Genomic DNA, 113,158 nt, shown 5'->3' with positions numbered 1-113,158 from the left:
ACGTCGACTTGCCGCAACTTGGCGACAATCTCCTCGGCCGTGTGTCTCTTCTTGCTCATTCTCTTTCGTCCTCCATTCGGCTCGAAAGCCATACATCAGGGAGGACCACTTTTGTGGAGGCAGGCCAGCGGGAAGCGGCCAAACGAGCGGCAACCGCAGGAACTCCACACATGTTAGAAAGCGAGACAAATGAACAAGGTTGAGACCATGGATTGCACATGGCAGGGGTTCATCACGTGCGCGGAAAGTTTTGGTCAGTCGGCTTTCCATGTTGCCGCCGGACCGCGGCTGGCCCATCCGGCGCCAGCCGGGGCGCTGGCCTGTCACTGCATTGAACTCAGCCTCAAGGCTGTTCTTCTCTCAAGGAGTGCGACGCCGGATGATCTCCGACGGTATGGCCGGAACCTGACCCGGCTCTTCAATGAGACTGGATTGGATTGGGGGCACATCGACACCGAGGCGGTTGATTTCTACCACGATACCTTGATCGAGCATGGACTTCGATCCAAGGCATCAAATCGTTCCTCTTTGCTCGATCCTGATGATCTGCTCCCGATCATGGAAAGTGTCTTTCAGCGCTGCCTTGAGGAGGTCGCACCCGGCGCAAAGCGTACGCTCCGCCCGTCAGGATAACGGTGGCCGAATCCTGGAAGGTCCGGGCTTCAACACGCAGGTTATCCGCTTCTGTGAGAAGTGCTGTCGGTGCCCCCACTGCTATCGCGAAGGTGAACTGACCTCGAAAAGGCAAAAGTTGACTCTCCGCGTGAACGGGACGTGCTGGTACAGGGCAGACCTGTGGCAAAGGTCCGTTGGGGCGGATCGACCACGGAACACCCGTTCAAGGAACGGACGCATCCAGTATTGCATTGGCTGTCCGGTGAGCGGATATTGCCATGAGCCACAGCCAACCCGACCTTTTTCGAGCGCCCCCTTCCCTCCCTGAGGAGTTCAGATACCAGCCTGACTTCCTCTCGACGGACGAGGAGCTCGGCCTTGTGGACCAGTTCGCGGCCCTGCCGTTCAAAGCGTTCGAGTTCCGGGGCTACCGCGGCAACCGACGCGTCCTCTCCTTCGGCTGGCAATACGACTTCAACCGGATGGAACTGCAGAGAACCGAGGACATGCCAGCGTTCCTGCTCCCGTTGCGCGAACGTGCGGCTCGCTTCGCCAGCCTTGAAGCCGCTGAATTCCAGCATGTCCTTCTAACGGAATATTCAGCTGGCGCTGGGATCGGCTGGCACAAGGACAAGCCCATGTTCGCCGAGGTGGTCGGCATCTCGCTCGGATCACCGTGCGTGTTTCGCTTCAGGCGCAAGGTGGGTTCCAAGTGGGAGCGCGCGTCCGTTGTCACGGAGCCTCGCTCTGTGTATCTGCTGCAGGGCCCCTCCCGAACGGAGTGGGAGCACAGCATCCCGGCCGTGGATAGCCAACGCTACTCGGTCACCTTCAGAAACTTCAAACCTTCACACCAGCCTGAACGGTAAGAACGGGACTGCTGAGCCAGCAGCCTGACTGGTCATGATCTCGCAAGTGTGCATCTGGCATGTGGACCAGATACTGTTCACCTCGCCATCTTCTGCAGACCCGACCAGTGACGATGTGATAGATCCCGGCCCCGCGCAGCACGTCATTCGTCGGCTCGCCGATCAGCCCCCGCTTGCCCGTCACCAGAGCCGCGCCGACACCGCCCGCGGGACCGCCGATGGCGGAGGCGATGCGATGGGTCAGGGCGTTGCGCGCGCCGTCCACCTGGGCCGCGACCCGGACGGACCAGGGCGGATCCGATGGCGGATCGGCTTGCTTCACCGCACCCGTGAAGGACCCGACGGCACCGATGCCCTTGTAATAGGCGTCCCGCGCGAAGTCGTACCCTCCCGGCCAGGCGGGCTGCGGCGGCGGGAGGAGGCGCACCGTTCCGGTGACGAAGAGCCCTGCCGCCAGCCCCTCCCCGTTCCGCACCGACACGCGCACCAGATGCGGTCTTTCCGCATCGGGAACGCCCTTCAGTTCGGCAACGAGGATCAGCAGCCGCTTGCCCTGCTCCCGGTCCTCCACGGCCTCGATGAAGCCTGCGACCGGCGCAATCGTCATGCGGGCGAGAACCGGAGCCGCGACGCTCCGGGCGCGGATCGCTCCGGCCGAGAACCCGGCGAAAAGCGCGGCGAACCCGATCATGACGGCAAGCGGCACCGGGCGCCGGCGCAAGCCCGCTGCGACAGCCGTGCAAAGGACGAAAGCCCCCACCGGCGCCCAGAGTGCGGGTGCATCGGCCTGAAAGAACAGGATGATGCCGAGCCCGAAACAGACGGCGATCCACGGGAAAAGCCGGCGCTGCTCGACCTCTCTGGCCAGATTTCCCGCAAGCCATTCGCGGCCGTCGAGGAAGCCGAAATCGATGGAAGTCCACCCGATCCGGGGCAGCACGAGGGCCCGCGCGAGGGTGCGCGGCGTCCGGCTTCGGTCTCCCCTGTTGTCTTCGGCCATCGCTTCGGCTTAACGCTGGGTGGGTTTGCATGTTAGACGAGCGCGCGCCGCGGCCAAATCCGGCCTGTGGATGAGTCGCGGGCGCCGTGACCGTGAGCCCGCACGAACTCCTTGAACGCTAAGGTTTTGCCACCGATGACCGTTGTCACCCGTTTCGCCCCCTCGCCCACCGGCTTCCTGCATATCGGCGGAGGACGCACGGCCCTGTTCAACTGGCTCTACGCCAAGCGGCACGGCGGCAAGATGCTGCTGCGCATCGAGGACACGGATCGGGAACGCTCCACGGACGCCGCCATCGCGGCGATCCTGGACGGGTTGAAATGGCTCGGCCTCGATTGGGACGGGGACGTGGTCTACCAGTTCTCCCGCGCCGCACGGCACAAGGAGGTGGCGGAGTCCCTGCTGGCCTCCGGCCGCGCCTATTACTGCTATGCCAGCCAGCAGGAGCTGGAGGAGATGCGCGAGACGGCCCGCCGCGAGGGCCGCCCCATGCGCTATGACGGCCGCTGGCGCGACCGCGACCCCTCCGAGGCGCCCGAGGGCGTGAAGCCCGTGATCCGCCTCAAGGCCCCCACCGAGGGCGAGACCGTGGTGGAGGACGAGGTGCAGGGCCGCGTGGTCTGGCAGAACAAGGATCTGGACGATCTCGTGCTGCTGCGTTCGGACGGGACGCCGACCTACATGCTCGCCGTGGTGGTGGACGATCACGACATGAACGTGACCCACATCATCCGCGGCGACGACCACCTGACCAACGGCGCCCGCCAGACGCAGATCTATCAGGCGCTGGGCTGGGACGTGCCGAAGATGGCCCATATCCCGCTCATCCACGGACCGGACGGCGCGAAGCTCTCCAAGCGTCATGGCGCGCTCGGCGTCGAGGCCTATCGCAGCATGGGCTACCTGCCGGAAGCCCTGCGCAACTATCTCGTGCGCCTCGGCTGGAGCCATGGCGACCAGGAGATCTTCTCCACACAGGAGATGATCGACGCCTTCGCTCTCTCCAGCATCGGCCGCTCTCCGGCGCGCTTCGACTTCGCCAAGCTCGAAAACCTCAACGGCCACTACATGCGCCAGTCGGACGACGAGCGGCTGGTGAATGCTCTCGAAGATCTGCTGCCGGAACTCGACAAGGACGAGCACCATCTCGGCCGCACCCTCACGCCAGCCCTGCGGCAGAAGCTTCTCGCCGCCATGCCGGGCCTGAAGGAGCGCGCCAAGACCCTCGTGGAGCTCCTCGACAGCGCCTATTACCTCTATGCGAAGCGCCCGCTGCACCTCGACGAGAAGGCCGCGAGCCTGCTGGCGGACGGCCGCGCCCGCCTGGACGGCATCGTCGAGAAGCTGGACGCGGTCTCCGACTGGTCGGCTGCCGGCGTGGAGGCGGTCGTGCGCGAGCACGCCGAGGCCATCGGCGCCAAGCTCGGACAGGTGGCGCAGCCCCTGCGCGCGGCCCTGACGGGACGGGCGACCTCCCCCGGCCTCTTCGACGTGATGGCGGTGCTCGGCAAGGACGAAACGCTGTTGCGCCTGCGCGACCAACTGAAGGATGCGCCCGCTGCATAGCGGGCGCACCTCGCCTTTAGACGTGCTTGCCCCCTCCATACGGATAAGCTACCGAGACCCCATCCTACCTACCGACCGGCATAATTCGGATCGGCAGTCCGGCCGGAGACCTTCTCCGAAACCCATGGCTGCTCTAGGTTATGCCCGGCCTCCTTTTGAAAGGGCGAAGACGCATGAGTTCTACCTCCAGCACGCTCAACGTTGACGATAAGTCGGTGGAACTGGCTGTCAAAGAAGGCACCATCGGTCCGAGCGTCGTCGACATTTCCAAGCTCTACGGTCAGACCGGGATGTTCACATACGACCCCGGCTTCACCTCGACGGCGGCCTGCGAGTCCAAGATCACCTATATCGACGGCGACAAGGGCATCCTGCTCTACCGCGGCTACCCCATCGAACAGCTCGCCGAGCACGGCGACTTCCTCGAGACCTGCTATCTGCTTCTCTACGGAGAGCTGCCGACCGCCGCCCAGAAGGCGGATTTCGACTACCGCGTCACGCGCCACACGATGGTGCACGACCAGATGAACCGGTTCTTCACCGGCTTCCGCCGCGACGCCCACCCGATGGCGATCATGGTCGGCTGCGTCGGCGCCCTTTCGGCCTTCTATCACGACTCGACCGACATCTCGGATCCGCACCAGCGCATGGTCGCCTCCATGCGCATGATCGCCAAGATGCCGACGCTCGCCGCGATGGCCTACAAGTACCATGTCGGCCAGCCCTTCGTGTATCCCGCGAACGAGCTGGACTACACGTCCAACTTCCTGCGCATGTGCTTCGCGGTCCCGGCCGAGGAGTACAAGGTCAACCCGGTGCTCTCGCGGGCGCTGGACCGGATCTTCATCCTCCACGCCGATCACGAGCAGAACGCCTCGACCTCGACCGTGCGCCTCGCCGGCTCGTCGGGCGCGAACCCGTTCGCCTGCATCGCGGCCGGCATCGCCTGCCTCTGGGGTCCCGCCCATGGCGGCGCCAACGAGGCGGCCCTGAAGATGCTGGAGGAGATCGGAACGCCCGACCGGATTCCGGAATACATCGCCAAGGCCAAGGACAAGAACGATCCGTTCCGCCTCATGGGCTTCGGCCACCGGGTCTACAAGAACTACGATCCGCGCGCCCGCATCATGCAGAAGACCACGCACGAGGTGCTCAACGAGCTCGGCGTCAAGGACGATCCGCTCCTCGAAGTCGCCATCGAGCTCGAGCAGATCGCCCTGCGGGACGAGTACTTCGTCGAAAAGAAGCTCTACCCGAACATCGACTTCTATTCGGGCATCACCCTCAAGGCGATGGGCTTCCCGACCTCCATGTTCACGGTGCTCTTCGCGCTGGCCCGCACGGTCGGCTGGATCGCCCAGTGGAGCGAGATGATCGAGGACCCGTCCCAGCGCATCGGCCGCCCGCGCCAGCTCTATACGGGCTCGCCCAAGCGCGACTACGTGACGGTCGCCCAGCGCGGGTAAGCGTTCGATACTCGAGAAAGAAAAGGGGCCAAAAGGCCCCTTTTTATTGTCTGTTGTCTTGCGGATAGCCGAAACCGATACCGTAGACCTTCGGCGCTACGGCCATCATTTCAGGGTATCCGATCCGAATTCGCTATCGCCGGAGACCTTCAACCGTGCATCTTCGCCTGAGCTCTGTTCAGGGCTGAAGATGGCGAACGGATTGCAGTCGCCGGGGAGCCTGGCGAGTGCGCCGCCCTTCCAATCCGATATAGTGCCTCCGTAATCCCAACCGAAGCCGTAGAGAAGGAAAGGTCTGCCATTGGCTGCCTCCACCTCGTTCAACGGCATGCCCACGCGCACACCCTTCGGCAGTGACCAACCTGTTCCGAGCGTGCGAACGATGGACGGCTGCCTACTGGCCTCCTCGTCCCACCAGATCACTTCCAGACGTTTCTCCGGATCATCAGGGAAGACGACGCTCGCCTTGATCTCCATGCCCTCTTCGTGAACGATTTCTTTCGCGACATTCGCTTCTCCGAAAGCCGAAACGAGCTGCTCGTGGCCCGCGTTCCGGGCAAATGGCCCCTCACACTTCAGCTCGTTCGCATAGGCGCCAGCAGCCGTAAGGCCTGCTGCGAATATCGTGACCGAATATCTGGCGATGCAAGCCATACGCTGCAGGCCCATGCCGAGATCCTCCTGATCTTCACGCTTGAACTGAGCACAGGGCAGCAGGTGGCTCAAGCCTCAACGGCTCAACACCTCTTCCACGATCCGCGCCGCACGCTCGCTCGGAGCCTCGTCGCCGATGCGCATGAGATCGTCCATGCGCCGGAACGCTTCGACCTGACGGCGGCGCTCCGGCGTGTCGGAGAGCAGGGGCAGCAGCGCCTCGGTCAGCTTCTCGGGCGTGCAGTCCCACTGGATCAGCTCCGGGATCACGTTCTCGCCCAGCACCAGGTTCGTGAGCACGATGGAGGGCGCCTTGATGAGGTATTTCAGCACCTCCTCGATCTTCGACACGCGATAGGCCACGACCATCGGCACGCCGGAGAGCCCCAGTTCCAGGGTCACGGTGCCGGATGCCGCGAGCGCGGCGTCAGCTTCGCGGAAGGCGGCCCATTTCGCGGCCTCGCCCTCGACAATCTTCGGCTTCACGCTCCAGGCACCTGCCCTCTGCCCGATTTCGGCGGCGAGGTGCGGCACGGCCGGAATCGTCACCTCGAAGGGGCGCGGCGAGCGCTCCTTCAATAGCGCCAGGGTCTCGCCGAAAGGCTCCATGAGGCGGCTCACCTCCGAGCGGCGGCTGCCGGGAAGGACGAGGAGCTTCAGGGGAGCATCCGCCGCCTGTCGCCTCTCGCCCGCCTTTGGCCGGATCTCGTCGAGACGCTCGATGAGCGGATGGCCCACATAGGTCGTCGGCGGACCGCCGAGGCGCTCATGGGCGGCGGGCTCGAAGGGAAGCAGGGCCAGGAGGTGGTCCACATAAACCCGCATCTTCGGGGCACGGCCCGGACGCCAAGCCCAGACGGAGGGGCTGACGTAATCGACGATCGGGATCTGCGGGGCGCGCTGCCGCACGGCCTTGGCCACGCGGTGGGTGAAGTCCGGGCTATCGATGATGACGAGCAGGTCGGGCTTGGCCGCCACGACCGCATCCACGGTGAGCCTGATGCGTTTGAGGATGGTGGGCAGGCGCGCGATGACGGCGGAGATGCCCATGACGGCGATGTCTTCCAGGGGAAAGAGGCTTTCCAGCCCCTCAGCCCTCATGGCATGACCGCCGACGCCGCCGAATTGCAGGCGCTCGGCTCCGAGCCGCTTCTTGAGGCCCCGCATGAGCTTCGCGCCGAGCTGGTCACCCGATTCCTCTCCCGAGACGATCCAGATCGACAACGGCCTGTTCTCACTCATGGGGCGGCTCCATCCAGGGCAGGTCCACGGCGACGAGGAAGAGGCCGAGCCGGTCCGCCGTCGCCAAAGTCTCCTCCTGTTCGAGGACGAGGGTGGAGCCTGCACCCACTGCGATGCCGGACAACCCGGCCCGCGCGGCCTCCTGCACGGTCTTCGGCCCTATGGTCGGCATGTCGACGCGCAGATCCTGCCCGCGCTTGGCAGCCTTGATCAGAACGCCGCCCTCCTTGCTCCGGCGCAGGCCGAACCAGCTCTGACGCATGCCCCGGACCCGGCGCAGCATCCGGTCCGTCCCCTCGGGGCCTTCGATGGCGAGCACGTGCTCGCGGGCCACGATCGCGGCTTGACCGATGTCGAAGGCCGAGAGGGAGTTGAGGAGGTCGAGCCCGACCGCAATGGCCTGCCGGTCGTCGGCGCCGGCTTCCCGCGCGCCGCGCAGGCTGGACGGCGCCACGAGGCCGGGCGCCAGCTCATGGGCGCCCACGACCCGGTGGCCGCGCTCCTCCAGCAGCATCACGGCGCCTCGCAGCACCTGATCGTCGCCGCGGGCGATGACCTCCATCACCTCCTGCCGGTTGCGCAGGAGCGAATAGGCCCCGAGCAGAGCCGAGAAGCCGGGGCGACGCACCGCTCCCACGAGGGAAACGGCCTGCGGCCGCCACCCGTCGAGCACGGACATGATGGTCTTCAGGTCGAGGAGATCCGCGCTCGCATGGGCCTGCCGGCGCAGCTCCGGCGCGGCGAAGCCCCGGAAGGCGAGGATGCGGTAATCCCGCCCCACCCGCTCGAGATGCTTCACGAGCTGGATGGGGAGCTGCCCGGACCCGGCGAGAATCGCAATCGGGCCGTCCGGATTCATCAGGCGGTTCCGACAGGATCCCGGGGCGTGCAGATCGAGCGGTCCTTGCCCTCGCGGATGAAGTCGAGGATCTCGTGAACGAAGGGATGGGTGGAGAACTCCTCCGCCACGTCCTCGACGCGCTCCGACAGGGTGCCCTCGTCCGCGAAGAGCAGGCGATAGGCACGGCGGATATCGTGGATCTGCTCGCGCGTGAAGCCGCGGCGGCGCAGGCCGATGATGTTGAGACCGGCCAGATGCGCCCGGTTGCCCATGGCCATGCCGTAGGGGATGAGATCGTTCTCGAGGCCGGACATGCCGCCGACGAAAGCGTGCGATCCGACGCGGGCGAACTGGATCACCGCCGAGCCGCCGCCGAAGATCACGAAGTTGCCGACCGTGACATGGCCCGCCAGCATCACGTTGTTGGACAGGATGCAGTCGTTGCCGACCTTCGTATCGTGACCCACATGGGAGCCCGCCAGGAAGGCGCAGCGGTCGCCGATGACGGTGCGCAAGCCCCCGCCTTCGGTGCCCGGATTCATGGTCACGCCTTCGCGGATCATGCAATCGGCGCCGATCTCCAGAGTCGAAGCCTCACCCTTGTATTTCAGGTCCTGCGGGATGTGGCCGATGGACGCGAAGGGGAAGATGCGCGTGCGCGGGCCGATGGTGGTCCGCCCGGCGAGGGCCACATGGCTGATGAGCTGGCAGCCGTCGCCCAGCTCCACCTCGGGCCCGACCGTGCAGAAGGGGCCGATCCTGACGCCCTCGCCGATCTTCGCGCCGTCTTCGACGACGGCCAGCGGATGGATGAACGTTTCCATCAGTCGGTCACCAGCATGGCGCTGACTTCGGCCTCGCAGACGAGGTTCCCGTCGACCTTGGCCTCGCCCTTGTACCACCACATGTTGCGGCGGTTGTTCAACTTGCGCATATGGAATTCAACCCTGTCGCCCGGTTCCACGGGCTTGCGGAACTTCACCTTGTCGATGGTCATGAAGAAGACCTGCTTCGGCTTGGTCTGCTGGGCGATCTTCGATGCCACGCAGATCGCACCGGCGGTCTGAGCCATGCCCTCGATCAGGAACACGCCCGGAAAGATCGGGCGCGACGGGAAATGACCTGTGAATTGCGGCTCATTGAAGGTGACGTTCTTGATGCCGATGCAGGAATTGTCGCCGTCGATCTCGATGATCTTGTCGACGAGCAGAAACGGATAGCGATGGGGCAGCAGATCCAGAATCTGCATGATATCGGCCGTTTGAAGCGTAGTCGGCGCTTCGGACATGTGTTCACTCCGGATGCTACTCGGCGTCTATTCTACGAAGACGCGCCATCATCTTTGGCGGAATCGCTGGAATCGCCCTGGGATGCAAGTTTTTTCAGAGCGTGGATTTCCCTGAACCACTCGCGCATCGGGCGAGCGGGAATTCCGCCCCACCGGGCGCCGGCCGGCACATCGCCGTTCACGCCGCTGGTGGCGGCGATCTGCGCGCCCATGCCGATCCGCACATGCCCCTTCACGGCGACCTGGCCGCCGATGGCGACGAAATCCTCCACCGTGGTCGAGCCGGCGATGCCGACCTGGGCCACGATCACGCAATGGCGGCCGATGACCACGTTGTGGGCGATCTGAACGAGGTTGTCGATCTTGGTGCCCTCGCCGATCACCGTATCGCGGCTCGCACCGCGGTCCACAGTGGTATTGGCGCCGATCTCCACGTCGTCCTGGATGATGACGCGGCCGACCTGCGGCACCTTGAGATGACCCTGCGGCCCCATGGCGAAGCCGAATCCGTCCTGACCGATGCGGACGCCCGGGTGCAGGATGACCCGGTTGCCGATGAAGGCGTGGGACACGCTGACATGGGGCGCGATCGTGCAGTCCCGCCCGATCTTGACGCGCTGGCCGATGACCGCGTGCGCCCCGACCAGGGTTCCCGCCCCGATCTCCGCCTCCGGACCGATCACGGCCCCCGGATCGACCCGCACCCCATGCTCCAGGCGGGCCGTCGGATGGACGAAGGAGCCCGGAGAGATGCCGGTGGAGGCGAAGGCCGATTCCGGCCGCATGGCGGAGGGAAACAGCAGGGCCAGGACCTGAGCGAACACCCGGTAGGCGAGCGGCGTCACGATGGCGACGGTATGCGCCGGCACCTTCGCGGCGAAACGCGGCGTGACCAGACAGGCCGCGGCCTTCGTTGCACCCAGGGCGCCGACATAGGCCGCGTTGTCCATATAGGCGAGATCGTGCGGGCCGGCGCTCTCCAGCGGAGCCACGCCTCGAAGCAAAAGCTCCCCGTCGGTACCGTCGGGGAGCTTCGCGTTGGCCATCTCCGCCACCTGACGCAGCGTAAGCGCCTGGCTTTGCGGGAAGAAAGTCGTTTCTGTCATGAAACAAGAGCGAGGGCGCCGCTGAGGCGCCCTCTCCTATTAGAAGCGTGTACCGCCCGAGAAGCGGAAGGCCTGGGTCCGGTCGCCACCGATCCGAGCGCCGTTCGCAGCAAGGATACCTTCCTCCTTCGAGAGCGCAAAGGCATAGTCGAAGCGGATCGGGCCGAGCGGCGAAGACCAGAGGATCGAAGCACCGACGGACGAGCGCAGCTTCTTGCTGTCCAGCACGCTGATGCAGTTCTGCGGAACGTTCGGGTTCTGGGTGCAGCCGTTGATCGGGTCCAGGATGCTGCCGCCGCCGATATCGAACGAGGTCGGGCCCTTGTAGCCGAACAGCGTACCCGCATCGGCGAACACGGCGCCCTTCAGGCCCAGATCGCGCGGCAGGCCGAAGATCGGGAACTGAACCTCGAGGGTACCGCCGAAATAGGTGGTGCCGCCGATGGCGTTCGCGTTGGTGTCCAGGCTCGAAATGTCACGCGGTCCAATACCGTTGGTGGCGAAGCCGCGGACCAGCGACGGGCCCATGAAGAAGTGGTCGACGATACGCAGGTCGCCGCCGTTTCCGATGCCGCTGTTGTTGTTTCCGAGGCCGATGATGTGACCGCCCTGGACGCGGGCGATACCGACGATGTCTTCCATCAGCTCGTAGTAGTAACGGGCGTCGCCGGTGGCGCGGAAGTAGCGCGAGTCGCCGCCAAGACCGGCGAAGTCGGTCTTCACCTCGGCATAGAAGCCGTTGCGCGGGTCCTTCACGTTGTCGAGCGTGTTGTAGTTGAAGGTCAGACCCGCGAGCGAGGTCAGGGTCTTGCCCTGAGATTCCTTGATCGCGAGCGACGCCTCGCCGTTGCCTTCACAGAAGAAGCGGTTGGGCGTCCCATCGGCATTGAGCTGGGTATAACCCGGCAGCGGCGCCGAGCAGTCGTTATAGGGCTGCTTGTAGGTGTTCGGGATCTTCAGGTCCTGCTGGAACAGCGAGTAACGCAGGGTCAGCGTGAACTCTTCCGTGAAGGGAAGGCCGAGGCGGAGCTGACCGCCGGTGACGCGGTTCTCGTAGCGGGAGTACTTGGTCTGATCGCTGAACTTCGAGAACAGGTCGATACCCGCCGACATCCGGTAGCCGAGGAAGTACGGCTCAGTGAACGAGAAGTCGACGCCGTTGGTGCGTTCGCCGAGCTGGCCGGCCAGGCGGACGAACTGGCCGCGGCCGAGGAAGTTCGACTCGCTGACGGCCACCTCGCCGATGAACCCGTCGGCGGTGGAGTAGCCGCCCGAGACCGAGAAGGCGCCGGTGGACTGATCCTCCACATCCACGTTCACGACGACGCGGTCGGGAGCGGAACCCGGCTCGTTCGAGATCCGGACGCGCTTGAAGTAGCCGAGGTTGTTGAGGCGGCGCTCGGCCCGGTCGATGAGCACCTTGTTGTAGGCGTCACCCTCGCCGAGGTCGAACTCGCGACGGATCACGTAGTCGCGGGTACGGCTGTTGCCGCGGACGTTGAGGCGCTCGATGTAGACGCGCGGCCCCTCTTCGATGATGTAGGCGAGGCTGACCGTCTGGGTCGCCGGGTCGCGCGTGCCGACCGGGCGAACCTGCGCGAAGGCATAGCCGCGACGGGCCACGTTCGTGGTGATGTCCTGGAGCGTCCGCTCGACGAGATTGGCGTTGTAGACCGCCCCGGCAGAGGTCGAGATGGCGCCGCTGACGGACTCGGCGGTCACTTCGGGGATACGCGAATCGACGTTCACGCTGCCGATGCGGTATTGCGGCCCCTCCTCCACGGCGATGGTCACGATGTAGCCGCCGCCATTGGGGTCGAACGTCACATCGCTGGAAACGATGCGGAAATCGGCATAGCCGTTCTTGAGGTAGTAACGACGGATCAGCTCGAGATCGTTAGCGATGCGATCCGGATCGTAGACGTCCGAGGTCTTGAGGAAGCTCAGGAAGTTCGTCTCGGTGGTCGTCATGATGCCGCGCAGGCGGCTGGACGAAATCTGGCTGTTGCCGACGAAGCGGATCTCCCGCACGCCGGTCTTGTCGCCCTCGACGATGGTGTAGACCACGTCGACCCGGCCGTTCGGCAGGTCCACGACGCGAGGCGTCACCTGGGCCAGGCCACGGCCCGAACGGCGATAGACCTCGAGAATGCGCTGGACGTCGGCATCCACGGCCGCCTGATTGTACGGCGCCCGCGCCCGCAGCTGGAGATCGCCCTCGATCAGGGCCCGCTCCACCCGCTTGTTACCTTCGATGACCACCCGGTTAATGATGGGACCCTGCGCCGCCGAGGCCCGGCGGCTCGCCTGCTGAGCGAAAGCGGTATCGGCTGCAGTGATTCCCGCCATCAGCGCGCTCAGGGCGATAACAGCGGTGGCGGCCGGTTTCTTCCGGCGTGGCGTGGTCGTCGACATCATCAACTGGCCCGTCTCTTTATCATTTGTCCCATAGCGGGTTGCCCCGCCGGCTGAGACACGCGTCCCAACCTTATCGGTGTGGGTCGCTTGTACAAACTTTCGCCGTCATTGCAAACGGCGCTTTCCCCTACACAGTAGCATTTTTAACGGGCGTGGCGTCTGTGTCACGATCCTCGGTCCATAAAACTTGTGCCAAGGTGAACAAGATCGTTCCAGGTGGCGAAAAGCATAAGCATCGCAACGATCGCGAAGCCGATGCGGAAGCCGATTTCCTGGGCCCTTTCGCTCAACGGACGGCCGCGGATGGCCTCGATGGCATAGAAAAGCAGGTGCCCGCCATCGAGAAGCGGAATGGGAAAAAGGTTAATGAGGCCGATGGAGACCGACATGAATCCGATCAGGCTCACCAGGCTGTAGACGCCGCCGACGTCGAATGCCGTACCGGAAGCACGGGCGATGCCGATGGGGCCGGAGAGCTGGTCGGCCGATTCCCACCCCATGACGAGGCGGCGCAGGAAGTTGAGGGTCCGGTCGATCAGGTTCCAGGTCTCGGCGACGCCCGCCTTGAGGGCCCCGAGCGGAGAATAGGAGACCCGCTTGATCGCCGCCGGGTCCTTCGAGGCCTCGACTCCGAGAAGGCCGATGCGCTGCTTGCCGAAGGGAGTCGTCCGCTCAACAAAGTTGGGGACGGCGCTGAGGGTAACGGTCTGCCCGCCCCTTTCGACCGTGAAGGTGAGGCTTTCGCCCGCGCTCGAGCTCACGAGGAGCTGCATGTCCGCGAAGGTCTCGATTCTCCTGCCGTCGATGGAGAGGATGAGGTCCTGCGGCTGGAACCCGGCCCGCTCGGCGGCGCTGCCGGCCTGCACGGCCTCGATCCGCGGCTCCAGGACCTGCCGGCCGCTGAAGTAGTTGAAGCCGGCGAAGATCGCGATGGCGAGGATGAAGTTCGCGATCGGCCCGGCCGCCACGATCGCCGCGCGCTTCGCCACGTTTTGATGGGGAAAACTCACCGCCCGCTCGGCGGCAGACATCTGCTGGATCTGGTTCTGGTTCGGAACGCTGGCCGCGTTGAGATCCCCGACGAACTTCACGTAGCCGCCCAGCGGAATCGCCGCGATCTTCCAACGGGTTCCGTGCTTGTCGGTCCAGCCGAACAGCTCGCGCCCGAAACCGATGGAGAAGGCGGTCACGCCCACGCCGCAGAGCCGACCGACCCAGAAGTGGCCGAGTTCGTGGATGAAGACGACCACCGTCAGGACCACGAGAAATGAAATCAGGGTGAGGGCGAGAGATCCCGTCGCGCCGCTGATCGTTGCAAGCAATTCCATCATCGTCCCTTTCGCGCCCCCTGGGGCAGCGTCTGTTCGTAAACCGCCGGGATCGCCTGCCGTGCCGTCACCCGGGCCTCCTCGTCGATGGCGAGGGCCTCGGAGACGGTCGAGGGAGCGGCGATGTTTCTTCGCGAAAAGATCGAGCAAACACTCTCAACATATTCGGATATCGCGTAAAATCCAATGCGTCCTGCCATGAACGCTTCGACGGCGATCTCATTGGTCGCATTCAACACGACCGGCATCGCTCCGCCGGCCTGGAGAGCGGCTTTGGCAAGGGAAAGACACGGGAAGCGGGTCTCGTCCGGCCGTTCGAAACTTAATCCCCCAATCGCGGCAAGATCGAGACGGGGCAGATCCATGCGCAGGCGCTCACGATGCCGCAGCGCATTGGCGATGGGCACCTTCATGTCGGGCAGGGCGAGCCCCGCCGTCAGGGCGCCGTCGCTCCATTGGACCAGCCCATGGACGATGGCTTCCGGGTGGACCAGGACGTCGAGGCGCTCCGCCTCGAGACCGAAGAGATGATGGGCCTCGATCAGCTCCAGGCCTTTGTTCATCAGGGTGGCCGAGTCGATGTTGATCTTCGAGCCCATGGACCAGACCGGATGAGCCGAGGCCTCCTTGGCGCTGGCCTTAGCGATGCGCTCCCGCGGCCATGTGCGGAAGGGACCGCCCGTGGCGGTGATGATCGCCTTCTCAACGTCGGCGTTTCGCCCGGCGGCGAGCGCCTGGTCGAGGGCGTTGTGCTCGGAATCGACCGGCATGATCTCGACCCCGAGGCGCTTGGCATCGGCCATGAAGGCCGCGCCCGCGCAGACGAGGCTTTCCTTGTTGGCCAGAGCGAGCCGGCGCCCGGGCTTCATGGCGGCATGGGTGGGCCGAAGGCCGGCGGCGCCGCTGATGGCGGCCAGCACCACGTCGGCATCGCGCTCGGCCGCCTCGATAACGGCCGCGTCTCCGGCCCCGGAGGCAATGCCGGAACCGGCGAGGGCCTCCCTCAGCTCGGCCCCGCCCCGCTCGTCGGCCAGAGCCGCGAACCGGGCTCCGAGCCTGCGGGCGACCTCCGCCAGGGCCTTGGCATCGCGCCCTCCGACCACCGCCTCGATGCGGAACTCGTCCCGGTGGGAGAGAACCACATCGGACGTCGAGCGGCCGATGGAACCGGTCGCCCCGAGAATGGTGAGAGAACGCGTCATGAAATTATGCTGCCAACCAGGTGATCAAAAGGACGAGCCCGAGAAGAAGCGAAACGGCCCAGAATCCGTCGAGGCGGTCCATCACGCCGCCATGGCCGGGGATGAGATGGCTCGAATCCTTCACGTCGCAATGCCGCTTGAGGGCGGATTCGCCCAGATCCCCGAGCTGGCTGGCCACCGAGGCGATCATGGACAGGATGATGGTGTTGCGCAGGCTGAAGGGCGGCATCAGGCCGAGGCGCTGCGAGCCCCACGCCACGAGAAGGCCAGCGAGTGTGCCGGCGACGAGACCGCCGCCGAAGCCTGACCAGGTCTTCTTGGGGCTGACCGCCGGCCAGAGCTTGGGTCCGCCCAGGGCCCGCCCGGTGAAGTAGGCGGCGATGTCGGTCGCCCAGACGACGGCGAACATCCAGAGCAGGCCGATCAGCCCGAGATTGGGATGCTCGCGAACGATGGGTGGAACGAGGACGATGACGGCCGCATAGGCGAAGGCGGAGGCTGCCCAGAGCTTGCCCGTCGCTCCTTTCGCGAGAAGCGTTCCGGCGACGAGAAAGCCCAGCCCGGCCAGGGCGGAGGGGACGAAGCCGGCATCGGCGAGCAGGAGAGCGGTCAGCACCACGAGGCCGGTGCCGAAGACCGCCTGAACCAGCCGCAAGGGCTCGGTCCGGGTCATGTTGGTCCACTCGATCATCATGGCGATTCCGGCGGCGAGCCAGAACAGGGCGAACGCCCATCCGCCCATATAGGCGGCGACCAGGGCCAGCGGGATCAGGACGACGGCGGATGCGATCCTGGTCGTCAGCTCCTTCGAGGGGCCTCGCTTCGCGACATGGGGCAAGGGAGGGCCTTCTTGGGCGGCCATGCTTACCCTGCCCGCACGCTCAGGCCGCCGAACCGGCGCTCCCGTCGGCCATATTCCGCCAGCGCGGCGCGGAAGGTCGCCTCATCGAAGTCGGGCCAGAAATCCGGCAGGAAGACGAACTCGGAATAGGCCGTCTGCCAGGTGAGGAAGTTGGAAACCCGCTGCTCGCCCGAGGTGCGGATGACCAGATCCGGGTCGGGGATGCCCTGGGTGTCGAGGGCCGTCTCGACCATGTCCATGTCGATGGCGTCCGGGTCCAGTGCCCCGTCCCTCACCCGCCGGGCCAGGGAGCGCATCGCCTCGACGATCTCCTGGCGGCCGCCGTAGTTGAAGGCGATCACCAGGGTCAGGCCCGTATTGGAGCGGGTCAGCTGCTCGGCCTCGTCCAGGAGCATCCGGATGTCCGGCGAAAGCCCCTGCCGCTGCCCGATGATCCGGACCCGGATGTTGTTGGCGTGCAGTTCAGCCAGATCGTGACGTACGAAGCGCTTGAGCAGGCCCATAAGATCGGAGACCTCCTGGGCCGGCCGGCGCCAGTTCTCGGCCGAGAAACTGTAGACCGTGAGATAGCGGATGCCGAGATCCCCGGCCGCGCGCACGGCACGGCGGATCGCCTCCACGCCGCGACGGTGGCCTTCGAGGCGGGGCAGCCCTCTCTGGGCCGCCCAGCGGCCGTTCCCATCCATGATGATGGCGACATGGGCCGGCATGCCTTCGCCTTCCGGTTCACGGGCAAAGGGAGTGATCGACCGCTTGGCTTCGCCGCTCATGATCTCGTTCCAGATGCAGGTCCGACCACGTCAGACCTGCATGATTTCCTTTTCCTTGGCCGCCAGAATCTGCTCGACCTCGGCCACGAAGTGGTCGGTCTGCTTCTGGACCTGCTCGCCATGGCGCCTGCTGTCGTCCTCGCTGACCGTGCCGTCCTTTTCCAGCTTCTTGAGCAGATCGAGGCCGTCGCGGCGCACGTGGCGGATCGCGATGCGCGCCTCTTCCGCATATTTGTGGGAGACCTTGACCATCTCCTTGCGGCGCTGCTCGTTCATTTCGGGGATGCGCAGGCGAATGACCTGGCCCTCGGTCTGCGGGTTGAGGCCGAGATCGGATTCCCGGATTGCCTTTTCCACTGCGGAGACCATGCCCCGGTCCCAAACCTGGACGCTGAGGAGGCGAGGCTCCGGCACGCTCACGGTCGCGACCTGGGAGATCGGCAGCATCGAACCGTAGGCATCGACCTGGATCGGGTCGAGCAGATTCGGCGAGGCGCGCCCCGTGCGGAGGCTGCCGAGGTCGTTCTTGAAAGCGTTGATCGCGCCCTGCATGCGGCGCTTGATGTCATCGAGGTCGAAAGTCGTGGCCATCGGGTCCCTATCCTTACGCGAACGATTACAACCGGCTTACGCTGAGCGGGCCGCTGCATCAAGGGGAGACAACGGTCGAAGGAACTTTGCCTTGGAGAATTGCGGTCACGGAACTCGGGGCATGGACCGAGCCGACGATGATGGGAAGCCTGCTCTCGCGGGCGAGGGCGAAGGCCGCCGTGTCCATCACCTTCAAGTCCCGAGCGATGGCCTCGTCGTGGGTGATGCGGTCGTAGCGGACCGCGTTCGGGTCCTTCTTGGGGTCGGCCGAGTAGACGCCGTCCACCTGGGTGGCCTTGAGCACCGCGTCGCAGCGCAGCTCGGCCGCCCGCAGCACGGCCGCGGTATCGGTCGTGAAGAACGGGTTGCCCGTGCCGCCTGCGAGGACCACGACCTGCCCCTTGTCCAGATGGTGCAGAGCCGGCTGGCGCGCATAGGTCTCGCAGATCGTCGGCATGGAGACGGCCGCCATGGTGCGGGCGGAGACACCGGCCGCGTTGAGCGCGGTCTCGATGGCGAGCGAGTTCATGACGGTGCCGAGCATTCCCATGGAGTCGGCGGTGGGGCGGTCGATCCAGCCGGCCGCGCTCATGCGGGCGCCGCGGATGATGTTGCCGCCGCCGATGACCAGGGCGATCTCGAATCCGGCGCGGGTCGCCTGGGCCAGGTCTTCCGCCAGCCCCGACAGGGTCTGAGGATCGAGCCAGTATCCGTCGGGGGCCATCAGGGCCTCTCCCGAGAGCTTCACCAGGATGCGCCGAAACTGTGTCACTGTCTGACCTCTCTTTTCAAACCTTCTCATGAAAACGGCGGCTGAAGCGCCGCCGTTTTGCTTGGTTCGATTTAGGCCTTGCCGCCTGCCGCCGCGGCCACCTCGGCCGCGAAGTCCGGGGCTTCCTCCTTCTCGATGCCCTCGCCGAGGGCATAGCGGACGAAGCTCTTCAGGCTGACCGGCTTGCCGGCCTTGGACTCGGCCTCCTTGAGGACCTGGGTGATGGTCTTCGAGGGGTCGTGGACGAAAGGCTGCTCCAGGAGAGTGACCTCCTTGTAGTAGCTCTTCAGGCCGCTCTCGACGATCTTCTGCAGCACGTTGTCCGGCTTGCCGGCATTCTTCTCGCGCAGGATGTTGCTCTCGCGCTCGATGGTCGCGGCATCGATGCCGGAAGCATCGACGGCCACCGGGTTCGTCGCCGCGATGTGCATGGCGATCTGGCGACCCAGGGTGCCGAGCACGGTCACGTCACCTTCCGACTCCAGCGCCACGAGAACGCCGATCTTGCCGAGGCCATCGCCGACCGCGTTGTGCACGTAGGAGGCGATCAGGCCCTTCGAGACCTCGAGCTTCGCCACGCGGCGCAGCGTCATGTTCTCGCCGATGGTGGCGATCAGCTCCTGCAGGCGGTCCTTGATGGTCGTCTGCGATCCCGGGAAGTGGGCGTTCTCGAGCGACTCGATGGTGCCGTTGCCCATGAGGGCGATCTTGGCGGCTTCGCGGACGAAGGCCTGGAACTGGTCGTTGCGGGCCACGAAGTCCGTCTCGGAGTTGACCTCGAGGATCGTCGCGGTGTGACCGGAGGACTCGACGGCGACGAGGCCCTCGGCGGCCACGCGGCCGGCCTTCTTGGCGGCCTTGGACAGACCCTTCTTGCGCAGCCAATCGACGGCGGCCTCGATATCACCGTTGGTCTCGTTGAGGGCCGTCTTGCAGTCCATCATGCCGGCGCTGGTCTTGTCGCGCAGCTCCTTCACCATCGCAGCGGTAATGTTCGCCATGGCTCATCCTTTCACAGGTTTACGCATATAGGGAGCCCGGCGCTCATGGAACGCCGGGCTCGATCAATTTGCTCAAGCAGCGCCGCGAATTCGCGGTGCCGGACAGCCTCTTTAGGCTGCCTCGATCATCGACCGGGCTTGGCCGAGCCAGCCGTCGCGCTCGACGCGGCCGTTGAGCTTCAGGTCCTTGTCGAGCTGCTCGACATCGGCCGGCTGCATGGCAGCGAGCTGCCAGTAGTGGAAGATGCCGGCTTCGTTGAGCTTCTTCTCGAGCTGCGGGCCGACGCCGTTCAGCTTGGTCAGGTCGTCCGGGGCGCCGCGGGGAGCCGCAAGGCGCTCGAACTGCTCGCCCTCGTAGGCGGGAGCGGCGTCGTTGGCCGGGAGCTCTTCGGCCATCGGATTCTCGGACTCGCCGATATCGATGCCCATGGCGCCGGCGCCGCGGGAGATGCCATCAAGAGCGGCGCGGGCGATCAGGTCGCAGTAGAGCGCGATGGCGCGGCCGGCGTCGTCGTTGGCCGGAACCGGGAAGGTGATGCCGTCCGGATCGCAGTTCGTGTCGACGATGGCGGCAACCGGGATACCGAGGCGACGGGCCTCTTGGATCGCGAGCTGCTCCTTGTTGGTGTCGATCACGAAGATCAGGTCGGGCGTGCCGCCCATGTCCTTGATGCCGCCGAGAGCGCGCTCGAGCTTGTCCTTCTCACGGGCGAGCATGAGGCGCTCTTTCTTCGTGAGGCCCTGGCCGCCGCCGGCGAGGATCTCGTCGACCTTGCGCAGGCGCGCAATCGAGCCGGAGATCGTCTTCCAGTTGGTCAGCATGCCGCCGAGCCAGCGGGAGTTCACGTAGTACTGAGCCGAACGCTTGGCCGCATCGGCGACCGCATCGGCAGCCTGACGCTTCGTGCCGACGAAGAGCACGCGGCCGCCCTTGGCAACCGTGTCGCTGACGGCCTGGAGAGCGCGGTGCATCATCGGGACCGACTGGGCGAGGTCGATGATGTGGATATTGTTGCGGGTGCCGAAAATGTACGGACCCATCTTCGGGTTCCAGCGGTGAGCCTGGTGGCCGAAGTGAGCGCCAGCCTCGAGGAGGCTGCGCATCGAGAATTCAGGAAGCGCCATAGTTTTTCTCCGGTTAAGCCTCCGCGTAGCAGTGGACCGGTCCTGCCGGCCACCGGGACGCCTCATTGATTCATGAGGCAAGCTCCGCGTGTGGGATGGGGCGCGTATAGGGGAAAAGGTGGGGGAATGCAAGGGGGATACACCCCCTATTTCCCTTGACGATCCAAGGCCAAAAGGTCGGCAGAGTCCTCTTCCGCCTGAACATAATCCTCGCTCAGAACGTGACGCTCGAGCCATGAGGCTTGGCTATCAAGACATCAGCGTCGCCCATCAAACGCAAGTCTGATGGCTAGGCCGGCGAATACCGTACCGAGAAGAAGCTGGGGCATACGGCGCAGCCTCTTCTGGCCCGTGAAGGTTCTGCCTATGTGGCTAGCCATCATGATAATGGTGCCGTTGACCAGAAGCCCGACGAGATTGAGCACGGTTGCCAAGAGCATGATCTGCACTGCAACAGAGCCTACATTGGGGCGCACGAATTGCGGAAATAGGGCCAGCACGAACAGGGCCATTTTTGGATTGAGCAAGTTAGTGAAAAGTCCCTGCCGAAATACCTGTCCAAGCGGGTACTCGTGCAGCCCGTCCGTAGAAAAGAGCGCCGCATCGTGGGATCGAAACGTCCTCCACGCCAGATAAAGCAGGTAGGCCGCCCCAACATAGCGCACCACGTCGTAGGCAAGCGGTACAGCCAAGAACAGGTGCGAAAGACCGAAGGCCGCTGCGAGAGCATGGCAATAGGTGCCGGTCTGGATACCGGCGAGGGTCGCGAACCCGGATGCCGGGCCTTGGCTAGCGCTGCGAGATGCGATGAGCAGCATATCGGGGCCTGGTGTGGCCGTGAGCGCCAAACAAGCCGCTGCGAAAAGGGCGAGAGTCGATAAATCCGGCATAAGAGGCGTTCCTACATTCAGCCGGACGGAAACGTTAGCCGATACCGCAGATCCTGTCACGCTGTTGCACGAACGCCTCCACTCCAGAAAAGAACGAAGCAAAGCCTCAATTCATATGCACGTCGACCACCCCCGGCACGGCCCTCAAGGCTCCGGCGATCTGGGGTGTCGCCATATACTTGCCCGGAAGCTTGACCTCCACCTCCCGGTCCCCGTCGTCGAGGATCAGCACTAGGGAGACCTCGCCCTCGCCCCGCGCCTTCAGCCGCTCGAACACGCTGCCGATGGGGCGCTCGTCGCGCAGGAAGATCCGCATGCCCTTCTGGTGCTTGGCGACCGCCTCCTCCAGGGGCTCGGCCATGCCGATACGCGCCCTCACCTCCTCGCCTTCCAGGCCGGCCTGGAGCATCAGGATCACGGCGTTGCCGGGCTCCAGCACGTCGCGCAGGCGCTGCAGGCCCTCGGAGAAGATGATGGCCTCGTATTGGCCGGTCTGATCCGACAGGGTGAGAATGCCCATCTTGTTGCCGGTCTTCGTGCGGCGCTCCTGCCGGTCCAGGACCGTGGCGGCGACCCGGCCGACCGAGTTGCCGGCCCTGACGGAACGGCTGAACTCCATCCAGGTCTGGACCCTCAGCTTCTTCAGCAGGTCGCCGTATTCGTCGAGCGGGTGGCCCGAGAGGAAGAAGCCGACAGCGTCGTATTCCTTCTGAAGCCTCTCGGCGGCGGGCCAAGGCTCGTAGGGGCCGATTCGCAGCTGCACGTCCGCCGCCGCGACGCCCCCGAACATGTCGATCATGCCGCCATTGGCGGCCTCGTGGGATTGCTGGGCCAGGCTCATCATGGCGTCGATGGAGGCGCAGGCTTTGGCCCGGTCCGGCTCCAGCTCGTCGAAGGCGCCGGCCGCGATGAGGTTTTCCAGGGTCCGCTTGTTGAGCATGCGCGGATTGATGCGGCGGGCGAAATCGGCGAGGTCCTTGAAGGGCTTGTCGCCGCGGGCCTCGACGACCGATTCGATGGCCTGGCGCCCGACGCCCTTCACGGCCGCGAGCGCATAGAGGATCTGGCCCTTGCCCTCCTGGTCGTAGACGACGTCGAAGACCACGCCCGACCGGTTGATGGACGGCGGCACCACCTTGAAGCCGAGGCGCTGAGCCTCGCGGCGGAATTCGGACAGCTTGTCCGTGTTATCCAGGTCGAGCGTCATGGACGCGGCGAGGAACTCGACCGGGTAATTGGCCTTGAGATAGGCGGTCTGGAACGCCACGAGGGCATAGGCCGCCGCGTGGCTCTTGTTGAAGCCGTAATCGGCGAACTTGGCGAGAAGGTCGAAGATCTCGTTGGACTTGGCCTTGTCCAGCCCGCCCTTTCCGGCGCCCGAGACGAAGCGCTCGCGCTGGGCGTCCATCTCGGCCTTGATCTTCTTACCCATGGCGCGGCGCAGAAGGTCGGCGTCGCCGAGCGAGTAGCCGGAGAGGACCTTCGCCACCTCCATCACCTGCTCCTGGTAGACGATGATGCCGAAGGTCTCGCGCAGGATCGGCTCCAGCTTGTCGTGCGGGTACCAATCCTTCTTGTTGTGCTCGTCCTTGCCGAGCTTGCGGGCGCAGTAGACCGGAATGTTCGCCATCGGGCCCGGGCGGTAGAGGGCGACCAGCGCGATGATGTCCTCGAAGCGGTCGGTCTCCATCTCGACGAGAGCTTTTCTCATGCCCGCCGATTCCACCTGGAACACGCCGACCGTTTCGCCGCGCCGGAGCATCTCGTAGGTCTTGCGGTCGTCGAGAGGCAGGGCCGACAGATCGACCTCCACGCCCGTGCGCCGGATGAGGTCGACCGCCGTGCGCAGCACCGTCAGCGTCTTCAGGCCCAGGAAGTCGAACTTCACGAGACCCGCCTGCTCGACCCATTTCATGTTGAACTGGGTCACGCGCATGCCGGTTTTCGGGTCTCGGTAGAGCGGCACCAGCTCCTGCAGGGGGCGGTCGCCGATCACCACGCCCGCCGCGTGGGTCGAGGCGTGACGGTGAAGGCCCTCCAGCTTCTGGGCGATGTCGAGCATGCGCTTGACGACCGGCTCCTCGTCGATCGCCGCCTGCAGGCGCGGCTCACCCTCGATGGCCTGGGCGAGCGTCACCGGATTGGCCGGATTCTGCGGCACGAGCTTGGTGAGCTTGTCCACCTGCCCATAGGGCATTTCCAGCACGCGCCCCACGTCGCGTATCACCCCGCGGGCGAGCAGCGTACCGAAGGTGATGATCTGCGCGACCTGCTCTTCGCCATAGCGCTGCTGCACGTATTCGATCACGCGCTCGCGCCCCTCGACGCAGAAGTCGATGTCGAAGTCCGGCATCGACACGCGCTCGGGGTTCAGGAAGCGCTCGAAGAGCAGGGCGAAACGCAGTGGGTCGAGATCGGTGATGGTGAGCGCATAGGCCACGAGCGAGCCCGCGCCCGAACCACGGCCCGGCCCGACCGGGATGTTGTGATCCTTCGCCCATTTGATGAAGTCCGACACGATCAGGAAGTAGCCCGGGAACTTCATGTTCCGGATGATCCCGATCTCGTAGGCGAGCCGGTCGTGATAATCCTGCTCGGTCAGGCCCGGGGCGGGGCCATGCGCGGCAAGGCGCTTCAGGAGCCCCTCCTCCGCCTGCCGCTTGAGCTCCTCGCCCTCGTCCAGGGTGGCGGCATCCGGGCCCGTTCCGAAGCTCGGGAGAATGGGCTTGCGCGTTCTCACGCGGGTCGAGCAGCGCATGGCGATCTCGACGCTCGCCTGCAGCGCGTCCGGCAGGTCCGCGAACAGCTCCATCATCTGCTGGCGCGTCTTGAAATTGTGCTGGGGCGAGACCCGGCGGCGGTTGTCGTCGGAGACGATGCGCCCCTCGGCGATGGCGAGCAGCGCATCGTGCGCCTCGTAGTCGCCGGGCGACGAGAAGAACGGCTCGTTGGCGGCCACGATGGGAAGCCCGTTGCGGTCGGCGAGCGCGATCAGCTCGCCCTCGATCATCCGCTCCGTGTCGAGCCCGTGACGCTGGATCTCCACATAGAGCTGATGCCCGAAAGCGTGCTTGAGCATGTCGAGGCGCGCCTGGGCCAGTTCCTGGCGACCGTCCCGCAGGGCGCAGTCGAGGGGGCCCGTGAAGCCGCCCGTGAGAGCGATCAGCCCCTCGCAGTGCTGGGCGAGCGAGGGGGCCGCGACCCTCGGCGACTCGCCGAGCGGCACGCCGAAATATGCGTGGCTCACGAGGCGCATGAGGTTGCGGTAGCCCTCCTCGGTCTGGGCCAGCAGCACCACGTTCGAGGGCTGGGGCACGACCCGGGCGACAGGATCGGGCTCCTCGAAACAGACCGAGAGCTGAACGCCCGCGATGGGCTGGATGCCGGAGCCGGCCAGCTTTTCTGAGAATTCGAGGGCGCCGAAAAGATTGTTGGTGTCGGTGAGCGCCAGCGCCGGCTGCTTGTCCGCCGCCGCCAGCTTCGCGAGTTGCGCGATCTTCAGTGCCCCCTCGAGCAGCGAGTAGGAGGAGTGCACATGCAGATGGACGAAACCGATATCTTGAAGAACGCGCGTCATGAACCGAAACTCGAAACAGGCGCGCAGTGTGACACGATTCTCCCTAACCGCGCCCTACCTCACGGTAGGGAGAATTCCTTCCTGTGAATCCAGGGGATTACGCGATCGGAGACAGTACCAGCGCCCAGATCGCTATGGCAGAACCGAACACTGCAAGGGAAGCAATTTCAGCAGCCGTCTCGATGATCATACGCAGCATGTCCGTCACTCCATGTTCTTTGTATGTTCATTGTTGTTCAGCGTATGTTCTGTGTAAAGGGTGTGCAGAACCGGCACTCCGGACGGAGTCAACAGACTCTTAACGCACGGGAAGGTGTGGATAAGAGCCGCACCGGGCCGCTCAAGGGGGCATAAGGCGCGGGAGTGACGCGGCAGGCTCTGCGGTCGCAGGAGCCATGGGCCCCTTCCCCGTCGGGCGACATGCGAACCCAGCAACAAGCCAGCCTTACGGCATCTGCACCACGAGACCGTCGCGGATCGTCACCCGCCTGTCCATTCGGGCAGCGAGATCCATGTTGTGGGTGGCGATCAGGGCCGCAAGCTTCGAGGCGCGCACGATCGAAACGAGGGTTTGGAAGACGCGATCCGCGGTGTGGGGATCGAGGTTGCCAGTCGGCTCGTCCGCCAACAGGAGGCGCGGCGCATTGGCGACCGCACGGGCGATGGCGACGCGCTGCTGCTCGCCGCCCGAGAGTTCGCCCGGCCGGTTGTCCAGGCGCTTGCCGAGACCGAGAAAGGTCAGGATCTGCTTGGCGCGCTCCTGCGCCTCGTTCTTGGGCAGCCCGCGGATGAGCTGCGGAATCACCACGTTCTCCAGGGCCGAGAATTCCGGCAGGAGATGGTGGAACTGGTAGACGAAGCCGAGCTCCTCGCGGCGGATGCGCGTGCGCTCCGGGTCGCCCATCCCGGCGGTCGGCTGCGAGCCCACATAGACCTCGCCCCCATCGGGCTTCTCGAGGAGCCCCGCCACATGCAGCAGGGTGGACTTGCCCGTTCCGGACGGCGCCACGAGCGCCACGATCTCGCCCGGCCAGATCGCCAGGTCGGCTCCGCGCAGCACCTCGAGGAAGCTCTCCCCTTGCGGATAGCGGCGTTCGACCTTCGAAAGGAAAAGGGCGGGTTTGGTCTGACCTGCTGACATGGACTACCCGTAGCGCAGCGCTTCGACCGGATCGAGCTTCGCCGCCCGCCAGGAGGGGTAGAGGGTCGCCAGAAGCGACAGGACCATGGCCATGACGAGGATGGTGATCACTTCGGCCGTATCGACCTCCGCCGGGAGGCGGCTGAGGAAGTAGAGCTCCGCCGGGAAGAGGTTGGTGCTCGTGAGGTTCGAGATGAAGTTGCGGATGGTCTCGACATTGAGCGCGAGAAGCAGCCCGAGCCCGAAGCCCGCAATCGTGCCGACGATGCCGATTGATGCGCCCGTGATCAGGAAGACGCGCATCACCGCCCCGCGGGTCGCCCCCATGGTCCGCAGGATCGCAATGTCCGACGACTTGTCCTTCACGAGCATGATGAGCCCGGAAATGATGTTGAGCGCCGCCACGAGGACGATGAGCGTCAGGATCAGGAACATCACGTTCCGCTCCACTTCCAAGGCGGAGAAGAACGTGCGGTTGCGCTGGCGCCAATCGGTCATGAGGATTGGCCGGCCCGCCGCCGCCTCGATGGCCGCGCGGGCCTCGTCCACCCGGTCGGCGTTCTCGAGGAAGACCTCGATGAGCTGCACGTCGCCCTGGCGGTTGAAGTAGTTCTGCGCCTCGGTCAGCGGCATGTAGACGAAGGTGGAGTCGAACTCCGACATGCCGATCTCGAAAACGGCCTTGACCGGATACCCCTTCACGCGCGGCGCCGTTCCGAACGGGGTCGAGGCTCCTCGCGGGGTGATCAGGGTGAAGGTGTCGCCTGCCTGGAGCGACAGGGCCTCGGCCAGCCGCCGCCCGATGGCGACGCCCTCCCCGTTCTCGAAATCCTCCAGGCTGCCCTGCCGGAGGTTGTTTGCAATGTAGTCGATGCGCCGGATGTCCTCCCCGCGGATGCCGCGCACCAGAACGCCGCTGCCGTTGTACTGCGAGGAGCCGAAGGCCTGCCCCTCCACGAGCGGGATCGCGCGCTTGACCCCCGGAACGGCGGCGATGCGCTGGGCCACTTCCGGATAGTCGGTCAGCGGGGATTCAATGGGGGCCACGAAGATATGGCCGTTGATGCCGACGATCTTGTCGAGCAGTTCCTTACGGAAGCCGTTCATCACCGACAGCACCACGATCAGCGTCGCGACGCCCAGCATGATGCCGAGGAAGGAGAAGCCGGCGATGACCGAAACGAACCCTTCCCGCCGCCGCGTGCGCAGGTAGCGCCCGGCGAGCATCCACTCGAAGAGCGAAAAGGGTTTGGTTCCGGTCGGCGCGGTCTTGGCCATCTCGCCCTTATTTCGATGCTGTCAGGCGGGACACGACATCACCCAGCGGCAGGATCTCCCGCTCGCCCGTGGCGCGATGCTTCAGTTCCACCTTGCCGTCCGCCAGGCCCTTGGGTCCGATCAGGATCTGCCACGGAATACCGATCAGGTCGGCGGTGGCGAACTTGCCGCCCGGGCGCTCGTCCCGGTCGTCGTAGAGCACGTCGCGGCCGGCGGCCGTCAATTCGCCATAGAGGCGGTTCGAGGCCTCGTCGGTGGCGGAATCGCTGGCCTTGAGATTGAGAATCGCCACGTCGAACGGAGCGATGGCTTCCGGCCAGATGATGCCGTTCTCGTCGTGGCTCGCCTCGATAATGGCCGCGATCAGGCGGCTCGGCCCGATGCCGTAGGAGCCCATGTGGACTTCCCGTTCCTGGCCGTCCGGTCCCATGACCTTGGCGCCCATGGGGGCGGAATACTTGGTGCCGAAATAGAAGATATGCCCGACCTCGATGCCGCGGGCCGACATCTTCTTGTCGCCCGGAATGGCCTCGAAGTCCGCCTCGTCGTGCATCTCGGAGGTGGCGGCATAAAGAGAGGTCCACTTGTCGACAATGCCCTGGAGACCGGCGACGCTGTCGAAATCCGTATCCACGGAGGGAATCTCGTAGTCGAGGTAATCGGCGTGGCAGAAGACCTCGCTCTCGCCCGTGGAGGCGAGGATGATGAACTCATGGCTCAGGTTGCCGCCGATGGGTCCGGTATCGGCGCGCATGGGAATGGCCTTGAGGCCCATGCGGGCGAAGGTGCGCAGATAGGCCACGAACATCTTGTTGTAGGAATGGACGGCGCCGGCCTGATCGAGATCGAAGGAATAGGCGTCCTTCATCAGGAACTCGCGCGAACGCATGACGCCGAAGCGCGGGCGCACCTCGTCCCGGAACTTCCACTGGATATGATACAGGTTCAGCGGCAGATCCTTGTAGGACCGCACATAGCCCCGGAAGATCTCGGTGATCATCTCCTCGTTGGTCGGACCGAAGAGCATTTCGCGCTCGTGCCGGTCCTGGATCCGCAGCATCTCCTTGCCGTAGGCGTCGTAGCGGCCCGACTCGCGCCACAGATCCGCCGACTGGATGGTCGGCATGAGCAGTTCGATGGCGCCGGAGCGGTTCTGCTCCTCACGCACGATGGCATTGACCTTGTTCAGCACCCGCAGGCCCAACGGCAGCCAGGCATAAATTCCGGCCGCTTCCTGGCGGATCATCCCGGCCCGCAGCATGAGGCGGTGGGACACGATCTCCGCCTCTTTCGGCGTCTCGCGGAGAATAGGCAGGAAATAACGGCTCAAACGCATAGAACGCCTTCGGATCGATGAAGAGTGGAATGACGGGTCGCGACTCGTTTCAAGCACACAACACAGACCCTTGGCAAAAGACAAGCTGTCATCTGTTCGCAAGGTCCGGGCCGGCGCCTTAGACGAAAGGTCAATACAATATGTGCCGAAAAATGCATCAGACCCTGCCCAAAAAAGATGACACGGCTTTTTGAGGCGGTTATAAACGGAACGCTAACGTTCTAGACCTTGAAAGGTCAGACGCTGCGGTCCGAGTTTCGGGAGGAACAAGACCCTCGCTCGCTATAACAAGCGACGGCGTAAGAAAGCCAAGGGTCAAAATTGCCAAAAGGCAGTTCGAGCAAGGCGAAAGCCTTGCTTTTTTCTTTCCTGCTTCAGAGCCCCGAGAGAGGCAATATTCCGGCGACGACCACGAGAACCGTGGCGGCGACGAGGGTCGTCCAGATCGCCTTTTCCCGCAGTGCCGGTGCGGCAGGCGCGCCCGGCTCGCTTCCCTTCACGACCTCCCCGGTCTCCGCCTGGCTGCGGACCCCGAAGGGCAGAACCGCGAAGAGAAGCGTCCACCAGATCACGAAATAAAGGGCGAGCGCGCCGCTGACGGTCAGCTCGAAGAAGCTGACCGTAACGGCGACGGCAGCGCCCGACACGGCAGCGACGATGCCGAGGGTCGCCCAGAGCGAGTCGGAAACGGTTTTGATGAGCTTTACCAAGAGCTTGTCCTCACGCCTGCTCGAGCTCGATGAGGGTGCCGTTGAAGTCCTTCGGATGCAGGAAAAGAACAGGCTTCCCATGGGCCCCGATCTTCGGCTCGCCCGAGCCGAGCACCCGCGCCCCGGTTTTTAGGAGCTGATCCCGCGCAGCTCCGATGTCCTCGACCTCGTAGCACACGTGATGGATGCCCCCATCCGGGTTCTTGTCGAGGAAGCGGGCAATGGGCGAATCCTCGCCCAAGGGCTCCAGGAGTTCCACCTTGGTGTTGGGCAGCGCGACGAACACGACCGTGACCCCGTGCTCCGCCAGCGGCTCCGGACTCGAAACCTCGGCGCCGAGGGTGTCCCGGTAGAGCCTCGATGCCGCGGCGATATCGCGAACCGCGATGGCGATGTGATTGAGACGACCGATCATCCCTGCTCCCCCTGAAGACCTCCGGGCCGAGGCTATACCTCGATCACGAGAACATGGCAGGCGGGCTTCTTGCCCCACGCCTCGTTCACCGCAGCCCGAACGGCGCGGGTCACCGCATTCTCGACCGTTTCCGGATCACGGCGCTTGGCCTTGGACAAGCCATCGAGGAGCTGGGAGACCGCATCGGCAATCAGATCGAGAATGTTCTCGCCCTGCCGGTTCTTTTCCGGCAGGCCCATAGCGTCGATGACCGGATCGCCTGCGATCTCACCGTCCTCGTCGATGGCGATGGCGACGGTGACGATGCCCGCGAAGGACAGTTTCCGACGCTCCGGAACGGCTCTCTCGCTCGCCGATGTGATAATGTTGCCGTCCTTGTAGAGGCGGCCGGCGGGCACGTTGTCGATGATCTCGGCAGGTCCCGGCGCCAGCCGCACGAGGGTGCCGTTCTTGGCGCGCACGACTTCCGGCACGCCTTGGGCGCGGGCGAATTTCGCGTGTTCGGCGAGATGCAGCGCCTCGCCATGCGCTGGAATCGCGATGCGGGGACGGGTCCACTCGTACATCTGGGCCAGTTCGCCCCGGCGCGGGTGGCCCGACACGTGGACGAGTTCCGTCCGGTCCGTGATGACCTCGATTCCCTGCTCGATCAGGCTGTTGATGATCGACCCCACGGCCTTTTCGTTGCCCGGAATGGCGCGGGACGAAAAGATCACCCGGTCGCCCTTCGACAGGGCGATGTCTGGGTGTTCGTCCTGTGCGATGCGGGCCAGGGCCGCCCGCGGCTCACCCTGGGAGCCGGTGAGGATCGCGACGACCTTGTCGCGCGGGAGGTAGCCGAAGGTCTCGGTGGAGCGGAACTCCGGCAGGCCTTCCAGGTAGCCGCACTCGTTCGCCACATCGACCACCCGGTCCATGGCGCGTCCGACGACGACCACCTCGCGCCCGCACTCCCTCGCCGCCTCCGCGACCGAGCGGATGCGCGCGACGTTGGACGCGAAGGTGGTGATGGCGACCCGGTGCGGCGCATCCTTGATGAGGGCGGCGAGATTGCGGGACACGTCGGCCTCGCTCGGGCTCACGCCGTCGCGCACCACGTTGGTGGAATCGCAGACGAGGGCTAGGACGCCTTCATCGCCCAGGGCGCGGAAGGATTCCTCGGACGTGAGGCTTCCGAGATAGGGAGTGTTGTCGAGCTTCCAGTCGCCGGTATGGACCACGAGGCCATGCGCCGTTCGGATCGCGAGGGCGTTGGATTCGGGAATCGAGTGCGCAACCGGCACGTACTCGACATCGAACGGCCCCAGATTCACCCGCTGGCCGGGCACGATCTCGTTCAGGTCGATCTTCGGAGCGTTCGCCTCGGAGAGGCGCCGCGTTTCCAGAAGGCCGATGGCGAATTTCGTGGCATAGACCGGCGCGCGCAGGCGCGGCCACATCTCGACGAGGGCGCCGATATGGTCCTCGTGGGCGTGGGTGATGAAGATGCCGAGGAGGTTCTGGCGCTCCTCCTCGATGAAGCGCAGATCCGGATAGACCAGATCGACGCCGGGAAGGTGCTCCTCGCCGCCGAAGCCCATTCCACAATCCACGAGGATCCACTGGCGGTTCAGCTCGGGCCCGAAGCCGTACAGGGCAGCGTTCATGCCGATCTCGCCGAGGCCGCCGAGAGGCAGAAACACCAGTTCGTCTTTGGAGGATGGCATCTATCAAAACCTTGTCGCGCCAGCGCCGAGCTTGGCTATATCGTGCAGCAAATTGGGAAAATAAAGGTCGCCTGCATCGATCAGTTCCACGCCGGAGGAGCTTTTCAACTGAAGGCGACCGGAACGGTCCAGACCCTCGAAGATACCGCGCTTCTCGCCGGAGGGAAGGCGCAGGGTCACCTCCTGCCCTATTCCGGCGGCGCGCTCGAGCCAAAGACGGCGAATGGGACCGAACGGATCGGCGTTGTTGTTGCGGATCGAGGCCCGCCATGCGGCATAGGTCGATGCGAAAGCGGACGAAAGGGCGGAGAAGACGTCCTCCCGCGCGAGACCCGGCCTGATCGACTCCAGCGTGGCCGCCGGATAGGGCGTATTGGTCGGCGCGAAGGCGACGTTCACGCCGAAGCCGATGACGACGGCAAGGCTGCCGCCGGCCCCGACGCGATGCCCTTCGAGCAGAAGGCCCGAGAGCTTCGCGCCGTCGAGGAGAAGATCGTTCGGCCACTTGAGAGCCAGGCGTGGGGCACCCAAAGCCGTCAGCCTCTCCGCCGCCTCGTGGAGGGCGAGGCCCGCGACGAAGCCCAGCTGCGGGGCGACCGCCGCCTCGCAGGGATCGATGAGGAGGAGGCTGGCGTAGAGATTGCCGGGCGGCGACGACCATTGTCGGCCGTGGCGCCCCCTCCCCGCATGCTGCTCGGTCGCGGTGATCCAGAGAAGGCCGGGATCTCCGGCTTTCGCTGCCTGCAGGGCGTCGTCGTTCGTGGACTCCGTCGCCTTGAGCGAGAGAAGCCGGTAGCCGGCGGCCTCAGATTCCGGCGACAGCTTCACGTCACAAGAACAGCGAGCGCGCGGCAGCGCCTGCGGCATTCACCACGGGCGCCGGAACGATCCAGAACAGGAGCACCACGGCGCTCGACACCACGAGGACGAAGCTGACGCCGGGCGCCATCGGCTCGAACCGCTCCACCGGCTCGTCGAAGTACATGACCTTGACGATGCGCAGGTAGTAATAGGCGCCGATCACGCTCGTCACCACGCCGATCACGGCCAGCGCCACCAGGTTGGCCTGGATGGCGGCGGCGAAGACGTAGAACTTGGCGAAGAAGCCGGCGAGCGGCGGAATGCCGGCGAGCGAGAACATCATCATCGCCAGGCAGAACGCCATTACCGGATGGGTGCGGGCGAGGCCGGACAGGTCGTCGATGGTCTCGAACATCACGTTGCCGCGGCGCATGCCCAGGATGACCGCGAAGGTGCCGAGCGTCATGGCCAGATAGATCGCCATGTAGATCGCCACGCCCTGGACACCCTCAGCCGTGCCGGTCGCCAGGCCGATGAGCGCGTAGCCGACGTTGCCGATGGAGGAATAGGCCATCAGGCGCTTGATGTTGCGCTGGCCGATGGCCGCGAAGGAACCGAGCGCCATGGAGGCGATCGAGATGAAGACGATGATCTGCTGCCACTGGACCAGGATGCCCGGGAAGGCATCGATGAACACGCGCGTCGCCATCGCCATGCCGGCCATCTTCGGCGCAGCGGCGAAGAACGCGGTCACCGGCGTCGGGGAGCCCTCGTACACGTCCGGGGTCCACATGTGGAACGGCACGGCCGAGATCTTGAAGGCAATGCCCGCGGCGACGAAGACGAGGCCGAAGATCGCGCCGTTGCCCACATTGCCCTGAAGCACGGAAGCGATGACCGGGAACGACACGCTGCCGGTGAAGCCATAGACCAAGGACGCGCCGTAGAGCAGCATGCCCGAGGACAGGGCGCCGAGGACGAAGTATTTCAGGCCGGCCTCGGTGGAGCGCACGTTGTCCCGATCGAAGGCTGCGATGACGTAGGACGACAGGCTGAGCAGTTCGAGGCCGAGGTAAAGGGCGATGAGATCATTCGCCGAGATCACCATCAGCATGCCGATGGTGGAGAGCACGATCAGGATCGGATACTCGAACCGGGCGATCCGCTCGCGGCGCATGTAGTCCATGGAGAGGATGACGCCGCAGGCCGAGGCGATCAGCGTCAGGCTCTTCATGAACTTGGCGAAGCCGTCGACCACGAAGGAGCCGGCCATCGTCTCGACCCGCTCCGACGGAAGCATCAGCACCGCCAGGAAGGCGACGGCGAGAAGCGCCAGGGCGATGACGTTCATGCCCTCCACCGAGCGCTCGCCACGGAACGCGCCGAACAGGATGAGGACGAGCACGCCGACGGCGAGGATGATTTCCGGCAGCAGAGGACCGAAGGCAGGGATGGTGAAGGCGGGGTTCATCATGGCCTCAGTGTGCGGCAACAGCCGCCGTTTTCACGGTTTGGAGCGCGACCTCGTAGCCCCGCAGGAGGGCATCCGTCGGCGCGGCAAAGGCATCGAGGATCGGGCCGGGATGCACGCCGTAATAGATGACGAGCAGCACGAGCGGTGCGAAAGTGATGATCTCACGGCGGTTGAGGTCGGTGATACCCTGCAGGCTCGGCTTGTCGAGCACCCCATAGACCACGCGCCGGTAGAGCCAGAGCGCATAGGCCGCCGAGAGGATGACGCCGGTGGTGGCGAGGAACGACACCCAGGTATTGGCCCGGAAGGCACCCATCAGGGACAGGAACTCGCCCACGAAGCTCGACGTGCCCGGCAGGCCCACATTGGCCATGGTGAAGATCAGGAACACGACCGCGTAGAGCGGCATCCGGTTCACCAGGCCGCCATAAGCCCGGATCTCGCGGGTGTGCATCCGATCGTAGATGACGCCGACGCAGAGGAAGAGCGCGCCGGACACGAGACCGTGCGAGATCATCGTGAACATGGCGCCCTGGATGCCCTGGGGGTTCATGCTGAACAGGCCCATGGTCACGAAGCCCATGTGGGACACGGACGAATAGGCGATGAGCTTCTTCATGTCCTCCTGCATCAGGGCGACCAGCGAGGTGTAGATGATCGCGATGACCGAAAGGGCGAAGACCAGCGGCGCGAAATAGACGGAAGCCTCCGGGAACATGGGCAGGGACACGCGGATGAAGCCGTAGCCGCCCATCTTCAGGAGAACGCCCGCCAGGATGACGGACCCCGCCGTCGGCGCTTCCACGTGCGCGTCCGGCAGCCAGGTATGGACCGGCCACATGGGCATCTTCACCGCGAAGGAGGCGAAGAAGGCCAGCCACAGCCACGTCTGCAGGTTCGCCGGGAAGTCGTAGGCGAGCAGGGTCGGGATGTCGGTGGTGCCGGCGGTCCAGTACATGGCCATGATGGCCAGAAGCATCAGAACCGAGCCGAGGAGCGTGTAGAGGAAGAACTTGAAGCTGGCGTAGATGCGCCGCTTGCCGCCCCAGATGCCGATGATGAGGAACATCGGAATGAGGCCCGCCTCGAAGAACAGGTAGAACAGCACCAGGTCGAGGGCGGAGAACACGCCGATCATCGTGGTCTCGAGGACCAGGAAGGCGACGAAATATTCCTTCACCCGGTGCTCGATGGATTCCCACGATGCCAGGATGCAGAACGGCATCAGGAAGGTCGTGAGCAGGATGAGCGGCATCGAGAAGCCGTCCACGCCGAGCTTGAACCGGATGGTCTCGGCCAGCCAGGTGTGGCTCTCGACGAGCTGGAACGACGACGACGCCGTGTCGAACCGCCCCCAGGCAACAAGGGACAGCAGGAAGGTCACGGCCGTGGTCGCGAGAGCCGCCCAGCGCGCATTGGACCGGGCCGCCTCGCTGTCTCCGCGGAGCAGGAGGATGAAGGCCGCCCCGACCAGAGGCAGGATCAATAGGCCGGAGAGAATGCCGAACCCGAGCATCAGTGCGCTCCCCTGAAGAGATAGAAGGTCACGAGAGCGGCAACGCCGATCAGCATGGCAAAGGCATAGTGGTAGAGATAGCCCGTCTGGATGCGGACCACGCCACGGGTGACGTCGAGCACGCGGGCAGAGATGCCGTCGGGACCGAGGCCGTCGATGATCCGCTGGTCGCCCGTGCGCCAGAAGAAGCGGCCGATCCACATGGCGGGGCGCACGAAGATCGCGTCATAGAGCTCGTCGAAGTACCACTTGTTGAGCAGGAAGCGGTAGAGGATCGGATGATCCGCCGCGAGCTTCGCCGGCTGCTTGGCATCGATGATGTACATGTAGACCGCCAGCAGGAAGCCGAGGATCATCATCACGGTCGGCAGCAGCGGCACCCAGCCCGGGAGATGGTGCATCTCCTCGAGGATGTGGTTCTCCGGACGGGTGAAGATCGCACCCTTCCAGAACTCCTGATAGCCCTCGCCGATGAAGGCGTTGTGGAAGAGGATGCCTGCGACCAGGGCTCCCACGGCCAGCACGACCAGCGGGATCAGCATGACGAGCGGGCTCTCGTGGGGTGTGTGATCCCCATGGTGGCCGTGCTCATGGTCCGCATGGTGGGCGGGCTCCACGTCCCGGCTGCGCTCGTCGTGCTCCACGCCCTCATGGTCGTGGGGCGCATGAGCATGATGCCCGTGGTGGCCCCAGCGGGCGCTGCCCTCGAAGGTGAGGAAGAACAGGCGCCAGGAATAGAACGAGGTCATGAAGGCGGCGATGACCGTCGCCAGGAAGGCGAAGGAGCCCGCGGAGGAATGGGCCGCGTAGGCCGCCTCGATCACCGCGTCCTTCGAATAGTAGCCGGCGGTGAACGGGAAACCCGTGAGCGCAAGGGTGCCGATCGCCATCATCGTCGTGGTGAACGGGATGTAGCGGCGCAGGGCGCCCATGTGCCGCATGTCCTGCTCATGGTGCATGGCGTGGATGACCGAGCCGGCCCCGAGGAAGAGCAGCGCCTTGAAGAAGGCATGGGTGAAGAGGTGGAACACGCCCACGCTGTAGGCGCCCACGCCCAGCGCCACGAACATGTAGCCGAGCTGCGAGCAGGTCGAATAGGCGATGACGCGCTTGATGTCGTTCTGGACCAGACCGACGGTCGCGGCGAAGAAGGCTGTGATGCCGCCGATGACGGTCACGACCGTGAGAGCCGTCGGAGCGAACTCGAAGACCGGCGACAGGCGCGCGACCATGAAGACGCCGGCCGTGACCATGGTGGCGGCATGGATGAGCGCGGAGACCGGGGTCGGGCCTTCCATCGCGTCCGGCAGCCAGGTGTGCAGCAGGAACTGGGCCGACTTGCCCATGGCGCCCATGAAGAGCAGCAGACAGGCGATGGTCAGGGCGTGCCACTCGACGCCGAGGAACATGAACCGGCTCTCGGCGAACTCGGCCACGCGCGGGAAGATCTGGTCGAAGGAGACGCTGTTGAACAGCACGAAAAGGGTGAAGATGCCGAGAAGGAAGCCGAAATCGCCCACGCGGTTGACGATGAAGGCCTTCATGGCGGCCGCGTTGGCCGAGTCCTTCTGGTACCAGAAGCCGATCAGCAGGTAGCTGGCGAGACCCACGCCTTCCCAGCCGAAGAACATCTGGACCAGGTTGTCGGCGGTCACCAGCATGAGCATGGCGAAGGTGAACAGCGACAGATAGGCGAAGAACCGGGGACGGTGCGGGTCCTCGTGCATGTAGCCCATGGAATAGAGGTGCACGAGGGCCGAAACCGTGTTCACCACGATCAGCATGACGGCCGTGAGCGTGTCGATCCGGAAGGCCCAGTCGACCACGAGGTCACCGGATGCCATCCACTGGGCCACCTGGACCCGGGTCGCGCCCGAGCCGAACCCGACCTGGATGAAGGCGACCCAGGACAGGGCCGCGGCGACAAAGAGCAAGCCGGTTGTGATCAGCTCGCTCGGACGGGCGCCGAGGACACGGCCGAACATGCCTGCGATGAGGAAGCCGACGAGCGGCAGAAAGACGATTGCGTGATACATTGTCGTTTACTTCGCCGGTCGGGCGTTTAGCCCCTCATCATGTTGACATCTTCAACCGCGATGGAGCCGCGGTTGCGGAAGAAGACCACCAGAATGGCAAGGCCGATGGCCGCCTCCGCCGCCGCCACCGTGAGGATCAGCAGCGCGAAGACCTGGCCGACGATGTCGTTCATGTGGGTCGAGAAGGCCACCATGTTGATGTTCACGGCGAGCAGGATCAGCTCGATCGACATCAGGATGACGATCACGTTCTTCCGGTTGATGAAGATGCCGAAGACGCCGAGCGTGAAGAGCACAGCGGCGACGGTGAGATAATGACCAAGGCCGATGACCATCGCGTGTCTCCCTTAGATGCCCTGGCGGAAGGGAACCTTCCGCACCTCGACCGCAGTCTCCTGCGTCCGGGCGTTCTGTTTCGAAATGTCCTGGCGACGGACACCGACGCGCTCACGCAGGGTGAGCACGATGGCGCCGATCATGGCCACCAGCAGGATCAGGCCGGCCGCCTGGAAGAAGTAGAAATAGCGGGTGTAGAGCACGAGGCCGAGCGCCTCGGTATTCGTGACCACCTCGGCCGGCGGGATCGGCACGGCGGAAGTCCGGATCAGACCCGGGTCGACCACATAGGTGCCGATCACCAGCACCAGCTCGAGCAGGAACACGATGCCGATGAGCCCGCCCACGGGCAGGTACTGCAGGAAGCCCTGGCGCAGCTCGGCGAAATCCACGTCGAGCATCATGACGACGAAGAGGAAGAGCACCGCCACCGCGCCCACATAGACGATGACCAGGATCATCGCCAGGAACTCGGCCCCCATCATCAGGAAGAGCCCCGCCGCATTGACGAAGGCGAGGATGAGGAAAAGCACCGACTGTACGGGATTGCGCGAGGCGATCACCATGAAGCCCGAGGCGACGGTGATCGTCGCGAAGAGGTAAAAGAAGGCAGCGGTAACCGTCATGCTTCAAGCTCAAGCCGCAAGGAGCGGCCCCTTCCGACGTGGCTGCCGGAGAATCCGGCGGGCCTGTCTATAATTTCCGAATCCGGGCGGGACAACCCGCCCGAGCTGTTTGCCCCCTGCCCTTTTCCGGCAGGGGACGCGCTCAGACGTAGGGGGCGTTCTTCGCGATGTTCCTCGCGATCTCGCGCTCCCACCGCTCGCCGTTCGCGAGAAGCTTGGCCTTGTCGTAGTAGAGCTCCTCGCGGGTCTCCACCGAGAACTCGAAATTCGGGCCCTCGACGATGGCATCGACCGGGCAGGCCTCCTGGCACATGCCGCAATAGATGCACTTCACCATGTCGATGTCGTAGCGGGTCGTGCGGCGCGTGCCGTCGTTCCGGCGCGGACCGGCCTCGATGGTGATGGCCTGGGCCGGGCAGATGGCTTCGCAGAGCTTGCAGGCGATGCAGCGCTCTTCCCCGTTGGGGTAGCGGCGCAGCGCGTGCTCGCCGCGGAAGCGGGGCCCGCGATGGCTCATCTCGAAGGGATAGTTGATGGTCGCCTTCGGCTTGAAGAAGTACTTCACGGTGAGGATGAACCCCGCCACGAACTCCTGCAGAAGAAGGGACTTTGCGACTTGATCGAGCTTCATTTCGCCGATCTCCGTTAGCGCATGCCCGGCGCGGTGCCGGTGAGCATCAGAACACCCGCCACGATGACGACCATTGCCAGCGACAGCGGCAGGAACACCTTCCAACCCAGGCGCATGAGCTGGTCGTAGCGGTAGCGTGGCACCAGGGCTTTCACCATGGCGATGAGGAGGAACAGGAAGCTGGCCTTCAGGACGAACCAGATCACGCCGGGCACCCAGGTGAAGGGCGCGAACGGGATCGGGGACAGCCAACCGCCGAGGAACAGGATCGTGCCGAGCGCGCACATGGTCATGATCGCCACGTACTCGCCGAGCATGAAGAGCAGGTACGGGGTCGAGGAATACTCGACCATGTAGCCGGCCACGAGCTCCGATTCCGCCTCGGGAAGGTCGAAGGGCGGACGGTTCGTCTCGGCCATGGCCGAGATGAAGAAGATCACGAACATCGGGAACAGCGGCAGCCAGTACCAGCCCAGGATGCCGAGGGCGGTGTTCTGGGACTCGACGATGGCCGACAGGTTCAGGGTGCCGGCGCACATGAGCACCGTCACGATGACGAAGCCGATGGAGACTTCGTAGGACACCATCTGCGCCGCCGAGCGGAGTGCGCCCAGGAACGGATATTTCGAGTTCGAGGCCCAGCCGCCCATGATGACGCCGTAGACGCCGAGCGACGAGATGGCGAAGATGTAGAGGACGCCCACGTTGATGTCGGCAATCGCCCAGCCCGCATTGAGCGGGATCACGGCCCAGGCCGCGAGCGAGAGCGTACACATCAGGAGCGGCGCCAGCAGGAACATGCCCTTGTTGGCCGAGGACGGGATCACCGGCTCCTTCAGCACGAACTTGAGCAGGTCCGCGAAGGACTGGAGCAGCCCCCAGGGGCCGACCACGTTCGGGCCGCGGCGCAGCTGCACCGCCGCCCAGACCTTGCGGTCGGCATAAAGCGCGTAGGCGATGAAGACGAGCAGCGCGACCAGCATGAGCAGGCTCTTGCCCAGCATGATCGCGACCGCGAGGAAGATATCTCCGAATTCCATGATCCGATCCTCTTACTCGGCCGCCTCGAGCCGCAGCTCACGGGCGAGCGCGGAGCACTCGGCCATGACGCCGGAGGCGCGGGCGATCGGGTTGGTGAGGTAGAAGTCCTTGACGGGGCTTGCGAACGGATCGCGGCCGGGAGCGCCGCCGATTCCGGCCAGGGCCTGAACGGCAGACGCCACATCCGCTTCCGTGATGTCCTCGACCGCGGCGAAATGCGGATACTCGGCATAGAGCCGCGCCCGCAGAGCGTTGAGGGAGTCGAAGGGCAGGCGTTGGCCCAGCACGTCCGACAGGGCGCGCAGGATGGCCCAATCCTCACGGGCCTCGCCCGGAGCGAAGGCCGCCCGGTTCGCCATCTGCACCCGGCCCTCCGTGTTCACGAAGGTGCCCGACTTCTCCGTATAGGTCGCTCCTGGCAGAATCACGTCGGCGCGGTGGGCGCCGCGGTCACCGTGGGTGCCCTGGTAGATCACGAAGGCGCCGGGCGCGATGTCGATCTCGTCAGCACCGAGGTTGAACAGAACGTCGACGCCGCCCTGCGCCATGGCCTGGGCGGTGATGCCGCCCTCGCCCGGCACGAAGCCGACATCGAGCGCGCCGACCCGCGCCGCCGCCGTATGGAGAACCGAGAAGCCGTTCCAGCCTTCCTTCACCGCGCCTATGCTCTGGGCGATCTGGGCCGCGAGGGAGAGCACCGCAAGGCCGTCGGGACGGATGAGCGCCCCCTGCCCCACGATGATGAGCGGACGCTCGGCGCCCTTCAGCTTCTCGGCGAAGCTGTGGCGGCCACCCAGGAGATCGGAAAGGGTCTCGGGGCCGGCCCCGAGATACTCGTAGTCATAGGTGAGGTCCGGGTTCTCGCCGATCATGGCGATGGGCAGCGGAGCCACGCGCCAGCGCTTGCGGATGCGCACGTTGACGAGCGACGCCTCGATGCGCGGGTTCGCCCCCACGATCAGGATCGCGTCCGCATCCTCGATGCCCGCGATGGTGGAGTTGAAGAGATAGGAGCCGCGGCCATAGGCCGGGGACAGGACCGTGCCGTCCTGGCGCGCATCCGTGTTCGTCACGCCGAGGCTCTGCATGAGGAGCTTGAGAGCATAAAGCTCCTCGACCGCCGCGAGATCTCCCGCGATGGCGCCGATGCGCTTGGCGTCGGTGTTCAGCAGACGGTTGCCGATGACGCCGAACGCCTCCTGCCAGGAGGCGGGACGCAGGCGGCCGTTCTCGCGCACGAAGGGGCGGTCCAGGCGCTGGAGACGTAGGCCGTCCACGATCTGGCGGGTCTTGTCGGAGATCCACTCCTCGTTCACCGCCTCGTTGATGCGCGGAAGGATGCGCATGACCTCGCGGCCACGGGAATCGACGCGGATGGAGGAGCCCACCGCATCCATGACGTCGACGGAATCGGTCTTCGTCAGCTCCCAGGGGCGGTAATGGTAGGATTCCGGCTTGTGGGTGAGCGCGCCCACCGGGCAGAGATCGGCCACGTTGGCCTGAAGCTCCGAGCCCAGCGCCTTCTCGAGATAGCTGGTGATCTCCATGTCCTCGCCGCGCCAGAGGGCGCCGAGGTCCTCCACGCCCGCCACCTCGGTGGTGAAGCGGACGCAGCGGGTGCAGTGAATGCACCGGTTCATGGAGGTGCGCACGAGCGGGCCGAGATACTTGTCGGTCACCGCGCGCTTGTTCTCGTGGAAGCGGCTGGTGTCGACGCCATAGGCCATGGCCTGGTCCTGCAGGTCGCACTGGCCGCCCTGGTCGCAGATCGGGCAGTCGAGCGGGTGGTTGATGAGCAGGAACTCCATCACCCCTTCGCGCGCCTTCTTGACCGTCGGCGACTTGGTCAGGACCTCCGGCGGCTCGCCGTTGGGACCCGGACGGCAGTCGCGCACGCCCCAGGCGCAGGACGCGACCGGCTTCGGCGCACCCTTCACCTCGACGAGGCACATGCGGCAGTTGCCGGCGATCGAGAGCCGCTCGTGGAAGCAGAAACGCGGGATCTCCGCCCCGGCCGCCTCGGCGGCTTGGAGCAGCGTGTATTCCGCAGGAACGTCTACCTCGACGCCATCAACGATGATTTTCGCCATCTTTCTCTCACTCCGCCGCGATCATGACGGATTCTGAATGCGGGTTCGCCGCGTAGTCGTCGATGCGCTTCTCGATCTCGTGCCGGAAGTGCCGGATCAGGCCCTGGACCGGCCAGGCCGCCGCATCTCCGAGGGCGCAGATGGTGTGGCCTTCGATCTGGGTCGACACCTCGAGAAGCATGTCGATTTCGCGCTTCTGGGCGCGGCCTTCGGCCATGCGGGTAAGCACGCGCCACATCCAGCCCGTGCCCTCGCGGCACGGCGTGCACTGGCCGCAGCTCTCGTGCTTGTAGAAGTACGAGATGCGGGCGATGGCGCGGACGATGTCCGTGGACTTGTCCATCACGATCACGGCCGCGGTGCCGAGACCCGAGCGCAGGCCGCGCAGGGTGTCGAAGTCCATATGCGCGTCCACGATCTGCTCGGCCGGAACCAGCGGAACCGAGGAGCCGCCGGGGATGACCGCCAGCAGGTTGTCCCAGCCGCCGCGGATGCCGCCGCAATGGCGGTCGACCAGCTCACGGAAGGTGAGGCCCATCTCCTCTTCCACGTTGCAGGGCTTGTTCACATGGCCCGACACGCAGAAGAGCTTGGTGCCGACGTTGTTCGGCCGGCCGATGCCGGAGAACCAGGCGGCGCCGCGGCGCAGAATGGTGCCGGCGACGGCGATCGACTCCACGTTGTTGACCGTGGTGGGGCAGCCGTAGAGGCCCATATTGGCCGGGAACGGCGGCTTCAGGCGCGGCATGCCCTTCTTGCCTTCCATGCTCTCGATGAGCGCCGTCTCCTCGCCGCAGATGTAAGCGCCTGCGCCGTGGTGGACGTAAAGGTCGAAGGGATAGCCGTGGATATTGTCCTTGCCGATGAGCCTGGCGGCATAAGCCTCGTCCACCGCCCGCTGGAGCGCATGCCGCTCGGCGATGTACTCGCCGCGGATGTAGATGTAGGCGGCATGGGCGCCCATGGCGAAGGAGGCGAGGAGGCAGCCCTCGACGAGGAGATGCGGATCGTTCCGCATGATCTCCCGGTCCTTACAGGTGCCCGGCTCCGATTCGTCCGCGTTCACCACGAGGTAATGCGGGCGTCCGTCCGACTTCTTCGGCATGAAGGACCATTTCAGGCCCGTGGGGAAGCCCGCGCCGCCGCGGCCGCGCAGTCCCGACGCCTTCATCTCGTCGATGATCCAGTCCCGCCCCTTTTCGAGCAGGAACTTCGTGCCGTCCCACGCGCCGCGCATCTTCGCGGCCTCGAGGTCGGGCGAGTGGAAACCGTAAAGGTTGGTGAAGATGCGATCTCTGTCCTGAAGCATTCCCGATCACTCCATCAGGACGTCTTGTTGTCTTTGTCGACGACCACGTCCGGCTTGCTCTCGCTGCCGTCGCGACGGGTCTCGGCGTGTGAAGGCGGCGTTCCGGCGATCGGCGTGGTCGGGCTTTCGGCCACGGGGGCACCCTCTTCCGGCTTCGACGGCATCGCCACGTAGGACTTGCTGCTCTGGGGAGCCGGCTTGTCGGCCTCGTCCTTCCGCGGCTCGACGGCCGTGGCCCGGTCCTTGGAGGCCGCATCCGCCCGGTCCTTCTCGTCGATCGGAGGCTTGCCCTCGGCGACGCGATTGGCAGGCGTTTCGATCACCCGGCCGATGGCCCGGCCCGAGTCCGGCTTTCCGGCGCGCGGATTCTCGGCAGCGCGCTGCTCGAGCCCCGGGGCTTCCGTCGGGCCTTCCTGCGCGGTCTCCTCGAAACGCTTGCGCCAGGCCCCGACGACGGAACCGTCATAGAGCGACGGATCCTGAAGGGTGTTGACGGCCTCGTACGGCTCCGAGGTGCGGCGTCCGATCTGGGAGCCCGTCTTCACCGGGCGTCCGGCGGCGAGGTCGTTGAGGAGCTTCTCGAAGTTCTGAGGGGTCAGATCCTCGTAGTAGTCGTCGTTGATCTGCACCATCGGCGCATTGCAGCACGCGCCCAGGCACTCGACTTCGAGCCAGGAGAAGTTCCCGTCCGCCGACACGTGGCCGGAATCGCCGACGCGGGCCTGGAGCACCTTCTTGATCTCGCCCGCGCCGCGCAGGGCGCAGGGGGTCGTGCCGCAGAACTGGATGAAATACTTTCCAACCGGCTCCAGGTTGAACATCGTGTAGAAGGTCGCCACTTCCATGACGCGGATCGGCGCCATGTCGAGCTTGGCCGCGACGGCCTCGATGGCTTTCCGGGGCAGCCAGCCGCCCGCCTGCTCCTGGGCGCGCCACAGGAGTGCGATCACCGCCGAAGCCTGGCGGCCCGGTGGGTACTTGGCGATCTGCTGATCCGCAAAAGCTTCGTTCTCGGGCGAGAACGCGAAGCTCTTGGGCTGCAACTCTTCAGGCGCGAGCTTACGAACGGCCATTCACTCTTCTCCTCATCGGCATGGCCGGGCACAGGCCCGGCCATCCACGACTTGAACTTCTCTGCCTCGCCTTTCGGGCGCGGATGCCAGACCGGTCGTCGGGCTGGCGCTGAACTTTTACCGGTCCACTTCGCCGAACACGATGTCGAGCGAACCCAGGACGCCTGCGACGTCGGCCAGCATGTGGCCGCGGCACATGAAGTCCATGCCCTGAAGGTGGGCGAATCCCGGGGCACGGATCCGGCAGCGATACGCCTTGTTGGTGCCGTCGGACACCAGGTACACGCCGAACTCGCCCTTCGGAGCCTCGACGGCGGCATAGACCTCGCCCGCGGGGACGTGGAAGCCTTCCGTGTAGAGCTTGAAGTGATGGATCAGCGCCTCCATGGAGCGCTTCATGTCCTTGCGGGACGGCGGCGCGACCTTTCCGTCGAGGGTGGCGACGGGCCCCTGCCCGTCCGGCGCACGCAGCTTGGCGATGCACTGGCGCATGATACGCACGCTCTGGCGCATTTCCTCCATGCGGATGACCTGACGGTCGTAGTTGTCGCCGTTCTTGCCGACGGGGATGTCGAATTCCAGTTCCTCGTAGCACTCGTAGGGCTGCGACTTGCGCAGGTCCCACGGAACGCCGCAGCTGCGCACGAGCGGACCGGAGAAGCCCCAGGCCCAGCAATCGTCGAGCGTGATGGTGCCGATATCGACGTTGCGCTGCTTGAAGATGCGGCTGTTCATCACGAGCGTGTCGAGATCGTCGAGCACGTTCAGGAACGGGTCGCAGAACGCCTCGATGTCGTCGATCAGCTCGGGCTGAATGTCCATGCTCACGCCGCCGGGGCGGAAATAGTTCGCGTGCATCCGCGAGCCCGAGACGCGCTCATAGAAGATCATGAGCTTCTCGCGCTCCTCGAACCCCCACAGAGGCGGCGTGAGGGCTCCCACGTCCATGGCCTGCGTGGTGACGTTGAGAAGGTGCGACAGCAGACGGCTGATCTCGAGGAACAGCACGCGGATCAGCTGGGCGCGCCGCGGCACCTGGATGCCGAGCAGCTTCTCGATCGCTAGGCAGTAGGCGTGCTCCTGCGACATCGGCGCGACGTAGTCGAGCCGGTCGAAATAGGGGTTCGCCTGAACGTAGGTCTTGTACTCGATCAGCTTCTCGGTGCCGCGATGGAGCAGGCCGATATGCGGATCGACGCGCTCGACCACCTCGCCGTCCAGCTCCAGCACGAGGCGCAGAACGCCGTGCGCCGCCGGATGCTGCGGGCCGAAATTGATCGTGAAGTTGCGGATATTATGCTCGCCCATGGAAGATCCTCTCCGCCCCTCAGGCCTTGGCCTTCTCGTCGCCGGGCAGCACGTAGTCCGTGCCTTCCCAGGGCGAGAGGAAGTCGAAGTTGCGGAATTCCTGACTGAGCTTCACCGGCTCGTAGACCACCCGGCCCTGCGCCTCGTCGTAGCGGACCTCGACGTAGCCCGTGAGCGGGAAGTCCTTGCGCAGCGGGAAGCCCTCGAAACCGTAATCCGTCAGGATGCGGCGGAGGTCGGGATGACCCGAGAACAGGATGCCGTAGAGATCGTAGGCCTCGCGCTCGAACCAGTTCGCGGCCGGGAAGACGCCGATGAGCGAGGGGACGGGGGTCACCTCGTCCGTCTCCACCTTGACCCGGATGCGCCGGTTATGATGCGGCGCCAGGAAATGGTACACGACGTCGAAACGCCTCTCGCGGCCGGGGTAGTCCGCGCCGCAGATGTCGATGAAACACACGAACCGGCACTGCGGGTCGTCGCGCAGGAAGGTGGCCACCCGCACGATGTCCTCGCCTCGCACGACGATCGTCAGCTCGTCGAACGTGATGGCGCGCGCCGTCACCGCCTCGCCGAGGGACGAGGCGATGTGATCGCTCAGGGCTTGGAGCTCAGAACTCATACGATGACCTTTGCTCAGCGCTCGATGGTGCCCGTGCGGCGGATCTTCTTCTGCAGAAGCAGCACGCCGTACAGCAGTGCCTCCGCCGTGGGCGGGCAGCCCGGCACGTAGATGTCGACGGGCACGATGCGGTCGCAGCCGCGCACCACCGCGTAGGAAAAGTGATAATAGCCGCCGCCGTTGGCGCAGGAGCCCATGGAGATGACGTAGCGCGGCTCCGGCATCTGGTCGTAGACCTTGCGGAAGGCAGGCGCCATCTTGTTGGTCAGCGTACCGGCCACGATCATCACGTCCGACTGGCGCGGCGACGCGCGGGGCGCGAAACCGAAGCGCTCGGCATCGTAGCGCGGCATGGACATCTGCATCATCTCGACCGCGCAGCAGGCGAGACCGAACGTCATCCACATCAGCGAGCCGGTGCGGGCCCAGGTGATGAGGTCCTCGGTCGAGGTGACGAGAAAGCCCTTGTCCGCAAGCTCGTCCTTGATCCCGACGAAATACGGATCCGTGGAGCCTACGGGCTGGCCGCTATTGGGGTCGATGATCCCGCGGGGAGCAGGAGCGACCAGGGTAGACCGGTTATCGGAGATCAATCCCATTCGAGGGCCCCCTTCTTCCACTCATACACGAATCCGACCGTCAGGACGCCCAGGAAGATCATCATGGACACGAATCCGAACCAGCCGAGGTAACCGAAGGTAATGGCCCAGGGGAACAGGAACGCCACTTCGAGATCGAAAATGATGAAAAGGATGGCGACGAGATAGAACCGCACGTCGAATTTCATGCGGGCATCGTCGAAGGCATTGAACCCGCACTCGTAAGCCGACAACTTTTCCGTGTCAGGGCGGCTGTAGGCGACGATGAACGGCGCCACGAGCAGCGCCAGCCCGATCACGAGCGACACGCCGATGAAGATCACGAGAGGCAGGTAGTCGGCGAGGAGATTCGTCATGCGACACCTAAAGAAACGGAGCACGGCAAAAGCCGGCAACAGTCATGCATTTAAGCCGCAGCGAGGCCCCTTAAAAGGCCCTGCGACAATGCAGATTGCGGGGCGAGGCTTAACCGAGATCCCCTTCCCTGACAAGTGTTTGCGGCATCGGGAAAGAAGACTTCTAAACTGCGATATAGCCTGTTCGGCGCGAGGGGCCGCCCTGGCCTCAGACCCGCTCCCGACGCCCCATGGCACCGTTTTCGCCTATTTTTGGCCATAATAGACGCCCGTTCACCTCCACGATCCCGGCCAAGCTAGCCTCGGCAGCCATAACCCGCCGCAAGGAAGAACGGACCGGTTGCGAGCAGGCGGCGCGACATGCTCCTGAGCCTCGCCACCCCCGCCGGCAGCGCATAACTCGGAGGGATCGCCCTGGGATGCGAGAAAGCCCCCAAGCGACGGCAGCGCGAACGGGCGGCATCCAGCTTTTGGTGGGGAGGATCACTGCTCTTCGGAGCAGAAGTGGCGCGGGCGACGGGGCTCGAACCCGCGACCTCCGGCGTGACAGGCCGGCACTCTAACCGACTGAGCTACGCCCGCGCATCGGACCGCCGAAGCGGTGTGGAGGCGGGTTTACGAGGGCCTCCGACCCCTGTCAAGCGTTCCGTGCACCCGATCCGAAAATCAGTCTCGGAAAGCTTGAATGGTGGGCGGTGACGGGATCGAACCGCCGACCCTCTCGGTGTAAACGAGATGCTCTACCAGCTGAGCTAACCGCCCGGTGCGCTTCACATAAAAAGAGAAAGCCGACAACGCAAGCGCTGCCGGCCTTCTTTATGCGATCGTCGCTGAAAAAGCGGCTGTTACGCGTTCACGGCGTCCTTCAGACCGGCGCCGGCGCGGAACTTCGGGGTCTTCGAGGCGGGAACCTTCACCTTCTCGCCGGTGCGCGGGTTGCGCGCCTCGCCGGCGGCGCGGTTCGTGACCACGAACGTGCCGAAGCCGACGATCTTCACCTCGTCGCCCTTCTTGAGAGCTCCGGTGATGGCCTCGATGGCGGCGTCGATCGCCTCACCAGCCTGGCCCCGGGTCAGCCCCACCTTATCGGCGACGGCCGCAACGAGCTCGCCTTTGTTCATCTTCTTGTCCTCCAATGATCACGGCGGCATCAAGACAAGTGTGCCACCGTTTCAGGGACCTCCCCTCTGGCTCAAAGCTGGTCCGTACGCAAGCCCCGAACTGGCTGAAATATGGGGGTTTTCGACAATCCAGAACAAAAAAAGAGCCCCCGGATTCGGCATCCGGGGGCTTTGGATAAGATGACGTAACGTCAGATTCAGTGGGCGACGACGCCGACCGAATCATCCTCTACGCCGGGAGTCTTGGGAGTCTTGAGCACCGACGCCTCGTCCCACTCGATGGGCTCGGGCATGCGCACGAGGGCGTGCTGCAGCACCTGGTCCATCATGGAAACGGGGACGATCTCGAGCCCATTCTTCACGCTCGCCGGAATGTCGGCCAGATCCTTCGCGTTCTCCTCGGGGATCAAGACCTTCTTGATGCCGCCGCGAAGCGCCGCCAGGAGCTTCTCCTTCAAGCCGCCGATGGGAAGCACCCTGCCCCGCAGGGTCACCTCGCCCGTCATGGCGATATCGCGGCGAACCGGGATACCCGTGATGACGGAGACGATGGCGGTCCCCATGGCGATGCCGGCAGACGGACCATCCTTGGGCGTCGCACCTTCCGGTACGTGCACGTGAATGTCCCGCCGATCGAACAGGGGCGGCTCGACGCCGAAATCGACGGCACGGGAGCGGACGTAGGACGCCGCAGCCGAGATCGATTCCTTCATGACGTCGCGGAGGTTGCCCGTGACGGTCATCTTGCCCTTGCCCGGCATCATGATGCCTTCGATGGTAAGCAGCTCGCCGCCGACCTCGGTCCAGGCTAGGCCCGTGACCGCGCCGACCATGTCCTCCGCCTCGACCTCGCCGTAGCGGTAGCGCGGCGGGCCCAGGAAGTCGGGCAGGTTGGCGGTCGTGACCTCGACCTTCTTGACCTTGGAGATGAGGATCTCCTTCACGGCCTTGCGGACGAGGTTGGCGATCTCACGCTCCAGGTTACGCACGCCCGCCTCGCGGGTGTAGCGCCGGATCAGCATGAGCAGGGCCTCATCCCCGATCTCCCACTCCTTCACCTCGAGGCCATGCTTCTTCATGGCGGACGGGATCAGGTGCGTACGGGCGATCTCGGCCTTCTCCTCTTCCGTGTAACCCGCGATGCGGATCACTTCCATACGGTCGAGCAGGGGCGCCGGGATGTTCAGCGTGTTGGCCGTCGTCACGAACATCACGTTGGACAGGTCGTAATCGACCTCCAGGTAATGGTCGTTGAACGTGCTGTTCTGCTCCGGATCGAGAACCTCGAGCAGAGCCGCCGACGGGTCGCCGCGGAAGTCCATGCCCATCTTGTCGATCTCGTCGAGCAGGATGAGCGGGTTGGACGTCTTGGCCTTGCGCATCGACTGGATGATCTTGCCGGGCATCGAGCCGATATAGGTCCGGCGGTGTCCGCGGATCTCCGATTCGTCCCTCACGCCGCCGAGCGACATGCGCACGAACTCGCGGCCGGTCGCCTTGGCGATCGACTTGCCCAGGGAGGTCTTACCGACGCCCGGAGGGCCGACGAGGCAGAGGATCGGGCCGGTGAGCTTGTTGGCCCGCTGCTGCACGGCAAGGTACTCGACGATGCGCTCCTTGACCTTGTCGAGGCCGTAGTGATCGGCATCGAGAATGTCCTGGGCGACCTTGAGGTCCTTCTTCATCTTCGAGCGGCGGCCCCACGGAATCCCGAGCAGCCAATCGAGATAGTTGCGCACGACGGTCGCTTCCGCGGACATCGGGGACATCTGACGGAGCTTCTTGAGCTCGCCCAGAGCCTTCTCGCGGGCTTCCTTCGTGAACTTGGTCTTCTCGATCTTCTCCTCGAGCTCGGCCAGCTCGTCGCGACCCTCGTCGTCGCCGAGCTCCTTCTGGATCGCCTTCATCTGCTCGTTGAGGTAGTACTCGCGCTGCGTCTTCTCCATCTGACGCTTGACGCGGGTGCGGATCCGCTTCTCGACCTGCAGGACGGAGATTTCGCTCTCCATCAGGCCGAGCACCTTCTCCAGGCGCTGGGCGACGGTGGGGATCTCCAGGATCGCCTGCTTGTCGGCAATCTTGATCGCGAGATGCGAAGCGATGGTGTCGGCGAGCTTGGCCGGCTCGTCGATCTGGGTCACCGCGGAGACGACCTCCGGGGAAACCTTCTTGTTCAGCTTCACATAGTTTTCGAATTCCGACACGACGGAGCGGGCGAGAGCTTCGGCCTCGATCTGGTCCCCGAGCGCGTCGGGCAGGACCTCGGCTTCGGCCTCGTAGTACTCGTCGGTCTGCGTATAGGCCTTGACCTTGGCGCGGCTTGCCCCCTCGACCAGCACCTTGACGGTGCCGTCGGGCAGCTTCAGGAGCTGGAGCACGCTGGCCAGGGTGCCGACCTTGTAGATCGCATCCGTGGCAGGATCGTCATCCGTCGCATCGATCTGGGTTGCCAGGAGGATGTGACGGTCCCCCTTGACCACCTCCTCAAGCGCGCGGATCGACTTCTCGCGGCCGACGAAGAGCGGCACGATCATGTGCGGAAAGACGACAATGTCGCGCAGAGGCAGAACCGCATAGGTTCCGGTCGAGCCTGGAACGACAGGCTGACGTGGCTTCGATTGTGTCATGAGACGACATCCTTTTAACTGCGCCCGGAGAGCCCCTCCGATGAGCAGGCCCGCGGACGAAAAACCGAAACGCTCAAGCTTTTTTTATCTGCTGCGTCCGGTACGTGGCGTCATCCCTCGCATGCTGAGCTGACGACGTTCACGTCAGAGATTATGTGGCGTGGCGGGCACAATGTTTCAAGAATATGCCCGCCATGCACGGTTTCATTTGGATCCTTGCAAAGGTCCTCAGGCGCTGGCGCTCGCGGTCTGCTCCCCGCGGTCGCCATGGATGAAGAGCGGCTTGGCCTTGCCTTCCACGACCTCCGGGCCGATGACCACCTGCTCGACCGAATCCAGGCCGGGAAGGTCGTACATGGTCTCCAGGAGGATGCCCTCCATGATGGAGCGGAGGCCGCGGGCGCCGGTTTTCCGTTCGATCGCCTTGCGGGCGATCATGGACAGCGCCTCGTCCTGGAAGGTGAGGTTCACGTTCTCCATCTCGAAGAGACGCTGGTACTGCTTCACCAGGGCGTTCTTCGGCTCCTGAAGGATCTTCTTCAGGGCGTCCTCGTCCAGGTCCTCGAGGGTGGCGAGCACCGGCAGGCGGCCGACGAATTCGGGGATCAGGCCGAACTTCAGGAGATCCTCAGGCTCCACCTCACGGAAGATCTCGCCCGTGCGGCGGTCGTCAGGCGCGCTGACGGACGCCCCGAAGCCGATGGACGTACCCTTGCCGCGGCCGGCAATGATCCGCTCCAGGCCGGCGAAGGCGCCGCCGCAGATGAACAGGATGTTCGTGGTGTCGACCTGCAGGAACTCCTGCTGGGGATGCTTCCGGCCGCCCTGGGGAGGAACGGACGCGACCGTGCCTTCCATGATCTTCAGGAGAGCCTGCTGCACGCCCTCGCCCGACACGTCCCGGGTGATGGACGGGTTGTCGGACTTGCGGGAGATCTTGTCGATCTCGTCGATATAGACGATGCCGCGCTGAGCCCGCTCGACATTGTAGTCGGAGGCCTGGAGCAGCTTCAGAATGATGTTTTCGACGTCCTCGCCGACATAGCCCGCTTCGGTCAGGGTCGTGGCGTCCGCCATGGTGAACGGGACGTCCAGGATCCGGGCCAGGGTCTGAGCCAGGAGGGTCTTGCCCGAGCCCGTGGGCCCGATCAGCAGGATGTTGGACTTCGCCAACTCCACGTCATTGTGCTTCGTCGCATGGGCGAGGCGCTTGTAGTGGTTGTGAACCGCCACCGAGAGCACCTTCTTCGCGTGCTCCTGCCCAATCACGTAATCGTCAAGAACGCGACTGATCTCCTTGGGAGTGGGAACCCCGTCGCGCGACTTCACGAGCGACGATTTCGACTCCTCGCGGATGATGTCCATGCACAGCTCGACGCATTCATCGCAGATGAAAACCGTCGGGCCAGCGATCAGCTTGCGAACCTCATGCTGGCTCTTGCCGCAGAAGGAGCAGTACAGCGTGCTCTTGGAGTCGTTGCCGCCAGCCTTGGTCATAATCACATCTCCAATCGGTACCGGGTCGGCCTCTGCCGACCCTGCACCCCTTTAGTTTATGAGCGCCGGAGCTAATGAAAGGTTCCAGCGCCAAGAATTTGAGCCACCAAAATTATCTCGCCTCCCGAATCCGCATGCAAACACGCGAAGGGCGTGCGATCAATAGAAACGCGGCCGCACGCCAAAAAGACGCATCCGGGAGGAATTTGTCCCCAGGTTTTAGGGATTAGGCCGTCGGGGTGGCAGGAGCGGCCGCCTCGGGACGCTTCATGAGGACCTGGTCGATGAGACCGAATTCCTTGGCCGCATCCGCGGTCATGAACTTGTCGCGCTCCAGGGCCTGCTCGACGGTATCGATATCCTGACCCGTATGCCGCACGTAGATCTCGTTGAGGCGGCGCTTGAGGGCTTCGCTCTCGCGCGCGTGGATCATGATGTCGGTCACCTGCCCCTGGTATCCGCCGGACGGCTGGTGAACCATGATTCGGGCATTCGAAAGGGCAAAGCGCTGGCCCGCCTCGCCGGCAGCCAGAAGCAGCGAACCCATCGATGCCGCCTGGCCGACGCAGAGGGTCGAAACCGGGCAGCGGATGAACTGCATCGTGTCGTAGATCGACAGGCCCGAGGTCACGACGCCGCCGGGCGAGTTGATATAGAAGGAAATTTCCTTCTTCGGGTTCTCCGCCTCGAGGAACAGGAGCTGCGCCACGATCAGCGAGGCCGAATAGTCTTCGACCGGCCCGGTGAGGAAGATAATCCGTTCGCGCAGGAGGCGCGAATAGATGTCGAACGCGCGCTCGCCGCGATTCGACTGCTCGACCACCATCGGGACGAGCGTATTGTTAAAGAGGGCGACCGGATCTCTCATCGTCTCACTGCTCCAAAAGTCCGGCCGCGCGGACGCGCGGCCGTAATGATGATGCTAGCGGCGAGACGCTTGAAAGGGCGTTACTCGCTCTTGCCAGCCTTCTTTCCGCCCTTCGAGGACGTCTCCGACTCGGAAGCAGCTTCCTCGCCGTCGTCGTCGCCGAAAAGCGCCTCCTTGGTGACGGGCTCGTCGACCACCTTCACCTGGGACAGGATCTGGTCGACGACCTTCTCCTCGAAGAGAGGCGCCCGGATTTCAGCCAGAGCTTGCGGGTTCTTCTGGTAGAACTCCCAAACCTGCTTCTCCTGGCCGGGATACTGGCGGACCCGCTCGATGAGAGCCTGGGTGACCTCATCGTCGGAGATCTTGATATCGGACTTCTCGCCGATCTGTGCAAGGACCAACCCGAGGCGCACGCGACGCTCGGCGATCTTGCGGTACTCGGCCCGGGCCTCCTCCTCCGTCGTGTCCTCGTCGGCGAAGGTGCGGTTGTTGGACTTCATGTCCGCCTCGACCTGGGACCAGACCGCGGCGAATTCCTGCTCCACGAGGCTCGGGGGCAGCTCGAAGCTGTACTTGGCGTCGAGCGCGTCCAGGAGCTCCTTCTTCACCTTGCGGCGGGACTGGGCGTCGAAATCGCGCTTGATGGCGTCGCGGATCGCGTCCTTGAGCTTGTCCAGGGACTCCATACCGAAGCCCTTGGCCAGCTCGTCGTCGATCTTCAGCTCGCCGGGAGCCTCGACCTCCTTCACGGTCACGTCAAACTCGGCGTCCTTGCCGGCCAGATGGGGCGCAAGGTAGTTCGCCGGGAAGGTGACCTTCACGAGCTTGGTGTCGCCGGCCTGGAGGCCGACCAGCTGGTCCTCGAAGCCGGGGATGAAGGTGTTGGAGCCGAGCTCGACCCGGATGTCCTCGCCCTTGCCACCCTCGAATTCGGTGCCGTCGATGCGGCCCACGAAATCGACCACGACGCGGTCGCCGTTGTCGGCCTTACCCTGCTTCGGCTCGAAGGAGCGGTTCTGCTTGGCCATGCGCTCGAGCGACTCGTTGATCTCGGCGTCCGTGACCTCGACCACCGGCTTCTTGACCTCGACGTCGGAGATGTCGGCCAGCTCGAAGGTCGGCAGGACCTCGAGAGCGACCGTGAAGGCCAGATCGCCCTTGGCGTCCATCGCCTTCTCGATCTCGTCCTGGCTCTCCGGGAACTTGATCTGCGGCTCGAAGGCCAGCTTGAGGCTGTTGTCCTCGACGATCTTGCGATTCGCCTCGTTGACGGCGTTCTGGACGACGTCGCCCATCACGGAACGGCCATAGACCCGGCGCAGGTGTCCCACGGGCACCTTGCCCGGGCGGAAACCATTGATGCGAACGCGATCCTTGAGGGTCGCCAGCTCGCTGTTCAGGCGCTGCTCCAGCTCGGTTGCGGGCAGCACGACCTTGAATTCTCGCTTCAAGCCTTGGGACAGTGTTTCCGTCACCTGCATGGTATTATTCGCCTTCATTCCTCGAAAGAATCTATGTCCCAGGCTCCGGCCGATGCGACACTAAGCCGTCAACCAGGCCGAAGGAGCCATCCGGATACCAATCTCAGCGGATTGGTGCGGGCGGAGGGACTCGAACCCCCACGACTTTCGCCGCTGGAACCTAAATCCAGTGCGTCTACCAATTCCGCCACGCCCGCGCGGGAGGCGGCGCGGTGCACGCGCCCCTCGTCCGGACGCGGCTCTATAACACGGTCAGCGGCCCGTGCATCAAAAAAGTTCGTGTTCTCCGTGGGAAAGCAACCGACCTTGGCCATTGGCGTTGACCCCTGTAATCCGGCTCCCGCCCTCCTCTCTGGATCGAGTTTCCGATGATCACTCGCCGCGCCGCCGTCGCCGGTCTCGCCACGTCCCTCGTCAGCCTGACGCAAGGAGCGGCGGCCCAGCCCTCCGCCGGGCAGATGGCCACACCCGGCGCCCGGGCCGAGGACAGTCTGAACCTGACAGCAAGGCCCCAAACCCAGAAGCTGCGCCCCGACGCATCCGCGCAGGCTGAGACCTGGTCCTTCGACGGGGTGCTGAGCCCTGTTTTCCGTCTCAAGCACGGAGCGGAGTGGCGTCTTGCCCTTCGGAACGAGACGCCGAAACCGTTATCCCTTCATTTTCAGGGGGTTCGCGGCCCGAATGCCATGGACGGCGTCGGCGGCCTGACCCAGGAACCGGTGCCGCCCGGAGGCCGCTTCGAGTACCGGTTCACCCCTCCCGACGCGGGCACCTTCCTCATCCGCCCGTGCATTCTCGGCGGAAGCGCCGAGCCCCTGGAGCGCGGCCTTTCCGGCATTCTCGTCGTCGAGGAGGAGACCCCGCCGGAGGTCGATGGCGACTTCGCCATCCTCGTGGACGATTGGAACCTGAACGAGGACGGCACTCTCGCCGCCTTCGACGGAGAGCAGAATCCGGCGGGCCGCCTCGGAAACTTCCTCTCGATCAACGGCAGGGCGACACCCCACCGGGTCGAAGGGCCGCAGGGCGGGCGGGTGCGGCTTCGCCTCGCCAATGTCTGCAACGCGCGTACCATGCGCCTGCGCTTCGACGGCATCAGGACCACCGTCATCGCGGTGGATGGCCAGCCGACCGATACGTTCGAACCCCTCAAGGCGTCCCTGCCCTTTCCTCCCGGCACCCGCTACGACGTCCTGGTCGATCTGCCCGCCGAGCCGGGGGCAGGCGGCACCGTCATGGCTCTCATCGGCAACGGGTTTCCGCTGGTGGAGATCGGGGTCACGGACAAGAAGCGACCGGCCCTTCCGGCCGTCGCTCCCCTGGCGCCCAACCCAAAGCTTCCGCAGCAGATCCGGCTTCAGGACGCCGCCCGCAAGGACATCGCCATTGCGGCCTCGCCAAGCCAAGCCGGAACGGCCTGGACCCTCAACGGCGCGACGGGAGATGCCTCTGCGCCCCCGCTGCTCCGGGTGAAGCGCGGCACCCCCGTCGTGCTGGCCCTCACCAACCAGACCCGTTTCGTGCAGCCGATGCATCTCCACGGCCATGTCTTCCGGCTGCTTCACCCCCTCGACGACGGCTGGGAGCCTTATTTCCTCGATACTGTGCAGGTGCCGGAGAACCGCACCATCCGCATCGCCTTCGTGGCCGACAACCCCGGAAAGTGGCTGCTGGCCTCCACCGTCATGGAGCGGTTCGACCAGGGCCTCTGGACCTGGATCGAAGTTACGTGAGCAGCCGGCGCAGGACGCCCGGCAGGAGATCGGCCAGATCCTCGGCGATGAGGCCCGGCCCGAAGCCGGCGCCCGCCTCGGCGTGAATCCATGTTCCGGCGCAGGCCGCCTCGAAGGCGGGCAGGCCCTGGGCCATGAGCCCGGCGATGATGCCGCACAGGGTATCGCCGGATCCCGCCGTTCCCAGGTAAGGCGTGCCGTTCTCGTTGATCGCCGCCCGGCCGTCCGGTGCGGCGATGACGGTATCGGGCCCCTTCAGGAGCACGACCGCTCCGGCATAGACCGCAGCTCTCCGCGCCCGCTCGATTTTGGACGGCGGATCAAGCAGGTCCGGATGGTCCTTGAAGAGGCGCTTGAACTCGCCCTCGTGCGGCGTCAGCACGGTCGGCGTGTAGCGAAAGGCCTGGTGCAGTTCGGAGGCCATTCCCTCGAAGGACGTGAGGGCATCCGCATCGAGAACGAGACTGCGCTGCGCCTGAACGGCAACGGCCACCATGGCCCGGGTCCCAGCATGCACCCCGAGAGCGGGCCCTAGAACCAGTGCGTTGAACCGCTGGTCCTTCAGAATACCGTGCAGCCCTTCCGGGCCGTCGCAGCCTCGCAGCATGACGGCCGTGAGATGCGCCGCATTCACCCCCAGCGCCTCCGGAGGGGACGCGACCGTGACGAGGCCGGAGCCGATCCGCAAGGCTGCCTTGGCGGCAAGGCGGGCGGCCCCCGTTCGGGTCGCCCCTCCCGAGGCGACGAGGGTATGGCCCCGGTCGTACTTGTGCGAGGCGAGCCCCGGCCTCGGCAGAAGACTGCTCCAGAGGGCCGGACCGTTGGCGAACAGGCGCCCTCCGCATGTAGCGAGGGTTTCCCTTGGAATGCCGATATCCGCCACCTCGACGGCACCGCTGTAGAGCCGTCCGGGCATCAGCAGATGGCACGGCTTGCGCGCGGCGAACGTCACCGTCCGCGTCGCCTTGACCACAGCCCCACGGACCTCCCCCGTCCCGCCGTCCAGACCGGATGGAAGATCGACGGCCAGGACAGGCCTCCCGGCCATGTCGATCCGTTCGACGAGTTTGCGGGCCTGCCCTTCGAGATCCCGGGTGAGGCCGGTGCCGAACAGAGCATCGATGATGAGATCGGCATCGCCGAGGGAGGCGCCGTCGGCGGGCAGAACCTCGCCCTTCCATTCCCGCGCCGCTTCCGCCGCATCCCCTTTGAGCACGTGCATTTCGCCGAGCAGGATCAGGGACACCCGATATCCACGCTCGGCCAGAGCCGCCGCCGCGATGAACCCGTCGCCGCCGTTCTGGCCGGGACCGGCCGCGACGATGATCCGGCCGCCCTCTGCCACCATCTGTTCAGCCCCGTTCGCGACGGCGAGACCTGCCCGCCTCATCAGCTCGAGTCCGGACGTGCCGGCGGCGATGGTCGCAGCATCGGCCCGCCGCATTTCGTGAGGAGTCAGAACGAGCTCAGGGGCAGGCATGATGCGGATTCAGCCAAGGTTGGAGGGGCGAAGATCGGGAAAGATGCAACTGCACAAACTTTAATCACGCCATGCCTTCCCGAGCGGCAGAACTGCCCACTTTGGAACGATGAGGGCATGGAAGGCGCCTCCTGGTGGTGCTAAAAGCGGCAAACCTCGAAATGAAGCGGTTCATCCGGATGAAGAAAATTGAAGCCATCATCAAGCCTTTCAAGCTCGATGAAGTCAAAGAAGCTCTTCAGGAGGTCGGTCTCCAGGGCATCACCGTCATCGAGGCAAAGGGTTTCGGGCGCCAGAAAGGCCACACCGAGCTCTACCGCGGTGCCGAGTACGTCGTGGACTTCCTGCCGAAGGTGAAGCTCGAAATCGTCCTGGGCGACGACATGGTCGAGAGCGCCATCGAGGCGATCCGCAAGGCGGCCCAGACGGGACGCATCGGCGACGGCAAGATCTTCGTTTCGACGATCGAGGAAGCCGTTCGCATCAGAACTGGCGAGACCGGATCAGACGCGATCTGAGCTTGCCCGACCGGACCAAGGCTCCACGCCGAGGACAATTCTTAAAGGCCAGAAGAGGACCATAAGACCATGCAGACCGCCAAGGATGTGCTGAAGGCGATCAAAGACAACGACATCAAGTATGTCGATTTCCGGTTCACGGATCCGCGCGGCAAGTGGCAGCACGTCACGTTCGACGTGTCCATGGTCGACGAGGACCTGTTTGCCGACGGCGTGATGTTCGACGGCTCGTCGATTGCCGGCTGGAAGGCGATCAACGAATCCGACATGGTTCTCATGCCCGATCCGACGACGGCCCAGGTCGACCCCTTCTTCGCGGCTTCGACCCTCTCCATCGTCTGCGACATTCTCGAGCCGGCCACGGGCGAGCCCTACGAGCGCGACCCGCGCGGCATCGCCAAGAAGGCCGAGGCCTTCCTGCGCTCGACCGGCATCGGCGACACCGTCTTCGTCGGCCCTGAGGCCGAGTTCTTCATCTTCGACGACGTGAAGTTCATGGCCGACCCGTACAACACGGGCTTCAAGCTGGACGCCGCCGAGCTGCCGACCAACGGCGACACCGCCTATGAAGGCGGCAATCTCGGCCACCGCATCCAGACCAAGGCCGGCTACTTCCCGGTTCCGCCGCTCGATTCGGCTCAGGACATGCGCGGCGAGATGCTGGCGGCCATGGCGGCCATGGGCGTGACGGTCGAGAAGCACCACCACGAGGTGGCTTCCGCCCAGCACGAGCTCGGCACGAAGTTCAACACCCTCGTGAAGACCGCCGACGAGATGCAGATCTACAAGTACTGCATCCACAACGTCGCGCAATCCTATGGAAAGACGGCGACTTTCATGCCGAAGCCGGTCTATGGCGACAACGGCTCGGGCATGCACGTCCACCAGTCGATCTGGAAGGACGGCAAGCCCATGTTCGCCGGCAACAAGTATGCCGACCTCTCCCAGGAGTGCCTGTGGTACATCGGCGGCATCATCAAGCACGCCAAGGCCCTGAACGCCTTCACCAACCCGTCGACGAACTCCTACAAGCGCCTCGTTCCCGGCTATGAGGCCCCGGTTCTGCTGGCCTACTCGGCCCGCAACCGCTCCGCTTCCTGCCGTATCCCGTGGACGACCTCGCCGAAGGCCAAGCGCGTCGAGGTTCGCTTCCCCGATCCGACCGCCAACCCCTATCTCGCCTTCGCGGCGATGCTGATGGCCGGTCTCGACGGCATCCTGAACAAGATCGATCCCGGCCAGGCGATGGACAAGGATCTCTACGATCTGCCTCCGCGCGAGCTGAAGAAGATCCCGACCGTCTGCGGCTCGCTGCGCGAAGCGCTCGCCAGCCTCGACAAGGACCGGGCCTTCCTGAAGGCCGGCGGCGTCTTCAACGACGACTTCATCGACAGCTACATCGAGCTGAAGATGACCGAGGTCGCCCGTTTCGAGATGACCCCGCACCCGGTCGAGTTCCAGATGTACTATTCCTGCTGAGCAGGAAGCCGACTTCCTCCCGACTGCGGTGATGCAGTCTTCCTCCGCCGGAGCCCGAAAGGGCTCCGGTTTTTTGTTTGTTTGGAAGGGGTTGGCGGCAGCGGATCCCAGATGCAAAGGCCAAGCTGGAACGGCTTATAATCATATTGAGTTAGTTGGACTGCGATGACCCGGCACGGCGCCTGGGTCAGGAATCAAGGAGGTCTGACGATGAAATCGCTACTCGTTGCTGCTGCCGCGACCATCGGCCTGCTGGCCGTCGCTCCGGCCAATGCGCAAACCTCGGTGACGACCACGACGACGACCACCTCGCCGTCCACCACCGGCTCGATCACCATCGCTCCCGAGAAGCGCACCATCATCCGCGAGCGGCTGAGCACGTCGAGCCCGGTCACGGTGAAAGAGGAGGTCTCGGTGGGTTGGACCGTGCCCGAATCCGTTGAGCTGCAAACCGTTCCGGACACAATCGTGGCCGATATTCCGACCGTGAAGGGCTACCGCTACTTCGTGCACGACGACAACGTGGTCCTCGTCGACCCGCAGACCCGCAAGGTCGTGACCATCGTCGAGTAAGGATCGGCCCCTCACGGGAGCACCATGGCTCCAGGAGATTGGCCAAACAAAAAGGCCCGGGTTTCCCCGGGCCTTCCTTTTCGCCGAAGCGAAAGATCTTAGTAGGTGCCGAACTTGAAGTTCAGGCCGGCGCGAACCACGCCGAACTCGGCGTTGTTGCGGTCGGCATAGAAGCCGAAATCGTCGTTCGAGGTGTCGAGGTTCACGTACAGACCTTCGACCTTGGCGGTCAGGTTGTTCGTGAAGGCGTACTCCACACCACCGCCGAGGGTCCAGCCGGTGTTCACGTCGTCGCTGGAGCCGTAGATGAAGTCGCCGTCGGCGTCGACATAGAAGCTGTTGCCGCGAGCAACGTCACCGTAGGCGAGACCGCCGGTCACGTAGATGAGGGCGCGGTCGAAGGCCACACCAGCGCGAGCGCGCACGGTGCCGAACCAGTTGCCGTCCGAGCTGTCGCGGAAAGCGATGCCGTCGAAGGCGCCGCGGTCACGGCCGCCGATGTCGGCGTACTGGATGTCCGTCTCGACGCCGAGAACGAAGTTGCCGATCTGGTAGTTGTAGCCGACCTGAGCGCCGCCGACGAAGCCACCCTCATCCGAACCGCCGCGGACGATGAGGTCGGTGGTCGGGTCGACGTAGTAGCCGCTGTCATTGGTGCTCCAGCCGTAGCCAGCGTTCACGCCGACGTAGAAGCCGGTCCAGGTGAACACCGGAACGGGAGCGATGACCGGGAGCGGAGCAACGCGGGACGGAAGGTCAGCAGCCATCGCGCCAGCGGTGAGGCCGAGGAAAGCAACCGAAGAGAGGAGAATCTTTTTCACTGTTTTGGTCCGTTCGTTTCGTGGGATCCGGCTACGCTAATAGCCGAGACCACCGGGCAGGTCTGTCACTTTTGTGCAACATACCCTAAGGGAAGCGCCACGCTGTGGATGGGGGACCTTTGAATCATATCGTAACGTCAGGTTTCGCGACACGAAATCGCCCTGCCCTCCGCGAGCCGGACCGAAAATAGCTCAATTACTGTCATGGGATAGCAAGGGAATTGCGGGAGAATTAATGTGCCTCCCTCCCGCTAACCGTCGGTTGACCATCTTATCCAATCAGGGAAAAATTCCGGAGAGTGAGCTCGGTCAATCGAGCTCCAGCCATAGCCGCAGCGCCCGATTCACCTCGTCGGGCCTCTCGAGATTCGCGAGGTGCCCGGCATCGGCCACGACGACCAGGGAGGCCCACTCGATCATCTCGGCCATCTCCCTCGCGATCGCCGGCGGCGTGATGGCGTCCGCCTCCCCCACCAGGACCAGGGTCGGGATCTCGATGCCCGGGAGCATCGGCCGCGAATCGGCCCGCGCCATGATCGCCCTCTGCTGCCGGATGAAGGATTCGGCTCCCGTCTCCCTCATCATGTCGACGACAACGGCCCTCAATTCCGGGTCCGACTGCCGCTGGGGATGAACGAGGCGGGGCCAGAGCTTTGCGGCGATGTCGTCGAATCGTCCCGCCTTCGCCAGGGCGATCAGCCGTTCGCGATCATCGCTGGCCTCGGGGGTATCGGGCCGGGCGCTCGTGTCCAGCAGGGCCAGCCGCTCCACCCGCCCCGGCGCCTGCCGCAGGATCTCCAGGGCCACGTAGCCGCCCATGGAGAGCCCGGCCAAGGCGAACCGCTCGGGAGCATTCCGCAGCAACCGGGCCGCGATGGCAGGGATGGAATCGTCCTGGTTGTGATCCGCCACGATGATTTCGCGGTCCGGACCGATCGCGGAGATTTGCGGTTCGTAGAGCCGAGCGGTCGTCGCGAGCCCCGGGATCATGACAAGTGTTTCGACCATCAAGTGTTTTCCTTGGATTGACAAGCCTGACGCTTGTCCTATGGTCCCGCCACACATCAACTTGAGTAGACGTCTCAGGTGAAACCAGTCTTGCGCCTGTTTGTTGCCGTATCGAGCGGCCGGCACTGAGAGCGCGACCAGCCCTCAACGGTAATACCATTCATGTCGTTCGCCGAACTCGGACTTAGCGATAAAGTACAACAGGCCGTGGAAGCCTCGGGCTACACGGAGCCGACCCCCATTCAGGCGCAGGCGATCCCGCACGTGCTCGCGCGCAGGGACGTTCTGGGCATCGCCCAGACTGGCACGGGCAAGACGGCGGCCTTCACCCTTCCCATGCTGACCCTGCTCGAGACCGGCCGGGCGCGGGCGCGCATGCCCCGGACCCTCATCCTCGAGCCGACCCGCGAGCTCGCGGCCCAGGTTCAGGACAACTTCGACAAGTACGGGATCAATCACCGCCTGTCGGTGGCCCTGCTCATCGGCGGTGTCTCCTTCGGCGACCAGGATGCCAAGATCACGCGCGGCGTGGACGTTCTGATCGCGACGCCGGGCCGCCTGCTCGACCATTTCGAGCGCGGCAAGCTCCTCTTGAGCGGCGTCGAGCTCCTCGTGATCGACGAGGCCGACCGGATGCTCGACATGGGCTTCATCCCGGATATCGAGCGAATCGTGAAGCTCGTGCCCTTCACCCGCCAGACGCTGTTCTTCTCGGCGACCATGCCGCCCGAGATCCAGCGGCTCGCCGACGCCTTCCTGCACAACCCGGTCAAGGTCGAGGTCGCCAGGGCAGCCTCGACCGCCGCCACGATCACCCAGCGCCTCGTCGCGACCGGGTCCGAGGATTACGAGAAGCGCGAGACGCTGCGCGGCCTCATCCGCGGAGCCACGGACCTGAAGAACGCCATCGTGTTCTGCAACCGCAAGCGTGATGTGGCGGTGCTCCACCGCTCGCTCCAGAAGCATGGTTTCGCGGCCGCCGCGCTCCATGGGGACATGGACCAGCACGCCCGCATGGCGGCCCTCGACAGCTTCCGGACCGGCGAGATGCCGATCCTCGTCGCCAGCGACGTGGCCGCCCGCGGCCTCGACATCCCGGCCGTGAGCCACGTGTTCAACTACGACATCCCCCACCACGCGGAGGATTATGTCCACCGGATCGGCCGGACGGGCCGCGCGGGTCGAACCGGCTACTCCTTCACCCTCGTGGGTCCGGGAGACGAGAAGTCCCTGGCGGCCATCGAGAAGCTGATCGGCCAACCGATCGAATGGGAAGGTCCGAGCCTGGCGGAGATGCCGTCTTCGGGCGAGCGCCCGTCGCGCCGCCGTGTCCGGAACGAGGAACGCTCCACCCGCGGGCGCAAGGGCGGACGGCGCTCGCAGTCGGAGGGCCGCGAGGAGCGGCGGCCGGAGAGGCAGGAGGAAGCTGCGCCGCAGTCTCGCCAGGAGCAGCCTCGCCAGGAGCAGGCCCCGCGCGCGCCGAGGCCTGAGCGGGAGAACAGGCCCGCCAGGTCCCCCCATGGCCGCTCCCGTCACGACCACGACAACGATGCTCCCGTGGTCGGGCTGGGCGACCATGTGCCGGCCTTCCTGCTGCGGCCGACGCCGATCAAGAAGGCGAAGTAACCGTCCCGGCTAAGCGGGCTTCGGGGATTTTCGGGGCGGCGATGCTTTGCCGCCCTTTTTGCTGCCTGCGGCCTTGGCCCGGAGAGCAGCCTCGAAGGCCAAGTGCGCCAGCTCGGCAGCCTCGTCCGGATCGTCGAGGGCGGATTCGGGCATGAGCCAGTAGCTCATCGTAGCGGTCCGGCCATCGCGCCCCGTATAGGTGAACGGGCGGGAACCCAGGTTGCGGAACAGCTCCGCGCTCTCGGAATCGGCCTTCAGGTACAGTTCGCCGTAGGCCTCCAGGGCGAACATGAGTTCGCCCCGATAGACTCCCTGCCCTCCGAACATCCTGCGGATCCGAACAGGCCCGAAGACACGGAACACATCGCCTATGGCTTCCGCGTCCATGGATTAGGGGGAGGTTTGATGCGCCTGGGGTGTGGCGGGCGTGATCGCAACCGATTCCCCGCAGCCGCAGGCCGAGGTCTGGTTCGGATTGTTGAACACGAACTGGGACGACATCTTGGTCGTCTGGAAGTCCATTTCCGTGCCGAGCAGGAAGAGCACCGCCTTGGGGTCGATCAGGACGGTGACGCCCTTGTCCTCGACCACCTCGTCCATGGGGTTCACGCTCTCGGCATATTCCATGGTGTAGGACATGCCGGCGCAGCCGCCGTTCTTCACGCCGACGCGGACGCCGACGATGGGCCGCTCGGCCTTGGCGATGATGTCCTTGACGCGGCTTGCCGCCGCATCGGTCAAGGTGACGACCTTGAATCCGGGTAGAGCCATAAAATTCTCTCCTGACAGCCGGGTTCAAGGCCCGGGCAGAACGAGTGGGTTGTTCCTAAGATAGGAGATCGAAGGCCGAACGTCGAGATTTGAGGCCGAAATCCATCGGCATTCGGTCGATGCCCCGCGCTTTTTCAGTCCGTAGGAGGCCGGAACCGCGGAGCCTAACGCACATGCTCCGGTCGAAAGCCCATTCCGATCATCCGGGCCGGAAGGCGCTGCAGCAGCGGCCAGCGGGAGACGGCCCGCATGAGCCAGGGCGGCGCGATGGGGCCCGTGCCCGCCAGGACCCGGCTGATCAGGCGGTTCTGAAGCAGCACCTGCACGCGTTGGGTCATGCGGGTTGGAAAGTCCCGACGCCTCTGAACCGCCTCCAGCCGCTCCGGCTCCGGAGCCCCCTTCGCCAAGGGTCCCGACAGGATGTTCGCCGCGGCAACGGCATCCTGGATCGCAAGGTTGATGCCGACGCCTGCGATGGGAGACATGGCATGGGCCGCATCGCCGATGCAGAGAAGGCCTGGCTTCGACCAGCGTTCGAGACGGTCCACGGCGACGGTCAGGAGCTTGATATCGTCCCAGTCCTGCAGCTCCCGCACCCTTTCCCCCAGGAAGGGCGCAAGCGTGGCAAGACTTGCGCGAAAGGCTTCGAGACCCTTCTCGCGAACCTTGTCCAGGGAGCCCTTCGAAATGACGTAGGCGCACTGCCAATAGGCGCCGCGGTCGATCAGGATCAGCATCTGCCCCGCCCCGATACGGCCTTGCAGCTGATCCGGATCGCTCGGCGCGCGGGGAATGCGCATCCACAGCACGTCCATGGGTGCGCCGATGTTCTCGACGGTCAAGCCCGCCTTGTCCCTGACGATGGACCGCCGCCCGTCGGCGCCGACCACCAGATCCGCCCGCACCTCCAGCGGCCCCTCGGGCGTGTCGACCCTGACGCCCGCAACCCGGCCCCCGTCCTCGATCAGATCGGTCACTTCGGCCTGCATGCGCAGATGGAAATGCGGATATTTCCGCCCCTGGTCGGCCAGGAAATCGAGGAAATCCCACTGCGGCATGAGGGCGATGAACTTGCAGCGGGTCGGCAGATGGGAAAAATCGGCCAGCTTGATCGGAGTGTCCCCGATCGTCATCGTGGCCTGCCGCGCCTCCTGGTGCGGGAGCTTCAGGAACTCGTCCAGGAGACCCAGCTCGCTCATGACCTCGAGGGTCGAGGGATGAATCGTGTCGCCGCGAAAATCCCTGAGAAAGTCGGCATGCTTTTCGAGGACGAGAACCTCGATCCCGGCGCGGGCGAGGAGAAACCCCAGCATCATTCCGGCGGGGCCGCCGCCGGCGATGCAGCAGCGGACCCGGAGGGTCTGGTCGGGCGTGGTATCCATGGTCGGGTCTCCAGACATCCGAAGCGGCGTCTTCGGACCCGACAAGCTTACCACATGTCGAGCGCGACCCGAGCTTCGTCGGACATGCGGCTCTGATCCCACGGCGGATCGAAGACCATGTTCACCTTGACGTTCTGGACGCCCGGCACCGAGGCCACCGCGTTCTCGACCCAGCCCGGCATCTCGCCGGCCACCGGGCAGCCCGGAGCCGTGAGGGTCATGTCGATGGTCACGTTGCGGTCGTCGTCGATATCGACCCGGTAGATCAGGCCGAGCTCATAGATATCGGCCGGGATTTCCGGATCGTAGACGGATTTCAGCGCCGCGATGATGTCGTCCGTCATGCGGTCGAGCTCTTCGGGCGGAATCGCCGAGCCTGGCGAAACCTGCGGCGCGTTCGGCGCATCGTCGATCGGATTGGCAGCGTTCACAGGTTTCTTCCTCAAGCAAACAGGGCCTCGGCCTTCTGCAAGGCGTCGGCGAGTTTATCGACTTCTTCCATGGTGTTGTAGAGGCCGAACGACGCGCGGCAGGTCGAGGTTGCGCCGAAACGCTCGAGCAGCGGCATGGCGCAATGGGTTCCTGCCCGGACGGCGACGCCCTGGCGGTCGATGACGGTCGCCACGTCATGGGCATGGGCGCCCTTCATCTCGAAGGCGATGATGGCGCCCTTGCCCTTGGCCCGGCCGATGATCCGCACGGAGTTCATGGCGCCGAGCCGCTCATGGGCATAAGCCGACAGGGCGGCCTCATGCGCCTGGATGTTCTCCCGGCCGAGCTTCATCATGAAGGTCAGGGCCGCATCGAGGCCGATCGCCTCGATGATGGCGGGCGTGCCCGCCTCGAAACGGTGCGGCGGATCGTTGTAGGTGATCGTTTCCTGGCGGACCTCGCGGATCATCTCGCCGCCGCCCTGATAGGGGGGCATCTTCGCCAGAAGCTCGCGCTTGCCGTAGAGAACGCCGATGCCGGTCGGCCCGTAGACCTTGTGACCGGTGAACACATAGAAATCGGCGTCGAGGTCGCGCACGTCCACCTCGAGGTGCACCGCTCCCTGGGCTCCGTCCACCAGCACCGGCACCCCATGGGCATGGGCGATGCGGATGATGTCCTTGATCGGCGTCACCGTGCCGAGCACGTTCGACATGTGGGTGATGGCGACGATCTTGGTGCGGGGCGACAGCAGCTTCTCGAACTCGTCGAGAAGGAAATTGCCCTCGTCGTCCACAGGCGCCCAGCGGATGACGGCTCCCTTGCGCTCGCGCAGGAGGTGCCAGGGCACGATGTTGGAGTGGTGCTCCATGATGGAGAGGATGATCTCGTCCCCCTCCCCGATCTCCATGCGCCCGAAGGAGCTGGCGACGAGGTTGTAGGCCTCCGTCGCCGACTTCGTGAAGACGATCTCGTCCACGGATTCGGCGTTCAGGAACGCCCGCGCGGTTTCGCGCGCGCGCTCGAAGCCCTCCGTCGCCATGTTGGCCATGTAGTGCAGGCCGCGATGGACGTTGGCGTAGCCCGTCTCCATGGTCCGCACCATGGCGTCGATCACCGCCCGCGGCTTCTGAGCCGAGGCGGCGTTGTCGAGATAGACCAGCGGCTTGCCGTAGACCTGCTGGCTCAGGATCGGAAATTCCGCCCGAACCGCCTCGACGTCATAGGGCGCGAAAGGTGCGTTCATAACTGCCTCTTTCCCCTCCGCCTTGCGTGGAGGGGTTGGGGGTGGGGGCGGTGCAGGAGGCACACGAAGCGCCCGATCCTGCCTAGCCCCCGCCCGACTTCCGTTCGCTCACGCTCACTCAAGCCACCCTCCCCGCGAGGGGAAGGGAGATCACGCCCTGGCCCGCAGCCAGCCCTCGACAACCGAGACGAGGGCGTCGTGGACGCCTTCGTGCTCGACGAACTCGACCGCCTCGCCGAGGAAGGCCTGGACCATCAGGCTCTCGGCTTCCTTGCGTGGGATGCCGCGGGCCATGAGGTAGAACAGCAGGTCCTCGTCGAGCTGACCGCAGGTGGCGCCGTGGGCGCACTGCACGTCGTCGGCGAAGATTTCCAGCTCCGGCTTGTTGTTCATCGTGCCGCCCTCCGAGAGAAGGACGGCTGCCGACATCATGCGCCCGTCGGTCTTCTGGGCATGATGCGGAACGATGATCTTGCCCTGGAACACGCCCGTGGCCTCGCCGTCGATCACCGTCTTGAACAGCTCGCGGCTTTCGCAGTTCGGCGCCGCATGCTCGACCACGAGGGTCGAATCCGCGTGCTGGCCGCCCTTGACCATGGTCATGCCGTTGATGCGCGCCTTGGTGTTCTCGCCGTCGAGGATCGCAAAGACCTGATGGCGGGAGGTTGCTGCGCCGGCCACCACGTTGATGCTGAAGAACTCGGCCTCGGCCCCGACCTTGAGGGTCAGGGTGGAGAGCGCCAGCGCCCCGTCGCCCTCGGCGTTGAGGCGCACGTGGCGGACATTGGAGCGGTCGCCCGCAACCATCTCGATCACGTCGTTGGGCTGGTGGTTGGCGCCGTTCGGGCTCTCGTGGCTTTCGAGCAGCGTGACGGAGGCGCCCTCCTCCACGAGCACGAGCACGCGGGTGGCCGTGGCAACGGCCGAGTTGCCCGCGGTGACGAAGCGCAGATGCACCGGCGTCTCGACCTGCCCCGTCACGCGCAGCATCACGCCATCCGCCATGAAGGCGGTGTTGAGCTGATAGACCGGGTTCTGCCGCGCCCAGGCCACAGGGCTCAGGCGGTCGAGCCAGTCATGGCCGGATGCGAGCGCCTCGGCCAGGGGCACGATCTCGACACCTTCCGGCAGGCTGCCGAAATCGACCGCGTCGCGCACGAAGTGGCCGTTGACGAAAGGCACCTGCAGGGCCTCCACGCCGGCAAGAGCTTTCGCGCTCTGCAGCGCGGCCTTGGCCTCGCTGGCCGTGGGCGTGCCGGCGAAGGGGGCGGCCTCCCGCATGAGGGCGCGCAGGTCCGTGTACTTGAACTCCTCGACCCGGCGGTGCGGAAGACCGTTCCTGGTGAAGAGCTCGAAAGCCTCGGCGCGCGATTCCACATTGCCCGGCAATATGGCCTTCGCGGACTCGTAGGCCTGCGCCAGCGCGGTTTCCGCCGGCGTTTTCATGAGAGTGACGTCGGCCATGTTATGCGGCCTCGCTTGTCCGGTAATCGGCATAGCCGTTCGCCTCGAGTTCGAGGGCGAGTTCCTTGCCGCCGGACTTCACGATGCGGCCGGACGACATCACGTGCACGGTGTCGGGCACGATGTGGTTCAGCAGGCGCTGGTAATGGGTGATGACCAGGAACGAGCGGTCCGGCGAGCGGAGCGCGTTCACGCCCTCGGAGACGATGCGCAGCGCGTCGATGTCGAGGCCGGAATCGGTCTCGTCCAGGATGCAGAAGGTCGGCTGGAGCAGAGCCATCTGCAGGATCTCCATGCGCTTCTTCTCGCCGCCGGAGAAGCCGACATTGAGGGCGCGCTTGAGCATGTCCTTCGGGATCTCGAGCTGCTGAGCAGCGGCGTTCACGCGCTTGATGAAGTCCGGCGTGGTCAGCTCCTCCTCGCCGCGGGCTTTGCGCTGGGCGTTCAGAGCCGCCTTCAGGAAGGTCATCGACGCGACGCCGGGGATTTCCAGCGGGTACTGGAAGGCCAGGAAGATACCGGCGGCGGCGCGCTCGTCGGGCTCCATCTCCAGCACGTTCTGGCCGTCGAGCAGGATCTCGCCGTCGAGGACCTCATAGTCCTCCTTGCCGGCAATCACATAGGAGAGCGTGGACTTGCCGGAGCCGTTCGGGCCCATGATGGCGGCGATCTCGCCGTTGTTCACGGTGAGGTTCAGCCCGTTGAGAATGCGCTTGTCCTCGATCTGGACAACAAGGTTTTTGATTTCGAGCATTGCAGAATTCCATCCACGTCATCCCGGACGGCCTCGGGCCGATCCGGGATCGTTATCCGAATTGAACTGGCTTTCGCGATCCCGGCCCTTCGCTGCGCTGCGGCCGGGATGACGCTTGTCCGTTACCCGACCGAGCCTTCGAGCGAGATCGAGATCAGCTTCTGAGCCTCCACGGCGAACTCCATGGGGAGCTGCTGCAGCACGTCCTTCACGAAGCCGTTCACGATCAGCGCCGTCGCCTCCTCTTCCGAGAGGCCGCGCTGCTGGCAGTAGAACATCTGATCTTCCGAGATCTTCGACGTCGTCGCCTCGTGCTCGAACACCGCGCTGGCGTTCTTCGACTCGATGTACGGGACGGTGTGCGCGCCGCACTGGTTGCCGATCAGGAGCGAGTCGCAGTTCGTGAAGTTGCGGGCGCCGGTCGCCTTGCGGTGCGCCGAGACGAGGCCGCGATAGGTATTGTCCGACTTGCCCGCCGCGATGCCCTTCGAGATGATCCGGCTGGTGGTGTTCTTGCCCAGATGGATCATCTTCGTGCCGGAATCCACCTGCTGCATGCCGTTCGACACCGCGATCGAGTAGAACTCGCCGCGGGAATTGTCGCCGCGCAGGATGCAGGACGGGTACTTCCAGGTGATGGCGGAGCCGGTCTCGACCTGGGTCCAGGTGATGACCGAGTTGCGCCCGCGGCAATCGCCGCGCTTCGTCACGAAGTTGTAGATGCCGCCCCGGCCCTGGGCGTCGCCCGGATACCAGTTCTGCACCGTCGAGTACTTGATCTCGGCATCGTCGAGCGCCACGAGCTCGACCACCGCCGCGTGGAGCTGGTTCTCGTCCCGCTTCGGGGCCGTGCAGCCCTCGAGATACGAAACATAGGAACCCTTGTCCGCGATGATGAGCGTGCGCTCGAACTGGCCGGTGTTCTTCTCGTTGATGCGGAAATAGGTCGACAGCTCCATCGGACAGCGGACGCCCGGCGGGATGTAGACGAAGGATCCGTCGGTGAAGACCGCCGAGTTCAGGGTCGCGAAGTAGTTGTCCGTCACCGGCACGACCGAACCCAGATACTGGCGCACGAGGTCCGGATATTCCCGGATCGCCTCGGAGATCGGCATGAAGATCACGCCGGCCTTCGCCAGTTCCTCCTTGAAGGTCGTGGCGACGGAGACCGAGTCGAACACCGCGTCCACGGCAACCCGGTTCTGCGGCTCCACGCCGGCCAGGATCTCCTGCTCGCGCAGGGGAATGCCGAGCTTCTCGTAGGTCTTGAGAATCTCCGGATCCACCTCGTCGAGGGATTTCGGCGCCGGGTTGTTCTTCGGCGCGGCATAGTAATAGATGTCGTTGTAGTCGATCTTGTCGTACGACACGCGCGCCCAGTTCGGCTCCCGCATGGTGAGCCAACGCTTATAGGCGTCGAGGCGCCACTGGAGCATCCATTCAGGCTCGCCCTTCTTGGCCGAGATGAAACGGATCACGTCCTCGGAGAGGCCCTTCGGCGCCTTCTCCATCTCGACTTCGGTCTCGAAGCCGTACTTATATTGGTCGACGTCGATCGATCGAACCTGATCGATGGTCTCCTGCACTGCAGGCATCTGTCTCTCCCACCGCTCACGGCTTCAAGGGCCGCGGGTTGATGACATGGAAATGCAAGCGTGGCCGATCAGGCCGCACTTGCCTTCCGCTTATATAGGATGCCGACCACCTTTTCGCACGTCTCCGCGAAGCGGATTACGTCTTCTTTTGTGGTCTTCCACCCCAAACTGACACGCATGGCTCCCTCGGCGAGGGTCGGCTCGACCCCCATGGCGTCGAGCACATGCGACCGCCTCACCTTCCCGGACGAACAGGCCGAACCGGAGGAAAGGGCGATTCCATCGAGATCGAAGGCAATGAGGGCCGTCTCAGCCTTCAGGCCGGGTATGGCAAAGGCGAAGGTATTAGGCAACCGCTCAGCTTCGGATCCGATGACGACGGCATCCGGCACGACCCGGCGCAGATGCGCCTCGGCCTCGTCCCGCAGCCCGCGCAGGCGGGCGGCCTCTTCGTCCAGCCCGGCCAGGGCGGCTTCCGCCGCGGCGCCGAAACCGGCGATGGCGGCGATATTCTCCGTGCCCGCCCGGTATCCCTTCTCCTGCCCGCCGCCCCGGATCAGCCGGTCGGCGATCTCGATCTGGTCGGAGGCGAGCACCACGGCTCCGATTCCTTTCGGTCCACCGATCTTGTGAGCCGAGAGCGTCAGGACATCGACACCGAGCGTGGCCATATCGACCGGAACCTTGCCCGCCGCCTGGACCGCGTCCGTGTGGACGAGGCCGCCATGGGCGTGAACGAGACGCGCCACCTCCGCGACCGGCTGCAGGGTGCCAGTTTCGTTGTTGGCGAGTTGGATCGACACGAGGATCCGCTCCTCGCCCGCCTGCTCGAGGCGAGCCTTGAGCCAGGCCAGATCGACGATTCCCTGCCCGTCCACCGGGACGGTCTCGACGGCATCGGCCGGAAAACGGTGGCCGTTGAGCACGCAGGGGTGCTCCGTCGCCCCGACGAAGAGCAGGGTCGCGTCGGGCTGGCCAAGCCGGCGCAGGGACGGGCTCAGCACCATGTTGGCGGCTTCCGTGCCGCCGCTGGTGAAGATCACGTTCTTGGCCTTGGCGCCGACGAGCCTCGCGACCTTCTGCCGGGCATCCTCGATCTCCGCCCGCGCGGCGCGGCCCTCCGCGTGGACCGAGGAAGCGTTCCCGGGCAGTTGCAGCGCGCGCACCATCACAGCCGCAACCTCGGGCCGCAGGGGCGATGTTGCGTTGTAATCCAGGTACGTGCGTTGGGCTGCCGCCATATCCCTCGCCTAAGCCTCACGAAATCCTTGCAATCGACCTGGGTTGCCGTGTTAAAGCACCACAACCACATAACGTCGTACCGCGCCGAACGGGCCATTCCGGCCGTCTGCGCCCCGACATGGACGACTTTAGAATAATTCTAAAGTCTATTTTTTGAGAGATCCGGGGCCGAAAGTCAAGGCGTTCGGGTTTCCCTCTCCCAAGGAGAGGTCGAGAAGAGGTTCGCTTCATGCCTGAAGTCGTCTTTATGGGTCCCGCTGGCCGCATCGAGGGACGCTACCAGCCTGCCAAGCAGAAAGGGGCCCCGATCGCCATCGTGCTGCATCCGCACCCGCAATTCGGCGGCACGATGAACAACCAGATCGTCTATAATCTCTACTACGACTTCGTGAACCGGGGCTTTTCGGTCCTGCGCTTCAACTTCCGCGGCGTCGGCCGCAGCCAGGGAGCCTTCGACCACGGCCAGGGAGAGCTTTCCGATGCGGCCGCCGCCCTCGACTGGGTGCAGTCCATCAATCCCGACGCCCGCGCCTGCTGGATCGCCGGCGTGTCCTTCGGGGCCTGGATCGGCATGCAGCTCCTCATGCGCCGCCCGGAGATCGAGGGCTTCATCTCGATTGCCGCCATGGCGAACCGCTACGATTTCTCGTTCCTGGCCCCCTGCCCGTCCTCCGGCCTCTTCGTCCACGGCTCGGAAGATCGCGTCGCCCCGGTCAAGGACGTGGTCAGCGTCATCGAGAAGGTGAAGACCCAGAAGGGCGTCAAGCTCGAGCACGCGGTGGTGGAAGGCGCCAACCACTTCTTCGACGGCAAGGTCGACGAACTCATGGCCGCCGTCGGCCAGTACCTCGACAAGCGCCTCGGAACGAACGACGAAGAGGCGGCGTGAGTCGAACATCCCGGTCGGTCTTCCTAACGGCAGGTCTCAGGACCTGCCGTTTTCGTTTGAGGTATCGGCCGCCTCTCACGAGATTTCTTCGTGAAATTGTATGGCGAAGCTGCTAAACGCCCACATCCACCGTAATCCGACCAGACGAGAGCCGCGATGAACGCGCCACGTTCCGAATTCCTGAAAGTGCTCACCGAGCGGGGGTACATCCATCAGACCTCCGGTTTCGATGGCATCGACACCGCTGCGCTGGAGGGGCGTCTGACGACCTATGTCGGCTACGACTGCACCGGGCCGTCGCTCCATGTCGGGCATCTGCTCTCGATCATGATGCTGCACTGGCTGCAGAAGACCGGAGCCGGCAAGCCGATCACGCTCATGGGCGGCGGCACGACCCGCGTCGGCGACCCGTCCGGCAAGGACGAGAGCCGCAAGCTCCTCACGGTCGAGCAGATCGAGGATAACAAGACGAGCATCAAGGGCGTGTTCTCCCGCTTCATCGCCTTCGGCGAGGGCAAGACCGACGCCGTCATGGTCGACAATGCGGAGTGGCTGACCAAGCTCAACTACATCGAGTTCCTGCGGGATGTGGGCCGGCACTTCTCGGTCAACCGGATGCTCTCCTTCGACAGCGTCAAGCTCCGCCTGGAGCGTGAGCACGAGCTGTCGTTCCTGGAATTCAACTACATGATCCTCCAGGCCTACGACTTCGTGGAGCTGCACAAGCGCTACGGCACCATCCTTCAGATGGGCGGCTCGGATCAATGGGGCAACATCGTCAACGGCATCGATCTGGGCCGGCGCCAGGGCACGGCCCAGCTCTACGCCCTCACCTGCCCGCTCCTGACCACCGCGTCCGGCGCCAAGATGGGCAAGACCGCCTCCGGCGCCGTCTGGCTCAATGCCGACATGCTGAGCCCCTACGATTACTGGCAGTTCTGGCGCAACACCGAGGACGCGGACGTGGTGCGGTTCCTGAAACTGTTCACCACTCTTCCCTTGGACGAAGTCGACAGGCTCGGAGCCCTTCAGGGCGCCGAGATCAACGAAGCCAAGAAAGCCCTTGCGACCGAGGCCACCGCCCTGCTCCACGGCCGGGAGGCCGCGGAGCTCGCGGCCGAGACGGCGCGCAAGACCTTCGAGCAGGGAGCCCTGGCGGAGACGCTGCCGACGGTCGAGATCGCATCGGGCCAGCTCGAGGAAGGCCTCGGCGTTCTGGCGGCCTTCGGGCCCGACTACGCCAAGCTGGTTCCTTCCATGAGCGAGGCGCGGCGCCAGGTGAAGAGCGGCGGTCTGAAGGTGAACGATCAGACGGTGACGGACGACCGTGGCGTGCTCAAGCTGTCGGACCTCACGGCCGAAGGGGTGATCAAGCTCTCCTTCGGCAAGAAGAAGCACGTGCTGCTGCGGGCGGTCTGATCCGCTCTATCGCTCGGGCACCGTCGGCAGGGCCCCTGCCTGCGGTGCTCCGCCGACGCCGAACAGTTTGCGCAGGAAGCCCGGCGCCACCGCAGAGAGCGGATTGACCGTCAGGGTCGGCGCGCTGGCTTCTCCCGAAACGCGGAAATTCACCGCGAACAACCCCTCGTATTGCCCTCCGCCCAGGAGCGGTCCGAAGAGCGGGACTTGCGCAAAAGCATTGTTCAGCCCGTAAGCCGGCACGAAGGTGCCTGCGATGTCCATCCGGTCGCGCGCGTAGTCGATATAGCCGCCGAGGGTGAAGCCGACCTGGCCTCCGAAGATCGCCGCATCCTTGAAGTCCAGGCGTCCCGCCGTGCGCGTGAAGTCCACCCGGGCCTTGGTGAAGACGACCTCGTTCACGTCCACCCGCACCGCCTGCGGATTGCCCGCCCGGTCTTGACCCGGGATGAACTGCGTCTGGGTCGGGATGATCCGGCGCAGGGCCGGTTCGTTGTTGAGGGCGAAGGAGCGCAGGTTCAGAATCCCGGCCTGCGGACCGTCCCCGGTGGCAAGTTGAATGATGAGCTCGCCCCCGGTCATCCGCTTGTAGACGTCGAGGAAGCGCAACAACGCGCCTGCATCCTCCGCCTGGAGCGTGATGACGGGGTTCCCAGCAGGCTGCGGCGCCGTCCGCGCGATGATGTTCGTGGCTCCCAGGCGCCCCTTCAGATCCAGCTGGCGAATGTTGTCCTTGCGCAGCGAGGCCTTGATCGACGCATTGGTGATCGCCTCCTCGTTGTAGCCCGTGAGGATGTTGAGCACGAGATCGAGGTCGAAATCCCTGCTCTCTCGTTGCGCATTGCGCGCGCCGGGGGCCGATGCGGTGGCGGTCTTCGTGAAGGGCCGGGCATCGCCCACATTGCCTCGTACCGTGACCTTGAACACCCCGTTGCTGCGTTCGATCTGCGCCCGCATGTCGTCGCCCGGCGACAGCTTGAAGGTCGTCAGCTCGGCTTTTTCCAGGTTTCCGTCGTTCGAAAGGGATGCGCTTCCCCGCAGTTGCGTCGAGCCGCTGTCGAGTTGGAGATCGTGGATCTCGCCGGTCGGCCCCTCGACGTACACGAAGGACAGCTTCCCCGGCCGTCCGGCGGGCTTGACCCACCCGGGAATGATCTGGTCGACGGCGGCCTTGGTCAGATCCGCCTCGATGCGGATGCCCGGCTTCGCGTCCTTGCCCAGGGGCATCGTGGCCTTGACGGGAAACGCGCCCGTCAGCTGGGAGCCGAAGGAGAGCCCTCTCTTGCTCCTTGCCGCCTCGTCGAGGATGAACGACACATTGGCCTCGCCCCCCTGGTGGGTTTTCTGGACGTCGATGGAGGCCGGCCCTCCACCGAGCTTGCCTTCGCCCTTGATGGCGAGACTGCCCTTTTCGTAGGCGACGGCAAGAGTGGCCCCCTCGAGCCGGTCCTTCCCGAAGACCTTGTCTATTCCCAGGTCGCTGACCGTTCCCCTCACAGTCAGGGGCAGATCGGCGAAGGCCGGGATGTCGTCGACGGGAAGGCCGATCCCGACGCGGAGGTCCGCACTCCCCTTCATGGTGGCGGGATCCACGTCGAAGCCGGCGATTTCGCGGATCAGCGGCTGCTGCAGCAGGGCGCCCAGTCCGTCCGCCGGACCGGCGAGACGGAAGTCGATCTGCGCCACGGCGCCGTCCTTCCAATAATTGTCGAGGACGAATGTGCCGCCGGAGGCGTCCAGGCCGTAAGGGCCGGCCATGTCGATCCGCCCCGTCGGGGCGCGCAGCATCACCTTCGTGCCGGTCACGAGCCCTGTCATATCGACCCGGGACAGGGGCGCGAGCCCCTCGGCCACGGACAGGACACCCTGGGAGACCGCAAAGTCGATCTTCAGAGAATCGTCCGGGATGGGCCCGCCCGCGACGGCCTTCGCGACGACCGCGCCCGTCATCTTCACCTTGAGTGCGATGGATTCCAGAATGCCGCCTCTGGCATTCGCGACGAGGAAGCGGCGCACCGGCGGCGCTACGGCTTCGGGCCAGATGCGCAGCGCAGCCCGAAGGTCGGTTTTCGCCGCATCGACGGTCAGGTCGAGCCCGTACGGATCGGAGGGTTTGCCCAGAACGCCGCTGATGTCGGCCGACAGTTCCGGACCGCGCAGCTTAAGGGATCGAATTCCGATGCCGTCCGGCCCGGAGAGTTCGGCGGCGATCTCGCCGATGCGGACGGGCTTGTCGCCCACCGTCGCACCGGCCAAGGTGGCATCCTTGCCGCGAAGCGAAAGACGCCAGTTGTCGGCACCCGTCTGCGTTGCGAGGCGTCCCTGCAGCCGGACACGCGTGTCGCCGCCGACCAGTTCGAGCATCCGCAGATCCAGCGCCTTGCCGGGCTCGTCCCATGCAACGTCGATGCTCGACTGCTGAACCTGGAGGGGCGACGTGTCCTTGTCGTCGATCTGCAGGAACCCTGCACTGCTGTCGAGCTTCGCGGTCAGCTCGGTCACCCGTCCACCCGCATAAGCGGCATCGAAACGGCCCGAGAATTCGAGGTCGGTCGTTGCTGGAAGAGCCGAGAGCCCGGCGAGCAGGAGAATGTCCTGAATGGGTGCCCGGTCCGCCACCATGCTGGCGCGGTAGCCGCCATGGCCATCCGCCTTGGCATCGCCATCGATCTGCCAGACGCCCTGCGGCCCGTCGAGGGTCGCTGCGAAGTGACGCCCGCCGTCCTCCGACCAGTCGAACGTGGCGTCGAGCCGCTTGAATCGGGCGCGCACCTTCTGGTCCGCGTCCACGAAAACGAGGCTCGCATTGGTCAAGCGGGCCTGGCCCAAGGAGTTGAGGGCGCTCTTGGGGCCGACGATCAGGTCGAACAGGGACCCGACGACGCCGGAGACCTGGGAGGGTCCCTGCGAACTGCGCAGCAGGGCCGCCGCTGCCTCCTGCGACGGGCTGACCTGAGGCTCCTGCGTCGCCACCGTCTCGGCGCCTTCGGCACTGCCGGGAGAAAAGGTGAGCGAACCGTCCCGGTTGACGAGGACCCGCAGCTGCAGGTCCTTGAACTCCACCGACTTCGGCTGCAGGCTCCCGCCCAGGAGAGAAAAGCCGTCGACGCTGACCACCGCATACGGGGCGCGCAGAACGAGCTCTCCGGTCGGCGCCCGGATATCGAGACCGTTCGCCCGCAGGGCCGGAGAGCCGCGTTGAAGTTCGATGGCGGTGTCGCGCAAGGTGACGGTCCAGCCGGGACCGATCCGGGCGGCGAGCGTCTCGGCCACCTGCTCGGGCAACCGGCCGAAGCTCAGCGGTCCGGCCGAGAGGCGCAGATACAGCATTCCGATGCCGAGCCCGGCGACAAGAACGAGCGCAAGCTTGACGTAGAGCGCACCGCGGAGCGCACGCCTGAGCGCGCTCCTTTTCGCCGGATTGCGCCGGCGCGGCTTTGTGCTGATGAGTCGCTTCATTCTTGTGACGTCGGGCAACCGGGTTCTTGCACTATCGCGCCGATGAGGGAATCAGATGGGAGACCTTAGCCCTGTTGCACCCGGTCTGCGACCGTCTCTTTCCGTCAATCGCGCCTGCGTGTCGAAACATCACAACCCGCCGAAAGAAAGGCGAGCCATGACCTTGACCATCGGAACCAAGGCCCCGGCCTTCACCCTGCCCGCCACCGACGGGCAGGAAATATCATTGGAAAACCTCAAGGGCCGGAAGGTGGTGCTCTATTTCTACCCGAAGGACGACACCAGCGGCTGCACCCGCGAAGCCCAAGACTTCCAGGCTCTGCGCGAGGATTTCGCCGCAGCCGGCACGGAGATCGTCGGCGTCTCGCCCGACAGCGTGAAAAGCCACGACAAGTTCCGGACCAAGCACGGCCTGGACTTCCCCCTCGCCTCCGACGAGACGAAGGCCATGCTCGAAGCCTACGGAGTCTGGGTCGAGAAGAGCATGTACGGCCGGAAGTACATGGGCGTGGAGCGAACCACGCTTCTCATCGACCGCGACGGCAGGATCGTGCGGATCTGGAACAAGGTGAAAGTTCCCGATCACGCGAAGGAGGTGCTGGAGGCGGCGAAGGCGCTTTGAGTATCCAGGAAGAAACGGGCCGCTCCGCAGGGGAGCGACCCGTAATCATCAGTCGATATCCTCGACCGCCTCGCCCGCGCCGCCGTTGATGCGCTGGGCGAGCGATGCCTCGATGAAGGGGTCGAGGTCGCCGTCGAGCACGTCCTGCGGGCTCGTGGATTGGGCGCCGGTGCGCAGGTCCTTCACGAGCTGATAGGGCTGCAGCACGTAGGAGCGGATCTGGTGGCCCCAGCCGATATCGGTCTTGGCGGCGGCCTCCGCATTGGCCTTCTCCTCCCGCTTCTTCAGCTCGGCCTCGTAGAGGCGGGCGCGCAGCATGTTCCAGGCGGTGGCCCGGTTCTTGTGCTGCGAGCGCTCCTGCTGGCAGGCCACCACGATGCCGCTCGGGATATGGGTGATGCGCACCGCGGAGTCGGTGGTGTTGACATGCTGGCCGCCGGCGCCCGACGAGCGGAACGTGTCGATGCGGCAGTCGGATTCCTTGACCTCGATATCGATCCGGTCATCGACGACGGGATAGACCCAGACCGAGGCGAAGCTGGTGTGGCGGCGCGCGTTCGAGTCGTAGGGCGAAATTCGGACCAGCCGGTGCACGCCGGATTCCGTCTTGAGCCAGCCATAGGCGTTGTGGCCCTTGATCAGAAGCGTGGCGCTCTTGATGCCGGCCTCTTCGCCGTCCGTGATCTCGAGAAGCTCGACCTTGTACTTCCGGCGCTCGGCCCAGCGGGCATACATGCGCTGCAGCATCGAGGCCCAGTCCTGGCTTTCCGTGCCGCCGGCGCCGGAATGCACCTCCACATAGGTGTCGTTGCCGTCGGCTTCGCCGGAGAGAAGCGTCTCGACCTGCAGGCGCGCAGCCTCGGCCTGGAGGCCGCGGATCGTCTCCTCGCCTTCCTTGATGGTCGCCTCGTCGCCCTCGGCATCGCCGAGCTCGATCAGGGTGATCGCATCGTCAAGCTCCTGCTCGAGGCGCTTGATCGCCGCGATCTGGTCCTCCAGCGACGTGCGCTCGCGCATGATCTTCTGCGCGGCGTCGGCATCGTTCCAGAAGTCCGGGTTCTCCGTGAAGGAATTCAGTTCGGCGAGGCGGCGCTGGGCGTTATCCCAGTCAAAGATGCCTCCTCAGCAGCCCGACTGACTGCTTGGTCTCATCTACGAGGTGTTCGATTTCGGCGCGCATTGTCTCTTTGAAGTCCGTGCCTTGGGAATGCGGGTCTTAAAAGGAGCACCGCGTGGTGTAAAGGAGCTCCGCCCGAAGGATCGGAAGCCGCGATCTTGTCCGTTCGCGGCCACCGACATCCATGTTCCGGAGAGCCCCGCTCATATGGGAGCGGAAGGGGCCTAATACAATCCGCCCGTGCCCGCTCCGACCTGCCGGGCTCCGCTGGGATACTCGGCCTGGGGCCCGTCGAAATACTCGGCCGGCGGCGAATAGGATTCCGGAGGCGTGGTTCCGGGCTTGAAGGCCTCGAGGATCACGCCGCCGCCCTCGCCCGAGGCGCGGGTGCCGGTCGATGCGTTCACGCGGATCAGCTTGATGCCGGGCGGCACGCGGAACGGCGTGGCCGGCTTGTCCTTCAGGGCCATCTGCATGAAGTCGCGGAAGACCGGAGCGGCATACTGCCCGGCCGTGGCCGCGTTGCCGAGCGACTTCGGCTGGTCGTAGCCCAGGAACACGCCCACCGCGAGGTCGGGCGAGAAGCCGACGAACCACACGTCCTTGGCGTCGTTGGTCGTGCCGGTCTTGCCTGCGAGAGGCTTTCCGACCGCCTTCACGCTCTGCGCGGTGCCGCGCTGCACGACGCCCTCCAGGATCGACGTCATCTGATAGGCCGTGAGCGGATCGAGCACCTGCTCCCGGTTGTCGGTCAGGGTCGGAGGCGGACCGCCGTCCCAGGTCTCGGCATCGCAGCCGGTGCACTTGCGGTCGTCGTGGCGGTAGATCGTGCGGCCGGACCGGTCCTGGATCTGGTCGATCAGGGTCGGCTTGATGCGGCGCCCGCCATTGGCGAACATGGAATAGGCGGCGGTCATGCGCATGACCGTGGTCTCGCCGGCGCCCAGCGACATGGACAGAAGCGGGAGCATGTCGTCGTAGACGCCGAAGCGGCGGGCATATTCGGCGATGAGCGGCATGCCGACCTCGTTGGAGAGGCGGACCGTCATCAGGTTCTTGGAATGCTCGATTCCGTAGCGCAGGGTCCGCAGACCGGCGGACTTGCCGTCGTAGTTCGACGGCGCCCATGCCGGCTGGCCGGGGCCCATGTCGAGCACGAAGGGCGCGTCCATGACCTGGCTCGACGGGGTGTAGCCGTTGTCCAGGGCCGTGGCATAGACGATGGGCTTGAACGAGGAACCCGGCTGGCGCATGGCCTGGCTTGCCCGGTTGAACTCGCTCTGGTCGAAGGAGAAGCCGCCGACCATGGCGTGCACACGGCCGGTATAGGGATCCATGGCCACGATGGCGCCCGAGATTTCGGGGATCTGGCGCAGGCGGAACTGGCCGCTTTTGCCTTCCAGGGGCTCCACATAGACCACATCCCCGACGGAGAGGGCCTTGTCGACGCTGCGGCGGGTCCATTTGACCCCATCTGCGGCGACGGTTCCGGTCTCCCGGTCGGCCGAGACCTGGCCCGAGGCCTCCTTCTTCGGCTGAAGGCCCACCCGTGCTCGGCCGCCGGCGACTTCCAGCACCACGGCGAGGCGCCAGGGCTGCACGTCGCCCAGGGCGGGAACCTCGGCCAGGGCCAGGCCCCATTCGCGGCCGGTCAGATTCAGCTTCTGCTGGGCCCCGCGCCATCCCCGCGCCTCGTCGAAGCGCACGAGGCCGTCCACGAGCGCCTTGCGCGCCATGGCCTGCATCTTCGGATCGATGGTCGAGCGGATGAGAAGGCCGCCCTCGTAGAGGGTCTCCTCGCCGTAGCGCTCCGCGATGTCGCGCCTCACGCCCTCGGCGAAGTAGCCGGAGGCGATGCTGTTGGGCGACACCACCCGCGGGTTGACCGTCAGCGGCTCCTTCTTGGCCGCGGCAGCCGCCTCGGCGGAGAGGTAGCCGTTGTCGACCATGCGGTCGATGACCCAGTTGCGCCGCTCGACGGCAGCCTGAGGATGGCGGAAGGGGTGATAGTTGTTGGGCGCCTTCGGCAGGGCCGCCAGATAGGCGACCTCGGCCACGCCGAGCTCATGCACCGACTTGCCGAAATAGTTCAGCGCCGCGGCGGCCACGCCGTAATTGCCGAGGCCGAGATAGATCTCGTTCAGGTAGAGCTCGAGAATCTTGTCCTTGGAGAAGGTCGATTCCATCCGCAGGGCGATCAGCGCCTCGCGGATCTTGCGCTCATAGGTCCGCTCGTTGGTGAGGAGGAAGTTCTTGGCCACCTGCTGGGTGATCGTCGAGGCGCCCTGCTCCCGCCGTCCGCCGGAGCGGACATTGGCCACCACCGCACGCACGATGCCCTCGGGGTCGATGCCCATGTGCTTGTAGAAGTTCTTGTCCTCGGCCGAGAGGAACGCATTGATCACGAGCTTGGGAGTGGCGTCGATGGGCACGTAGAGGCGCCGCTCGCGGGCATATTCCGCGATCAGGCTGCCGTCGGACGCGTGAACGCGGGTCATGATCGGAGGCTCGTAATCCGCCAGCTGGGCGTGATCCGGCAGGTCCTTCGAGAAGTACCAGTATCCGTAGGCCAGACCTGCAGCGCCGATCAGGAAGAAGATCGCCCCGACGCTGAACAGGAAGCCGAAGAATCGTAGGATAAAGCGCATCCGAAGGTAATTTCCGTTATCGGCGCCAAGCGCACCGTTGTTTCGATATGCAAACGCCGATTCCCGGTCCGGGCAGGAAAGGCTTCAGCCGACCTGCCTGTAGCCGAGGAATCGCCACCCCGCTACGGGTATCCACACTCTATCTATGGTAAAACTGCGGCAGCGCCCTGGCGAGCCAGCCGCGTGGCGAAAAAGCGGTCGATGGCGGCGGACATGGCGGAGACCATCTTGCCGCGCCATGCGTCGGACATGATCAGATCGAGGTCCTGCTTGCTGGAAAGATAGCCCAGCTCGACCAGAACCGAGGGCACGTCATGGGCCCGCAGAACCCGGAAACCGGCCTCGCGGCGGGGGTTCTTATTCAGGCGGGCCACCGTGTCCAGCTGGCCGACGAGACCGTTGGCGAAGCTGTGCGAGAAGGTGCGGGTTTCCCGCAGGGTCAGATCCTGCAGGATGTCGAGGACCTCGTCGGCCCCCTGCCCCGATTCGATGCCGGCGACCGCATCGGCGTTGTTCTCGCGATCAGCGAGCCGGGCGGATTCGGCGTCCGATGCGCGCTCGGACCCCGTATAGACGGTCAGTCCGCGGACTTCCTGCGCCCCCGAGATCGAATCCGCATGGATCGAGATGAAAAGATCGGCCTTGGCGTTGCGCGCCGCGCGCACCCGGTCTCCAAGGGAGACGAAGACGTCCTCGTCGCGGGTCATCAGCACCCGGTAGCGCCCCCCGGCCTCCAGCTTCTTCTTCAGGAGCTGGCCGAAGGACAGGACGAGATCCTTCTCCGAGACGCCGGAAACGGCCGCCGCGCCGGGATCGATGCCGCCGTGCCCGGGATCGATGACGATCACCGGCCGCGCATCCTTGACCTCGCCCGGGGGAGCCTGAACCGCCTCGGTCCGCGCCCCGGGGGCATTCTCCGCCGCGACCCGGCGGAACTCGTTCCGGTCGGTCCGGGACAGCTCGATCACGAGGAGCGCCGCGCCTCCGGGCAGGCCCTGCTCGACATGGAGGGCCGACACGACGGCCGGCTGGACGAGATCCATGACCACGCGCGAGCGCCCCGGCGCGAAGAGGCCGTAGCGGTAGGAGGCGATGAGCCCCTCCTGCTTGCGGCCGGTATCGGCGGGCAGATGGAAGGCGACCTCCGGCAGGTCGACGATCACGCGGTCCGGGGCCTCCATGAGGTGGACCTGCGCCACGACGGCCTTGGAGAGAGTGACCTTGAAGCGGGTCCTGCCCTCCGCCGCCTCGACGGCGACGGCGGCGGCGATGATCGGGGTCTCGGTCTTGCCCTCGGCGCCCACGGCCCACGCGCGGCCGGATCCGGCAACGAGGAGCGTTGCCAGGAGGCACAGGTGCAATAGGCGTGAGAAAGGCGTCATGTGTATCCCGGTCGCCGGCTGGATTCGCTCGCCCGTCCTACCTCATAGGGCCTGCATGGTTAACGAAACCTCACGCTTAAAGCTCCAATATTGAGACTCTGTTGCATTGAAGGCACAGTCTCGCGGCATCTTGCCAAACACCCCAAACGATCTGTAATGATGCTGACCCTGTCCGCTATGGCCGAATCTGACGGCGGGTCCGTGGAGACGGTTGTGTTGACCGATCCGCTGGACACCCGTCACGCTCGACAGGCTGCCGGACAGGTCGAATAGCGATGTTTCATCGCCTTTATGCGGTGGCCGGCTCAATCCGGCTCATCGAATCCGAAAGGGCCGTCGTTGAATGGTTGCGCTAGCGAAGTCAGTCCTGACTGTCGTCACAGCACCTTTCGCTTCGCGCGATCAATTTCGCGTTTGCCCATGCCCCGATCAGCTCAGCATGGCACCGGCCCGATTTAACCCAGAATGCGCCCCTCAGAGGCGCACGATGGCGATCGACAGCACTCCGAACGCAATTCCAGCCCGCCGTCTCGTTTCACGGCGCGGCCGCCCGCCCTCAATGCGGCTTCTGCCTCAGGTCCTGCCCTCGATCGCCATGTCGAGAGTTCAACATGGCAAACAAGATGCTCATCGATGCCTCCCACCCGGAAGAAACCCGGGTCGTGGTGGTACGTGGTCAGAAGGTCGAGGAATTCGACTTCGAATCCGCTAACCGGAAACAGCTGCGAGGCAATATCTACCTCGCCAAGGTGACCCGCGTAGAGCCGTCGCTTCAGGCGGCCTTCGTGGAATATGGCGGCAACCGCCATGGATTCCTCGCATTCAGCGAGATCCATCCGGATTATTACCAAATCCCGGTCGCCGACCGTCAGGCTCTGCTCGAAGCCGAGGCCGAGGCCCAGCGCGAGGAAGAGCGCGAGGAGGAACGGCGCAGCCGCCGTCGCCGCCGCTCCGCTCCCAAGCGCACGGAGGCCGACGAGACTGTCGCTTCCGCCGAGGCCGTATCCGAGGGCGCGAACGACGCCTCCGAGGACCGTGAGGCCTCCGAGGCTCTGAGCGCCTCGCAGGAGGAAGGCTCCGAGACCGCCGAGGCAGGCGGGTCGGACGAGGCTCCGGCCTTCGAGGGAAGCGCCGACGGCGTCTCCGACGATATCGGCGTCGAGCCGGTCGAGACCTCCCGGGATTCCGATGTCGACCAGGACATGGACGCCTCCGCAGACGTCGCTGAAAGCGCCGAGGGCGCCGAAGACGACGAGCAGGACGAGGACGAGGCGGACGACGAATCCGGCGAGGACGACGAGGAAGCCGTCGAGCAGCTCGGCGGCGGCGACGCCCTCGAGGATATTCCGCAGCGTCCCCGGCTGCCCCGCAAGCAGTACAAGATCCAGGAAGTCATCAAGCGCCGTCAGGTGCTGCTGGTCCAGGTCGTCAAGGAAGAGCGCGGCAACAAGGGCGCGGCGCTGACCACCTACCTGTCCCTGGCCGGCCGCTACTCGGTGCTCATGCCCAATACGGGCCGCGGCGGCGGCATCTCCCGCAAGATCACCAATGCGGCGGACCGCAAGCGCCTGAAGGAGATCGCCCAGGATCTGGAGGTTCCGGAGGGAATGGGCATCATCCTGCGCACGGCCGGCGCCTCCCGCACCAAGCCGGAGATCAAGCGCGACTACGAATACCTGATGCGCCTGTGGGAGAGCGTGCGCGAGCTGACTCTCAGTTCGTCGGCCCCTGCCCTCGTATACGAGGAAGGATCGCTCATCAAGCGCGCCATCCGCGACCTCTACAACAAGGACATCGACGATGTCCTCGTGTCGGGCGAGGACGGCTATCGCGAGGCGAAGGACTTCATGCGCATGCTCATGCCGAGCCATGCCAAGATCGTCCAGCCCTACCGCGAGCCGCAGCCCCTCTTCGCGAAATACGGCGTCGAAGCCCAGCTCGACGCCATGTTCTCGAACAACGTCACCCTCAAATCCGGCGGCTATCTCGTCATCAACCCGACGGAAGCCCTGGTCTCCATCGACGTGAACTCGGGCCGCTCCACCCGCGAGCACAATATCGAGGACACGGCGCTCCGCACGAACCTCGAAGCCGCGGAGGAGATCGCCCGCCAGCTGCGCCTGCGCGATCTGGCCGGCCTCATCGTCATCGACTTCATCGACATGGAGGAGAAGCGGAACAACCGCGCCGTCGAGAAGAAACTGAACGAGTGTCTGAAGAACGACCGCGCCCGCATCCAGGTGGGCCGCATCTCGCCCTTCGGCCTTCTGGAGATGTCGCGCCAGCGCATCCGCACCGGCGTTCTCGAATCCTCTTCCGTGCCCTGCCCGCACTGTGCGGGAACGGGCTTCGTGCGCTCGACCCCGTCCGTGGCCCTGCACGTGCTGCGCTCGATCGAGGAAACCCTCATCAAGAACTCGGGCTACAACCTCGTCGTCCGCACCCGGACCGAGGCCGCGTTCTACATCCTCAACCAGAAGCGCGTGCACCTGCGCGACCTGGAGACCCGCTTCGGCGTGGCCATCTCCATCGTCGCCGACGACACGCTCATGGGCGCCACGAACTACGCCATCGACAGGGGTGATCCGGCCCTGAGGCTGGAGCACAAATCCGCCGCGACCGGCATCCAGATCGACGCCATCGTGCCGATCGACGAGCCCGCCGAGGTGGAGGACGACGTCGAGATCGAGGCCGAGGGCGACGAGGAGACCGCCGTCGAGACCCGCGAATCCCGGACCGGCGAGGAGAATGGCGAGGAAGGCAACGGCAATGGCCGCCGCCGCCGCCGTCGCCGCCGCCGCCGCGGCCGTGACCGCGAGTCCTTCGCGGGCGAGGCCCAGCAAGGCGAAGCCTCGGCAGAGGAAGGCGAGGACCAGGACGAGGAAGGCACCGAGACCGAGGCGGGCGCCGAAGGCGCAGAGGCGCCGGAGGAGCTCGAGACCTCCGAGTCGGCCGAGGCCGAAGGCGAGGAGCGCAACGGGCGCCGTCGTCGTCGCGGACGCCGCGGCGGCCGTGGCCGTGGCCGCGAGGAGGCTGTCGAGGTCGCGAACGACGACGAGGAAATCGTCGCCCAGCGCGAAGTCGCCGCCGTCATGGCTTCCGAGGAGCCTCTCCCCGCCGCCGACGAGCCGGTCGCGGCTGCACCGGAGCCGGTGGAAGCGAAGCGCGAGGATATCGTCGCCTCTCAGCCGGCGGAGGAGCCCGCCGCCCCCGCGCCGGCCATGCCCGAGCCGGAGCCCGTCGCCGTGGTGCTGACGCCGCCCGACCCGGACCGGCCCAAGCGCGCCGGCTGGTGGTCCAAGGCCAAGTCGGTTTTGAGCGGATCGTGAGGATCTTAAGCTAAGATCCTCACGGGTTTGACGAAATTACTTCAACCATGTCGCGAGGCGGGCAACCGTCTCGCGACAATCGTTTTCGGACCCGGCGAAGGACAGGCGCAGGTAGTGCGAGCCCTCGATGGGGTCGAAATCGAGGCCGGGAGTCGCCGCCACGCCCGCCTCTTCCAGCATCCGCTTCGTGAAGCCGATGGAGTCGTTGGTGAAGCGGGCGATGTCGGCATAGATGTAGAAGGCGCCGTCCACCGGGTGCATGTCCGTGATGCCGATCCGCGGCAGTTCCTCCAGCAGATAGGCGCGGTTTCTGGCATAGCCCGCCTTCACCGCCTCAAGCTCCTCGGTGGCGTCGAAGGCCGCAAGCGCAGCAATCTGGGACAGGTACGGCGGTGAGATATAGAAATTTTGCGCCAGGCGCTCGATCGGCCGCACCAGCCGCTCTGGCACCACAATCCAGCCGATGCGCCAGCCGGTCATGCAATAGTATTTCGAGAACGAGTTGATCACGACCGCGTCGTCGTCCGAGCTGAGGGCCGTCGAGGCGGCCTCGCCATAGGTCAGTCCATGGTAGATCTCGTCGGAGATGAACCACAGTCCCAGCCGGCGGCAGGTCTCGCCCAACCGGGCCAGGGCCTCGCGGCCGATCATCGTACCCGAAGGGTTGGCCGGGCTCATGGCCAGGATGCCGTGCAGCGGCTTTTCGGCGTGAGCCTTCTCGATGCTCGCCGCCGTCATGATCCAGCCGTCCGCCTTGCTGAGGGGAACGATGACCGGTTCGAGGTCGAGCGCCTCGAGGATGTTCCGGTAGGCCGGATAGCCCGGCGCGGTGATCGCAACCCGCTGGCCGGGATCGAACAGGCTCAGGAAGGCCAGCACGAACCCGGCCGAGGACCCGGTGGTGACGATCACCCGCTCGGGTGCCAGGCTCACCCCGTAGGTGTCCCGGTAGTGCCGGGCGATGCGCTCCCGCAGGGCCGCCGTTCCGAGGGCCTCCGTGTAGCCGATGCGCCCGGCCTCCAGCGCCGCCATGGCCGCCTCCCGGGCGGCCCGGGGAGCGGGAGCGGAGGGCTGGCCGACCTCCATGTGGATGACGCTGTCCCCTCGCCGCTCCTTGGCGGCGGCGGCGCTCAGCACGTCCATGGCGAGGAAGGAGGAGACCCGGTCCATGCGGCGGGCGACGAGGGGAAGAGCGGAGGATGCGGCTGGCTTTGTCATGATGAGGCTCGTAGCTCCTCGGGTTGCCGGCCTCAAGGCGATTTCTCGCATCAACGAAGGCGTGAATTGACGGTGTCTCGCGAAACCCGCTAACTCCGCCCGATGAAACGAGGATCGGGGCTCAAATGCGGCCGAATCGGGAGGGTGTCGCGACAGCCTCCCAGGGCCATCCGAATGCCCCAAACCTCTCGAATAACCGGATTTCCGGGCAGGCTTTCCGCCCGGGCTCCTCAGAAGGACCGACCATGCGTATCCCGCTTCTCAAATCCTGTCAGGCTGCGGCCCTGATCGGCGCCCTGGCCATCGGCCCCGCGGCGATGGCCCAGAATGCACCCTTCACGGACCAGCAGCGCCAGGCCATCGGCGAGATCGTGAGGGACTACCTCCTCAAGAACCCGGAGGTTCTGACCGAGGTCATCGGCGAATTGGAGAAGCGCCAGGCGGAAGCGCAGCAGGTCGCCCAGGCCGGCGCCCTGAAGGAAACCCGGGAGACGCTCCTGAACGCCCCCCATTCCTTCGTGGTCGGCAACCCTTCGGGCGACGTCACCCTGGTCGAGTTCTTCGACTACAATTGCGGCTACTGCAAGCGGGCGATGGAGGACGTGCAGACCCTCGTGAAGAACGACTCCAAGCTGCGGGTCGTCCTGAAGGACTTCCCCGTCCTCGGCCCCGATTCCGTCGAGGCGAGCCGCGTCAGCCTCGCGGTCGGCAAGCAGCTCAAGGGGGACAAGCTCTTCGACTTCCACACCAAGCTCATGGGCACCCGCGGCCGGGTGAACGGCGAGAAGGCCCTGGCCACCGCCAAGGAGATGGGCGTCGACATGGCCCGCCTGCAGAAGGACATGCAGTCCCCGGACATCCAGAAGGCCCTTCAGGAAAACATGGAACTGGGCGACAAGCTCAGCCTGACCGGCACCCCCGCCTTCATCGTCGGCGACAGCGTCATCCCCGGCGCCGTCGGCCTCGAACCCCTGAAGCAGGTCGTCGCCAACGTGCGCCAGTGCGGCAAGGCCACCTGCTGATCGCAAGCCTCTCTCCAGCGGCGCCCCTTCCGCCCGGTTCGGGCGCCGCTTTCCGGTAAAGCTTCCGAAACGGAACCGGTCCGAATCCGGGTTCCGAGGGACGATTCCGGCGGCATCTCCCCAGGGAATGCGCAAGCATGCCTTGGAAAGGCCCGGTTTTCCCCTTTCCCCTTGACCGCCTTTTGGCTAAGAGGGCCAGTCGGCTCCACCCCTCGGGGCCATCCGGAACGCTCCTACGCGATGATCACCGCCCACGTCCTCAACGGACCGAACCTCAACCTGCTCGGCCAACGGGAGCCCACGATCTACGGCAGCGTCACGCTGACGGAGATCGAGCGTCTCGTTCGCGACAGGGCCGGAGCGTTGGGCATGAACATCGTCTTCCGCCAGTCGAACCACGAAGGACAGCTTGTCGACTGGATCCAGGAGGCAGGAGCCCAGGGAGCGGGCATCGTCCTCAATGCCGGCGCCTATACCCACACCTCGATCGCGCTCAGGGACGCCATTGCTGGCAGCGGTGCCCCCACGGTCGAGATCCATCTTTCGAACGTTCATGCTCGCGAGGGCTTCCGCCATCGCTCGCTCGTTGCGCCCGTCTCCGTCGGCGTGATCTGCGGCTTCGGGCCCATGAGCTATCTGCTCGGCTTGGACGCGATCCACCGCGTGCTGGCCGAGCGGGCGCAGAAGGCGCCGCCCTCCAAACACTAGTTCCTCAAGAATAAGAGGTGAGCCCCATGGCCAAGGACAACCCTTTCGATCCCGATCTCGTGCGTGAGCTGGCGACATTGATCGCCGATACCGATCTCACCGAGATCGAAGTGGAGAAGGGCGACCTTCGCATCCGCGTGGCCCGGACCGTGACGGCAGCCGTGACGGTTCCCGTCTCGGCCCCGTCCGTCGCCCCGCCCCCGGTGATCGCGCCGCCGCCGTCCGTCGCGGACGCCGCGGCAGCCGCCGCCAAGGCTTCGGCTCCCCATCCTGGCGCGGTTCTCTCGCCGATGGTCGGCACCGCCTATCGCAAGCCCTCGCCGGATGCGAAGGCCTTCGTGGAGGTCGGCTCCAAGGTCCAGGCCGGCGACAAGGTCCTCCTGGTCGAGGCCATGAAGACCTTCAACGAGATCGTCGCGCCCCGCGCCGGCACCGTGACCGCCATCTATGTCGAGGATGGGACTCCGGTCGAATACGGCGAGCCGCTGCTGGTCATCGAGTAACGGCGATGTTCGACAAGATCCTCATTGCCAACCGCGGCGAGATCGCCCTGCGCATCCTGCGGGCTGCGAAGGAGCTCGGCATCGCCACGGTCGCCGTGCATTCCACCGCCGATGCGGATGCGATGCATGTGCGCCTCGCCGACGAAAGCGTCTGCATCGGCCCGCCTGCGGCCCGCGACAGCTATCTCAACATTCCCGCCCTGATCGCCGCCTGCGAGATCACCGGCGCCGACGCCATTCATCCCGGCTACGGTTTCCTATCCGAGAACGCGCGTTTCGCCGAGGTTCTCGATCATCACCGCATCGCGTTCATCGGCCCGAAGGCGGAGCACATCCGCATCATGGGCGACAAGATCGAGGCGAAGCGCACGGCCAAGCGCCTCGGCATTCCCTGCGTCCCCGGCTCCGAAGGCGGCATCACCGACGAGGCCGAGGCCAAGCGTGTGGCCAGGGACATCGGCTATCCCGTCATCATCAAGGCGGCCGCCGGCGGCGGCGGGCGCGGCATGAAGGTGGCCCGGACGGAGGAAGACCTCGTCCACGCCCTCCAGACGGCCAAGACCGAGGCGAAGGCCGCCTTCGGCGACGATGCGGTCTATATCGAGAAGTACCTCGAGAAGCCCCGGCACATCGAGATCCAGGTCCTCGGCGACGGCAAGGGCAACGCCATCCATCTCGGCGAGCGCGACTGCTCGCTCCAGCGCCGCCACCAGAAGGTCTGGGAGGAAGGTCCCTCGCCGGCCCTGAACGTGGAGATGCGCGAGCGCATCGGCGGCGTCGTGGCGCGGGCCATGCAGGAACTGCAATATGCGGGCGCCGGCACCATCGAGTTCCTCTACGAGGACGGCGAGTTCTACTTCATCGAGATGAACACCCGCATTCAGGTCGAGCATCCCGTCACCGAGATGATCACCGGCATCGATCTGGTCAACGAGCAGATCCGGGTCGCGGCGGGCGCGCCGCTCTCGGTCCGCCAGGAGGACATCCACCTCGAGGGCCATGCCATCGAGTGCCGCGTGAATGCGGAGCATCCCTCGACCTTCCGGCCCTCGCCCGGCACGATCAGCTACTTCCACCCCCCGGGCGGATTGGGTGTGCGCGTCGATTCGGCGGCCTATCAGGGCTACCGCATCCCGCCCCACTACGACTCCCTCGTCGCCAAGCTCATCGTTCACGGGCGCACCCGCAACGAGTGCCTCATGCGCCTGCGCCGGGCCCTCGACGAGTTCGTGGTCGACGGCGTGGAGACGACCCTGCCCCTGTTCAGGACACTCGTGCGCAACCCGGACATTCAGAACGGCCAGTACGACATTCACTGGCTCGAGAATTTCCTGAAGACGGGTGGCATTGAGGAAGCCTGAAGGCGTGCTACCTTTAGCGGGATGAGGGCTGACCAGTTCGAAATCACGCCTGAGATCCTGCTCAAGGCTTATGCGGCGGGCATCTTCCCCATGGCGGAGGATGCGAATGATCCGTCACTGTTCTGGGTCGAACCTCGGGAGAGGGGGATCATTCCCCTCGACCGCTTCCATGTGGGCAAGCGCCTCGCCCGCACGGTCCGCTCCGACCATTTCGAGGTCCGGGTGGATCAGGATTTCGATGCGGTCATCGACGGCTGCGCCGCCCCCGGCTTCGACCGGGAGCGGACCTGGATCAACGGCCGCATCCGCAGGCTCTACGGAGAGCTCTTCGATACGGGCTACTGCCATACCGTGGAGGTCTACCAGGACAACCGGCTGGTCGGCGGTCTCTACGGGGTGCGCCTGCGCAGCGCGTTCTTCGGGGAGAGCATGTTCCATACGGAGCGGGATGCGTCCAAGGTCGCCCTCGTGCATCTCGTGGCACGGCTGCGGCGCGGCGGCTTCACCCTGCTCGACACGCAGTTCGTCACCCCGCACCTGGCCCAGTTCGGCGCGATCGAGGTCTCCCGCCGCAGCTACAAGCAGATGCTCCGCGCGGCGATGGACCAGGAAGCCGACTGGCATGTCTGGCCGCGCGGGATAGCCGTGAGCGGCGAAGAGGCCCTCGCCGCCCTCGGCGCGCCCCTGCCCGCCGATCGCTAGTTGTTCGGATTCTCGTTGTTGATGATCGGCGCCTGCCCCCAGGCGGGCGGTGCAGCCCGCCTCGGCTGGCGCAGCGGTGCGGTTCTCACCGGCGGAGGCGCTGGAACAGGCTGGACGGATGCGGGGCTCATGATGTCCCCGGGCTGTCCGCCCTCGCCCGGCTGGCCGGCAGCGCCCTGCTCGATCGGAGGCAGCTCCTCGGGCGCTTCCTTGGGCTCGGCGATGACCTCCGTGCCGCCTTTGCAGTCGACGAGCCAGATATCGTAGACCGGATGCTCGAGCCCATGCAGACCCGGACTCGCGGCGAACATCCAGCCGGAGAAGACCCGCCGGCTCGCGCCGTCGGAACCGGTCTCCTCCACCTCGACGAAGGATGTCGTGTTCGGCGTCTCGGTCGGGGGCTTGGTGAAGCAGACGCGGGCCCGCATCTGGAGGGCGCCGAACTGTACGGTCTCGTCCACCGCCACCTCGAACGACACGATTCGTCCGGTAATCTTGTCCAGACCCGAGAAGACCGCAGTCGGGTTCTTGATCCGATCCGCATGGGCTACGGTTGCCCCACCGATTACCGATGCGAGCACCAAGGCGGCCCGCGTCCATCCGAATGTCATATCGCCTGTCCACGCCATGTTATGACCGGCCGAGCATGGCCGACTTCGCGTTCCGGCAACGCGATAACACGCGAACCATGTTGGAAAAAGGGCAAGGCACGGCGCCAGGGTCTTTCGGCGGTGATAAACTGCCGGCCCGCTTGGAGGGGGTGATGGAAGCAGAACGTTTGGATCCGGATGCCGCACGGCGGCGGCTGGGGTTTCTCGCACTGGAGGAGACCCTGGCCCTGGCGCAGCGCGGGGTTCTGATGCCGGATCCCCGCTCCGTCCTCGTCTCCCCCGGCGCCGACCTGGGCGAGGACGTAATCCTCTGGCCCAATACAATTCTGGAGGTCCGGGGAGCCGGACGCATCGTGGTCGGCGCAGGCACGGTCCTGTTCCCCGGCAGCCGCATCCTGGTCTCGGACGGCGAGGTTCGGATCGGGACCGGCGCTGAAATCGGCGAGGAAGGCGGCTTCACGATCAAGGCCGAAGCCGGAGCGACCGTTGAGATCGGGCGCGAGGCCCGGCTTCTCGGCGGCGGCTCCCTCGCATCCACGAACCACATCGGTGACGGAGCGCAGATCCTGGGACCGATTCGATGCCAGAACTGCCGCCTCGGCTCCGGCGGAAGCCATCGCCACCCTGAACCGGACGAGCGCGGAGCCGTGCTGAAGGGCGCAGGCGTCGCCCGCAACCTGGAACTCCCTCAGGGACACGTGATCCAGGCCTTCGGCCTGTTCTCGGACGGCGTCGTGCGGCGCCAGTCCTACTTTCATCCCAAGCCCGGCCGCTGATGCATCGCGTCTAAGTGGGGCGAGCGGGCGATGGGAGGCCTTGCCTCGGCCCCGGTCCGGAGGCTCGACGCCGTCCCTACGAGGACGGGAATTCCCGCTCGAACGGGTTGGGCGCCGGCGCGATCATCGGCGCGCCCTGCTCGTCCCGCTTCTCGAAATGGGCCGTGGAGCAGCCGTGGGAGCACAGGAGGCCCTGGTCGGACCAATAGGCCGGGCCGTTTTCGATGCGGCCCGCATGATAGGCGAAATCGGGATGCCCGAAAGGCAGGCCGCATTCCACGCAGTTCCGGTGCTGCGGCTTGTTCAGCATGTCGGCATCCGTCCTTCGATGGCCAAGTCCTTACTCGCCCGGGGTCCAGGGTACGTAGTCTCCGGTCGCGGCCGGGCGCTGACCGGTCGAGAGCGACGATCCGGTCGGCCGATAGGCATGGGGGGTGCCGGTCATGTTGGGAATGTAGGGCCTCTCCCACGGATGGGGCTGGTAGGGCTCCTCGCTCGGCGGCACGTCGCCGTTGTGGCAGAGCCAGGCGCGCCAGCCCGGAGGCACCTTCGAGGCATCCGCCTCGCCGTTGTAGACGACCCAGCGGCGCTCGGCGCCCACGTTCGGATCGATGGCCTCCGCCTGGGTGTGACGGTAGTACTTGTTGCCGAACTCGTCCTCACCCACGAACTGCCCCTTGCGCCACGTGTAGAATCGCGTGCCGAGGGTCTGCCCGTTCCACCAGGTGAAGAACTGCGCCAAAAACTGTTTCATCGCTGCCACTGAAGGGGTTCATGAAGTTCGCGCGGAATATGGCTTTTGGCCGTCGGGAAGTCCAGCCTCATGAGCGCATGGGCGGGACTGATTCTCTTCCCATGGATCATGGGCGGCCGGAGAGGCGGAATTTCCTGGTTTTCCCGCGCTTTTCGCCCCCGAGAACAACCCATTCCCAAACGTCAAGAAACTTCCTGCCGGATGTTGCGCCGGGAAAGCTTCTTGTGGCCGATCGGCCACCATCGGGGGCCGGTCGATAGCCGCCGAAGCTTGGCCGTTGAAGAAAGTGCGTTTGGATTCTGAAAGGAGTCTCCGAGGTTTAGCAGAAGGGTAGCCGGTTATCCACAGTTCACACAGCCACACACAACATCTAGTTCGGAACCACCGGCACCGACACTAGTTCTTGACGTGAGGCTCACATCGCGACTAGCCTGACAGGGTGCCGATCCGAGACCGGCAGCCGGGCTGAAAAGGCCGGTTCAGTATCCCCGAAGGACTTGCGTATGAGCCGCACGGCAACTTTTCAGCCGTGGGCTTCGTGGTGTCCGGGGATCTGCCGAAACTCGGACGTGTTGCGTGAGCGGTCCTCAAAAACGGACCGCAGGGCGTCGAACAAAAATGGGCTGGGGTGCCACGAAGGATCATCGTGGTCAGAGGACTATTGTCCTCGAACGAAGGAATTGACCGATGCGGATTGAGCGGCGTTACACGAAACCGGGGCAGTCGCCCTATTCCTCCCTCGCCTTCCGGCTCGCCACGAGCGAGATCCGCAATCCGGACGGCTCGGTCGTGTTCAAGCTCGAGAACATCGAGGTTCCCGAGACTTGGAGCCAGGTGGCCTCCGACGTTCTGGCCCAGAAGTACTTCCGCAAGGCCGGCGTGCCCGCGCGCCTGAAGAAGGTCGAAGAGAACGACGTTCCCTCCTGGCTGTGGCGCTCCGTGCCCGACGAGACCGCCCTCGCCGAGCTTCCCGAGGACCAGCGTTACGGCTCCGAAATGTCGTCCAAGCAGGTCTTCGACCGGCTCGCCGGCTGCTGGACCTATTGGGGCTGGAAGGGCGGCTACTTCTCCTCGGAAGAGGACGCCCAGGCCTTCTTCGACGAGCTGCGCTTCATGCTCGCCAACCAGATGGTGGCGCCCAACTCCCCGCAATGGTTCAACACTGGCCTGCACTGGGCCTACGGCATCGACGGCCCGAGCCAGGGCCACTTCTACGTGGACTACAAGACCGGCAAGCTCACCAAGTCCAAGTCGGCCTACGAGCATCCGCAGCCCCATGCCTGCTTCATCCAGGGCGTCGAGGACGACCTGGTGAACGAGGGCGGCATCATGGACCTGTGGGTCCGTGAGGCGCGCCTGTTCAAGTACGGCTCCGGCACCGGCTCCAACTTCTCCAAGCTGCGCGGCGAGGGCGAGAAGCTCTCCGGCGGCGGCCGCTCCTCCGGCCTCATGTCGTTCCTCAAGATCGGCGACCGCGCGGCGGGCGCCATCAAGTCGGGCGGCACCACCCGCCGCGCCGCCAAGATGGTGGTGGTCGACGTCGATCACCCGGACATCGAGGCCTATATCGACTGGAAGGTGAAAGAGGAGCAGAAGGTCGCGGCCCTCGTGACCGGCTCCAAGCTCGGCAACAAGCACCTCAAGGCCATCATGAAGGCCTGCGTGAACTGCGAAGCCGAGGGCGACGCCTGCTTCGACCCGGAGAAGAACCCGGCTCTGAAGAAAGAGATCAAGATGGCCCGCCGGGTCATGATCCCGGACAACTACATCAAGCGCGTCATCCAGTTCGCGCGCCAGGGCTACACCGATATCGACTTCCCCATTTACGACACCGATTGGGATTCGGACGCCTACCTCACGGTCTCGGGCCAGAACTCCAACAACTCGGTCTCGATCACCGACGACTTCCTGCGCGCCGTGGAGACGGACGGCGAGTGGAAGCTCACCGCCCGCAAGGACGGCAAGACGGTGAAGACCCTCAAGGCCCGCGACCTGTGGGAGCAGATCGGCCACGCGGCCTGGGCCTCGGCCGATCCCGGCCTGCACTTCAACACCACCATGAACGACTGGCACACCAGCCCCGCCGGTGGCCGCATCCGGGCGTCGAACCCCTGCTCGGAATACATGTTCCTGGACGACACGGCCTGCAACCTGGCCTCCGCCAACCTGCTGCAGTTCTACGACCGCGCCGCCAAGACCTTCGACGCGGAATCCTTCGAGCATGCCTGCCGCCTCTGGACGGTGGTGCTCGAAATCTCCGTGATGATGGCGCAGTTCCCGTCCAAGGAAATCGCGGAGCTCTCCTACCAGTACCGCACCCTGGGCCTGGGCTACGCCAATATCGGCGGCCTGCTCATGACCATGGGCCTGCCCTACGATTCGGCGGAAGGCCGCGCGCTCGGCGGCGCGATCACCGCCATCATGACCGGCGTGTCCTATGCCACCTCCGCCGAGATGGCGGGCGAGCTCGGCGCCTTCCCGAACTACAAGGCCAACGCGAAGCACATGCTGCGCGTGATCCGCAACCATCGCCGCGCCGCCCACGGCCTCGCCGAGGGTTACGAGGGCCTGTCGGTCAATCCGGTGCCGCTCGATCACGCCTCCTGCCCCGACGCGGGCCTCATCGCCCATGCGAAGGCCGCCTGGGACCGGGCCCTGGAGCTCGGCGAGCAGCACGGCTACCGCAACGCGCAGGCCACCGTCATCGCGCCCACGGGCACGATCGGCCTCGTGATGGATTGCGACACCACCGGCATCGAGCCCGACTTCGCCCTGGTGAAGTTCAAGAAGCTCGCGGGCGGCGGCTACTTCAAGATCATCAACCGAGCCGTGCCCGACGCGCTGCGCGCCCTGGGCTACCGCGAATCCGAGATCGCCGAGATCGAGGCCTACGCGGTCGGCCACGGCTCCATGCGCCAAGCCCCCGCCGTCAACCCCGGCTCCCTGCGCGCTAAGGGCTTCACGGACGAGAAGATCGACGCCGTCGAGAAGGGCCTGAAATCGGCCTTCGACATCAAGTTCGTCTTCAACAAGTGGACCGTGGGCGAGGACTTCCTCGTCAACACCCTCAAGGTCCCGGCGGAGAGGCTCAACGACCCGTCCTTCGACCTGCTCCAGTTCCTGGGGTATTCGAAGGCCGATATCGAGGCTGCCAACATCCACATCTGCGGAGCGATGACGCTGGAAGGCGCGCCGCACCTGAGAAAAGAGCACTACGCGGTGTTCGATTGCGCCAATCCCTGCGGCAAGATCGGCAAGCGCTATCTCTCGGTGGAAAGCCACATCCGCATGATGGCGGCGGCGCAGCCCTTCATCTCGGGCGCGATCTCCAAGACCATCAACATGCCCAACGACGCCACCGTCGAGGATTGCAAGAACGCCTACATGCTCTCCTGGAAGCTGGCGCTGAAGGCGAACGCCCTCTACCGCGACGGCTCCAAGCTCTCGCAGCCGCTCAACTCCGCCCTCATCGCCGACGAGGAGGACGAGGCGGACGAGGCCGTGGAGGCTCTCACCGCCCTCCCCGCCGCCGCCAAGGCCGCGGCTCTCTCGGAGAAGGTGGTCGAGAAGATCGTCGAGCGCGTCGTGGCGATCCGCGAGCGCGAGAAGATGCCCGACCGCCGCAAGGGCTACACCCAGAAGGCGGTCGTGGGCGGCCACAAGGTGTACCTGCGCACCGGCGAGTACGACGACGGCCGCCTCGGCGAGATCTTCATCGACATGCACAAGGAAGGCGCGGCCTTCCGGGCGATGATGAACAACTTCGCCATCGCGATCTCGCTCGGCCTGCAATACGGCGTGCCGCTGGAGGAATACGTGGAGGCCTTCACCTTCACGCGCTTCGAGCCGGCGGGCTTCGTCCAGGGCAACGAGCGCATCAAGAACGCGACCTCGATCCTCGACTACGTGTTCCGCGAGCTCGCGGTCTCCTATCTCGGCCGCAACGACCTCGCCCATGTGGACCCGTCGGAGCTCGGCCCCACCACCATCGGCCAGGGCGAAGCCCAGTCGAAGGCGCCGGAGCCCGCCCCCGCCACGGCGGTCGTCTCCCGCGGCTTCGTGCGCGGCAATTCCGACCGCCTCATGCTGATCCCCGGCGGCGGCGGCCAGCGCGCCGCGGGCGCCCTCACCATGGGCGCCACCGCCCTCAAGGAGGAGCCACAGGAGCAGAAGGTCGGCGAAGCCGATCTCGCCAAGCTCCCCTTCACCACCCCGGCAGCCCCGTCCATCGCGGACAAGCGCGCCGAGGCCAAGATGAAGGGCTATGTCGGCGAAGCCTGCCCCGAATGCGCGAACTTCACGCTGGTGCGCAACGGGACGTGCCTGAAGTGCGACACGTGCGGCAGCACGACGGGGTGTTCGTAAGCACCCTTAAACGACTGAAATACCATGAGCCGACTGCGGATTGTCAGATAGTTGGGGTGGATTCACCCCAACAGCCTGACTCGATTGACGCAACAGCCCGCCGCACCTAGCGGCGGGCTGAATTGGATGGGAGACGGAGCTTCATCCGACGTTTCGTTGCTCGTAATCCAGAGCGGTGCTGTTGATGCCGGCAAGCCTGCGATCCCTCGCGTAGCTAGCATCGATGCGACCCGCCCCTTTGGTCTGAGGGGACAGCGGAAATTCAAAGAATGAGGACCGAGGGTCGGACAACAAGGTATGGCGGCGACACCACCGTCGGAATGCCGAACGACCTGCCTAGCTGGGGCATGGCATGCAGAACGAGTTGGAAGAGCACGTCACGAGCTTGGCGCAGAAGTGCATTCAGGATGTTCCCGTCATCGTATTAGGTAGCGGCGCGTCCGCCGCGCATGGGCTGCCCGGGATGGGCCACTTGAGCGATTGGCTGGGTCGCAAGGTGGAGGTGGACGGGTCGGATGCAGACGAAACAGTCGCTTGGAAGCAGTTCCGCGACAGGATACGGACGACCGACCTCGAGACAGCCCTGACCGAGATCCAGATGCCCGCATCGCTCACGAAACGTATCGTCGAGGCGACTTGGGACCTGATCGCTCCTGCGGATCAGGAAGTCTTCGCGAGGGTCGTCACAAACCGCAACGAACTTCCGCTATCCGCCCTGTTCAAGCATCTTCTCTCCGGGACACGTGCCGAGATCGATGTAGTCACGCCGAATTATGATCGCCTGGCTGAGTATGCGGCGGACGCCGTGGGTCTCTGCCACCACACGGGTTTCCATCATGGCCACTTGCGCCTGAGGTCGGTCGAGCAACCCATCAGGTCGGTCCAGAACAACAAGCCCGCACGGACGGTAAATATCTGGAAGGTCCATGGCTCCCTGGACTGGTTCAGTGATCCAGACGATGTGGTCGTGGGACTACCCATAATGCCATCGCGCCTTCCTGGGATGGCTCCCGTCATCGTCACTCCCGGGTACGAGAAGTAGCGCCTGACCCATGCGGAACCCTTCCGATCGATCCTAGCCGGTGCCGACGCCTCGATCGGAAGAGCTGGATCGTACCTGTGCATCGGATATGGATTTAACGATCCTCATCTTCAGGCCAAGCTGATCCAACGGTGCGAGACATCCGCGGCTTTGATCGTCGTTATCACGAAGAACTTGAGTGAGAACGCGCGCAAGTTCCTAAAGGGCGGACGCTGCCGCCACTACCTTGCCCTTGAGGAAGATCCATTGGGTACAAGACTGTTTTGTTCACGGTTCCCCGATGGAGCCGTGATCGAGGGTAGATCGCTGTGGAGTTTGCCCGAATTCCTTGGCTTGGTGATGTGAGACGACAATGCCGATTTTTGATTACGATGATAATGAGGCGCTGGGTACGGTGCTTTCGGTTGACACCGCGACCGTCGTGGTCAGGGTCACAGACGCTCCGAAGCTGCGCCAACTCCAAGTCAATCGGCTCGCCGTACTCCAAAGCAGCCGCCCCGGACAGCATCTCATCGGCGTGATCCAAAAGATTACGCGGAGCGCATCCTCCGCAGCTCCAGATACCCAGGCCGATCAAGACGCAGATCCGATGCAGCCCCTCGGAGAGACGAACCTCGTCCGCATCACCCTGATCGGAACCCTCATTGATAGGCGCGGCAGCCGGAGAAACATCTTTCTCAGGACTCTTGAGACGGTTCCAGAGATCGATGCGAATTGCTTTTCTGTAGAGGGTGAACGGCTGTCCGCGTTCATGCGGGTAGTCGCGAATGTCGCTGGCGATGGGCAGAAGCTGTCGCTCGGACATTATACCATCGACGACTCCGCCGAGGCGTACCTGAACGGAAACAAGTTCTTCCAACGGCATGCTACGATCGTTGGGAGTACTGGGTCAGGAAAGTCCTGGACGACTGCGCGAATCCTAGAGCAGGTCTCGGAGCTGCCTCAGGCCAATGCCATCATGTTCGACATCCATGGGGAGTACACTCCTCTCACCGGGGATGGTTTCCAGCACTACAGGATTGCAGGCCCGGGGGATCTCGGCGGCGACAAGACGCTTGATGATGGTGTCATCTTCCTACCGTACTGGCTACTCGGGTACGAGGCGCTTGTTTCCATGTTCGTGGACAGGAGTGACCAGAACGCGCCGAATCAATCGATGCTGATCTCGCGCACCATCATCGAGGCAAAGCGCGCCGTGCTGACTGACGGTGGCCACAAGGAGATCCTCGATAACTTCACCGTCGACAGCCCTGTACCCTTCAGTCTCGATCAGGTCATGTCCCGCCTCAATCATCTGAATACCGAGATGGTGACCGGCTCCAGCGGCAAGGACAAGCAGGGCGACTTCCATGGAAAGCTGAGCAGACTGATCGCACGTCTCGACGCAAAGCGGACCGACCGCCGCCTTGGCTTCCTGTTTCAGCCTCCCGCAGCTACGTCCGAGTTCTCTTGGCTGGATGATCTAGTCGCAGCACTCATTTCGGGCAGTGCCGATCGGCCAGAGAAGAAGGGCGGGGTCAAGATCATCGACTTCTCCGAAGTGCCGTCGGACGTCCTTCCGCTGATCGTGAGCCTTGTCGCGAAATTGGTCTTCTCAGTCCAGCAATGGACAGTCCCTGAAAAGAGGCACCCGATGGCGCTCGTGTGCGACGAGGCGCATCTGTACATCCCAGAACGTTCGCTATCCGATGCGAGCGGCGACGTTTCCATTGAGATATTCGAGCGCATTGCAAAGGAAGGACGCAAGTATGGGTTGGGACTTGTGGTCGTCAGTCAGCGTCCGTCTGAGGTGAACCCAACCGTACTGAGCCAGTGCAACAATCTTGTCGCGATGCGCCTCACTAACGGTGAGGACCAGTCAGTCATTCGGCGTCTCCTGCCGGACAGCCTTGGTAGCTTCGGCGACCTGCTACCGATCCTCGACACGGGCGAAGCCCTCGTGGTGGGCGACGCGAGTCTCTTGCCGAGCCGCATCCGGGTCTCGGAGCCACACTCCAAGCCGAACAGCGGCACCGTGGAGTTCTGGGATCGGTGGTCGAGCGACTTGTCTGTCGGTGGATTGCAACAGTCAGTGGAAAGTTGGCGCCGACAAACTGTGAGATAAACGTCCGAAGAGCTTAGGTCGCAGTTGATTGCATCATGCCCCTGCCCGTCTCCCACCTCACCTACGCCATCGGCGACGTCCACGGTCGCGCCGATCTCCTCCGCCCCCTGCTCGACTTCATCGCGTCCGACGCCGAGCGTCGCGGGCAGGTGCCTCGCGTCATCTTCCTCGGCGATATCGTCGACCGCGGCCCGGACAGCAGGGGCGCCTTGGACCTGGTCGCGTCGACCTTGAAGCGATGGCCCTCCTCGCGCCTGCTGCTTGGCAACCACGACGACTACTTCCTGCACGTGATGACGGAGGACGTTCCCGACGAGCGAATCCTTGCGCTCTGGCTGCGCAACGGCGGCGACGCGACGGTCATGAGCTACGACTTCATGGGCGACCTGGAGGCCGCGAGAATGACGCTTAGGATCGACTTCGCCGATCACCTTGACCTGCTTCGGTCAGCGTCCCTGATCGAGGCCGACGGGTCCTTCGTCTTCGTCCACGCAGGCATCGATCCCTCGAGGCCCGTCGACGCCCAGCACCGGAAGGACTGCCTCACCATCCGCAAGGGCTTCCTCGACTACGCCGGTCCGCTGACCCACACCGTCGTGCATGGGCACAGCATCACGGAAAGCCGGCAGCCCGAGATCGTCGGCCGACGCATCGCCCTCGACACCGGGGCCTATGCCACCGGGCGGCTGAGCGCATTGATCATCGACCCGGCAGCGGACGATCTCGAGATCGCCTGCACGGCCCAAGCCGATGGGGCGATCTCCGTCCGGAAATGTCTCCACTTTCCCGGTTTGGAGACGATTCTGGACAGTTCCCCGGACAAGTGAGAACGGACACCGCGGCTGCCCTCTCCGCTGGTTCCTTGCTCCCCCTGCCCGCAGCCTCCTCCGTGTTCCACCCACGGAGGCCGGGCCATGCGCACCACGCATTATTCCGATACCGCTCCCATGAAGGAGCTGTTCGATCGGACGATCCGCCATGCACCGACGGGGAATATAGGGGCGCCTCTCCTCGTGCGCTCCTCCGGCAGGCAGTCGGGGATCGTGTTCAAGGCGGCTGAGTACCTCGTCCGTTGCCTCGTGCGGCGCATGGCGAACGAAGCGGGCGTGGAGGTCCGCGCCGGAATGCTCCCGGCCGAGGCGCGCGTCCGACGGGCCTTCAACGTCCCGCGGTGCAGGCCCTACCTCAGGGAGTGGTGCGACATCGTCAACGAGGCCAGGGCGGTCTTCAAGGAGTTCGCGGACGGGGGAAACGTCCCGCAGGGGCGTATCCTGCACGCCTGCCAATCGCTGGCCCGTCTCGAACTCCTCCACCAGACCGAAAACAACTCCCGGTTCGATCCGGTGCGGATCAACCCGGCGATCAACGGGGAGGTAATGGCCATCTGGGAGAACCTCGATGCCGACTGGCTGCTGAGACCCCGTTCGCTCGCGATCCTGCACCCGACCTTCCCAAAGGCGGGTGCCCTTGGCACGGCGTCGGCGGACCTGATCGTCGACGGCACCCTGATCGACGTCACGGCCGCGGTGGAACCCACGTTCACGAGGGAGTCCTTGCGCCTCCTGGTCGCCAAGGCAGCCCAGGCGCAGCTCGGCGGCGTGCTGCCGAAGGGCGACACCCCCGATCCGGTCACGGTGGACCGAATCGCTCTCCTGTTCATGCGGCAGAACCGCCTGATGGAATTCGGCATCGACGAGCTGTTCGGGCCCGACGGATGGGAGCGGTACCTGGATGGCTTCGCGGAACTCGCCGGGATGGAGCGGGAACGGGATCGCGAGATGGAGCCGGATCTCATGCCAATGATGGGGTGATCAGGGGCTGTATGAACGCCGTATCCATGGATCTGGTTCGGCGATCCGAAAGGCTGTCCCCGCATTCCACAGACCAAGAACAAATACAGAACATCGTCCTGGTGATGATGACCCTGAATCAGTATCGTCGTCACTCCCGAAGGAGGTGGTGATGACAGATGAGGCTCAGCCCATGGACAACCCGGACGAGCTGGAGGCCGGCGTCACGGCCGTGATCGAGGCCTGCGGCGGTGATCCACGAACGGCCATCAAGGCCCTCCTCGTCGAGCAGGAGATCCTCGAGCAGCGGATCGCCCGGCTGGCGTCTGCGCTGTCATTCGGCTACGTCCGGGGACGAACGGGCGCCGACCGCCCTGCCCCCGCATGTCCATGAATCTTCGAACCTTCCGGCGCTGCCCACGCCCCGAGCACCTGCGCAACACGGAGGCTCCCATCCCATGAGACACGGTCTTTCGAGACGGTCCCGGCGTGCCATGACCAAGGACCTGGCGGAGAGGCTCTTGGACTCCTTGCGGCCGACCCGCCATCTCCTCACGCGGACGTTGGCCGAGATCCCGATCGGCGGCCCCGAATACCGCCAGGTCGACCGGGTGGTGCAGGAGATCGATGCACTCGCCGGGATTCTGATCGGCGACGCGACTCACCTCTATCGCGAGGACCGGGCGGCACAGGCGCCGGGAACCCGGCGCCGCGGCGAATAGTCGGCGCAGGGACGCTGGACCGCGCCGCGGTCTCCTACTCAACCGGGACGTAGCCCCGCAATTCGCGATACCGCCGGACCTGTTCCGGGGTCAGGATCGCCACGGTGGCAAGATGGTATCTCAGGTGGGCGGCCCGAAGCGCCGCCTGCGTTGCCCCGATCGCAGCCGTGGAGTCAGCGAGGCTCGCGGCCGTCACGGTGCGTCCGGAGAACTGGCGGTCGAGGGCGATCTCCTGCGCGATCAGCCGCTCGCCGATCGGGATCGTCTCGGCCTTCATGGCATCGAAGAGATCCTGCATGCGGCGCCGTTGCTCCTCCGTCAGGCCGAGCTGCTCCCCGAGTTCGAGCACATGGCTCGGGCCGGGATACCCGTTGAGCTCGGCGGGGAGCGCATACCCCATGCCCCGCCCCGCCTTCAAGTCGGCGACCTGCTGGTCCGAGAGAGCCTTCACTTCCCTCCTCTCGAACCCGGCGTACGGCGAGGCTGCGGGAGCATGGTGATGCTGTGCCAAGGCGGGCACGGACAAGGCGGCCAGCAGCAGGGCGAACAGGGCGGTGCGGATCATGGTCGTCGGAACTCCACGGTTGCTGTCCCAAGCGTGATAGCCCGGGTTCCGGCCCTCTCCGTATGATCGCGATCATACGGAGAGGGCCGTGAGCCTGATCTCTCCTTTTCTCCGCTCGATCACGCCCTCGGCCTCGAGGGTGGCCAGCGTCCGGTACAGGCTCTCGTGCGTCAGCCCGAGTTCCGACGCCATTGTCTTCAGATCACGGTTCAACCGGACCACGCGGTCCTGAGCGCCCGCCTGAAGCCCCAGGTGATGCAGGACACGCTCGCGCGCCGTGCGCAGGTTCCGGTTCTCGAGCCGGGTCCGCAGCGTCATCACCTGGCGGGCAAGGGTGGCCATGAACGCCTGGGCGATGTCCGGCCCCGACGCGAAGACCTTGAGTACGGCAGATTTCGGCAGCAGATGGACGACGCTGGGAAGACTTGCCACCGCATCGCAATGGTAAGTCTCGGAGAAGAGCGACGCCTCGGCGAAGGTGTCGCCCGGCATGGCCCGGAAGAGGACGATCTCCCGTCCATCCGCGTCCGTTCGGGTCAGCCGGATCTCGCCTCGCTCGAGAAGATAGAGCCCATCGGGCCGATCCTCCCGGCAAAACAGCATCTCGCCAGGTCCGAGCGTCCGCCGGATGGCGGATTTACGGATGCTCTCGGGAATCCAATCGACTGCGGTCATGATGCCCATCATACCCACACCGGCATCGACTATCGACCTCCTTGGAACACTGCAAACAAGCGCTTGACCCTCCAATCGTTGGAAGCGCGACACTCCCCGTCAGATGCCGCCGGACCCGCTCCGGAGATGGCTATTTTCGATGGAGAGACGGTCATGAGGTCGATGTGGCTAACGCTGATGGGGGCCGGCGCGGCGGGTGTCGCCGTTGCCGTTGCCCCGCAACTCCTCCCCTCCCCGCCGGGCCCGGTGCAGGCTCAGGCGGCCCCTCTCGCGCCGCCCGTCGAGGTCATCAGCCCAGAGACGCGCACGCTTGCGGAAACGGCGGAATTCCTGGGCCGGATCGAGGCGTTCGAGGCCGTCGCGGTCCAGGCGCGGGTCAGCGGCGTGATCGACGAGGTCGCCTTTCGCGACGGCGATCACGTCAACGAAGGCGACCTTCTCTTTCGCATCGACCCGCGGCGGTACCGGATCGCCCTGGAGCAGGCCGAGGCGGCCCTCCGGCAGAAGAGGGAGCAGTCGAAGCTGGCCCAAAGCCGCCGCGCCAGAACCGCCGAACTCATGGAGAGGGCGGCGGCCTCCCGCGATGCGCTCGAGGCCGCCGTCGCCCATGAGGGAACGCTCGCGGCCGAGGTCGCCGCGGCGGAAGCGGCCGTCGCGGCAGCGAAGCTCGATCTCACGTTCACCGAGGTCCGGGCACCGATCAGCGGCCGGATCGGCGCAACCGCCCTGACGCGGGGCAACCATGTCGTGGCGGCATCCACGGGCGGGACGGTGTTGGCCAGCATCGTCGCGGTCGACCGGGTGAAGGTCACGTTCGACGTGGACGAGGCGCGCTACCTGGGATTCCTGGCCGATCCGCCCGACCGCGACCGGCAGGAAAGGCTCGGGGTTGCGGTCGGCCTCACCACCGACGCCGACAGACCCCATCGCGGCCAGGTCGACTTCGTCGACAACACGGTCGATCGCACCACTGGAACGGTGCGGGTCAGGGCGGTCCTGCCGAACCCGCACGGGCGCCTTGCCCCGGGCCTGTTCGCCCGCGTCCGCCTGGACCTGGGCGAGCCCCGCGACGTCCTGCTCGTCGACGAGCGCGCCGTGGCCGCCGGTGCGGGCGGGCGCATGGTCCTGGTGGTCGGCGACGACAACACCGTCGAGGCACGGCCGGTGGTTCTCGGGGCGACGCCCGAGCCGGGCAAGCGCGTCGTGCTCTCCGGTCTCTCGCCGAACGAGCGGGTCATCCTGAAAGGCCTCGCGGGGCCCGGCATGAAGGTGTCGCCGGTCGCCTCCGTGACGGCATCGGCCGAAGGAGGGAAGCCATGAGGTTCCCATCGTACTTCATCGACCGTCCGATCGTCGCGACGGTCCTGTCCGTCCTGATCCTTCTCGCCGGCGCGATGAGCCTCGGCCGACTCCCGCTGAGCGAGTATCCGGCGGTGACGCCACCCACCGTCATGGTCCGGGCCAGCTATCCGGGCGCGAGCCCCGAGACCATCGCCGGGACGGTGGCCGCGCCCATCGAGCAGGAGCTGAACGGCACCGACGGCCTTGTCTACATGTCGTCGCAGTCGACGGTCGACGGCAGCCTGTCGCTGACCCTCACCTTCGAGCACGGGGTCGACCCGGACACCGCCCAGATCCAGGTCCAGAACCGGGTCACCCGGGCGATCCCGCGGCTGCCGCAGACCGTGCAACGGATCGGCGTCGTCACCCAGAAGACCTCGCCGGACATGCTGATGGTGGTCCATCTCGTCTCGCCGGATGCGAGCTGGGACACGCTCTTCATGTCCAACTACGCCACACTCAACATCCGCGATGAGCTGCGGCGGCTGCCCGGCGTCGGCGACGTCGTGGTCTGGGGGGCCGGCGAGTATTCCATGCGGGTCTGGCTCGATCCCGAGAGGATCGCCTCCCGCGGCCTCACGGCGGGCGACGTCGTCCGGGCCATCCGGGAGCAGAACGCGGACGTGGCGGCCGGCTCGCTCGGTGCTCCGCCCCATGCGGCGGCTCCGCTCCAGGTGACGCTCTCCGCCCGGGGGCGCCTGGTCACCGAGCAGGAATTCGCCGACATCGTCGTGCGCACGACGGCCGACGGCCGGGTGACGCGTCTCGGCGAGCTCGCGCGCATCGAGCTCGGCGCCGATGCCTACTCCCTCCGCAGCCTGCTTGACGGCAAGCCCGCCGTCGGGATCCAGATCGTGCAGCAGCCCGGGGCCAACGCGCTCGACACGACGGCGGGCGTGAGGGCGAGGATGGCAGAGCTCGCCGGCACCTTCCCGGCAGGCGTCGAGCACCGGATCGCGTACGACCCCACGATCTTCGTCAGGGCGTCGATCGAGGCCGTGCTGAAGACGCTGGCGGAGGCCGTCCTCCTCGTCGTGCTGGTGGTCGTCGTGTTCCTCCAGAGCTGGCGGGCCGCGATCATCCCCCTCGTGGCGGTGCCGGTCTCCCTGGTCGGCACGTTCGCCGTCATGCACCTGATGGGCTCGTCGCTCAACACGCTGTCCCTGTTCGGCCTGGTGCTGTCCATCGGCATCGTGGTGGACGATGCGATCGTCGTCGTGGAGAACGTCGAGCGTCATATCCGGCTCGGCGCCACGCCGCGCGAGGCGGCCCACAGGGCCATGGCCGAGGTGACCGGACCGATCATCGCGATCACGTCCGTGCTGGCAGCCGTCTTCGTCCCGACGGCCTTCCTGTCCGGCCTCACCGGGGAGTTCTACAGCCAGTTCGCCCTCACGATCGCCGTCTCGACCGTACTGTCGGCCGTCAACTCGCTGACGTTGAGCCCGGCATTGGCTGCCCTGCTCCTGAGGGATCACCAAGCCCGGCCGGACCTCCCGACCCGGCTTCTCGACACCGCGCTAGGCTGGTTCTTCCGCCTGTTCAACCGCGGGTTCGATGCGGCGTCCGCCGGGTATGCCGGCCTGACGCGGCGGGCCGTGCGCTTCGGGAGCCTCGTCATCATCGTCTACGGCGCCCTGCTCGGGGGGACCTGGGTGGGCTTTTCGGCCGTGCCGGCAGGGTTCGTGCCCTCGCAGGACAAGTACTACCTGGTGGGCATCGTCCAGCTTCCCGCCGGAGCGTCGCTCGACCGTACCGACGAGGTCACGCGCAAGGTCTCCGAGCTCGCGCTGGCCGAGGACGGCGTCGAGAGCGTCGTTGCCTTCCCGGGTCTGTCCATCAACGGCTTCGTGAACCTGCCCAACGCGGCCGTGTTCTTCGCGATGCTCGATCCGTTCGACGTGCGCCAGACACCGGAGCTGGCGGCAACGGCCATTGCCGGCCGGCTTCAGGCGAAACTCTTCGGCATCCGGGATGGCTTCGTGGGCGTGTTCCCGCCCCCGCCGGTTCCGGGCCTCGGACCAACCGGCGGCTTCAAGTTGCTCGTCGAGGACAGGGCGGGCCACGGCACCCAGGCTCTCGCGCAGGCAACGCAGGCCCTGATGGCCAAGGCGGGACAGACGTCCGGCGTAACGGGCCTCATGACCAGCTTCGGCGTGAACGCTCCCCAGGTCGCGCTCCAGCTCGATCGCGAGAAGGCGAAGTCGCACGGGGTGCCCATCGACGCCGCATTCGAGGCACTCCAAGTCTACCTCGGCTCGCTCTACGTCAACGACTTCAACCTTCAGGGCCGCACGTACCGGGTCACCGTCCAGGCAGATGCACCCTTCCGCGGCGACGCCAGTGCCATCGAGCGACTCCATGCGCGCAATGGCGAGGGCAGGACCGTCCCGCTGTCGACGTTCGTCTCGGCACGGGATGCCGCGGGACCCGATCGCATGATCCGCTACAACGGCTATCCCGCAGCCGACGTGAGCGGCATGCCCGCCCCGGGATACAGCTCCGGTGAAGCCGTGGCGGCCATGGAAAGGATCGCGGCGGAGACGCTGCCCCCGGGCATGAGCTTCGAGTGGACCGACCTGACGCTGCAAGAGAAGCTTGCGGGCAATGCGGGCCTCTGGGTGTTCCCGCTGGCCGTGGTGCTCGCCTACCTGATCCTGGCGGTGCAGTACAACAGCTTCACCTTGCCGCTCGCGGTGCTGCTGATCGCCCCGATGGCGCTGCTCTCGGCGATCGCGGGCATCTGGTGGACCGGTGGGGACAACAACGTCTTCACGCAGATCGGGCTGCTGGTCCTCGTCGGCCTCGCGGCGAAGAACGCGATCCTGATCGTCGAGTTCGCCCGTGCGAAGGAAGGCGAAGGGCTGACGCCCATCGAGGCTGCGATCGAAGCGGCCCGTCTCCGCCTGCGTCCGATCCTGATGACCTCGCTCGCCTTCATCATGGGCGTGGTCCCCCTGGTGCTCGCGACCGGGGCAGGCGCGGAGATGCGCCAGGCGATGGGTGTCGCCGTCTTCTTCGGGATGATCGGCGTCACGCTGTTCGGCCTGGTGCTCACCCCCGTGTTCTACGTGATCACGAGCGGCAGGCGGACGCGTGCGCCGTCCTCCGCACCCCTCGACGCATAGGGATCGCGACGAAATCGTTCGCCCTCCTTGACCCTGCCAGCGTTGGAAGCCCCACACCTCGCTTAGATCGGAGGAACACCTGTCATGACACGAATGAATTCAGCGGTAACACTCTACACGACCCCGGAATGCTCCGACTGCAACCTGTTGAAGGGGTGGTTGAAGCAGATGGGTATCCCGTTCGACGAGCAGCGACTGTCGTACCCGACGGGGACCCGTCGGTCCGATCCACTCACGGTCGTGGATGGACACGCCATCTCCGGTCCGCTTGGGGAGCAGAAAAGAGCCATCTTCGAAGCACTCACGATGACGGTTCTGGGCTGAGGAGGACAGAATGGCTCACCTCATGTCCGTTCACGGCACGAACCGTGTCATCCAGGTCCAGGCGGATCAAACGATCCTTGATGCTGCACTCGCTTCCGGCATCGACTATCCGCACGGCTGCCGATCCGGGCGATGCGGCGCATGCAAGACGCGCCTCGTCGAAGGCGATGTGGAGATGCTGGCACACACGCGGTTTGCCCTGTCCGACGCCGAGCGCCAGGACGGCTACATCCTCGCATGCCGGGCCGTGCCCCGCACGAGCGGATCGATCCTGCTGCCGGGTCAGGACGAGGTGCCGCCGGAGCATCCGCGTCAGAACCTTCTCTGCCGGGTCATCTCCACATCGAGCGCCACCCATGACATCAGGCACATTCGGCTTGCGGTCGAAAGCGGAGGTCCCTTCACGTATTCGCCGGGACAATACGCCAGGATCACGCTCCCCGGAGCGCCGCCGCGGGACTACTCCATGGCAAGCCTGCCGGGACAGGATCACCTCGAGTTCCTCGTCCGGCGGGTGCCGGACGGCATCACCAGCACGCGCATGACGTCGGTCCTGAAGATCGGGGACGCCGTTCAGGTCGAAGGCCCCTTCGGGAGCGCCTACCTGCGCGAACGTCATGCGGGCCCGATCCTCTGCGTGGCGGGAGGCTCAGGACTCGCCCCAATCAAGTCCATCGTGGCGGCTGCCGCGGTCGCCGGACTGGAACAGCCCATCCATGTGTACTTCGGGGCGCGGTCGGAACGGGACCTCTATCTCGTCGAATGGTTCACGGCATTGAGTTCCGTTCATCCGAACCTGACCTTCATTCCGGTCCTGTCGGAACCCGATGCCCCCACGGCCCATCGCACGGGCCTTGTCGCCGATGCGATCGCGTCGGATCTGACCGACCTTGATGGCTGGAAAGCCTACGTGGCAGGGCCGCCGGCAATGGTGGAAGCGACGGGCCGAGTGCTGCAACAGCGAGGGCTGCAATCGCGGGATCTGCATGCGGACGTGTTCTTCACCCCGGAACTCGCGCCAGCGGCCTAGAGCCACTCGTCCGTAGCACGTTCACTGGAGCGGGCGAGTCCCGTGGCCACGCCACCGTCGCAGGCGCCACGGGGTTCCACGCCGAGTTCAACGAACAGCCATCTGGCATCCATCAGGTCCATCCCGGGCATCCAGTCAACGGGAGCCCGGGAAGCATGTCGCATGGCGAAAGTGAGCAAGCCGCAGCGTCTTGAACCTCGCGTGTGGGATTTGCGGAAATCCACCCTGCGTGAGATCCCGATAG

The 113,158-nt window shown here is 65.1% G+C and carries 97 protein-coding genes, 3 tRNA genes and 1 pseudogene (1 of these 101 running past the window's edge); 31 read left to right on the top strand and 70 right to left on the bottom strand.

Features of this window, described 5'->3' with window-relative positions:
- From ACFOYU_RS15130 to ACFOYU_RS15120, 3 genes are all read left to right on the top strand, one after another.
- Positions 1 to 203: hypothetical protein (locus tag ACFOYU_RS15130; protein WP_377034222.1), on the top strand; the 203-nt coding region annotated here is incomplete at its 5' end.
- Positions 190 to 633, top strand: coding sequence for a hypothetical protein (locus ACFOYU_RS15125; protein ID WP_377034221.1), 444 nt, complete (start codon positions 190 to 192; stop codon positions 631 to 633). The genes ACFOYU_RS15130 and ACFOYU_RS15125, both read left to right, overlap by 14 nt.
- A 260-nt stretch (positions 634 to 893) precedes the next feature.
- Positions 894 to 1,484 carry an alpha-ketoglutarate-dependent dioxygenase AlkB gene (locus ACFOYU_RS15120; RefSeq protein ID WP_377034220.1) on the top strand — a complete coding sequence of 197 codons (591 nt, stop codon included), beginning with the start codon at positions 894 to 896 and terminating at the stop codon, positions 1,482 to 1,484.
- On the opposite strand, the gene ACFOYU_RS15115 is transcribed toward ACFOYU_RS15120, so the two are convergent.
- Positions 1,456 to 2,484, bottom strand: a complete 1,029-nt coding sequence (locus ACFOYU_RS15115; RefSeq protein ID WP_377034219.1) for a DUF4131 domain-containing protein — start codon at positions 2,482 to 2,484, stop codon at positions 1,456 to 1,458. The two genes, ACFOYU_RS15120 and ACFOYU_RS15115, sit on opposite strands and share 29 nt — an antisense overlap.
- 135 nt (positions 2,485 to 2,619) lie before the next feature.
- On the opposite strand from ACFOYU_RS15115, the gene gltX reads away from it, so the two are divergent.
- Both gltX and gltA read left to right on the top strand, forming a co-directional pair.
- The gene (gltX, locus tag ACFOYU_RS15110) at positions 2,620 to 4,050 is read left to right on the top strand and encodes a glutamate--tRNA ligase (protein WP_377034218.1); all 1,431 of its coding nucleotides are present in this window, start codon (positions 2,620 to 2,622) and stop codon (positions 4,048 to 4,050) included.
- A 173-nt stretch (positions 4,051 to 4,223) separates the two neighbouring features.
- Complete coding sequence (gene gltA, locus ACFOYU_RS15105; protein WP_226741026.1) at positions 4,224 to 5,516, top strand: citrate synthase; 1,293 nt, start codon at positions 4,224 to 4,226, stop codon at positions 5,514 to 5,516.
- A 105-nt stretch (positions 5,517 to 5,621) separates the two neighbouring features.
- Here gltA and ACFOYU_RS15100 read toward each other — a convergent pair whose 3' ends face one another.
- The 46 genes from ACFOYU_RS15100 to ACFOYU_RS14875 all read right to left on the bottom strand — a co-directional run bounded on the left by ACFOYU_RS15100 (position 5,622) and on the right by ACFOYU_RS14875 (position 55,381).
- On the bottom strand, positions 5,622 to 6,242 hold the full coding sequence (locus tag ACFOYU_RS15100) for a hypothetical protein (RefSeq protein WP_377034217.1): 621 nt from the start codon (positions 6,240 to 6,242) through the stop codon (positions 5,622 to 5,624).
- Between the two features lie 3 nt (positions 6,243 to 6,245).
- Positions 6,246 to 7,412, bottom strand: a complete 1,167-nt coding sequence (gene lpxB, locus ACFOYU_RS15095; RefSeq protein ID WP_377034216.1) for a lipid-A-disaccharide synthase — start codon at positions 7,410 to 7,412, stop codon at positions 6,246 to 6,248.
- Positions 7,405 to 8,271, bottom strand: coding sequence for an LpxI family protein (locus tag ACFOYU_RS15090; RefSeq protein ID WP_377034215.1), 867 nt, complete (start codon positions 8,269 to 8,271; stop codon positions 7,405 to 7,407). The genes lpxB and ACFOYU_RS15090 overlap by 8 nt, the downstream gene beginning before the upstream one ends.
- The gene (lpxA, locus tag ACFOYU_RS15085) at positions 8,271 to 9,077 is read right to left on the bottom strand and encodes an acyl-ACP--UDP-N-acetylglucosamine O-acyltransferase (RefSeq protein ID WP_226741018.1); all 807 of its coding nucleotides are present in this window, start codon (positions 9,075 to 9,077) and stop codon (positions 8,271 to 8,273) included. Before lpxA ends, ACFOYU_RS15090 begins: the two co-directional genes overlap by 1 nt.
- A complete protein-coding gene (gene fabZ, locus ACFOYU_RS15080; protein WP_226741015.1) occupies positions 9,077 to 9,541 on the bottom strand; it encodes a 3-hydroxyacyl-ACP dehydratase FabZ in 465 nt (154 codons plus the stop codon). Before fabZ ends, lpxA begins: the two co-directional genes overlap by 1 nt.
- Positions 9,542 to 9,573: 32 nt before the next feature.
- Positions 9,574 to 10,647 (bottom strand): UDP-3-O-(3-hydroxymyristoyl)glucosamine N-acyltransferase, encoded by a 1,074-nt coding sequence (lpxD, locus tag ACFOYU_RS15075; protein ID WP_226741013.1) that lies wholly within the window; start codon positions 10,645 to 10,647, stop codon positions 9,574 to 9,576.
- A 39-nt stretch (positions 10,648 to 10,686) separates the two neighbouring features.
- Entirely contained in the window at positions 10,687 to 13,065 is a 2,379-nt protein-coding gene (gene bamA, locus ACFOYU_RS15070) for an outer membrane protein assembly factor BamA (RefSeq protein WP_377034214.1), read from the bottom strand.
- Between the two features lie 164 nt (positions 13,066 to 13,229).
- On the bottom strand, positions 13,230 to 14,393 hold the full coding sequence (gene rseP, locus ACFOYU_RS15065) for an RIP metalloprotease RseP (protein ID WP_377034226.1): 1,164 nt from the start codon (positions 14,391 to 14,393) through the stop codon (positions 13,230 to 13,232).
- Complete coding sequence (gene dxr / locus ACFOYU_RS15060; RefSeq protein WP_377034213.1) at positions 14,393 to 15,595, bottom strand: 1-deoxy-D-xylulose-5-phosphate reductoisomerase; 1,203 nt, start codon at positions 15,593 to 15,595, stop codon at positions 14,393 to 14,395. The genes rseP and dxr overlap by 1 nt, the downstream gene beginning before the upstream one ends.
- A gap of 4 nt (positions 15,596 to 15,599) precedes the next feature.
- Positions 15,600 to 16,433, bottom strand: coding sequence for a phosphatidate cytidylyltransferase (locus ACFOYU_RS15055; RefSeq protein ID WP_377034212.1), 834 nt, complete (start codon positions 16,431 to 16,433; stop codon positions 15,600 to 15,602).
- A gap of 26 nt (positions 16,434 to 16,459) precedes the next feature.
- A complete protein-coding gene (locus ACFOYU_RS15050; RefSeq protein WP_377034211.1) occupies positions 16,460 to 17,227 on the bottom strand; it encodes an isoprenyl transferase in 768 nt (255 codons plus the stop codon).
- Between the two features lie 30 nt (positions 17,228 to 17,257).
- Positions 17,258 to 17,818 carry a ribosome recycling factor gene (gene frr, locus ACFOYU_RS15045; protein ID WP_226741001.1) on the bottom strand — a complete coding sequence of 187 codons (561 nt, stop codon included), beginning with the start codon at positions 17,816 to 17,818 and terminating at the stop codon, positions 17,258 to 17,260.
- A gap of 58 nt (positions 17,819 to 17,876) precedes the next feature.
- Complete coding sequence (gene pyrH / locus ACFOYU_RS15040; RefSeq protein WP_226740999.1) at positions 17,877 to 18,620, bottom strand: UMP kinase; 744 nt, start codon at positions 18,618 to 18,620, stop codon at positions 17,877 to 17,879.
- A 41-nt stretch (positions 18,621 to 18,661) separates the two neighbouring features.
- Positions 18,662 to 19,591, bottom strand: a complete 930-nt coding sequence (gene tsf / locus ACFOYU_RS15035; RefSeq protein WP_377034210.1) for a translation elongation factor Ts — start codon at positions 19,589 to 19,591, stop codon at positions 18,662 to 18,664.
- A gap of 111 nt (positions 19,592 to 19,702) precedes the next feature.
- On the bottom strand, positions 19,703 to 20,716 hold the full coding sequence (locus tag ACFOYU_RS15030; RefSeq protein ID WP_226740995.1) for a 30S ribosomal protein S2: 1,014 nt from the start codon (positions 20,714 to 20,716) through the stop codon (positions 19,703 to 19,705).
- A 257-nt stretch (positions 20,717 to 20,973) separates the two neighbouring features.
- Positions 20,974 to 21,606 (bottom strand): LysE family translocator, encoded by a 633-nt coding sequence (locus ACFOYU_RS15025; RefSeq protein ID WP_226740992.1) that lies wholly within the window; start codon positions 21,604 to 21,606, stop codon positions 20,974 to 20,976.
- A gap of 106 nt (positions 21,607 to 21,712) precedes the next feature.
- On the bottom strand, positions 21,713 to 25,183 hold the full coding sequence (gene dnaE, locus ACFOYU_RS15020) for a DNA polymerase III subunit alpha (RefSeq protein WP_226740989.1): 3,471 nt from the start codon (positions 25,181 to 25,183) through the stop codon (positions 21,713 to 21,715).
- A gap of 445 nt (positions 25,184 to 25,628) precedes the next feature.
- Positions 25,629 to 26,324, bottom strand: a complete 696-nt coding sequence (locus tag ACFOYU_RS15015; RefSeq protein ID WP_377034209.1) for an ABC transporter ATP-binding protein — start codon at positions 26,322 to 26,324, stop codon at positions 25,629 to 25,631.
- A gap of 3 nt (positions 26,325 to 26,327) precedes the next feature.
- Positions 26,328 to 27,602: a lipoprotein-releasing ABC transporter permease subunit gene (locus ACFOYU_RS15010; RefSeq protein WP_226740982.1), complete on the bottom strand. Its 1,275-nt coding sequence runs from the start codon at positions 27,600 to 27,602 to the stop codon at positions 26,328 to 26,330.
- Positions 27,603 to 27,609: 7 nt separating this feature from the next.
- The gene (gene proS / locus ACFOYU_RS15005; RefSeq protein WP_377034208.1) at positions 27,610 to 28,938 is read right to left on the bottom strand and encodes a proline--tRNA ligase; all 1,329 of its coding nucleotides are present in this window, start codon (positions 28,936 to 28,938) and stop codon (positions 27,610 to 27,612) included.
- Positions 28,939 to 29,312: 374 nt separating this feature from the next.
- On the bottom strand, positions 29,313 to 29,648 hold the full coding sequence (locus ACFOYU_RS15000; RefSeq protein ID WP_226740974.1) for a DUF1467 family protein: 336 nt from the start codon (positions 29,646 to 29,648) through the stop codon (positions 29,313 to 29,315).
- 10 nt (positions 29,649 to 29,658) lie between these two features.
- On the bottom strand, positions 29,659 to 30,063 hold the full coding sequence (gene mce / locus ACFOYU_RS14995) for a methylmalonyl-CoA epimerase (protein ID WP_226740971.1): 405 nt from the start codon (positions 30,061 to 30,063) through the stop codon (positions 29,659 to 29,661).
- 32 nt (positions 30,064 to 30,095) lie between these two features.
- On the bottom strand, positions 30,096 to 31,769 hold the full coding sequence (locus tag ACFOYU_RS14990; protein ID WP_226740968.1) for a ribonuclease J: 1,674 nt from the start codon (positions 31,767 to 31,769) through the stop codon (positions 30,096 to 30,098).
- 3 nt (positions 31,770 to 31,772) lie between these two features.
- Positions 31,773 to 32,597 (bottom strand): biotin--[acetyl-CoA-carboxylase] ligase, encoded by an 825-nt coding sequence (locus ACFOYU_RS14985; RefSeq protein ID WP_377034207.1) that lies wholly within the window; start codon positions 32,595 to 32,597, stop codon positions 31,773 to 31,775.
- Position 32,598: 1 nt separating this feature from the next.
- Positions 32,599 to 34,041, bottom strand: coding sequence for an NADH-quinone oxidoreductase subunit NuoN (nuoN, locus tag ACFOYU_RS14980; RefSeq protein WP_377034225.1), 1,443 nt, complete (start codon positions 34,039 to 34,041; stop codon positions 32,599 to 32,601).
- Positions 34,042 to 34,048: 7 nt separating this feature from the next.
- Positions 34,049 to 35,560: an NADH-quinone oxidoreductase subunit M gene (locus ACFOYU_RS14975; RefSeq protein WP_377034206.1), complete on the bottom strand. Its 1,512-nt coding sequence runs from the start codon at positions 35,558 to 35,560 to the stop codon at positions 34,049 to 34,051.
- Complete coding sequence (gene nuoL, locus ACFOYU_RS14970) at positions 35,560 to 37,596, bottom strand: NADH-quinone oxidoreductase subunit L (RefSeq protein WP_377034205.1); 2,037 nt, start codon at positions 37,594 to 37,596, stop codon at positions 35,560 to 35,562. The genes ACFOYU_RS14975 and nuoL overlap by 1 nt, the downstream gene beginning before the upstream one ends.
- A gap of 26 nt (positions 37,597 to 37,622) precedes the next feature.
- Positions 37,623 to 37,931 carry an NADH-quinone oxidoreductase subunit NuoK gene (gene nuoK / locus ACFOYU_RS14965; protein WP_114771644.1) on the bottom strand — a complete coding sequence of 103 codons (309 nt, stop codon included), beginning with the start codon at positions 37,929 to 37,931 and terminating at the stop codon, positions 37,623 to 37,625.
- A 12-nt stretch (positions 37,932 to 37,943) separates the two neighbouring features.
- On the bottom strand, positions 37,944 to 38,558 hold the full coding sequence (locus ACFOYU_RS14960) for an NADH-quinone oxidoreductase subunit J (protein ID WP_226740943.1): 615 nt from the start codon (positions 38,556 to 38,558) through the stop codon (positions 37,944 to 37,946).
- Positions 38,559 to 38,700: 142 nt separating this feature from the next.
- Positions 38,701 to 39,189: an NADH-quinone oxidoreductase subunit NuoI gene (gene nuoI / locus ACFOYU_RS14955; RefSeq protein WP_226740939.1), complete on the bottom strand. Its 489-nt coding sequence runs from the start codon at positions 39,187 to 39,189 to the stop codon at positions 38,701 to 38,703.
- 14 nt (positions 39,190 to 39,203) lie between these two features.
- The gene (nuoH, locus tag ACFOYU_RS14950) at positions 39,204 to 40,229 is read right to left on the bottom strand and encodes an NADH-quinone oxidoreductase subunit NuoH (protein ID WP_226740936.1); all 1,026 of its coding nucleotides are present in this window, start codon (positions 40,227 to 40,229) and stop codon (positions 39,204 to 39,206) included.
- A 12-nt stretch (positions 40,230 to 40,241) separates the two neighbouring features.
- Positions 40,242 to 42,320 (bottom strand): NADH-quinone oxidoreductase subunit NuoG, encoded by a 2,079-nt coding sequence (gene nuoG / locus ACFOYU_RS14945; protein ID WP_377034204.1) that lies wholly within the window; start codon positions 42,318 to 42,320, stop codon positions 40,242 to 40,244.
- 7 nt (positions 42,321 to 42,327) lie between these two features.
- Entirely contained in the window at positions 42,328 to 43,629 is a 1,302-nt protein-coding gene (nuoF, locus tag ACFOYU_RS14940) for an NADH-quinone oxidoreductase subunit NuoF (RefSeq protein WP_226740931.1), read from the bottom strand.
- Positions 43,630 to 43,643: 14 nt separating this feature from the next.
- Complete coding sequence (gene nuoE, locus ACFOYU_RS14935) at positions 43,644 to 44,702, bottom strand: NADH-quinone oxidoreductase subunit NuoE (RefSeq protein ID WP_377034203.1); 1,059 nt, start codon at positions 44,700 to 44,702, stop codon at positions 43,644 to 43,646.
- A gap of 117 nt (positions 44,703 to 44,819) precedes the next feature.
- Positions 44,820 to 46,010 (bottom strand): NADH-quinone oxidoreductase subunit D, encoded by a 1,191-nt coding sequence (locus ACFOYU_RS14930; RefSeq protein ID WP_226740927.1) that lies wholly within the window; start codon positions 46,008 to 46,010, stop codon positions 44,820 to 44,822.
- Between the two features lie 19 nt (positions 46,011 to 46,029).
- A complete protein-coding gene (locus ACFOYU_RS14925) occupies positions 46,030 to 46,632 on the bottom strand; it encodes an NADH-quinone oxidoreductase subunit C (protein ID WP_377034202.1) in 603 nt (200 codons plus the stop codon).
- A 14-nt stretch (positions 46,633 to 46,646) separates the two neighbouring features.
- Positions 46,647 to 47,231, bottom strand: coding sequence for an NADH-quinone oxidoreductase subunit B family protein (locus ACFOYU_RS14920; RefSeq protein ID WP_226740923.1), 585 nt, complete (start codon positions 47,229 to 47,231; stop codon positions 46,647 to 46,649).
- Complete coding sequence (locus tag ACFOYU_RS14915; protein WP_377034201.1) at positions 47,222 to 47,587, bottom strand: NADH-quinone oxidoreductase subunit A; 366 nt, start codon at positions 47,585 to 47,587, stop codon at positions 47,222 to 47,224. The genes ACFOYU_RS14920 and ACFOYU_RS14915 overlap by 10 nt, the downstream gene beginning before the upstream one ends.
- A gap of 505 nt (positions 47,588 to 48,092) precedes the next feature.
- Positions 48,093 to 48,169 (bottom strand) — tRNA-Asp (locus ACFOYU_RS14910).
- 104 nt (positions 48,170 to 48,273) lie between these two features.
- Positions 48,274 to 48,349 (bottom strand) — tRNA-Val (locus ACFOYU_RS14905).
- Positions 48,350 to 48,432: 83 nt separating this feature from the next.
- Positions 48,433 to 48,708 (bottom strand): HU family DNA-binding protein, encoded by a 276-nt coding sequence (locus ACFOYU_RS14900; protein ID WP_226740919.1) that lies wholly within the window; start codon positions 48,706 to 48,708, stop codon positions 48,433 to 48,435.
- 197 nt (positions 48,709 to 48,905) lie between these two features.
- Complete coding sequence (gene lon / locus ACFOYU_RS14895) at positions 48,906 to 51,335, bottom strand: endopeptidase La (protein WP_226740917.1); 2,430 nt, start codon at positions 51,333 to 51,335, stop codon at positions 48,906 to 48,908.
- A gap of 228 nt (positions 51,336 to 51,563) precedes the next feature.
- On the bottom strand, positions 51,564 to 52,832 hold the full coding sequence (gene clpX / locus ACFOYU_RS14890) for an ATP-dependent Clp protease ATP-binding subunit ClpX (protein WP_226740915.1): 1,269 nt from the start codon (positions 52,830 to 52,832) through the stop codon (positions 51,564 to 51,566).
- Between the two features lie 226 nt (positions 52,833 to 53,058).
- The gene (locus ACFOYU_RS14885) at positions 53,059 to 53,700 is read right to left on the bottom strand and encodes an ATP-dependent Clp protease proteolytic subunit (protein ID WP_226740913.1); all 642 of its coding nucleotides are present in this window, start codon (positions 53,698 to 53,700) and stop codon (positions 53,059 to 53,061) included.
- Positions 53,701 to 53,780: 80 nt separating this feature from the next.
- Complete coding sequence (gene tig, locus ACFOYU_RS14880) at positions 53,781 to 55,184, bottom strand: trigger factor (protein WP_226741081.1); 1,404 nt, start codon at positions 55,182 to 55,184, stop codon at positions 53,781 to 53,783.
- 112 nt (positions 55,185 to 55,296) lie between these two features.
- A tRNA-Leu gene (locus ACFOYU_RS14875) sits at positions 55,297 to 55,381 on the bottom strand.
- A gap of 171 nt (positions 55,382 to 55,552) precedes the next feature.
- On the opposite strand from ACFOYU_RS14875, the gene ACFOYU_RS14870 reads away from it, so the two are divergent.
- Positions 55,553 to 56,917, top strand: a complete 1,365-nt coding sequence (locus ACFOYU_RS14870; RefSeq protein ID WP_377034200.1) for a multicopper oxidase family protein — start codon at positions 55,553 to 55,555, stop codon at positions 56,915 to 56,917.
- Here ACFOYU_RS14870 and ACFOYU_RS14865 read toward each other — a convergent pair.
- Entirely contained in the window at positions 56,910 to 58,397 is a 1,488-nt protein-coding gene (locus ACFOYU_RS14865) for an NAD(P)H-hydrate dehydratase (protein ID WP_377034199.1), read from the bottom strand. The two genes, ACFOYU_RS14870 and ACFOYU_RS14865, sit on opposite strands and share 8 nt — an antisense overlap.
- A 179-nt stretch (positions 58,398 to 58,576) precedes the next feature.
- Between ACFOYU_RS14865 and ACFOYU_RS14860 the strand changes: the two genes are divergently transcribed.
- From ACFOYU_RS14860 to ACFOYU_RS14850, 3 genes are all read left to right on the top strand, one after another.
- On the top strand, positions 58,577 to 58,915 hold the full coding sequence (locus ACFOYU_RS14860) for a P-II family nitrogen regulator (RefSeq protein ID WP_226740907.1): 339 nt from the start codon (positions 58,577 to 58,579) through the stop codon (positions 58,913 to 58,915).
- Positions 58,916 to 58,984: 69 nt separating this feature from the next.
- Positions 58,985 to 60,394 (top strand): type I glutamate--ammonia ligase, encoded by a 1,410-nt coding sequence (gene glnA, locus ACFOYU_RS14855; RefSeq protein ID WP_226740905.1) that lies wholly within the window; start codon positions 58,985 to 58,987, stop codon positions 60,392 to 60,394.
- A 210-nt stretch (positions 60,395 to 60,604) separates the two neighbouring features.
- On the top strand, positions 60,605 to 60,967 hold the full coding sequence (locus ACFOYU_RS14850) for a DUF1236 domain-containing protein (RefSeq protein ID WP_226740902.1): 363 nt from the start codon (positions 60,605 to 60,607) through the stop codon (positions 60,965 to 60,967).
- Between the two features lie 98 nt (positions 60,968 to 61,065).
- On the opposite strand, the gene ACFOYU_RS14845 is transcribed toward ACFOYU_RS14850, so the two are convergent.
- Complete coding sequence (locus ACFOYU_RS14845; RefSeq protein ID WP_377034198.1) at positions 61,066 to 61,788, bottom strand: outer membrane protein; 723 nt, start codon at positions 61,786 to 61,788, stop codon at positions 61,066 to 61,068.
- A gap of 309 nt (positions 61,789 to 62,097) precedes the next feature.
- Positions 62,098 to 62,796 carry an alpha/beta fold hydrolase gene (locus ACFOYU_RS14840; protein ID WP_377034197.1) on the bottom strand — a complete coding sequence of 233 codons (699 nt, stop codon included), beginning with the start codon at positions 62,794 to 62,796 and terminating at the stop codon, positions 62,098 to 62,100.
- A gap of 162 nt (positions 62,797 to 62,958) precedes the next feature.
- Between ACFOYU_RS14840 and ACFOYU_RS14835 the strand changes: the two genes are divergently transcribed.
- Positions 62,959 to 64,422 carry a DEAD/DEAH box helicase gene (locus tag ACFOYU_RS14835; protein WP_377034196.1) on the top strand — a complete coding sequence of 488 codons (1,464 nt, stop codon included), beginning with the start codon at positions 62,959 to 62,961 and terminating at the stop codon, positions 64,420 to 64,422.
- Positions 64,423 to 64,431: 9 nt separating this feature from the next.
- On the opposite strand, the gene ACFOYU_RS14830 is transcribed toward ACFOYU_RS14835, so the two are convergent.
- From ACFOYU_RS14830 to ACFOYU_RS14790, 9 genes are all read right to left on the bottom strand, one after another.
- Positions 64,432 to 64,809: a TfoX/Sxy family protein gene (locus ACFOYU_RS14830; protein WP_377034195.1), complete on the bottom strand. Its 378-nt coding sequence runs from the start codon at positions 64,807 to 64,809 to the stop codon at positions 64,432 to 64,434.
- A 3-nt stretch (positions 64,810 to 64,812) separates the two neighbouring features.
- On the bottom strand, positions 64,813 to 65,193 hold the full coding sequence (gene sufA, locus ACFOYU_RS14825; RefSeq protein ID WP_226740886.1) for a Fe-S cluster assembly scaffold SufA: 381 nt from the start codon (positions 65,191 to 65,193) through the stop codon (positions 64,813 to 64,815).
- Positions 65,194 to 65,357: 164 nt separating this feature from the next.
- Positions 65,358 to 66,575, bottom strand: a complete 1,218-nt coding sequence (locus ACFOYU_RS14820) for an FAD-dependent oxidoreductase (protein WP_377034194.1) — start codon at positions 66,573 to 66,575, stop codon at positions 65,358 to 65,360.
- A gap of 47 nt (positions 66,576 to 66,622) precedes the next feature.
- Positions 66,623 to 66,919, bottom strand: a complete 297-nt coding sequence (locus ACFOYU_RS14815; protein WP_226741080.1) for an SUF system Fe-S cluster assembly protein — start codon at positions 66,917 to 66,919, stop codon at positions 66,623 to 66,625.
- 98 nt (positions 66,920 to 67,017) lie between these two features.
- Entirely contained in the window at positions 67,018 to 68,253 is a 1,236-nt protein-coding gene (locus tag ACFOYU_RS14810) for a cysteine desulfurase (RefSeq protein WP_377034193.1), read from the bottom strand.
- A gap of 150 nt (positions 68,254 to 68,403) precedes the next feature.
- Positions 68,404 to 69,717, bottom strand: a complete 1,314-nt coding sequence (gene sufD / locus ACFOYU_RS14805) for a Fe-S cluster assembly protein SufD (RefSeq protein WP_377034192.1) — start codon at positions 69,715 to 69,717, stop codon at positions 68,404 to 68,406.
- Between the two features lies 1 nt (position 69,718).
- The gene (sufC, locus tag ACFOYU_RS14800) at positions 69,719 to 70,471 is read right to left on the bottom strand and encodes a Fe-S cluster assembly ATPase SufC (protein WP_226740877.1); all 753 of its coding nucleotides are present in this window, start codon (positions 70,469 to 70,471) and stop codon (positions 69,719 to 69,721) included.
- 122 nt (positions 70,472 to 70,593) lie between these two features.
- Positions 70,594 to 72,066, bottom strand: coding sequence for a Fe-S cluster assembly protein SufB (sufB, locus tag ACFOYU_RS14795; RefSeq protein WP_226740875.1), 1,473 nt, complete (start codon positions 72,064 to 72,066; stop codon positions 70,594 to 70,596).
- A gap of 68 nt (positions 72,067 to 72,134) precedes the next feature.
- Positions 72,135 to 73,307, bottom strand: a complete 1,173-nt coding sequence (locus ACFOYU_RS14790) for a cysteine desulfurase family protein (RefSeq protein ID WP_377034191.1) — start codon at positions 73,305 to 73,307, stop codon at positions 72,135 to 72,137.
- 230 nt (positions 73,308 to 73,537) lie between these two features.
- Between ACFOYU_RS14790 and ACFOYU_RS14785 the strand changes: the two genes are divergently transcribed.
- Positions 73,538 to 74,197 (top strand): alpha/beta hydrolase, encoded by a 660-nt coding sequence (locus tag ACFOYU_RS14785; protein WP_226740871.1) that lies wholly within the window; start codon positions 73,538 to 73,540, stop codon positions 74,195 to 74,197.
- 156 nt (positions 74,198 to 74,353) lie between these two features.
- A complete protein-coding gene (tyrS, locus tag ACFOYU_RS14780; RefSeq protein WP_377034190.1) occupies positions 74,354 to 75,616 on the top strand; it encodes a tyrosine--tRNA ligase in 1,263 nt (420 codons plus the stop codon).
- 6 nt (positions 75,617 to 75,622) lie between these two features.
- Here tyrS and ACFOYU_RS14775 read toward each other — a convergent pair whose 3' ends face one another.
- Positions 75,623 to 79,075, bottom strand: a complete 3,453-nt coding sequence (locus ACFOYU_RS14775) for a DUF3971 domain-containing protein (RefSeq protein ID WP_377034189.1) — start codon at positions 79,073 to 79,075, stop codon at positions 75,623 to 75,625.
- A gap of 157 nt (positions 79,076 to 79,232) precedes the next feature.
- Between ACFOYU_RS14775 and bcp the strand changes: the two genes are divergently transcribed.
- Positions 79,233 to 79,697: a thioredoxin-dependent thiol peroxidase gene (bcp, locus tag ACFOYU_RS14770; RefSeq protein ID WP_377034188.1), complete on the top strand. Its 465-nt coding sequence runs from the start codon at positions 79,233 to 79,235 to the stop codon at positions 79,695 to 79,697.
- A 48-nt stretch (positions 79,698 to 79,745) separates the two neighbouring features.
- Here bcp and prfB read toward each other — a convergent pair.
- The 3 genes from prfB to ACFOYU_RS14755 form a co-directional block, all read right to left on the bottom strand.
- Positions 79,746 to 80,877, bottom strand: a protein-coding gene (prfB, locus tag ACFOYU_RS14765) for a peptide chain release factor 2 (protein WP_377034187.1) whose coding sequence is annotated in 2 segments (ribosomal slippage) — positions 79,746 to 80,807 and positions 80,809 to 80,877 — 1,131 coding nt in all. Because the reading frame shifts where the segments join, the coding sequence is not laid out codon by codon here.
- Between the two features lie 161 nt (positions 80,878 to 81,038).
- Positions 81,039 to 83,462 carry a penicillin-binding protein 1A gene (locus ACFOYU_RS14760; protein ID WP_226740854.1) on the bottom strand — a complete coding sequence of 808 codons (2,424 nt, stop codon included), beginning with the start codon at positions 83,460 to 83,462 and terminating at the stop codon, positions 81,039 to 81,041.
- A gap of 143 nt (positions 83,463 to 83,605) precedes the next feature.
- Positions 83,606 to 84,844 carry an N-acetylmuramoyl-L-alanine amidase gene (locus ACFOYU_RS14755; RefSeq protein WP_377034186.1) on the bottom strand — a complete coding sequence of 413 codons (1,239 nt, stop codon included), beginning with the start codon at positions 84,842 to 84,844 and terminating at the stop codon, positions 83,606 to 83,608.
- A 611-nt stretch (positions 84,845 to 85,455) separates the two neighbouring features.
- On the opposite strand from ACFOYU_RS14755, the gene ACFOYU_RS14750 reads away from it, so the two are divergent.
- Complete coding sequence (locus ACFOYU_RS14750) at positions 85,456 to 88,173, top strand: ribonuclease E/G (protein WP_377034185.1); 2,718 nt, start codon at positions 85,456 to 85,458, stop codon at positions 88,171 to 88,173.
- Positions 88,174 to 88,209: 36 nt separating this feature from the next.
- Here ACFOYU_RS14750 and ACFOYU_RS14745 read toward each other — a convergent pair whose 3' ends face one another.
- Positions 88,210 to 89,391 (bottom strand): pyridoxal phosphate-dependent aminotransferase, encoded by a 1,182-nt coding sequence (locus ACFOYU_RS14745; RefSeq protein WP_377034184.1) that lies wholly within the window; start codon positions 89,389 to 89,391, stop codon positions 88,210 to 88,212.
- 245 nt (positions 89,392 to 89,636) lie between these two features.
- Between ACFOYU_RS14745 and ACFOYU_RS14740 the strand changes: the two genes are divergently transcribed.
- The 5 genes from ACFOYU_RS14740 to aat all read left to right on the top strand — a co-directional run bounded on the left by ACFOYU_RS14740 (position 89,637) and on the right by aat (position 93,687).
- Positions 89,637 to 90,413, top strand: coding sequence for a DsbA family protein (locus ACFOYU_RS14740; protein ID WP_226740845.1), 777 nt, complete (start codon positions 89,637 to 89,639; stop codon positions 90,411 to 90,413).
- Between the two features lie 240 nt (positions 90,414 to 90,653).
- Positions 90,654 to 91,121, top strand: a complete 468-nt coding sequence (gene aroQ / locus ACFOYU_RS14735; RefSeq protein WP_226740842.1) for a type II 3-dehydroquinate dehydratase — start codon at positions 90,654 to 90,656, stop codon at positions 91,119 to 91,121.
- A 26-nt stretch (positions 91,122 to 91,147) separates the two neighbouring features.
- Positions 91,148 to 91,624 (top strand): acetyl-CoA carboxylase biotin carboxyl carrier protein, encoded by a 477-nt coding sequence (gene accB / locus ACFOYU_RS14730; RefSeq protein WP_226740840.1) that lies wholly within the window; start codon positions 91,148 to 91,150, stop codon positions 91,622 to 91,624.
- A 5-nt stretch (positions 91,625 to 91,629) separates the two neighbouring features.
- Positions 91,630 to 92,985, top strand: coding sequence for an acetyl-CoA carboxylase biotin carboxylase subunit (gene accC / locus ACFOYU_RS14725; RefSeq protein ID WP_377034183.1), 1,356 nt, complete (start codon positions 91,630 to 91,632; stop codon positions 92,983 to 92,985).
- 21 nt (positions 92,986 to 93,006) lie between these two features.
- Entirely contained in the window at positions 93,007 to 93,687 is a 681-nt protein-coding gene (gene aat / locus ACFOYU_RS14720; RefSeq protein ID WP_377034182.1) for a leucyl/phenylalanyl-tRNA--protein transferase, read from the top strand.
- On the opposite strand, the gene ACFOYU_RS14715 is transcribed toward aat, so the two are convergent.
- Positions 93,684 to 94,298 carry a DUF2155 domain-containing protein gene (locus ACFOYU_RS14715; protein ID WP_377034181.1) on the bottom strand — a complete coding sequence of 205 codons (615 nt, stop codon included), beginning with the start codon at positions 94,296 to 94,298 and terminating at the stop codon, positions 93,684 to 93,686. The genes aat and ACFOYU_RS14715 overlap by 4 nt on opposite strands.
- 152 nt (positions 94,299 to 94,450) lie before the next feature.
- On the opposite strand from ACFOYU_RS14715, the gene ACFOYU_RS14710 reads away from it, so the two are divergent.
- Positions 94,451 to 95,074: a hypothetical protein gene (locus tag ACFOYU_RS14710; RefSeq protein ID WP_377034180.1), complete on the top strand. Its 624-nt coding sequence runs from the start codon at positions 94,451 to 94,453 to the stop codon at positions 95,072 to 95,074.
- Between the two features lie 76 nt (positions 95,075 to 95,150).
- On the opposite strand, the gene ACFOYU_RS14705 is transcribed toward ACFOYU_RS14710, so the two are convergent.
- Both ACFOYU_RS14705 and ACFOYU_RS14700 read right to left on the bottom strand, forming a co-directional pair.
- A complete protein-coding gene (locus tag ACFOYU_RS14705; RefSeq protein ID WP_226740828.1) occupies positions 95,151 to 95,384 on the bottom strand; it encodes a hypothetical protein in 234 nt (77 codons plus the stop codon).
- Positions 95,385 to 95,414: 30 nt separating this feature from the next.
- Positions 95,415 to 95,828, bottom strand: coding sequence for an NADH:ubiquinone oxidoreductase subunit NDUFA12 (locus ACFOYU_RS14700; RefSeq protein WP_226740826.1), 414 nt, complete (start codon positions 95,826 to 95,828; stop codon positions 95,415 to 95,417).
- A gap of 687 nt (positions 95,829 to 96,515) precedes the next feature.
- Between ACFOYU_RS14700 and ACFOYU_RS14695 the strand changes: the two genes are divergently transcribed.
- The 7 genes from ACFOYU_RS14695 (at position 96,516) to ACFOYU_RS14665 (ending at position 105,851) form a co-directional block, all read left to right on the top strand.
- Complete coding sequence (locus ACFOYU_RS14695; protein ID WP_377034179.1) at positions 96,516 to 100,193, top strand: vitamin B12-dependent ribonucleotide reductase; 3,678 nt, start codon at positions 96,516 to 96,518, stop codon at positions 100,191 to 100,193.
- A gap of 352 nt (positions 100,194 to 100,545) precedes the next feature.
- Positions 100,546 to 101,235, top strand: a complete 690-nt coding sequence (locus ACFOYU_RS14690) for a hypothetical protein (protein WP_377034178.1) — start codon at positions 100,546 to 100,548, stop codon at positions 101,233 to 101,235.
- 352 nt (positions 101,236 to 101,587) lie between these two features.
- Positions 101,588 to 103,339: an ATP-binding protein gene (locus ACFOYU_RS14685; RefSeq protein WP_377034177.1), complete on the top strand. Its 1,752-nt coding sequence runs from the start codon at positions 101,588 to 101,590 to the stop codon at positions 103,337 to 103,339.
- 35 nt (positions 103,340 to 103,374) lie between these two features.
- Positions 103,375 to 104,166 carry a metallophosphoesterase gene (locus ACFOYU_RS14680; protein WP_377034176.1) on the top strand — a complete coding sequence of 264 codons (792 nt, stop codon included), beginning with the start codon at positions 103,375 to 103,377 and terminating at the stop codon, positions 104,164 to 104,166.
- Positions 104,167 to 104,253: 87 nt separating this feature from the next.
- Positions 104,254 to 105,150: a hypothetical protein gene (locus ACFOYU_RS14675; protein WP_377034175.1), complete on the top strand. Its 897-nt coding sequence runs from the start codon at positions 104,254 to 104,256 to the stop codon at positions 105,148 to 105,150.
- 151 nt (positions 105,151 to 105,301) lie between these two features.
- Entirely contained in the window at positions 105,302 to 105,523 is a 222-nt protein-coding gene (locus ACFOYU_RS14670) for a hypothetical protein (protein ID WP_377034174.1), read from the top strand.
- 127 nt (positions 105,524 to 105,650) lie between these two features.
- The gene (locus ACFOYU_RS14665; RefSeq protein ID WP_377034173.1) at positions 105,651 to 105,851 is read left to right on the top strand and encodes a hypothetical protein; all 201 of its coding nucleotides are present in this window, start codon (positions 105,651 to 105,653) and stop codon (positions 105,849 to 105,851) included.
- Between the two features lie 34 nt (positions 105,852 to 105,885).
- Here ACFOYU_RS14665 and ACFOYU_RS14660 read toward each other — a convergent pair whose 3' ends face one another.
- Together ACFOYU_RS14660 and ACFOYU_RS14655 are read right to left on the bottom strand one after the other, a co-directional pair.
- The gene (locus ACFOYU_RS14660; protein ID WP_377034172.1) at positions 105,886 to 106,416 is read right to left on the bottom strand and encodes a Spy/CpxP family protein refolding chaperone; all 531 of its coding nucleotides are present in this window, start codon (positions 106,414 to 106,416) and stop codon (positions 105,886 to 105,888) included.
- 72 nt (positions 106,417 to 106,488) lie between these two features.
- Positions 106,489 to 107,091, bottom strand: coding sequence for a Crp/Fnr family transcriptional regulator (locus ACFOYU_RS14655; protein WP_377034171.1), 603 nt, complete (start codon positions 107,089 to 107,091; stop codon positions 106,489 to 106,491).
- Positions 107,092 to 107,244: 153 nt separating this feature from the next.
- On the opposite strand from ACFOYU_RS14655, the gene ACFOYU_RS14650 reads away from it, so the two are divergent.
- The 4 genes from ACFOYU_RS14650 to ACFOYU_RS14635 all read left to right on the top strand — a co-directional run bounded on the left by ACFOYU_RS14650 (position 107,245) and on the right by ACFOYU_RS14635 (position 112,914).
- Positions 107,245 to 108,411 carry an efflux RND transporter periplasmic adaptor subunit gene (locus tag ACFOYU_RS14650; protein ID WP_377034170.1) on the top strand — a complete coding sequence of 389 codons (1,167 nt, stop codon included), beginning with the start codon at positions 107,245 to 107,247 and terminating at the stop codon, positions 108,409 to 108,411.
- Positions 108,408 to 111,560 (top strand): efflux RND transporter permease subunit, encoded by a 3,153-nt coding sequence (locus ACFOYU_RS14645; RefSeq protein ID WP_377034169.1) that lies wholly within the window; start codon positions 108,408 to 108,410, stop codon positions 111,558 to 111,560. The genes ACFOYU_RS14650 and ACFOYU_RS14645 overlap by 4 nt, the downstream gene beginning before the upstream one ends.
- Positions 111,561 to 111,644: 84 nt before the next feature.
- Positions 111,645 to 111,884: a glutaredoxin family protein gene (locus ACFOYU_RS14640; RefSeq protein ID WP_377034168.1), complete on the top strand. Its 240-nt coding sequence runs from the start codon at positions 111,645 to 111,647 to the stop codon at positions 111,882 to 111,884.
- A 10-nt stretch (positions 111,885 to 111,894) separates the two neighbouring features.
- Positions 111,895 to 112,914 carry a 2Fe-2S iron-sulfur cluster-binding protein gene (locus ACFOYU_RS14635; RefSeq protein ID WP_377034167.1) on the top strand — a complete coding sequence of 340 codons (1,020 nt, stop codon included), beginning with the start codon at positions 111,895 to 111,897 and terminating at the stop codon, positions 112,912 to 112,914.
- A 203-nt stretch (positions 112,915 to 113,117) separates the two neighbouring features.
- Here ACFOYU_RS14635 and ACFOYU_RS14630 read toward each other — a convergent pair.
- Positions 113,118 to 113,158: pseudogene (locus ACFOYU_RS14630) on the bottom strand (ABC transporter ATP-binding protein); its annotated part runs 133 nt beyond the window's last position; the annotation flags it as partial.

The organism is Microvirga sp. GCM10011540, assembly GCF_042650665.1.
GTDB classification, from domain to species: Bacteria; Pseudomonadota; Alphaproteobacteria; order Rhizobiales; family Beijerinckiaceae; genus Microvirga; species Microvirga lenta.
The sequence above is the reverse complement of the archived record's forward strand: the minus strand, read 5'-3'. Positions and strand labels throughout refer to the sequence as shown.

Coding starts and splice junctions, on each gene's coding strand:
- ACFOYU_RS15125 (WP_377034221.1), top strand. CDS start 190: ATGAACAAGGTTGAGACCATGGATTGCACATGGCAGGGGTTCATCACG.
- ACFOYU_RS15120 (WP_377034220.1), top strand. CDS start 894: ATGAGCCACAGCCAACCCGACCTTTTTCGAGCGCCCCCTTCCCTCCCT.
- ACFOYU_RS15115 (WP_377034219.1), bottom strand. CDS start 2,484: ATGGCCGAAGACAACAGGGGAGACCGAAGCCGGACGCCGCGCACCCTC.
- gltX (WP_377034218.1), top strand. CDS start 2,620: ATGACCGTTGTCACCCGTTTCGCCCCCTCGCCCACCGGCTTCCTGCAT.
- gltA (WP_226741026.1), top strand. CDS start 4,224: ATGAGTTCTACCTCCAGCACGCTCAACGTTGACGATAAGTCGGTGGAA.
- lpxB (WP_377034216.1), bottom strand. CDS start 7,412: ATGAGTGAGAACAGGCCGTTGTCGATCTGGATCGTCTCGGGAGAGGAA.
- ACFOYU_RS15090 (WP_377034215.1), bottom strand. CDS start 8,271: ATGAATCCGGACGGCCCGATTGCGATTCTCGCCGGGTCCGGGCAGCTC.
- lpxA (WP_226741018.1), bottom strand. CDS start 9,077: ATGGAAACGTTCATCCATCCGCTGGCCGTCGTCGAAGACGGCGCGAAG.
- fabZ (WP_226741015.1), bottom strand. CDS start 9,541: ATGTCCGAAGCGCCGACTACGCTTCAAACGGCCGATATCATGCAGATT.
- lpxD (WP_226741013.1), bottom strand. CDS start 10,647: ATGACAGAAACGACTTTCTTCCCGCAAAGCCAGGCGCTTACGCTGCGT.
- bamA (WP_377034214.1), bottom strand. CDS start 13,065: ATGATGTCGACGACCACGCCACGCCGGAAGAAACCGGCCGCCACCGCT.
- rseP (WP_377034226.1), bottom strand. CDS start 14,393: ATGGAATTGCTTGCAACGATCAGCGGCGCGACGGGATCTCTCGCCCTC.
- dxr (WP_377034213.1), bottom strand. CDS start 15,595: ATGACGCGTTCTCTCACCATTCTCGGGGCGACCGGTTCCATCGGCCGC.
- ACFOYU_RS15050 (WP_377034211.1), bottom strand. CDS start 17,227: ATGAGCGGCGAAGCCAAGCGGTCGATCACTCCCTTTGCCCGTGAACCG.
- frr (WP_226741001.1), bottom strand. CDS start 17,818: ATGGCCACGACTTTCGACCTCGATGACATCAAGCGCCGCATGCAGGGC.
- pyrH (WP_226740999.1), bottom strand. CDS start 18,620: ATGAGAAGGTTTGAAAAGAGAGGTCAGACAGTGACACAGTTTCGGCGC.
- tsf (WP_377034210.1), bottom strand. CDS start 19,591: ATGGCGAACATTACCGCTGCGATGGTGAAGGAGCTGCGCGACAAGACC.
- ACFOYU_RS15030 (WP_226740995.1), bottom strand. CDS start 20,716: ATGGCGCTTCCTGAATTCTCGATGCGCAGCCTCCTCGAGGCTGGCGCT.
- ACFOYU_RS15025 (WP_226740992.1), bottom strand. CDS start 21,606: ATGCCGGATTTATCGACTCTCGCCCTTTTCGCAGCGGCTTGTTTGGCG.
- dnaE (WP_226740989.1), bottom strand. CDS start 25,183: ATGACGCGCGTTCTTCAAGATATCGGTTTCGTCCATCTGCATGTGCAC.
- ACFOYU_RS15015 (WP_377034209.1), bottom strand. CDS start 26,324: ATGTCAGCAGGTCAGACCAAACCCGCCCTTTTCCTTTCGAAGGTCGAA.
- ACFOYU_RS15010 (WP_226740982.1), bottom strand. CDS start 27,602: ATGGCCAAGACCGCGCCGACCGGAACCAAACCCTTTTCGCTCTTCGAG.
- proS (WP_377034208.1), bottom strand. CDS start 28,938: ATGCGTTTGAGCCGTTATTTCCTGCCTATTCTCCGCGAGACGCCGAAA.
- mce (WP_226740971.1), bottom strand. CDS start 30,063: ATGATCGGTCGTCTCAATCACATCGCCATCGCGGTTCGCGATATCGCC.
- ACFOYU_RS14990 (WP_226740968.1), bottom strand. CDS start 31,769: ATGCCATCCTCCAAAGACGAACTGGTGTTTCTGCCTCTCGGCGGCCTC.
- nuoN (WP_377034225.1), bottom strand. CDS start 34,041: ATGAACCCCGCCTTCACCATCCCTGCCTTCGGTCCTCTGCTGCCGGAA.
- ACFOYU_RS14975 (WP_377034206.1), bottom strand. CDS start 35,560: ATGCTCGGGTTCGGCATTCTCTCCGGCCTATTGATCCTGCCTCTGGTC.
- nuoL (WP_377034205.1), bottom strand. CDS start 37,596: ATGTATCACGCAATCGTCTTTCTGCCGCTCGTCGGCTTCCTCATCGCA.
- nuoK (WP_114771644.1), bottom strand. CDS start 37,931: ATGGTCATCGGCCTTGGTCATTATCTCACCGTCGCCGCTGTGCTCTTC.
- ACFOYU_RS14960 (WP_226740943.1), bottom strand. CDS start 38,558: ATGACGGTTACCGCTGCCTTCTTTTACCTCTTCGCGACGATCACCGTC.
- nuoI (WP_226740939.1), bottom strand. CDS start 39,189: ATGAAGCTCGATCAAGTCGCAAAGTCCCTTCTTCTGCAGGAGTTCGTG.
- nuoH (WP_226740936.1), bottom strand. CDS start 40,229: ATGGAATTCGGAGATATCTTCCTCGCGGTCGCGATCATGCTGGGCAAG.
- nuoG (WP_377034204.1), bottom strand. CDS start 42,320: ATGGCGAAAATCATCGTTGATGGCGTCGAGGTAGACGTTCCTGCGGAA.
- nuoF (WP_226740931.1), bottom strand. CDS start 43,629: ATGCTTCAGGACAGAGATCGCATCTTCACCAACCTTTACGGTTTCCAC.
- nuoE (WP_377034203.1), bottom strand. CDS start 44,702: ATGGCCGTTCGTAAGCTCGCGCCTGAAGAGTTGCAGCCCAAGAGCTTC.
- ACFOYU_RS14930 (WP_226740927.1), bottom strand. CDS start 46,010: ATGGGCGAGCATAATATCCGCAACTTCACGATCAATTTCGGCCCGCAG.
- ACFOYU_RS14925 (WP_377034202.1), bottom strand. CDS start 46,632: ATGAGTTCTGAGCTCCAAGCCCTGAGCGATCACATCGCCTCGTCCCTC.
- ACFOYU_RS14920 (WP_226740923.1), bottom strand. CDS start 47,231: ATGGGATTGATCTCCGATAACCGGTCTACCCTGGTCGCTCCTGCTCCC.
- ACFOYU_RS14915 (WP_377034201.1), bottom strand. CDS start 47,587: ATGACGAATCTCCTCGCCGACTACCTGCCTCTCGTGATCTTCATCGGC.
- ACFOYU_RS14900 (WP_226740919.1), bottom strand. CDS start 48,708: ATGAACAAAGGCGAGCTCGTTGCGGCCGTCGCCGATAAGGTGGGGCTG.
- lon (WP_226740917.1), bottom strand. CDS start 51,335: ATGACACAATCGAAGCCACGTCAGCCTGTCGTTCCAGGCTCGACCGGA.
- clpX (WP_226740915.1), bottom strand. CDS start 52,832: ATGACCAAGGCTGGCGGCAACGACTCCAAGAGCACGCTGTACTGCTCC.
- ACFOYU_RS14885 (WP_226740913.1), bottom strand. CDS start 53,700: ATGAGAGATCCGGTCGCCCTCTTTAACAATACGCTCGTCCCGATGGTG.
- tig (WP_226741081.1), bottom strand. CDS start 55,184: ATGCAGGTGACGGAAACACTGTCCCAAGGCTTGAAGCGAGAATTCAAG.
- ACFOYU_RS14870 (WP_377034200.1), top strand. CDS start 55,553: ATGATCACTCGCCGCGCCGCCGTCGCCGGTCTCGCCACGTCCCTCGTC.
- ACFOYU_RS14865 (WP_377034199.1), bottom strand. CDS start 58,397: ATGCCTGCCCCTGAGCTCGTTCTGACTCCTCACGAAATGCGGCGGGCC.
- ACFOYU_RS14860 (WP_226740907.1), top strand. CDS start 58,577: ATGAAGAAAATTGAAGCCATCATCAAGCCTTTCAAGCTCGATGAAGTC.
- glnA (WP_226740905.1), top strand. CDS start 58,985: ATGCAGACCGCCAAGGATGTGCTGAAGGCGATCAAAGACAACGACATC.
- ACFOYU_RS14850 (WP_226740902.1), top strand. CDS start 60,605: ATGAAATCGCTACTCGTTGCTGCTGCCGCGACCATCGGCCTGCTGGCC.
- ACFOYU_RS14840 (WP_377034197.1), bottom strand. CDS start 62,796: ATGGTCGAAACACTTGTCATGATCCCGGGGCTCGCGACGACCGCTCGG.
- ACFOYU_RS14835 (WP_377034196.1), top strand. CDS start 62,959: ATGTCGTTCGCCGAACTCGGACTTAGCGATAAAGTACAACAGGCCGTG.
- ACFOYU_RS14830 (WP_377034195.1), bottom strand. CDS start 64,809: ATGGACGCGGAAGCCATAGGCGATGTGTTCCGTGTCTTCGGGCCTGTT.
- sufA (WP_226740886.1), bottom strand. CDS start 65,193: ATGGCTCTACCCGGATTCAAGGTCGTCACCTTGACCGATGCGGCGGCA.
- ACFOYU_RS14820 (WP_377034194.1), bottom strand. CDS start 66,575: ATGGATACCACGCCCGACCAGACCCTCCGGGTCCGCTGCTGCATCGCC.
- ACFOYU_RS14815 (WP_226741080.1), bottom strand. CDS start 66,919: ATGACGGACGACATCATCGCGGCGCTGAAATCCGTCTACGATCCGGAA.
- ACFOYU_RS14810 (WP_377034193.1), bottom strand. CDS start 68,253: ATGAACGCACCTTTCGCGCCCTATGACGTCGAGGCGGTTCGGGCGGAA.
- sufD (WP_377034192.1), bottom strand. CDS start 69,717: ATGGCCGACGTCACTCTCATGAAAACGCCGGCGGAAACCGCGCTGGCG.
- sufC (WP_226740877.1), bottom strand. CDS start 70,471: ATGCTCGAAATCAAAAACCTTGTTGTCCAGATCGAGGACAAGCGCATT.
- sufB (WP_226740875.1), bottom strand. CDS start 72,066: ATGCCTGCAGTGCAGGAGACCATCGATCAGGTTCGATCGATCGACGTC.
- ACFOYU_RS14790 (WP_377034191.1), bottom strand. CDS start 73,307: ATGGCGGCAGCCCAACGCACGTACCTGGATTACAACGCAACATCGCCC.
- ACFOYU_RS14785 (WP_226740871.1), top strand. CDS start 73,538: ATGCCTGAAGTCGTCTTTATGGGTCCCGCTGGCCGCATCGAGGGACGC.
- tyrS (WP_377034190.1), top strand. CDS start 74,354: ATGAACGCGCCACGTTCCGAATTCCTGAAAGTGCTCACCGAGCGGGGG.
- ACFOYU_RS14775 (WP_377034189.1), bottom strand. CDS start 79,075: ATGAAGCGACTCATCAGCACAAAGCCGCGCCGGCGCAATCCGGCGAAA.
- bcp (WP_377034188.1), top strand. CDS start 79,233: ATGACCTTGACCATCGGAACCAAGGCCCCGGCCTTCACCCTGCCCGCC.
- ACFOYU_RS14760 (WP_226740854.1), bottom strand. CDS start 83,462: ATGCGCTTTATCCTACGATTCTTCGGCTTCCTGTTCAGCGTCGGGGCG.
- ACFOYU_RS14755 (WP_377034186.1), bottom strand. CDS start 84,844: ATGACGCCTTTCTCACGCCTATTGCACCTGTGCCTCCTGGCAACGCTC.
- ACFOYU_RS14750 (WP_377034185.1), top strand. CDS start 85,456: ATGGCAAACAAGATGCTCATCGATGCCTCCCACCCGGAAGAAACCCGG.
- ACFOYU_RS14745 (WP_377034184.1), bottom strand. CDS start 89,391: ATGACAAAGCCAGCCGCATCCTCCGCTCTTCCCCTCGTCGCCCGCCGC.
- ACFOYU_RS14740 (WP_226740845.1), top strand. CDS start 89,637: ATGCGTATCCCGCTTCTCAAATCCTGTCAGGCTGCGGCCCTGATCGGC.
- aroQ (WP_226740842.1), top strand. CDS start 90,654: ATGATCACCGCCCACGTCCTCAACGGACCGAACCTCAACCTGCTCGGC.
- accB (WP_226740840.1), top strand. CDS start 91,148: ATGGCCAAGGACAACCCTTTCGATCCCGATCTCGTGCGTGAGCTGGCG.
- accC (WP_377034183.1), top strand. CDS start 91,630: ATGTTCGACAAGATCCTCATTGCCAACCGCGGCGAGATCGCCCTGCGC.
- aat (WP_377034182.1), top strand. CDS start 93,007: ATGAGGGCTGACCAGTTCGAAATCACGCCTGAGATCCTGCTCAAGGCT.
- ACFOYU_RS14715 (WP_377034181.1), bottom strand. CDS start 94,298: ATGACATTCGGATGGACGCGGGCCGCCTTGGTGCTCGCATCGGTAATC.
- ACFOYU_RS14710 (WP_377034180.1), top strand. CDS start 94,451: ATGGAAGCAGAACGTTTGGATCCGGATGCCGCACGGCGGCGGCTGGGG.
- ACFOYU_RS14705 (WP_226740828.1), bottom strand. CDS start 95,384: ATGCTGAACAAGCCGCAGCACCGGAACTGCGTGGAATGCGGCCTGCCT.
- ACFOYU_RS14700 (WP_226740826.1), bottom strand. CDS start 95,828: ATGAAACAGTTTTTGGCGCAGTTCTTCACCTGGTGGAACGGGCAGACC.
- ACFOYU_RS14695 (WP_377034179.1), top strand. CDS start 96,516: ATGCGGATTGAGCGGCGTTACACGAAACCGGGGCAGTCGCCCTATTCC.
- ACFOYU_RS14690 (WP_377034178.1), top strand. CDS start 100,546: ATGCAGAACGAGTTGGAAGAGCACGTCACGAGCTTGGCGCAGAAGTGC.
- ACFOYU_RS14685 (WP_377034177.1), top strand. CDS start 101,588: ATGCCGATTTTTGATTACGATGATAATGAGGCGCTGGGTACGGTGCTT.
- ACFOYU_RS14680 (WP_377034176.1), top strand. CDS start 103,375: ATGCCCCTGCCCGTCTCCCACCTCACCTACGCCATCGGCGACGTCCAC.
- ACFOYU_RS14675 (WP_377034175.1), top strand. CDS start 104,254: ATGCGCACCACGCATTATTCCGATACCGCTCCCATGAAGGAGCTGTTC.
- ACFOYU_RS14670 (WP_377034174.1), top strand. CDS start 105,302: ATGACAGATGAGGCTCAGCCCATGGACAACCCGGACGAGCTGGAGGCC.
- ACFOYU_RS14660 (WP_377034172.1), bottom strand. CDS start 106,416: ATGATCCGCACCGCCCTGTTCGCCCTGCTGCTGGCCGCCTTGTCCGTG.
- ACFOYU_RS14655 (WP_377034171.1), bottom strand. CDS start 107,091: ATGACCGCAGTCGATTGGATTCCCGAGAGCATCCGTAAATCCGCCATC.
- ACFOYU_RS14650 (WP_377034170.1), top strand. CDS start 107,245: ATGAGGTCGATGTGGCTAACGCTGATGGGGGCCGGCGCGGCGGGTGTC.
- ACFOYU_RS14645 (WP_377034169.1), top strand. CDS start 108,408: ATGAGGTTCCCATCGTACTTCATCGACCGTCCGATCGTCGCGACGGTC.
- ACFOYU_RS14640 (WP_377034168.1), top strand. CDS start 111,645: ATGACACGAATGAATTCAGCGGTAACACTCTACACGACCCCGGAATGC.
- ACFOYU_RS14635 (WP_377034167.1), top strand. CDS start 111,895: ATGGCTCACCTCATGTCCGTTCACGGCACGAACCGTGTCATCCAGGTC.